Source organism: Flavobacterium flevense, assembly GCF_900142775.1.
In the GTDB taxonomy this organism is placed as follows: Bacteria; Bacteroidota; Bacteroidia; order Flavobacteriales; family Flavobacteriaceae; genus Flavobacterium; species Flavobacterium flevense.
Map to the genome: position 1 here is coordinate 1 of NZ_FRCC01000001.1, position 115,343 is coordinate 115,343.

The 115,343-nt window shown below is 34.1% G+C and carries 100 protein-coding genes and 1 tRNA gene (1 of these 101 running past the window's edge); 56 read left to right on the top strand and 45 right to left on the bottom strand.

Annotated elements, in window-relative coordinates; all coding sequences use genetic code 11:
- Positions 1 to 953: ligand-binding sensor domain-containing protein (locus tag BUB89_RS00005; RefSeq protein WP_317048469.1), on the bottom strand; the 953-nt coding region annotated here is incomplete at its 3' end.
- 634 nt (positions 954 to 1,587) lie between these two features.
- On the opposite strand from BUB89_RS00005, the gene BUB89_RS00010 reads away from it, so the two are divergent.
- From BUB89_RS00010 to BUB89_RS00025, 4 genes are read left to right on the top strand one after another with little or no spacing between them, the layout of a single operon-like run.
- A complete protein-coding gene (locus BUB89_RS00010) occupies positions 1,588 to 2,229 on the top strand; it encodes a hypothetical protein (RefSeq protein WP_073240604.1) in 642 nt (213 codons plus the stop codon).
- Between the two features lie 11 nt (positions 2,230 to 2,240).
- Positions 2,241 to 2,996, top strand: coding sequence for a ThuA domain-containing protein (locus tag BUB89_RS00015; RefSeq protein WP_083552385.1), 756 nt, complete (start codon positions 2,241 to 2,243; stop codon positions 2,994 to 2,996).
- 12 nt (positions 2,997 to 3,008) lie between these two features.
- A complete protein-coding gene (locus BUB89_RS00020; RefSeq protein ID WP_073240606.1) occupies positions 3,009 to 4,154 on the top strand; it encodes a Gfo/Idh/MocA family protein in 1,146 nt (381 codons plus the stop codon).
- Positions 4,155 to 4,192: 38 nt separating this feature from the next.
- Positions 4,193 to 5,245 carry a sugar phosphate isomerase/epimerase family protein gene (locus BUB89_RS00025; RefSeq protein ID WP_073240608.1) on the top strand — a complete coding sequence of 351 codons (1,053 nt, stop codon included), beginning with the start codon at positions 4,193 to 4,195 and terminating at the stop codon, positions 5,243 to 5,245.
- Positions 5,246 to 5,611: 366 nt separating this feature from the next.
- Here the strand turns inward: BUB89_RS00025 and BUB89_RS00030 are convergent, their stop codons facing one another.
- The 3 genes from BUB89_RS00030 to BUB89_RS00040 form a co-directional block, all read right to left on the bottom strand.
- Complete coding sequence (locus BUB89_RS00030) at positions 5,612 to 5,890, bottom strand: helix-turn-helix domain-containing protein (RefSeq protein WP_073240610.1); 279 nt, start codon at positions 5,888 to 5,890, stop codon at positions 5,612 to 5,614.
- A 260-nt stretch (positions 5,891 to 6,150) separates the two neighbouring features.
- Positions 6,151 to 7,398, bottom strand: coding sequence for a site-specific integrase (locus BUB89_RS00035; protein ID WP_073241792.1), 1,248 nt, complete (start codon positions 7,396 to 7,398; stop codon positions 6,151 to 6,153).
- A 306-nt stretch (positions 7,399 to 7,704) separates the two neighbouring features.
- A tRNA-Pro gene (locus tag BUB89_RS00040) sits at positions 7,705 to 7,779 on the bottom strand.
- Positions 7,780 to 7,979: 200 nt separating this feature from the next.
- Here BUB89_RS00040 and BUB89_RS00045 point away from each other — a divergent pair.
- The 6 genes from BUB89_RS00045 to BUB89_RS00070 all read left to right on the top strand — a co-directional run bounded on the left by BUB89_RS00045 (position 7,980) and on the right by BUB89_RS00070 (position 13,325).
- Positions 7,980 to 8,747, top strand: coding sequence for a ParA family protein (locus BUB89_RS00045; protein ID WP_073240612.1), 768 nt, complete (start codon positions 7,980 to 7,982; stop codon positions 8,745 to 8,747).
- Between the two features lie 4 nt (positions 8,748 to 8,751).
- Positions 8,752 to 9,651, top strand: coding sequence for a ParB/RepB/Spo0J family partition protein (locus BUB89_RS00050; RefSeq protein ID WP_073240614.1), 900 nt, complete (start codon positions 8,752 to 8,754; stop codon positions 9,649 to 9,651).
- A complete protein-coding gene (locus BUB89_RS00055) occupies positions 9,651 to 10,211 on the top strand; it encodes a DUF5683 domain-containing protein (RefSeq protein WP_073240616.1) in 561 nt (186 codons plus the stop codon). Before BUB89_RS00050 ends, BUB89_RS00055 begins: the two co-directional genes overlap by 1 nt.
- Before the next feature lie 55 nt (positions 10,212 to 10,266).
- Positions 10,267 to 10,971, top strand: coding sequence for a 4-hydroxy-tetrahydrodipicolinate reductase (gene dapB / locus BUB89_RS00060; RefSeq protein ID WP_073240618.1), 705 nt, complete (start codon positions 10,267 to 10,269; stop codon positions 10,969 to 10,971).
- Between the two features lie 63 nt (positions 10,972 to 11,034).
- Positions 11,035 to 12,615 carry a signal peptidase I gene (lepB, locus tag BUB89_RS00065; protein ID WP_073240620.1) on the top strand — a complete coding sequence of 527 codons (1,581 nt, stop codon included), beginning with the start codon at positions 11,035 to 11,037 and terminating at the stop codon, positions 12,613 to 12,615.
- Between the two features lie 83 nt (positions 12,616 to 12,698).
- The gene (locus tag BUB89_RS00070; RefSeq protein ID WP_073240623.1) at positions 12,699 to 13,325 is read left to right on the top strand and encodes a WbqC family protein; all 627 of its coding nucleotides are present in this window, start codon (positions 12,699 to 12,701) and stop codon (positions 13,323 to 13,325) included.
- Positions 13,326 to 13,386: 61 nt separating this feature from the next.
- Here the strand turns inward: BUB89_RS00070 and BUB89_RS00075 are convergent, their stop codons facing one another.
- The 6 genes from BUB89_RS00075 to BUB89_RS00100 form a co-directional block, all read right to left on the bottom strand.
- Positions 13,387 to 14,433: an endonuclease/exonuclease/phosphatase family protein gene (locus BUB89_RS00075; protein ID WP_073240625.1), complete on the bottom strand. Its 1,047-nt coding sequence runs from the start codon at positions 14,431 to 14,433 to the stop codon at positions 13,387 to 13,389.
- 52 nt (positions 14,434 to 14,485) lie between these two features.
- Complete coding sequence (locus BUB89_RS00080) at positions 14,486 to 15,361, bottom strand: rhomboid family intramembrane serine protease (RefSeq protein ID WP_073240627.1); 876 nt, start codon at positions 15,359 to 15,361, stop codon at positions 14,486 to 14,488.
- Positions 15,362 to 15,394: 33 nt separating this feature from the next.
- The gene (locus tag BUB89_RS00085; RefSeq protein WP_073240630.1) at positions 15,395 to 16,147 is read right to left on the bottom strand and encodes a rhomboid family intramembrane serine protease; all 753 of its coding nucleotides are present in this window, start codon (positions 16,145 to 16,147) and stop codon (positions 15,395 to 15,397) included.
- Entirely contained in the window at positions 16,144 to 18,012 is a 1,869-nt protein-coding gene (gene mutL / locus BUB89_RS00090; RefSeq protein ID WP_073240632.1) for a DNA mismatch repair endonuclease MutL, read from the bottom strand. Before mutL ends, BUB89_RS00085 begins: the two co-directional genes overlap by 4 nt.
- Before the next feature lie 165 nt (positions 18,013 to 18,177).
- Positions 18,178 to 18,753, bottom strand: a complete 576-nt coding sequence (gene ribH, locus BUB89_RS00095) for a 6,7-dimethyl-8-ribityllumazine synthase (protein ID WP_073240635.1) — start codon at positions 18,751 to 18,753, stop codon at positions 18,178 to 18,180.
- A 99-nt stretch (positions 18,754 to 18,852) separates the two neighbouring features.
- The gene (locus BUB89_RS00100) at positions 18,853 to 19,629 is read right to left on the bottom strand and encodes a tetratricopeptide repeat protein (protein ID WP_073240637.1); all 777 of its coding nucleotides are present in this window, start codon (positions 19,627 to 19,629) and stop codon (positions 18,853 to 18,855) included.
- A gap of 243 nt (positions 19,630 to 19,872) precedes the next feature.
- Between BUB89_RS00100 and recF the strand changes: the two genes are divergently transcribed.
- The 9 genes from recF to BUB89_RS00145 all read left to right on the top strand — a co-directional run bounded on the left by recF (position 19,873) and on the right by BUB89_RS00145 (position 28,096).
- Positions 19,873 to 20,952 carry a DNA replication/repair protein RecF gene (recF, locus tag BUB89_RS00105; RefSeq protein ID WP_073240639.1) on the top strand — a complete coding sequence of 360 codons (1,080 nt, stop codon included), beginning with the start codon at positions 19,873 to 19,875 and terminating at the stop codon, positions 20,950 to 20,952.
- A gap of 320 nt (positions 20,953 to 21,272) precedes the next feature.
- Entirely contained in the window at positions 21,273 to 21,662 is a 390-nt protein-coding gene (locus BUB89_RS00110; protein ID WP_073240641.1) for a rhodanese-like domain-containing protein, read from the top strand.
- A gap of 18 nt (positions 21,663 to 21,680) precedes the next feature.
- Complete coding sequence (locus BUB89_RS00115; RefSeq protein WP_073240643.1) at positions 21,681 to 22,358, top strand: DUF2461 domain-containing protein; 678 nt, start codon at positions 21,681 to 21,683, stop codon at positions 22,356 to 22,358.
- 77 nt (positions 22,359 to 22,435) lie between these two features.
- The gene (locus tag BUB89_RS00120; protein ID WP_073240645.1) at positions 22,436 to 23,518 is read left to right on the top strand and encodes a glycosyltransferase; all 1,083 of its coding nucleotides are present in this window, start codon (positions 22,436 to 22,438) and stop codon (positions 23,516 to 23,518) included.
- Complete coding sequence (locus BUB89_RS00125; protein WP_073240647.1) at positions 23,515 to 23,991, top strand: hypothetical protein; 477 nt, start codon at positions 23,515 to 23,517, stop codon at positions 23,989 to 23,991. Before BUB89_RS00120 ends, BUB89_RS00125 begins: the two co-directional genes overlap by 4 nt.
- A gap of 350 nt (positions 23,992 to 24,341) precedes the next feature.
- Positions 24,342 to 25,406 (top strand): UDP-N-acetylmuramate dehydrogenase, encoded by a 1,065-nt coding sequence (gene murB, locus BUB89_RS00130; protein WP_255312580.1) that lies wholly within the window; start codon positions 24,342 to 24,344, stop codon positions 25,404 to 25,406.
- A 106-nt stretch (positions 25,407 to 25,512) separates the two neighbouring features.
- A complete protein-coding gene (locus BUB89_RS00135) occupies positions 25,513 to 26,619 on the top strand; it encodes a glycosyltransferase (RefSeq protein ID WP_073240651.1) in 1,107 nt (368 codons plus the stop codon).
- On the top strand, positions 26,610 to 27,161 hold the full coding sequence (locus BUB89_RS00140) for an RNA polymerase sigma factor (protein WP_073240653.1): 552 nt from the start codon (positions 26,610 to 26,612) through the stop codon (positions 27,159 to 27,161). Before BUB89_RS00135 ends, BUB89_RS00140 begins: the two co-directional genes overlap by 10 nt.
- A gap of 179 nt (positions 27,162 to 27,340) precedes the next feature.
- Positions 27,341 to 28,096 carry a DUF4262 domain-containing protein gene (locus BUB89_RS00145; protein WP_073240655.1) on the top strand — a complete coding sequence of 252 codons (756 nt, stop codon included), beginning with the start codon at positions 27,341 to 27,343 and terminating at the stop codon, positions 28,094 to 28,096.
- A gap of 290 nt (positions 28,097 to 28,386) precedes the next feature.
- Here the strand turns inward: BUB89_RS00145 and BUB89_RS00150 are convergent, their stop codons facing one another.
- From BUB89_RS00150 to xyl3A, 3 genes are all read right to left on the bottom strand, one after another.
- A complete protein-coding gene (locus tag BUB89_RS00150; RefSeq protein WP_073240657.1) occupies positions 28,387 to 28,848 on the bottom strand; it encodes a hypothetical protein in 462 nt (153 codons plus the stop codon).
- Between the two features lie 267 nt (positions 28,849 to 29,115).
- Complete coding sequence (locus BUB89_RS00155; protein ID WP_073240660.1) at positions 29,116 to 31,203, bottom strand: hypothetical protein; 2,088 nt, start codon at positions 31,201 to 31,203, stop codon at positions 29,116 to 29,118.
- A gap of 314 nt (positions 31,204 to 31,517) precedes the next feature.
- A complete protein-coding gene (xyl3A, locus tag BUB89_RS00165; RefSeq protein ID WP_073240664.1) occupies positions 31,518 to 34,091 on the bottom strand; it encodes a xylan 1,4-beta-xylosidase in 2,574 nt (857 codons plus the stop codon).
- A 400-nt stretch (positions 34,092 to 34,491) separates the two neighbouring features.
- Here xyl3A and BUB89_RS00170 point away from each other — a divergent pair, with 400 nt between their 5' ends.
- The 4 genes from BUB89_RS00170 to BUB89_RS00185 all read left to right on the top strand — a co-directional run bounded on the left by BUB89_RS00170 (position 34,492) and on the right by BUB89_RS00185 (position 39,673).
- Positions 34,492 to 35,337 (top strand): energy transducer TonB, encoded by an 846-nt coding sequence (locus BUB89_RS00170; RefSeq protein ID WP_073240666.1) that lies wholly within the window; start codon positions 34,492 to 34,494, stop codon positions 35,335 to 35,337.
- Between the two features lie 190 nt (positions 35,338 to 35,527).
- Complete coding sequence (gene lipA, locus BUB89_RS00175) at positions 35,528 to 36,412, top strand: lipoyl synthase (protein WP_073240668.1); 885 nt, start codon at positions 35,528 to 35,530, stop codon at positions 36,410 to 36,412.
- Positions 36,413 to 36,485: 73 nt separating this feature from the next.
- On the top strand, positions 36,486 to 37,481 hold the full coding sequence (gap, locus tag BUB89_RS00180) for a type I glyceraldehyde-3-phosphate dehydrogenase (protein ID WP_073240670.1): 996 nt from the start codon (positions 36,486 to 36,488) through the stop codon (positions 37,479 to 37,481).
- A gap of 8 nt (positions 37,482 to 37,489) precedes the next feature.
- The gene (locus tag BUB89_RS00185; protein ID WP_073240672.1) at positions 37,490 to 39,673 is read left to right on the top strand and encodes an ATP-binding protein; all 2,184 of its coding nucleotides are present in this window, start codon (positions 37,490 to 37,492) and stop codon (positions 39,671 to 39,673) included.
- On the opposite strand, the gene BUB89_RS00190 is transcribed toward BUB89_RS00185, so the two are convergent.
- The 4 genes from BUB89_RS00190 to BUB89_RS00205 are packed head-to-tail and all read right to left on the bottom strand — an operon-like array spanning position 39,670 to position 41,999.
- Complete coding sequence (locus tag BUB89_RS00190) at positions 39,670 to 40,482, bottom strand: purine-nucleoside phosphorylase (RefSeq protein ID WP_073240674.1); 813 nt, start codon at positions 40,480 to 40,482, stop codon at positions 39,670 to 39,672. The two genes, BUB89_RS00185 and BUB89_RS00190, sit on opposite strands and share 4 nt — an antisense overlap.
- Entirely contained in the window at positions 40,454 to 41,491 is a 1,038-nt protein-coding gene (gene lpxK, locus BUB89_RS00195; RefSeq protein WP_073240676.1) for a tetraacyldisaccharide 4'-kinase, read from the bottom strand. Before lpxK ends, BUB89_RS00190 begins: the two co-directional genes overlap by 29 nt.
- A 2-nt stretch (positions 41,492 to 41,493) precedes the next feature.
- Positions 41,494 to 41,775: a Txe/YoeB family addiction module toxin gene (locus tag BUB89_RS00200; RefSeq protein WP_073240679.1), complete on the bottom strand. Its 282-nt coding sequence runs from the start codon at positions 41,773 to 41,775 to the stop codon at positions 41,494 to 41,496.
- A complete protein-coding gene (locus tag BUB89_RS00205; RefSeq protein WP_073240681.1) occupies positions 41,751 to 41,999 on the bottom strand; it encodes a DUF2683 family protein in 249 nt (82 codons plus the stop codon). Before BUB89_RS00205 ends, BUB89_RS00200 begins: the two co-directional genes overlap by 25 nt.
- A gap of 142 nt (positions 42,000 to 42,141) precedes the next feature.
- Here BUB89_RS00205 and BUB89_RS00210 point away from each other — a divergent pair, with 142 nt between their 5' ends.
- From BUB89_RS00210 to rluF, 4 genes are all read left to right on the top strand, one after another.
- Positions 42,142 to 43,236 carry a Nif3-like dinuclear metal center hexameric protein gene (locus BUB89_RS00210; protein ID WP_073241794.1) on the top strand — a complete coding sequence of 365 codons (1,095 nt, stop codon included), beginning with the start codon at positions 42,142 to 42,144 and terminating at the stop codon, positions 43,234 to 43,236.
- Between the two features lie 3 nt (positions 43,237 to 43,239).
- Positions 43,240 to 44,019 (top strand): zinc ribbon domain-containing protein, encoded by a 780-nt coding sequence (locus BUB89_RS00215; protein WP_073240684.1) that lies wholly within the window; start codon positions 43,240 to 43,242, stop codon positions 44,017 to 44,019.
- A gap of 40 nt (positions 44,020 to 44,059) precedes the next feature.
- A complete protein-coding gene (locus BUB89_RS00220) occupies positions 44,060 to 44,902 on the top strand; it encodes an alpha/beta fold hydrolase (protein WP_073240686.1) in 843 nt (280 codons plus the stop codon).
- Between the two features lie 145 nt (positions 44,903 to 45,047).
- The gene (gene rluF, locus BUB89_RS00225; protein WP_073240688.1) at positions 45,048 to 45,860 is read left to right on the top strand and encodes a 23S rRNA pseudouridine(2604) synthase RluF; all 813 of its coding nucleotides are present in this window, start codon (positions 45,048 to 45,050) and stop codon (positions 45,858 to 45,860) included.
- Here the strand turns inward: rluF and BUB89_RS00230 are convergent.
- The gene (locus tag BUB89_RS00230) at positions 45,857 to 47,179 is read right to left on the bottom strand and encodes a TlpA disulfide reductase family protein (protein ID WP_073240690.1); all 1,323 of its coding nucleotides are present in this window, start codon (positions 47,177 to 47,179) and stop codon (positions 45,857 to 45,859) included. The two genes, rluF and BUB89_RS00230, sit on opposite strands and share 4 nt — an antisense overlap.
- A gap of 201 nt (positions 47,180 to 47,380) precedes the next feature.
- Between BUB89_RS00230 and BUB89_RS00235 the strand changes: the two genes are divergently transcribed.
- Positions 47,381 to 49,618 (top strand): response regulator, encoded by a 2,238-nt coding sequence (locus BUB89_RS00235; RefSeq protein WP_141384423.1) that lies wholly within the window; start codon positions 47,381 to 47,383, stop codon positions 49,616 to 49,618.
- Positions 49,619 to 49,646: 28 nt separating this feature from the next.
- Here the strand turns inward: BUB89_RS00235 and BUB89_RS00240 are convergent, their stop codons facing one another.
- The 8 genes from BUB89_RS00240 to BUB89_RS00275 form a co-directional block, all read right to left on the bottom strand.
- Positions 49,647 to 51,026: a DUF4153 domain-containing protein gene (locus BUB89_RS00240; protein WP_073240694.1), complete on the bottom strand. Its 1,380-nt coding sequence runs from the start codon at positions 51,024 to 51,026 to the stop codon at positions 49,647 to 49,649.
- Between the two features lie 56 nt (positions 51,027 to 51,082).
- Positions 51,083 to 51,376, bottom strand: coding sequence for a winged helix-turn-helix domain-containing protein (locus BUB89_RS00245; RefSeq protein ID WP_073240697.1), 294 nt, complete (start codon positions 51,374 to 51,376; stop codon positions 51,083 to 51,085).
- 3 nt (positions 51,377 to 51,379) lie between these two features.
- Positions 51,380 to 51,994 carry a hypothetical protein gene (locus BUB89_RS00250; protein ID WP_073240699.1) on the bottom strand — a complete coding sequence of 205 codons (615 nt, stop codon included), beginning with the start codon at positions 51,992 to 51,994 and terminating at the stop codon, positions 51,380 to 51,382.
- A gap of 121 nt (positions 51,995 to 52,115) precedes the next feature.
- Positions 52,116 to 53,042 carry a magnesium transporter CorA family protein gene (locus BUB89_RS00255; RefSeq protein WP_073240701.1) on the bottom strand — a complete coding sequence of 309 codons (927 nt, stop codon included), beginning with the start codon at positions 53,040 to 53,042 and terminating at the stop codon, positions 52,116 to 52,118.
- 235 nt (positions 53,043 to 53,277) lie between these two features.
- Positions 53,278 to 54,159, bottom strand: coding sequence for a bifunctional 5,10-methylenetetrahydrofolate dehydrogenase/5,10-methenyltetrahydrofolate cyclohydrolase (locus tag BUB89_RS00260; protein ID WP_073240703.1), 882 nt, complete (start codon positions 54,157 to 54,159; stop codon positions 53,278 to 53,280).
- A gap of 75 nt (positions 54,160 to 54,234) precedes the next feature.
- Positions 54,235 to 55,593, bottom strand: a complete 1,359-nt coding sequence (ffh, locus tag BUB89_RS00265; protein ID WP_073240705.1) for a signal recognition particle protein — start codon at positions 55,591 to 55,593, stop codon at positions 54,235 to 54,237.
- Positions 55,594 to 55,832: 239 nt separating this feature from the next.
- Entirely contained in the window at positions 55,833 to 56,444 is a 612-nt protein-coding gene (locus tag BUB89_RS00270) for an HmuY family protein (protein ID WP_073240707.1), read from the bottom strand.
- 28 nt (positions 56,445 to 56,472) lie between these two features.
- The gene (locus tag BUB89_RS00275) at positions 56,473 to 58,533 is read right to left on the bottom strand and encodes a TonB-dependent receptor plug domain-containing protein (protein ID WP_073240709.1); all 2,061 of its coding nucleotides are present in this window, start codon (positions 58,531 to 58,533) and stop codon (positions 56,473 to 56,475) included.
- A 105-nt stretch (positions 58,534 to 58,638) separates the two neighbouring features.
- On the opposite strand from BUB89_RS00275, the gene BUB89_RS00280 reads away from it, so the two are divergent.
- Entirely contained in the window at positions 58,639 to 59,544 is a 906-nt protein-coding gene (locus BUB89_RS00280; protein WP_073240711.1) for a DUF6607 family protein, read from the top strand.
- Between the two features lie 216 nt (positions 59,545 to 59,760).
- On the opposite strand, the gene argS is transcribed toward BUB89_RS00280, so the two are convergent.
- Entirely contained in the window at positions 59,761 to 61,539 is a 1,779-nt protein-coding gene (gene argS / locus BUB89_RS00285) for an arginine--tRNA ligase (protein ID WP_073240714.1), read from the bottom strand.
- Positions 61,540 to 61,746: 207 nt separating this feature from the next.
- Here argS and BUB89_RS00290 point away from each other — a divergent pair, with 207 nt between their 5' ends.
- The gene (locus BUB89_RS00290) at positions 61,747 to 62,085 is read left to right on the top strand and encodes a hypothetical protein (protein ID WP_141384421.1); all 339 of its coding nucleotides are present in this window, start codon (positions 61,747 to 61,749) and stop codon (positions 62,083 to 62,085) included.
- Between the two features lie 140 nt (positions 62,086 to 62,225).
- On the top strand, positions 62,226 to 63,041 hold the full coding sequence (locus BUB89_RS00295) for an HAEPLYID family protein (protein ID WP_073241796.1): 816 nt from the start codon (positions 62,226 to 62,228) through the stop codon (positions 63,039 to 63,041).
- 204 nt (positions 63,042 to 63,245) lie between these two features.
- Here the strand turns inward: BUB89_RS00295 and BUB89_RS00300 are convergent, their stop codons facing one another.
- The 5 genes from BUB89_RS00300 to BUB89_RS00320 form a co-directional block, all read right to left on the bottom strand.
- Complete coding sequence (locus BUB89_RS00300) at positions 63,246 to 64,253, bottom strand: 3-oxoacyl-ACP synthase III family protein (protein WP_073240718.1); 1,008 nt, start codon at positions 64,251 to 64,253, stop codon at positions 63,246 to 63,248.
- 128 nt (positions 64,254 to 64,381) lie between these two features.
- Positions 64,382 to 64,714, bottom strand: a complete 333-nt coding sequence (locus BUB89_RS00305; RefSeq protein ID WP_073240720.1) for a YegP family protein — start codon at positions 64,712 to 64,714, stop codon at positions 64,382 to 64,384.
- A 109-nt stretch (positions 64,715 to 64,823) separates the two neighbouring features.
- Complete coding sequence (locus tag BUB89_RS00310) at positions 64,824 to 65,768, bottom strand: ABC transporter ATP-binding protein (RefSeq protein WP_073240722.1); 945 nt, start codon at positions 65,766 to 65,768, stop codon at positions 64,824 to 64,826.
- Positions 65,769 to 66,092: 324 nt separating this feature from the next.
- Positions 66,093 to 66,788 carry a YiaD family glycine zipper/OmpA-like lipoprotein gene (locus BUB89_RS00315; RefSeq protein ID WP_073240724.1) on the bottom strand — a complete coding sequence of 232 codons (696 nt, stop codon included), beginning with the start codon at positions 66,786 to 66,788 and terminating at the stop codon, positions 66,093 to 66,095.
- Between the two features lie 31 nt (positions 66,789 to 66,819).
- The gene (locus BUB89_RS00320) at positions 66,820 to 67,296 is read right to left on the bottom strand and encodes a lipocalin family protein (RefSeq protein ID WP_073240727.1); all 477 of its coding nucleotides are present in this window, start codon (positions 67,294 to 67,296) and stop codon (positions 66,820 to 66,822) included.
- 180 nt (positions 67,297 to 67,476) lie between these two features.
- Here BUB89_RS00320 and htpG point away from each other — a divergent pair, with 180 nt between their 5' ends.
- The 18 genes from htpG to BUB89_RS00410 all read left to right on the top strand — a co-directional run bounded on the left by htpG (position 67,477) and on the right by BUB89_RS00410 (position 87,936).
- Positions 67,477 to 69,360 (top strand): molecular chaperone HtpG, encoded by a 1,884-nt coding sequence (gene htpG, locus BUB89_RS00325; RefSeq protein WP_073240729.1) that lies wholly within the window; start codon positions 67,477 to 67,479, stop codon positions 69,358 to 69,360.
- 316 nt (positions 69,361 to 69,676) lie between these two features.
- Positions 69,677 to 70,381 carry an FRG domain-containing protein gene (locus tag BUB89_RS00330; protein WP_073240731.1) on the top strand — a complete coding sequence of 235 codons (705 nt, stop codon included), beginning with the start codon at positions 69,677 to 69,679 and terminating at the stop codon, positions 70,379 to 70,381.
- 316 nt (positions 70,382 to 70,697) lie between these two features.
- On the top strand, positions 70,698 to 71,003 hold the full coding sequence (locus tag BUB89_RS00335) for a GIY-YIG nuclease family protein (RefSeq protein WP_073240733.1): 306 nt from the start codon (positions 70,698 to 70,700) through the stop codon (positions 71,001 to 71,003).
- Between the two features lie 117 nt (positions 71,004 to 71,120).
- On the top strand, positions 71,121 to 71,687 hold the full coding sequence (locus BUB89_RS00340) for a YdeI/OmpD-associated family protein (protein ID WP_141384418.1): 567 nt from the start codon (positions 71,121 to 71,123) through the stop codon (positions 71,685 to 71,687).
- Between the two features lie 110 nt (positions 71,688 to 71,797).
- The gene (locus tag BUB89_RS00345) at positions 71,798 to 72,355 is read left to right on the top strand and encodes a DUF4256 domain-containing protein (protein WP_073240737.1); all 558 of its coding nucleotides are present in this window, start codon (positions 71,798 to 71,800) and stop codon (positions 72,353 to 72,355) included.
- Between the two features lie 34 nt (positions 72,356 to 72,389).
- The gene (locus BUB89_RS00350; protein ID WP_083552389.1) at positions 72,390 to 73,100 is read left to right on the top strand and encodes a DUF3784 domain-containing protein; all 711 of its coding nucleotides are present in this window, start codon (positions 72,390 to 72,392) and stop codon (positions 73,098 to 73,100) included.
- Between the two features lie 117 nt (positions 73,101 to 73,217).
- On the top strand, positions 73,218 to 74,636 hold the full coding sequence (locus BUB89_RS00355; RefSeq protein WP_073240741.1) for a DUF1800 domain-containing protein: 1,419 nt from the start codon (positions 73,218 to 73,220) through the stop codon (positions 74,634 to 74,636).
- A 24-nt stretch (positions 74,637 to 74,660) separates the two neighbouring features.
- Positions 74,661 to 75,827 (top strand): DUF1501 domain-containing protein, encoded by a 1,167-nt coding sequence (locus BUB89_RS00360; RefSeq protein ID WP_073240743.1) that lies wholly within the window; start codon positions 74,661 to 74,663, stop codon positions 75,825 to 75,827.
- A 123-nt stretch (positions 75,828 to 75,950) separates the two neighbouring features.
- Positions 75,951 to 76,847, top strand: coding sequence for an EamA family transporter (locus tag BUB89_RS00365; RefSeq protein ID WP_073240745.1), 897 nt, complete (start codon positions 75,951 to 75,953; stop codon positions 76,845 to 76,847).
- Between the two features lie 82 nt (positions 76,848 to 76,929).
- On the top strand, positions 76,930 to 77,286 hold the full coding sequence (locus BUB89_RS00370) for a DoxX family protein (protein WP_073240747.1): 357 nt from the start codon (positions 76,930 to 76,932) through the stop codon (positions 77,284 to 77,286).
- 25 nt (positions 77,287 to 77,311) lie between these two features.
- A complete protein-coding gene (aqpZ, locus tag BUB89_RS00375; RefSeq protein WP_073240749.1) occupies positions 77,312 to 78,019 on the top strand; it encodes an aquaporin Z in 708 nt (235 codons plus the stop codon).
- Between the two features lie 224 nt (positions 78,020 to 78,243).
- The gene (locus BUB89_RS00380) at positions 78,244 to 78,522 is read left to right on the top strand and encodes a DUF2805 domain-containing protein (RefSeq protein WP_073240751.1); all 279 of its coding nucleotides are present in this window, start codon (positions 78,244 to 78,246) and stop codon (positions 78,520 to 78,522) included.
- Between the two features lie 93 nt (positions 78,523 to 78,615).
- Positions 78,616 to 80,472 (top strand): M61 family metallopeptidase, encoded by a 1,857-nt coding sequence (locus BUB89_RS00385; protein ID WP_073240753.1) that lies wholly within the window; start codon positions 78,616 to 78,618, stop codon positions 80,470 to 80,472.
- Positions 80,473 to 80,573: 101 nt separating this feature from the next.
- A complete protein-coding gene (locus BUB89_RS00390; protein ID WP_073240755.1) occupies positions 80,574 to 81,284 on the top strand; it encodes a DUF4369 domain-containing protein in 711 nt (236 codons plus the stop codon).
- A 134-nt stretch (positions 81,285 to 81,418) separates the two neighbouring features.
- Entirely contained in the window at positions 81,419 to 85,486 is a 4,068-nt protein-coding gene (locus BUB89_RS00395) for a response regulator (protein ID WP_073240757.1), read from the top strand.
- Positions 85,483 to 86,295, top strand: a complete 813-nt coding sequence (locus tag BUB89_RS00400; RefSeq protein ID WP_073240759.1) for a CheR family methyltransferase — start codon at positions 85,483 to 85,485, stop codon at positions 86,293 to 86,295. The genes BUB89_RS00395 and BUB89_RS00400 overlap by 4 nt, the downstream gene beginning before the upstream one ends.
- On the top strand, positions 86,292 to 86,855 hold the full coding sequence (locus BUB89_RS00405) for a chemotaxis protein CheB (RefSeq protein WP_073240761.1): 564 nt from the start codon (positions 86,292 to 86,294) through the stop codon (positions 86,853 to 86,855). Before BUB89_RS00400 ends, BUB89_RS00405 begins: the two co-directional genes overlap by 4 nt.
- Positions 86,842 to 87,936 carry a sensor histidine kinase gene (locus BUB89_RS00410; RefSeq protein WP_073240763.1) on the top strand — a complete coding sequence of 365 codons (1,095 nt, stop codon included), beginning with the start codon at positions 86,842 to 86,844 and terminating at the stop codon, positions 87,934 to 87,936. The genes BUB89_RS00405 and BUB89_RS00410 overlap by 14 nt, the downstream gene beginning before the upstream one ends.
- Positions 87,937 to 87,974: 38 nt before the next feature.
- On the opposite strand, the gene BUB89_RS00415 is transcribed toward BUB89_RS00410, so the two are convergent.
- From BUB89_RS00415 to gyrB, 4 genes are all read right to left on the bottom strand, one after another.
- Positions 87,975 to 89,486, bottom strand: a complete 1,512-nt coding sequence (locus BUB89_RS00415; RefSeq protein WP_073240766.1) for a T9SS type B sorting domain-containing protein — start codon at positions 89,484 to 89,486, stop codon at positions 87,975 to 87,977.
- Positions 89,487 to 89,667: 181 nt separating this feature from the next.
- Positions 89,668 to 92,640, bottom strand: a complete 2,973-nt coding sequence (gene secDF, locus BUB89_RS00420; RefSeq protein WP_073240768.1) for a protein translocase subunit SecDF — start codon at positions 92,638 to 92,640, stop codon at positions 89,668 to 89,670.
- A 213-nt stretch (positions 92,641 to 92,853) separates the two neighbouring features.
- On the bottom strand, positions 92,854 to 93,789 hold the full coding sequence (gene mdh, locus BUB89_RS00425) for a malate dehydrogenase (RefSeq protein WP_073240770.1): 936 nt from the start codon (positions 93,787 to 93,789) through the stop codon (positions 92,854 to 92,856).
- 89 nt (positions 93,790 to 93,878) lie between these two features.
- Positions 93,879 to 95,822, bottom strand: coding sequence for a DNA topoisomerase (ATP-hydrolyzing) subunit B (gene gyrB / locus BUB89_RS00430; RefSeq protein ID WP_073240772.1), 1,944 nt, complete (start codon positions 95,820 to 95,822; stop codon positions 93,879 to 93,881).
- A 640-nt stretch (positions 95,823 to 96,462) separates the two neighbouring features.
- On the opposite strand from gyrB, the gene BUB89_RS00435 reads away from it, so the two are divergent.
- Entirely contained in the window at positions 96,463 to 96,921 is a 459-nt protein-coding gene (locus BUB89_RS00435) for an RNA methyltransferase (RefSeq protein WP_073240774.1), read from the top strand.
- A 177-nt stretch (positions 96,922 to 97,098) separates the two neighbouring features.
- Here BUB89_RS00435 and BUB89_RS00440 read toward each other — a convergent pair whose 3' ends face one another.
- The 6 genes from BUB89_RS00440 to BUB89_RS00465 form a co-directional block, all read right to left on the bottom strand.
- The gene (locus BUB89_RS00440) at positions 97,099 to 97,467 is read right to left on the bottom strand and encodes a helix-turn-helix domain-containing protein (RefSeq protein ID WP_073240776.1); all 369 of its coding nucleotides are present in this window, start codon (positions 97,465 to 97,467) and stop codon (positions 97,099 to 97,101) included.
- Positions 97,468 to 97,478: 11 nt separating this feature from the next.
- Positions 97,479 to 97,775 carry a type II toxin-antitoxin system HigB family toxin gene (locus BUB89_RS00445; RefSeq protein WP_073240778.1) on the bottom strand — a complete coding sequence of 99 codons (297 nt, stop codon included), beginning with the start codon at positions 97,773 to 97,775 and terminating at the stop codon, positions 97,479 to 97,481.
- A 191-nt stretch (positions 97,776 to 97,966) separates the two neighbouring features.
- On the bottom strand, positions 97,967 to 101,311 hold the full coding sequence (gene gatB/aspS, locus BUB89_RS00450) for a bifunctional amidotransferase subunit GatB/aspartate--tRNA ligase AspS (RefSeq protein WP_073240780.1): 3,345 nt from the start codon (positions 101,309 to 101,311) through the stop codon (positions 97,967 to 97,969).
- Positions 101,311 to 102,708: an amidase gene (locus BUB89_RS00455; protein ID WP_073240782.1), complete on the bottom strand. Its 1,398-nt coding sequence runs from the start codon at positions 102,706 to 102,708 to the stop codon at positions 101,311 to 101,313. The genes gatB/aspS and BUB89_RS00455 overlap by 1 nt, the downstream gene beginning before the upstream one ends.
- A 2-nt stretch (positions 102,709 to 102,710) precedes the next feature.
- A complete protein-coding gene (locus tag BUB89_RS00460; protein ID WP_073240785.1) occupies positions 102,711 to 102,980 on the bottom strand; it encodes an Asp-tRNA(Asn)/Glu-tRNA(Gln) amidotransferase subunit GatC in 270 nt (89 codons plus the stop codon).
- Between the two features lie 382 nt (positions 102,981 to 103,362).
- Positions 103,363 to 103,812, bottom strand: coding sequence for a hypothetical protein (locus BUB89_RS00465; RefSeq protein ID WP_073240787.1), 450 nt, complete (start codon positions 103,810 to 103,812; stop codon positions 103,363 to 103,365).
- 187 nt (positions 103,813 to 103,999) lie between these two features.
- On the opposite strand from BUB89_RS00465, the gene BUB89_RS00470 reads away from it, so the two are divergent.
- Positions 104,000 to 104,545 (top strand): DUF2911 domain-containing protein, encoded by a 546-nt coding sequence (locus BUB89_RS00470; RefSeq protein ID WP_073240789.1) that lies wholly within the window; start codon positions 104,000 to 104,002, stop codon positions 104,543 to 104,545.
- A 179-nt stretch (positions 104,546 to 104,724) separates the two neighbouring features.
- Here BUB89_RS00470 and BUB89_RS00475 read toward each other — a convergent pair whose 3' ends face one another.
- Both BUB89_RS00475 and BUB89_RS00480 read right to left on the bottom strand, forming a co-directional pair.
- On the bottom strand, positions 104,725 to 106,455 hold the full coding sequence (locus BUB89_RS00475; protein WP_073240791.1) for a TonB-dependent receptor: 1,731 nt from the start codon (positions 106,453 to 106,455) through the stop codon (positions 104,725 to 104,727).
- Between the two features lie 109 nt (positions 106,456 to 106,564).
- Entirely contained in the window at positions 106,565 to 109,579 is a 3,015-nt protein-coding gene (locus BUB89_RS00480; RefSeq protein WP_073241798.1) for a tetratricopeptide repeat protein, read from the bottom strand.
- 169 nt (positions 109,580 to 109,748) lie between these two features.
- Between BUB89_RS00480 and BUB89_RS00485 the strand changes: the two genes are divergently transcribed.
- Complete coding sequence (locus tag BUB89_RS00485; RefSeq protein ID WP_073240793.1) at positions 109,749 to 110,432, top strand: cell division ATP-binding protein FtsE; 684 nt, start codon at positions 109,749 to 109,751, stop codon at positions 110,430 to 110,432.
- Between the two features lie 9 nt (positions 110,433 to 110,441).
- Here BUB89_RS00485 and BUB89_RS00490 read toward each other — a convergent pair whose 3' ends face one another.
- A complete protein-coding gene (locus BUB89_RS00490) occupies positions 110,442 to 111,047 on the bottom strand; it encodes a trimeric intracellular cation channel family protein (protein WP_073240795.1) in 606 nt (201 codons plus the stop codon).
- Positions 111,048 to 111,217: 170 nt separating this feature from the next.
- Between BUB89_RS00490 and BUB89_RS00495 the strand changes: the two genes are divergently transcribed.
- From BUB89_RS00495 to BUB89_RS00510, 4 genes are all read left to right on the top strand, one after another.
- On the top strand, positions 111,218 to 112,003 hold the full coding sequence (locus BUB89_RS00495) for a TrmH family RNA methyltransferase (RefSeq protein ID WP_073240797.1): 786 nt from the start codon (positions 111,218 to 111,220) through the stop codon (positions 112,001 to 112,003).
- A gap of 204 nt (positions 112,004 to 112,207) precedes the next feature.
- On the top strand, positions 112,208 to 114,427 hold the full coding sequence (locus BUB89_RS00500) for a RelA/SpoT family protein (RefSeq protein WP_073240800.1): 2,220 nt from the start codon (positions 112,208 to 112,210) through the stop codon (positions 114,425 to 114,427).
- A 173-nt stretch (positions 114,428 to 114,600) separates the two neighbouring features.
- Positions 114,601 to 115,098 carry a Fur family transcriptional regulator gene (locus BUB89_RS00505; protein WP_073240802.1) on the top strand — a complete coding sequence of 166 codons (498 nt, stop codon included), beginning with the start codon at positions 114,601 to 114,603 and terminating at the stop codon, positions 115,096 to 115,098.
- 65 nt (positions 115,099 to 115,163) lie between these two features.
- On the top strand, positions 115,164 to 115,343 hold the 5' end (the start) of the coding sequence (locus BUB89_RS00510; RefSeq protein ID WP_073240804.1) for an adenylosuccinate synthase. The gene runs 1,092 nt beyond the window's last position; only the first 180 of its 1,272 coding nucleotides appear in the window; the start codon lies at positions 115,164 to 115,166; the stop codon falls past the right edge of the window.

Genomic DNA, 115,343 nt, shown 5'->3' on the forward strand with positions numbered 1-115,343 from the left:
TCATATTTATAGCCCGTACCAACAAGCGTTGCTTTAATTAATCCCAGAGTACTGCCAATCCAATAATTATTATCTAAACCTTTTTCGAACGTATTTACAAAAAAACCATTATCAAGTCCGTCTCTTGAACTTATTGCTGGGTAATTTATTTTATAAAAAGATGTAGAAACAGTTTGTTGCTTCTTAGTATCAAACACAGAAGTGTTTGCTTTAAGAAATCCATTTTCGGTACCTAAAAGTAAATAGTTAGTTTCATTAGTATATAGTCCTGTAAAATTAGAATAAATGATGTCCCCGTTTGAAACCGTAATTTTCCTTAATTTTGTTTTTCCACTATAGTTTTCAACAAAAAACAATCCTTTGTTTGTAATCATCCATTCTAAACCACTTTTATCAGATTTCATGTCTAAAAACATAGTGCTTTTGGGTACATTATTTAAAAAGTTTTCAGTGAGCACAATTTCAGCGGCTGAAGAAAAATCAACCGAAAAAACTTTTAGATAATTATTCGACAAAACATATGCTTTATCATCATTAGAAATATAAATAGAATTTATCTTCACTTTGCTTAGTGTAGCGTTATCGTTTAACTTCCATTTGAGTTTTAAAAATTTCTCTTTCTTAATATCAAAACATTCAATTCCCCCTTGTGTTACTAACCACAATAGATTATTTTGGGGAACTATTTTAACTATTCTATTTTTGTAAACACTTTCAAATGGAGAATTTTCATTGAAAAATGTTTTTATATCGTAGCCATCAAATCTATTTAATCCTCTTAAGGTTGCAAACCAAATAAAACCTCCATTATCTTGAATAATAGAAGTAACATCAGAATGTGCCAAACCTTCATCAACAGATATTCTATTGAATCGCAATTGCATTTCTTGAGAAAAACCTATTTGAAGAGCAAATAAGAACCACAAAAAAGACAGTATACTTTTTTTAATCATTATATAATAGTTTACAAAATTTACAAATTCGCTAAAAAAACATAGCACAGTTGCTCAAATACTGTTAAGCAAAGTTAAACCTTATGTTAAATTAAATTTAGCGTTTTTAATTTGAACTATTGTTTTTTTGTTCTATTTAGATGCTAAATCAATGATTATTTGACATATCTTAAGTATATCTGTACCTTATACAATAAGACTAAATTTAAAAATGCATACTTATTTATAAATTTATCTAGTTTTAACAAAGTATTCAAAAATCAGAGTGATTAGTTACACCAGGAAAATATTGTGTTCTAAACAAAAAATTGATACATAATCAAATGATTTTTCACTTTAAGCTAATCTAATTTCTGCTTAATATTTTATATCTTAAAAAAACGACAAATTAAAGAAAATACAAATTTGTTTTTTTTGACATATTCCTAAAATCAAAAGGATATTAAAATAAAACAATGCTTTACCTAATACTTATCACATCATAATTAACCCGAACCCTTCTATTTTACTTTTTTCTCAACTTTAATACGTAAAAAAACCTTAATAAGAGAAAAAGCAATTATCATGTTCAATTAAACAATCTAGCTCTACAATTTACTTCTAAATTTGGTTTGTAATTTCAAACAAGATTATAATGAAATCAATTGTTTCGCTCTTATTAGTTTGGATATTTTCTTTAAATGTCTTTGCTCAGGACAATAAAGTCACAGACCTAACAGTTCTAAAATGGCGTATTTGTTTAGATAAAGAAGCAACCTGGGCAAATGACAAATTATTTCTAACTCCAGAAATTTTAAAATTACCAAATAATCCGCCTTCTGAAGGATGGGAAATGCTTGAAAAAACTGGAAATGAAATTACCATTCCCGCAACCGTTGAAGAGCATTATTGGGGCGAAAACGGCTATGATTTCGGGATAACTGGTGATTACATAGGTGTTTTTTGGTTTTCGACTCAATTTAAGGCAAAGGAAAATTGGAAAGGAAAACGAGTGCTTCTCCATTTTAAAAGTACCAGATTAAGAACTGAAATCTATGTCAATAAAAAATTAGCAGGCTATGAAAACAATCGATTGGGAATGCGAATAGAAAACGGTGAATCCATTGTGGGTGTTTATGCCGATCGTAAAGAAGAACTCTATTCTACAGTCGTTAGAATACCTGTTGGAATAAGAGAAATTATCATTTCATCATTAGATTTAACGAAAGCTATAAATTCAAATACTTCAGCAAGTGTTGTGGCTAAAAAAATACTGCAAAATATGTTACTTAACTAATAAAATAAATTATGAAAATTAAAACCAGTCGTATCTTTGGCTCTTTACTATGTTTGTTCCTGGTAATTTCTGCTGCTTCACAAGAATCTAGTGATTCAAATAAATTAACTTCGCTTAAAGATAAAAAAGTCTTATTAGTATATGGAGGTTGGGAAGGTCATAAGCCAAAAGTATTTGCGGAAAGAGTGAATAAATGGCTTGAAAAAGAAGGTGCCAAAGTTACTATGAGCGATTCATTGGGAGTTTATACTCAAAAAGAAATTATGGACAATACCGACCTTGTAATCCAATATTGGACGATGGGACAAATTTCAAAAGAACAAAGTAAGGCTTTGTTGGATGCTGTTAAAAATGGAATTGGAATAGCGGGTTGTCACGGTGGATTGGGTGATTCCTTCAGAAACAATACAGACTATCAATATATGATTGGCGGCCAATTTGTAACACACCCTGGAGGTTTAATCGATTACGATGTAACTATCATTAAGGACAAAAACCCAATTACTAAAGGTATTTCTAATTTTAGTGTTAAAAATACGGAACAATATTATATGCACATTGATCCTAAAGTAAAAATACTGGCAACAACCACTTTTTCAGACACTCATAATTATTGGATTAAAGGAACGGTAATGCCTGTTTGCTGGACAACTCAATATGATAAAGGAAAGGTTTTTTATTTATCAATTGGACATGATCCAAAAGATTTTGATAATCCTGACGCATGGCAATTATTAACTAGAGGCTTCAAATGGGCTTGTAAATAAAAATTAAAAAAAATGACACGAAAATTAAGAATGGGAATGATTGGTGGAGGAATTGGTTCATTCATCGGTGATGTGCACCGAAAAGCTGCTGCATTGGATGGTATGATAGAGTTAGTCTGCGGTGCTTTTAGTAGTAGTCCTGAAAAATCGATAGCCTCTGGCAAAGACTTTTATCTTCCCGAAGATAGATGTTACAAAGATTATGAAGAAATGATCGCAAAAGAGAAAATGCTTCCCGAAGATCAACGAATGAATTTTGCGGCAATAGTGACACCCAATCACATGCACTTTACTCCCGCAAAATTAGCTTTAGAAAACGGTTTTCATGTGGTTTGCGATAAACCTATGACCCTAACCCTGGAAGAGGCTATTGAACTTGAAAAAATCGTAACCAAAAGTGGGCTATTATTTGCTTTAACCCATAATTATACCGGACATCCATTAGTTAAACAAGCTAAAGCTATGGTGACCAATGATGTCTTGGGAAACATCCGAAAAATTCAAGTACAATATTTACAAGGCTGGTTATCCACCTCAGTAGAAAAAACAGGACACAAACAAGCTTCTTGGAGAGTAGATCCTAGTAAATCAGGTATTGGTGGTGCTCTAGGCGATATTGGTACGCATGCCGAAAATTTGGTCGAATATATTACAGGTTTAAAAATAGAGGAATTAGCAGCCGATTTAGGACGATTTGGTAAGGGAAGAGTATTAGACGATGATGGAAATCTACTTATTCGGATGGAAAATGGTGCCAAAGGAACAATGTCATTTTCTCAAATTGCTTTGGGTGAAGAAAACAATCTATCTATTAAAGTATATGGAGAAAAAGGAAGTTTAGAGTGGCATCAAGAAAATCCCAATCAATTAATTACACATTGGCTTAAAGAACCCAAAAAAATCTTCACTCCAAATGGGAATGATTTATATCCAGAAGCATTAAATAGTTCAAGAATACCAGCTGGTCACCCAGAAGGCTATTTAGAAGCTTTTGCAACTATTTACAAAAATTTCGCTATTCATTTAATGGCAGTATTAAGCAATAAAACAATTGAAAAACCCGATTATCCAACAGTAAATGATGGAATAAGAGGGATGAAGTTTATTTATGCAGCAGTAGAAAGTGATAAAAACAATGCTACTTGGACTAAGATTTAATATACAAATAGAATGTCTTAAATTATTAACCAATTTATATGAAAACAATTAAAGGACCTGCTGTGTTTTTAGCTCAATTTGCGGGAAATCAACCTCCATTCAACAGTTTAGAAGGGATGTGTAAATGGGCAGCCGATTTAGGATATAAAGGAATACAGATACCAACATGGGAACATAGCTTAATCGATATTGATATAGCTGCTGAAAGTCAGGATTATTGTGATGATTTAAAAGGAAAAGTTAATTCCTATGGATTAGAAATAACCGAGTTATCCACACATCTTCAAGGACAATTAGTCGCTGTAAATCCAGCTTTTGATATTATGTTTGATAGCTTTGCCCCTGACGCAGTCAAAAACAACCCAAAAGCAAGAACAGAATGGGCAATCCAAACCGTGAAAAATGCTGGAACTGCCAGCGGACGATTAGGATTAAAATCTCATGCCACCTTTTCAGGATCTTTATTATGGCACACTGTTTATCCATGGCCACAACGACCTAATGGACTTGTGAAAATGGGATTTGAAGAATTAGCAAAGCGATGGCTACCCATTTTAAACCATTTTGATGAGCATGATGTAAATGTATGCTACGAAATTCATCCTGGAGAAGATTTACACGATGGAATCTCTTTCGAACGTTTTCTTGAAGCAACAGCGAATCATCAACGAGTAAACATTTTATATGATCCTAGTCATTTTGTATTACAACAATTAGACTATTTAAGTTTTATTGATTTTTATCACGACCGCATTAAAGCTTTTCACGTAAAAGATGCCGAATTTAATCCTACAGGAAAACAAGGCGTTTACGGTGGCTATTCCGATTGGAAAGATAGAGCGGGTCGTTTTAGATCTTTAGGGGATGGTCAAGTGGATTTTAAAAGTATTTTTTCAAAATTAACCAAATACGAATGTGATGTATGGGCAGTAATGGAATGGGAATGTTGCATAAAATCATCATCACAAGGAGCTCGTGAAGGCGCTCCTTTCATACTAAACCATATTATTGAAGCAACTGAAAGAAGTTTTGATGATTTTGCAGGAACTGAAATTGACAAAGAACAATTAAAAAAGATTTTGGGAATATAGAAACGATTTGAAATAGCACTATTAAATCTAATAAGCCGCCAAAGTTCATCTCTCAAAAATATTTTTATTCAAGATGGAAAATTCATTTTCTAAAAAAATGTTCTTAAACTAAATCACTTATTTTACTACAAAAATTATTTTCTATTTTGCGGTTTAAAAAGAGTAAATTATACTGCCTATTTAATGCTTTTTATCCAAACAAATCTCTAAAATCTAATATAAAATGATTTGAGATTTGTTCGGATAAGAACACTTAATAATAAGCATCTTTAAATTTTAAAAAATGTATCATAGAATAAGTTCCACGGCTTTAATTGTAGATTGTATGAAGCTTCTCAATATCGGCAGTGTCTATGTAGACAGGTTTCAGTTAATATTACTAGTTCCATCCATCAGTTTTTGAATATCCTCATAACGGTAGTACATAAGCCCTCCTATTTTATTATAAGGAAGAGTACCATTTAACCGAAGGTTCTGTAGAGTCCCTGCTGAAATATTTAAAAGTTTACGAACCTCATAGCTTTTGAGCCAAACACGAGCTTCTTGACCTTGCTTGCGAGGATACTGTTGATACTTGCGGATTTCTTCCAACAATTCTTTTTTAAATTTTTCAAGGTCGTCTTTAGTAATTAGATCCACGTTCATAATTTTCACTTTTTTATTAGCTTACACCATCTAAACTTATAAGTCAGGTAGTTAATTAATTTGGCAAACAAAATAACGCTATTATAGTCCTAAAAAATAAAATTGGATACACTTGGCTAACTTTGTCTATCTTTTACTAGCAAAATGCTTTTTGTTATGGTTAGCTAACTAGAATAAAATAATTGAGATTAAATCGAATAACAAGAAAAAGGCGATTGTAAATAACCACCTTTTATGTGTCAAAAATTCTACGTGTAACATTAATTGTCTTGCAAACTACTGGAAGATATACGCTGCTTAAGATTACGCATGTCCTCACTAAGTTTGTGTTCTATTACCTTTGCATAGATTTGAGTGGTGCGAATATTTGTATGACCGAGCATTTTCGATACACTTTCTATTGGAACTCCATTACTCAGTGTAACTGTAGTTGCAAAAGTATGCCTTGCTATATGAAAAGTCAATATCTTTGTTATCCCACATATATCAGCGATTTCTTTAAGGTAACCATTCATACGTTGATTTGAAATTACAGGAAAGACTGTACCATTATTTTGTGCCCGGGGATCATCCCTATATTTTTCAATTAATTTCATTGCTTGTGGCAATATCGGTACACGTACACTTATGTCAGTTTTTATCCTATTTGTGGATATCCAAAGCTCTCCATCAGCACCAGTAATAATATTATTCGGTCTTAGCTCAGCAAGGTCAATATAAGCAAGCCCCGTATAACAACTAAACAAGAACATATCCCTTACATGTCTCAGACGTTCGATGCCAAAATGTTTGTTTTCTAATCCTTCGAGTTCTCGTTTGGTCAAACATTGTCGCTCCACTTTGTCAAAATGCTTTTTGAAACTTGAAAACGGATCTTTAGGTAACCAATCTAACAGTACAGCCATATTTATCATTTTACGAAGTCTTTCAATATGTTTCATTATGCCATTGTTATTTAAAGGCTTTTGATGATCTTTCGGGACATGATTAAATAAATAGCTTTCAAAATCTAATATAAATCTATAGGTCAATTCAGAAAGAACAATATCACTTCTATAGTACTTCTCCATAAGGAACTTTTTAATATACCTTTGGGTCGTATAGTAATTTTTCATCGTGCCATGAGCCAACTTATGCATCTGTTGCTGATTATGATGTTCTATAAGTACTAGCATTGTTGGAGCCAATTTTCCAGTACCCAGCATTTTCTCTCGAATTGCAGGACCATCTATCACGACATCTGTGAGCAGCATCTGTTGGTAGGTACTTATAATTTTTGCTTTGAATTGATTAAGAAACATACTAAGTTCAGCGATTTCCTTTCTGCTTCCCCTTGGCATTCCTTTTTTGCTGTCCCATTCTGATGCCATTACCGAGCGCTTTACTGATATTTCTGTACGCTTGCCATTTACAGTTATTCTTGCGCAAATTGGCATTTTTCCCTGTGAAGAAACCTTCTGTACTTTAAGATAAAATAATACCCCAAATGTGTTGTTTATTGTTTTCATATCTCCAAAAAATTTAATATTTAACATCTCTTTTCTGATAAATTCAAATCATATTTGGAGATACTATTATGTAAATAAATAGATTCGATTACCCCAGGAATTTAAAAATACCAAACAAAAAAACATTGACTGAATTAGAAGATGTTATCCCTTTAAAAGGGACCTAAATTTAGGAAAACAAAAAGGGTAGCCGAATAGGTCCCATTTTATTTGATACGACTTGAACATTTTGGAGTTAAATAAATAGAAAAACCCCTTAAATCATACAATTTAAGGGGTTTTGACTGCTTTTAAAAAGCTTTTTTGTCGGGGTGGCAGGATTCGAACCTGCGGCCTCCTGCTCCCAAAGCAGGCGCGATAACCGGGCTACGCTACACCCCGTAACGCGGCTGCAAATATACAACTCTTTTTTGCTTATGCAAACTATAAATCAAAAATAAATTCAATTGTAAAAATATTTTTTTAGCGGTAGTCTAAAACCTGACAAAACACCTCAAATCAGGCTTTAACAAATGTTAACAAAATAGATTTTTAGAAACAATAATAAATTGTATTTTTACCGTTCAAAATTATAGAAATAAATGGGCAAAATCATTGCGATTGCTAATCAAAAAGGAGGCGTTGGAAAGACTACTACATCAGTTAATCTTGCTGCTTCCCTGGGCGTTTTAGAAAAGAAAGTTTTATTAATTGATGCTGATCCTCAGGCTAATGCCAGTTCAGGATTAGGAATTGATGTGGAAAGTGTAGAAATTGGTACTTACCAGATTCTGGAACACAGCAATACTCCTAAAGAAGCAGTAGTAAAATGTTCCGCTCCTAATGTAGATGTTATTCCTGCTCATATTGATCTTGTGGCTATCGAAATTGAATTAGTAGACAAGGAAAACAGAGAGTATATGCTTAAAAAAGCGTTGGAAAGTGTCAAAGATGATTATGATTACATCATCATTGACTGTGCTCCTTCGCTGGGCTTACTAACATTAAATGCTTTAACAGCTGCCGATTCTGTAATTATTCCTATTCAATGTGAATATTTTGCATTAGAAGGATTAGGAAAATTATTGAATACTATTAAAAGTATCCAGAAAATTCATAATCCGGACTTAGATATCGAAGGTTTATTATTAACCATGTACGATTCCAGGTTACGTTTATCCAATCAGGTGGTTGAAGAAGTTCAAAAACATTTTAATGATATGGTTTTTGAAACCGTTATCCAGCGAAATGTGAAATTGAGCGAAGCACCTAGTTTTGGCGAAAGCATTATTAACTATGATGCTACCAGCAAAGGAGCAACAAATTATTTACATCTTGCTCAAGAAGTTATAAAGAAAAATAGCAACTAATTTTATGGCAAAAGCAATAAAAAAACAAGCCTTAGGAAGAGGTTTATCTGCATTATTAAAAGATCCTGAAAATGACATAAAATCAGTTGAGGACAAAAATGCAGACAAGGTTGTTGGAAATATTATTGAGCTCGAAATAGAAGCTATAGAAATAAATCCGTTTCAGCCCCGAAGCAATTTTAACGAAGAATCATTAAAAGAATTAGCCACTTCTATTAAAGAACTGGGGGTAATTCAGCCTATAACTGTTCGAAAATTAGATTTTAACAAATACCAGTTAATTTCCGGAGAGCGCCGTTTGCGTGCTTCGAAATTAGTAGGTCTTACCACTGTTCCGGCTTATATTCGAATAGCCAATGATAATGAATCACTGGTGATGGCATTGGTAGAAAATATCCAGCGTCATGACTTAGATCCTATTGAGATTGCACTTTCGTACCAGCGATTAATGGATGAAATCCAATTGACGCAGGAGCAAATGAGTGAACGTGTAGGTAAAAAACGTTCTACAATTGCTAATTACTTACGCCTTTTAAAACTGGATCCGATTATCCAGACAGGAATTCGTGACGGTTTTATCAGCATGGGACACGGAAGAGCCATTATCAACATTGAAGATTTAGACGCTCAAACGGATATTTATCAAAAAATTGTAAGTCAGAATCTTTCCGTTCGTGATACTGAAGCTTTGGTAAAAAGCTATCAGGAAAGTTTAAAACCAAAAGCGGCTGTAAAAGCTAAAACGGCTTCTTTTGATATTGACGACAGTCAAAAAAGAGCTTTTAATTCTTATTTTGGCAACAAAGTAGATATCAAAGTCGCCAGTAACGGAAAAGGAAAAATCACCATTCCTTTCCAGTCTGAAGAAGATTTTAACCGAATTATAGAATTAATCAAGGGATAGTGAATAAAATTATTTCCATAGCACTATTTCTTATTTTCTTATGCAACACTGCTGCATGGGCACAAAAAAAAGTCCCTACAGAAGTAGTTGCTGCTGATACTTTGAAAGCAATAGATATTGACCCGTTAACACCTGCAAAAGCTGCCTTTTATTCGGCTGTTTTACCGGGTTTAGGTCAGGCTTATAATAAAAAATACTGGAAAATCCCTCTGGTTTATGGTGCCATAGGAACCAGTCTTTATTTTTATTTAGACAGTAATAAAAAATACCATCAGTTTAGAGATGCCTATAAACGAAGACTGGAAGGATATTCAGACGATGAATTCTCTTATCTGGATGATAACCGGTTAATTGCGGGTCAAAAATTTTATCAGCGTAACCGTGACTTATCCTCATTATTTATTGTAGGCTTTTATGTTTTAAACATTATTGATGCTAATGTGGATGCCGCTTTAATGCAGTTTAATGTAGATGATCGTTTATCAGTAAAACCAACTCTTTATCAAAATAGTTTTAACTATAAGACTAATGTAGGACTTACTCTTAATTATAATTTTTAACAGAATACAATAGAATTGGTTTACTCCAAATCATTTTAATTTAAAATACACACAAATGAAAATTGCGCTTTTAGGATACGGAAAAATGGGTCAGGTTATTGAAAGAATTGCTCTGGAAAGAGGTCATGAAATTGTTTTGAAAAAAGACGAATTCAATACTTATGACGGACTTTCAAATGCAGATGTAGCTATTGATTTCAGTGTTCCTATGGCTGCAGTAGATAATATTTCGGCTTGTTTCAATACGAATGTTCCTGTAGTTTCGGGAACAACGGGATGGCTGGATCATTACGAAGAAATGATTGCATTATGTAAAGAAAAAAACGGTGGTTTTATATCCAGTTCCAACTTTAGTTTAGGCGTGAATTTATTTTTTGGACTTAATGAATACCTGGCCAGAATGATGGCTAATATTGACGGTTACAAAGTTAGCATGGAAGAAATTCATCATATCCATAAACTGGATGCTCCAAGCGGAACCGCTATTTCATTAGCACAAGGCGTGATTGAAAACAACAGTCAATACAGCAAATGGACTCTTGAAAATGCAACCGAAAAAGACATTCATATTGAAGCTGTCCGTACGGGTGAAGTTCCGGGTACTCATACTGTAACGTATGATTCAGGTATTGACAGTATCGAAATTAAACACACAGCTCATAATCGTGAAGGATTTGCACTTGGTGCGGTTATTGCTGCCGAATGGTTAGCCGGGAAACAAGGTATCTTCAGTATGAGAGATGTACTTAACATTCAATAAACTTGTTTAAAATTTAAGGTAGAAATACTGCTTTAAACTTTTCAAACTTAAAAACACATAATTATGACACTATATCAATGGTTTGTATTTTTTCTTATTATTCAGGTGATTCACTTTTTAGGAACCTGGAAATTATATGAAGCGGCAGGAAGAAAAAAATGGGAGGCTGCAATACCGGTATATAATGCTATCGTATTAATGAAAATCATTGGTCGCCCTACATGGTGGACTTTATTGCTTTTTATTCCCATCATCAACTTAATTATGTTTCCGGTTATCTGGGTAGAAACTCTGAGAAGTTTTGGAAAACGCAGTCAGTTAGATACCTTTTTAGGCATTATAACTTTTGGATTGTATATCTATTATGTGAATTACACACAAAAATTAGAATATAACAGTGACAGAAGCTTACATCCCAAAAACAAAACTGCCGATACGGTAAGCTCTCTTTTATTTGCTATTATTGTTGCTACTTTAGTACACACCTATTTTGTACAACCTTATACGATTCCAACTTCTTCATTAGAAAAATCATTATTAGTGGGTGATTTTCTGTTTGTAAGCAAAATAAATTACGGCGCCCGAGTTCCTATGACTACTGTGGCTTTGCCAATGGTTCATGACACTATTCCGATGACCAAAAGAAAATCATACTTAAATTGGCCTTTACTACCCTATTTAAGATTACCGGGAATAGAAGACCATATTAAACGTACAGATATTGTTGTTTTTAACTGGCCCGTAGATACCGTTCATTATTTCCGTGAACCGGTAGGAACTCCGGGAGTTATAAAACCTATCGATAAAAAATCAAACTATGTAAAACGTTGTTTGGGTATTCCTGGTGACAGTTTAGCTATAAAAGACGGAATTGTTTATATCAACGGAAAAGTATTAGAATTACCTGAACGTGCTAAACCTCAGTTCTCGTATGCTGTGGGTATTGATACTAAAAATCCTCCCGTAAATTTAGAACAACTATTAAGAGAAATGGATGTCACTGATGGTGTAGGTCTGAATGATTCCAGAGACACTCTTTATTTTAGAGCATTAACTGCTGCAGGAGCCGAAAGATTAAAAAATACTGCCGGAATAACTGTTGTAAAACGACAAATAGGTAGAGGTGTTGAAAATGGAATATTTCCTCAGCTAAACAAATGGAATGCAGATAATTTTGGTCCAATTTATATTCCTCAAAAAGGAAAAACAGTAGCCATTACTCCGGAAAGTCTTCCTTTTTATAAAAGAATCATCACTACTTATGAAACAGATGACAATGGCAATCAAAATGATTTAAAAGTTACCGGAAACGAAATCAGACTGAATGGAAAAGTTATCAACTCGTATACTTTCAAACAAAACTACTATTGGATGATGGGTGACAACCGCCACAATTCTGAAGATAGCCGTTACTGGGGTTATGTTCCGGAAGATCATATTGTAGGGAAACCTGTTTTTATCTGGATGAGCTGGGATACAAACGGAAAAGGATTGAACAAAGTGCGTTGGGACAGAGTTTTCACTACAGTTAGCGGTGAAGGTCAGCCCCAATCTTATTTCAAAATTTTCCTGATTTTATTAGCCGCATTCTTCGTGGGTGAATATTTTTGGAAAAAAAGAAAAGAAAAAAAAGAAAACATATAGCCAATGTTTAAAAGTCAAAAGTCATAAAATAGCTATTTTATGACTTTTGACTTTATGACTTTAAAACGTTAGCCAATCAACAAATGAAAACCTTATTACACCCCTCCTATTTTCCTTCTATCAGTCATTTTGCAGCAATGATACAAGCAGAAAGTATCGTGTTTGAAATGGAAGATAATTTTCAAAAACAAACCAATAGAAACCGTACGTATATTTATAGTCCTAACGGAATTCAGCTTTTGAATATCCCCATAAAACATTCTAAAACAAGCCACCAAAAGACAAAAGACATTCAGATAGAAAATGATTTTGACTGGCAAAAACAACATTTTAAATCCTTAGAAGCTGCTTACAGAAGCTCGCCTTTTTTCGAATTTTTTGAAGATGATTTCATTCCTTTTTTCGAAAAAAAACATACTTTTTTAATGGATTTGAATTTGGAAGCATTGGAAATTATCTCCAAATGCATGCGTACCAAATTCGATTTTGAAACCACTACAGAATATTTTCATGAAGTGGATACCAATGAAATTAAAGATTATCGTTTTTTGGTAAACGGGAAAAAAGACCCTTCCGTTTTTGAACCTTACACTCAGGTTTTTGATGATAAATTTGGCTTTATCAACAACTTAAGTATCTTGGATTTACTGTTTAACGAAGGGAAATTTACCGTTGATTATCTAAAAACACAAAATTTAGTAGTTAAATAATTAGGACTAATTTTTTACTGTAAAAATTCAATACTAATTCGTGCATTCGTGGCAATAAAACCTACTCCAGCGAAAGCTTTGCCATTATCGGGAAATGGTCTGAATTATCAAATTCAGGAAAGGTTTCAAATTTTTTAACCTCCATTTGTTTATCGGCAAAAATATAATCAATTCGGGCAGGATAATATTTAAAACGATAGGTTTGTCCAAAGCCCACACCGGCTTCTTCAAAAGCATCTTTTGAATCCCCTTTTATAATGCGATACACGTATGAAAACGCACTGTTATTCATGTCTCCGCAAATGATTACAGGATAAGGACACTCTTTTAAGCTCTCTTTTAAAATCTCCGCTTGTTCTTGTTGTTGCTTAAAAGCTTTACTGATTCTAAAAAATATCATCTGCGATTTCTCTTTATTCATCACATCAATATTTTCTGAAATCTCATTGACATCCGGCGAAATTTTAATGGATTGTAAGTGCATATTATACACCCGGATAATGTCTTTCCCCTTCTTAACATCAGCATAAACAACACTATTATTAGAATTAGGAAACAGAATCTTTCCTTGCTCAATAATAGGAAATTTAGAGAAAATAGCTTGCGCGGTTTTAATTTGGTCTCCCTCCATAAAAATAGTCCGGTGCGGATATACCTTTAAATCAATATGTGCCGAATTAGAATATTCCTGGATACATAAAATATCAGGATTTTTATCGTTTACAAATGCTAAAATAGTTTCCGGAATATCTGCTTTATCATCCCATTTAAACAAATTAAACAAACGGACATTATAGCTCATCACCACAAAATCCTTATCGCTCTCCGGATATTTTTTAGCCGAAAATTTATAAAACTTATTAATAAAAGTAATACCTATTAAAAGAACCAACCCTGAAACAATCATCCTTTTTTTGAACTGAATGGCCCAATACAAAAAGAAAAGGCTGTTTAAAATAAAAAACAAAGGCATGAAAAGTGTCAAAACGGATAACCATGGAAAAATTTTAGGTGCCAAAAATGGAAGCACATAAGCTATAAAAGTGACGATAATAAGCGTAATGTTCAAATAAAACATTCCTGTATTGAACCATGAAAGTTTTTTCATTTTATTTTATTTAATGTCTAAAACCCCTTTTACAACAAAGCATTTTAAACAATTACTTCCCTGACTTGAATAAAAAATCTTTCTCTTCTTTAGTTAAACTATCGTAACCTGACTGGCTGATTTTATCTAAAATCTCATCAATTTGTTGTTGCGCTTTATCTTTTGTGACAATTCTGGAAGCAGTTCTTTTTTCTGCTGGCTTCACATTATAATTTCTATGTACTTTTTTAAAAGGCGTTGATGGAGACATTCTGAAACCATTAGCAAAAAAATCAATAATACGAGTAACAATCAGACTCATATCAGTACCATTTTGCAATGCTTTTATGTACATAAAACCGAAAAAAGCACCTGCTAAATGCGAAATATGTCCGCCCATATTATCTAAACGGATTTGCATTAAATCTAGTATGAGCAACACCGCTGTTAGATGCCATAATTTGACGTTTCCTATTAACAACAAACGCACTTGCATTAAAGGCTGATAAGCCGTAACGGCCACTAATATTGCCATTATTGCTGCCGAAGCTCCCACAATGGCTCCGCTAATATTCATGATATAATAACTGGCTGCAAAAACTACTCCTGCAAAAACAGCACTCAAAAGATAGAGTCCTAAAAATTGCTTTTGGGTAAAAAAGGTTAAAAACAACTGACTGGCAAAATTAAGGACCAATAAATTGAATAAAATATGGAAAAAATCAAAATGAAAAAAAGAATAACTCAGCAGCGACCAAGGTTTCCATAATAAATCTGCCGGATTAGAGGACAAACTTACATATTGAAGAAAATCGGCTTCAACATTCCCCAGTAGTAATAATCGGGGCAACACATACGAAATTAAGAAACAAGCTATGTTCCAATAAATTAATTTATTAGCTACTCCTCCCAGTTTATATTGTAATTTTAAATCGTCTAAAATATTCATTTTTCAATTCTTTTTTCAGGTTGAATAGCCATCTTAATTCCAACGGCGGTCATTAAACTGGTTTTTCTTCCAATACCACATAATCAGAAAACCAGTTATTGCTCCGCCAATGTGTGCAAAATGAGCAATCCCCGAGTCTATTCCCATTAAGGAATTCCCAAAGATACCGAAGAAACCATCAAACAAAAGCATATAAACAGGAACAAAGTATTTAGCTTTTACAGGCACAGGAATAAACATAATTCCCAGCTCAGCATTAGGAAACATAAAAGCAAAGGCAATTAATAATCCATAAACAGCCCCCGATGCTCCTACCATAGTCGTTGCAAAAGAACTAATAAAATTTTGATATTCAGTCGCTGTCAAAAGAGACTGCCATTGCGTATTAATTTTTCCCTGATTCAGTAACTGCAAAATTTCCGTTCTTTGAAAACCATTCGATTCTAATATACTAACGGCATCATTAAAGTAATAATAACTCACTCCGGTTTGTACCAGAACAGCTCCTAATCCGCAGGAAATATAAAAAAACAAGAATTTCTTTTCGCCCCAAAAATGTTCCAACGTTGAACCAAAAGAATACAAAGCAAACATATTAAAGAAAATGTGCATAAAATTACCATGCATGAACATGTGGCTTAATGGCTGCCAAAAATGAAAACCTTGATTTTCAGGAAAAAACATCGCTAAAATTTGATATGCCGGTTCACCTACGACAAGTGTTCCCACAAAAAACAAAATATTAATGATTAATAATTGTTTTACTATTGGTGTTATATTCATCATACTGCAAATTTTTTATCTAAGTCTTCCACACGCATCGTGATGAAAGTGGGTTTTTGAAAAGGCGATACATTAGGGTCTTTACAGGCAAAAAGACCATTTACTAGATTTTCCTGCTCTTTTACCGTTAAACTGATTCCTGTTTTAACAGCCAGACTTCTCGCCATCGATTTGGCAATACTGTCATTCTGACTAAAACTATTCTCTGGGATTCCGTCTTGTAAATCGCTTAATAATTGTTCTAACAGGATGGAAACTTCACTTTCGGTCACATTTACCGGAATTCCGGAAATCACCACATGATCGTCATTCGTTTCTTCAAAAACAAATCCTGTATTGACCAATGAAAGCTTTAATTCGCTGATTAATTCCATTTCGCCTGACGAAAAATACAAATTCAACGGAAACAGTAATTGCTGACTCGATGCCTGATGTACCGTCATATTAGTCAAAAATTGCTCATATAAAACCCGCTGATGTGCACGCTGCTGATCCACAATAACCATTCCTGATTTGATAGGCGAAACAATATATTTTTTATGAATCTGATAGACATTCTGAACCGCATGTTCTACTTCTTCATCATTAAATAACGAAGCGGTAACTTCTTCACTTTCAAAAGAAATTTCGGCGCTTGCCGGAAACTCAGGTTCTTGTTCTAAACCTACATACAAGCTTTCCCAACTGGCCGTTGCGGCTGGTTTTTTATACAATGATCCAGATGATCCCGAACCAGCATAATGTTTATTGACTTTATCATCCGAAAATGGATTGAAAGTACTATCGACCTGAATGGTGGGCACTGCTCCCGCCAAATCTTTGTAATGATAAGGGGTATCCAAATTAGAATCTCTGTCGAAATCTAAAACCGGAGCCACGTTAAACTGCCCCAGACTGTGCTTGATAGAAGCTCTTAAAATAGCATACAAAGCGCTTTCATCATCAAACTTGATTTCAGTCTTTGTAGGATGTATATTGATATCGATAGAATTAGGCGGAACTGTTAAATACAAGAAATAACTGGGCTGTGCTCCGTCTTTTAAAATACCGTCATAAGCCGCCATTACTGCGTGATGCAAATAGCCGCTTTTTATAAATCGGTCATTGACAAAGAAAAACTGTTCCCCTCTGTTTTTTTTAGCAAATTCAGGCTTGCTGACAAATCCTTCAATAGTTACAATTTCGGTTTCTTCATGAACGGGAACTAATTTCTCATTGGTTTTACCTGAAAAAACATTCACCACACGCTGTCTCAATGTTGAAACAGGCAAGTTGAACATTTCACTACCATTATGGTAAAATGTAAAATGTATGTTCGAATGTGCCAAAGCTACTCGCTGAAATTCATCAATAATATGGCGGTATTCCACCGTATCCGATTTTAAGAAATTGCGTCGGGCGGGAATATTAAAAAACAAGTTTTTAACAGCAAAAGAAGTCCCCTGAGGCAAAACCGCTGTTTCCTGCGATACAAATTTGCTTCCTTCAATAACTATTTGTGTTCCTAACTCTTCCTGTGGCTGCCTGGTTTTCATTTCCACATGAGCAATCGCTGCAATAGAAGCCAATGCTTCTCCACGAAAGCCCTTAGTATGTAAGGTGAATAAATCTTCGGCATGACGAATTTTAGAAGTTGCGTGACGCTCAAAGCACAATCGCGCATCGGTTACGTTCATTCCTTTTCCATTGTCAATCACCTGAACTAATGATTTTCCGGCATCTTTTATAATCAACTTGATATCAGTTGCATTTGCATCTACTGCATTTTCAAGTAATTCTTTCACTACCGAGGCAGGTCTTTGAACGACTTCTCCAGCGGCAATCTGGTTCGCAACATGATCAGGAAGTAATTGGATGATACTCGACATTTTTTTAGTATTCAGTTTTCAGTAATTAGTATTGAGAAGATAACCAAGCCCAGCAAATTTAATAAATTTCTATCGGCTTTTAGGGTATCCTATGTCATAAATAAAACAAAAAAACCCATACTATTTAGCAAAATAGTATAGGTTTCATTCTGAATTATTTAGTTTTTATTCTTTTAATTCCAAAGGTGTTCCTTCATCCAACTGAACAGCACCCGAAGTCAATAAATTTTGACTGGAATAACCATGAGTCAACGAAGCCTGCTGGCGGATATAAGCCATTTTTATGGCTGCAATAGCGGCTTCTGTCCCTTTATTTCCGTGAATTCCCCCACTTCTGTCAATAGATTGCTGCATCGTATTATCGGTCAGTACACAAAAAATAACCGGAATATCTGTTTGTACATTCAGGTCTTTAATTCCCTGAGTTACGCCTTCGCAAACAAAATCAAAATGCTTCGTTTGTCCCTGAATCACACATCCAATAGCAATAACCGCATCTACTTTTTGAGTTTGCAACATTTTTTTTGCACCATAAATCAACTCAAAACTTCCCGGAACATTCCATCGGATAATATTTTGAGCAGGAACTTCATTATCTAAAAAAGCATCTTCTGCTCCTTTATACAAACCTTCTGTTATATTTTCGTTCCACTCGGAAACTACCACTCCAAAACGAAAGTCTTTAGCACTTGGAAGTGCACTTTTATCGTAAACTGATAAGTTTTTATTAATCGTTGCCATATAAAATTTAATTTTTAGACCTTGAATTTATAAATAAAAATTGGTGATTACAAGCTTTTTTATAACTCGTAACCACCAATTTTTTATAATTTATTGCTATTATTGAGACAAACCAATCAACCCTTCTACTGAAGCGGCTTCCGGTGAATTCTCATAATTTTCTTTAATATCTGTAAAATATTTCAATGCATCTTCCTTGTTACCAATAGCTAAAGCTGTTTTTCCGGCTTTCAAAAGGAAACGTGGTGTGGTGAAATCATTTTTATTAGATTCTGCTGCTTTTACATAATTTTCCAAAGCTTCTTTTGGCTGATTATTTTCAGAATAGGCATCACCAATTGCTCCTTTTGCCATAGCACTCAAAACAACATCTTCTGATTTAAATTTGCTCAAATAATCAATAGCTTCTGTATATTTTCCAGTATTCAAATAAGCGATACCGGCATAATAATTAGCTAAATTTCCTGCTGAAGTCCCTGAATATTCATCGGCAATTTTAATAAATCCAAATTTCCCTTCAGAACCATTCAATGCTAATTTGTATAAGGAATCACTTGCTACTCCGTTGCTGGCCTGATCAAAATTTTGTTGTGCTACAAACATTTCACTAGCAGCTTCCTCTTCTTTTGGTTCTGCAACAAATTTCTCATAAGCTACATAACCTACTGTAAACAAAGCAATAGCTGCTACTACACCAATAATTATTTTTTGGTTTTTAGCAACCCAGTCTTCCGTTTTTGATGCAGTCTCGTCTAATTTAGAAAAAACTTCAGCAGTTGTACTGTTTTTTTCATCAATTACTACTTGTTCTTCTACTGCTTCTTTAACTTCTTTCTCTTTTGGTGCTTTATATCCTCTTTTATTGTACGTAGCCATTTAAAATTAATTTAGTGAACCGCAAAAATAAAATTTTTATTCAAACCCACACATAAAAACTCATTTTTTATATTTAAATCGAAAATATTTTTATTTTAAGTTTTTTTTGAACAAAAAATGTGATTAAATTTTTACTATAGAAAAGCACCAAAAGTCGTTTATATCGATATTTTTCAATAATTTGCAGCCTCTTTTGAAAGCCTAATAAAAAGACCAATCTCTCAATAGCAGCATCCCTCAAAAATGTATTTAAAAAAAATAGCTTTATTCAATTATAAAAACTTTTCGGAAGCCAGCTTCGAGTTTGATGGTAAAATAATCTGCTTTGTTGGGAAAAACGGCATTGGTAAAACCAATATTTTAGACGCTATTTACCATTTGTCCTACGGAAAAAGCTATTTTAATCCGCTGGCAGTTCAAAACATCAAACACGGCGAAGAGTTTTTTGTCATTGACGCCGAATTTATCAAAAATGAAAGAAGTGAGCAATTGCTGTGCAGTCTGAAAAAAGGGCAGAAAAAAATCCTAAAACGCAACGGCAAAGTCTATGATAAATTCTCCGATCATATTGGGTTTATTCCGCTCGTTATTATTTCGCCCGCTGACAGGGATTTAATTATCGAAGGCAGCGAAACCCGCCGAAAATTCATTGACAGCATTATATCTCAACTGGATTCTCATTATTTACAACAACTCATTCAGTATCAAAAAGTAATGAGCCAGCGGAATGCGTTGTTAAAATATTTTGCACTAAATCATGTTTTTGACAATGATACCCTTTCTATATATAATGAGCAATTAAACGATTTTGGCAATTATATTTTCGAAAAAAGAAAAGAATTCATTGCCGAATTTATTCCAATATTCAACAAGCACCATCATGCTATCACCGATTCGCAGGAATCCGTACAATTAGTATATGAAAGTCATTTATTTGAAAATGATTTATTGACGCTTTTACAGCAAAATATCAATAAAGACCGAGCCTTACAATACACCAGCGTGGGAATCCACAAAGACGATCTGGCTTTTGAAATTGACAATCATCCTATCAAAAAATTTGGTTCTCAGGGACAACAAAAGTCGTTTTTGATTGCGCTAAAACTGGCTCAGTTCGAATTTCTGAAAAAACAAAGTGGTGTAAAACCCATCTTATTATTTGATGATATTTTTGACAAACTAGACGAAACCCGGGTAGCTAAAATTGTAGAAATGGTGAATTCAGATACTTTTGGTCAGCTTTTTATTTCAGATACACATCCGGAACGCACAGAAGCTATCGTGAAATCGACATTGCAATCGTATAAAATATTCAATTTGTAATTTTTTAAACATATAAGTCATATAAGTTTTTTTATCTAATACTTTACTCAATGAGCTGTGTGGTTTTATAAATGCAGATCATATAAGAAAAAATAGCTTTTTATGCACCTATTACTTCTCTTATATGACCTTATGATTAAAATTTAAGTTATATGTAAAAACAAAAACTTATATGACTTATATGTTAAAAATGGCTTTATTTCATTCCTCTTTACTGGATTAATCCGTTTAAGTCTGCGTAATCTGTGGTTAAATTTTAATATAAATCTATCAAAGTCTGTCGTTTTGACTATTTTTGATACAATTAAAATTCAAATTCGATGAAATTCAAATCCTTATTCGCAATAATCCTTTTATTCAGCTTGTTTTCCTGCCATGCACAGACTTCGCAAAACATTAAAACGGTTGAAGTTACTGCTTTCGCAAAAGAAATAAAGACAGCCAAAAAACCGCAAATCATTGATGTTCGTACTCCGGAAGAATTTGCCGAAGGACATATTAAGAATGCTGCAAACATAGACTGGCAAGGAGATCAATTCATCCTGAATGCTGAAAAACTGAATAAAAACAAACCCGTCTATGTGTATTGCCGAAGCGGAAAAAGAAGCCAGAAAGCATCTGAAAAACTATCCGAATTAGGATTCAAAGAAATTTACAACCTGGATGGCGGCTACCTTCAATGGAAAGCTGAAACAAAAACAGCGCAATAAAAATAAAAAGTTACATTCATGCTTACAAAAGAATCACTACAATTTCTGGACGATTTAAGAGCCAATAATAACCGCGAATGGTTTCAGGATAACAAAAAAAGATACGAGATTTTCAAAAAAGACTATCATCAGTTGGTCTCTGATTTTCTGGATGCCATGAAACCCATGGATCCGTCACTAGAAATGCTGGAAATAAAAAACTGTACTTTCAGAATCAATCGCGACATTCGGTTTTCTAAAGACAAATCGCCTTATAAATCGCATTTGGGTGTCTGGCTTTCATCGGGTGCAAAAGATCAGAATCGTTCCGGATATTATGTTCATATTGAAAAAGGAGGCAGTTTTATTGCTGGGGGATTTTATTCACCTGATCCGGACCAACTAAAAAAAATACGCAAAGAAATTGCTTTTTTCTACGACGATCTGGAAGCTATTTTGAACGAACCTAATTTCAAAAAAGAGTTTGGTGATTTTAACCGAAGCGAAAAAAGCCTGTTAAAAAATCCGCCAAGAGGTTACGAAAAAGAGCATCCTGCGATTGATTTTCTCAAGTTAAAAAGCTTCGAAACGCTTCAGAAATTCGATATCTCCGAAGTGACTAAAAAAGATTTTGTTTCGAAAATGAGTCAGAAGTTAATCCTTTTAAAACCATTGAACGAATTCCTGAACCGTGCACTCGAAACAGAGGAGTTTTAAAATAATACTAAAATTTCTGCCACGAATTCACAAATTAATCTAAATAATTCGTGAATTCGTGGCAAAAAACTTCTTTAATGAAAAAAAGAAAAATACTTTTTCTTGGAGAATCCTATCGCGCCGATGCCATCACGTGGACAAACGGCTTAAAGGAATTTGGTGATTTTGAAATTATCAGTTGGGAATTAAAAACGCCTAATAATTCGTTCCTGAACAGAATCCTGCGAACACTGGAATTAGTCTTCGCTCCTATTACAATACGCAAAATAATTCGTCAGCAAAAACCAGATATGATTATTGCCGAAAGAACCACAAGTTACGGTTTTCTGGCAGCACTTTCAGGTATGCAACCTTCTGCCATTGCCCAACAAGGCAAAACCGATTTATGGCCGGAAGATTCCATCACCATTCCGCTTAAAAAAATCATTCAGAATTACGCCTTTAAAAAAGCCACGCTCATTCATGCCTGGGGAAATATCATGGCTGAACACATGAGAAATTGCAATGTGGACATGCAAAAAGTAATGGTTTTGCCTAAAGGAATTGATGTAGATTTATTCGAAAACAAAAATACTTCTGATTCTGATAAAATTGCTGCCATTATCACTCGTTCGCTTTTACCGGAATACCGCCATGCTATTATTTTGAAAGCTTTTGGCATTTTATACCAAAAAGGAATTGATTTTAGCCTGACAATTATTGGCGATGGCAAACAACTTTCATATTTAAAAGCATTATCTAAATCATTGCAAATCGAAAACAAAGTGGTTTTCACAGGGAGAATCCCGAATACCGAACTCCCTAAATTATTACAACAATCCAATTTTTACATCAGCATGCCTGTAACCGAAGGCGTTTCGGCTTCTTTATTTGAAGCTATGGCTTGCGGTTGCTATCCTATAGTTTCTGATATTGCGGGAAATCAAAGTTGGATTCGCCATCGTGAAAACGGACAATTAATTACGGTAGATGATATTGAAATGCTTGCTAATGAAATCCTTTGGGCTTTTGAGAAGAAAGCGATTCGAAACCAAACCATTACAAACAACCGCAAATTCATTGAAAATCATGTGAATTACAAAACTAATATGAAAATCATTGCGGATAAATACCACATATTAATTGACAAAACACTTAAAAAAACAATAAATCATAAATGAAACAATTATTCACATTAATTTTTTTTTCAGTTATCAGTATTATTTCTTATTCTCAAAATATTAATTTTGAAAATAAGTACACATCTGAAATAGTTTTTATAAAAGACTCAAATTTAAAAAAATTACTTCTCAAAATCATCAAAAAAGATGTCCTTTGTCAAACAAAAGGACTTGAGTGGTATCTTGATATTATAGATAATGATAAAATTTTAATTAGCAAATATGCTATTGAAAACTTTATAGATACAAAAGGAATCAATAATATATATGCAACAACAATAGATGATAACATTCTATTTATTGTGAACAGCGAGTATATGAATAATATTATCTCAAAATCAAAATATTCAATAGATCTAAGTCACTTCAAAGGAAAAGAAAATTATTCTACAGTAGATTATTCATTTTGGGCTATTCAAAAAAAAGGTAATAAATATCAAATTATTAAAGAAAAAAAATATAACTGTGATTAATAAATTGTAGATTCAACCTATAAATACAACGATTTACAAAAGAAATCCGTTTGATCTGGGTTAATACATGGCTAACTATTTTAACCATATAAGACATATAAGTTTTTGTATCTTCTAATGTGGAAAAGAAGTTCAGATAAGTTCATTTTCATTTATGAAAATGAAAATCTGCGGCAATTCTTAAACTCATAGATTAAAAAAATAATTAGTATCCGATAACAACTATCGGGATCGTGGTGAATTTATTAACCGCAAAGTTCGCCAGGATTTACGCAAAGAACACAAAGCTTAGCGAACTTTGCGCAAACTTTATGTCTTTGCGGTAAAATCAAAAATTATAATCCTTACTTTTGAACCTTCAATTCACGACTAAAAAAGCGCTTTCTTTTATGGAAATTCAACATCATTTTTCTTTAAAAAACTACAATACTTTTGGCATTGAAGCCAAAGCCAGACAATTTGTTGCTGTTCACAGCGTAGCCGAATTGAAAACGGTTTTAGAGCAAAATTCTTCTGAAAAAAAGTTCATTTTGGGCGGCGGCAGCAATATGTTACTGACAAAGGATATTGATGCATTGGTGATTCATATTGATTTAAAAGGAAAAAAAATCATTAAGGAAGACGATGATTTTGTGTGGATTGAAAGTCAGGCAGGCGAAAACTGGCACGAATTTGTACTTTGGAACATTGAGCAAAATTTTGGCGGACTGGAAAATATGTCGCTAATTCCCGGAAATGTGGGTACAACTCCTGTTCAGAACATTGGTGCTTATGGCGCCGAAATCAAAGATACTTTTGTTTCCTGTGATGCCATACATATCGAAACGCAGAAAATGAGAACCTTTACGAATGCCGAATGTCGTTTTGGATACCGCGAAAGTATCTTTAAACACGAAGCAAAAGACCAATATATTATCACTTCGGTGGTTTTTAAACTAACTAAACGTAATCATAAAATCAATACTTCTTACGGAGATATTTTAGCCGAATTAGAGAAGAAAAATCCCGAAGGCTCGGGACTAAATCCTGGGTTGAAAGACGTAAGCAATGCCGTAATTGCTATCCGACAAAGTAAATTACCGGATCCTAAAGAACTGGGAAACAGCGGTAGTTTTTTTAAAAATCCTATAGTTTTAAAAAGTGATTTTGAAGCCATTCATAAAAAATTTCCGGAGATGAAATTCTATGAAGTTTCGGCTACTGAAGTGAAAGTTCCTGCGGGTTGGCTTATTGAACAAGCCGGGTTTAAAGGGAAGCGTTTTGGTGATGCCGGAATTCATAAAAATCAGGCTTTGGTTTTAGTCAACTACGGCAATGCAACAGGACAGGAAATTCTGGCTGTTTCTAAGGATATTCAAAATACTGTTTTTGAGACTTTTGGCATTAAAATTGAAGCCGAAGTAAACGTGATTTAAGTCGAAAAATCCACTTGAAAATTTTCTTTTAAAATTCATATTTTATCATTTACAATTCCTAATTGTATTCTTACCTTTGCAGTCGATTAAAAACTCTTAAACTCCAATGCTTATACTGATTCTTTACTTTTTTATTGCTATTGTTGCTATTCAAATTGCGTATTATTTAGGTGTTTTTGGGAAATTTGCTTTCGCCAAAGCGCAAAAAATAACACCCAAGAAAATAGCTGTTTCGGTTATCGTTTGTGCTAAAAATGAAGAAGAAAATGTAGCTAAATATGTTCCGCTTCTGGCAGAGCAAAACTACCCTGATTTTGAGATTGTTTTAATCGATGATGCATCGAGCGATAATACATTAGAACTTTTTGAAGCATTCGAACAACAATATTCTAACATTCGTCTCGTTAAGGTAAAAAACAACGAAGCGTTTTGGGGAAATAAAAAATATGCACTGACCTTAGGTATCAAAGCTGCCAAAAAGGAATATTTACTTTTCACTGACGCAGATTGTTTTCCAACATCTAAAGATTGGATTACTGCTATGAGTTCACAATTTACATTACATAAAACAATTGTTTTGGGCTATGGAGGCTATGAAAAAATTGCCAACTCCTTCCTGAATAAGATTGTTCGTTTTGAAACCGTACTTACTGCTGTACAGTATTTTTCATGGGCAAAAATAGGGCATCCATATATGGGTGTGGGTCGAAATTTAGCCTATAAAAAAGAAGAATTCTTTAATGTAAATGGTTTTATCAATCATATTCAGGTGCGTTCAGGCGATGATGACTTGTTTATTAATGAGGCGGCCAACAGAAAAAACACAACAATAGCCTACACTCCGGAGAGTTTTACCTATTCGGCACCAAAAACCACTTATAAAGACTGGTTTACCCAAAAAAGAAGGCATGTAGCCACGGCAAAGCATTATAAAATGATCGATCAGTTGCAACTGGGTCTATTTTTCAGTTCGCAGTTGTTGTTTCTTATTCTGGCAATCGTACTATTGGCATTCCAGTTTCAATGGATTTTAGTATTGAGTCTGGTAGGTTTAAGGTATTTATGTGCGTGGACTACCATTGGTTTTTCGGCTGGAAAATTAAAAGAAAAAGATCTTAAATTTTGGTTTCCAATAGTCGAAATTGCACTTGTTTTCACACAACTTAATGTGTTCTTTACTAATATTTTTTCAAAACCGGTCAATTGGAAATAAGTAACCAAATAGAAAAAGCAAAACAAGGAGACCAGACGGCCTTTACTTTTCTGTTGAATCATTACTGGAGTGAAGTTTACGGATTCATGCTCAAACGCACCGAAAACGAAACTAACGCCGAAGATATTACCATTGAAACTTTCTCAAAAGCTTTTGACAAAATAGCGACTTATAACCCTGAATTTCAGTTCAACACCTGGCTTATTGCTATTGCAAAGAATGTCTATATTGATATGCTTCGCAAAAAAAGATCGAGTCTTTTTGTGGAAACTACCGAACAGGAAGACCAGAAAGCATACAATATTGCCGATACTACTCCGTCTAAAGAAGACGAATTGATTACCGAGCAAAATCTGTCGCAATTGCTGCAATACATCAAAGAATTGAAACCTCATTATCAGGAAGTAATCCAACTGCGCTACTTTCAGGAAATGAGTTATCAGGAAATAGCAAACAAAATTGACGAACCCCTCAACAACGTCAAAGTAAAACTCCTAAGAGCTAAGAAATTATTAGCGGAGATTATCGATAATAAGCGGTAAATTTTTATTTTTTTTAAACCATTAAGGGCATTAAGTTATATTAAGGTTTTCTTTTAGAGGTAAGAAAAGTTTTTATATTTGTAGAAATAGAAAACTTTCGTATAACATCCTATTTAGAACAAAACAGCGCACATTTATGCGTTTCTAAACGAGTTAGAAGTAATTATAAAAAACAAAGTATGGCAGAAGATTTTATTGATAGTGATATAGAAGATAGAAGAACTATCGAAGAAGATATTGAGAAATTTGGCTGTCATTTAATATTGATTGAGCCAGATAATTATTTACCTGGATTTGTTTATACGATTGGATTGTTTAAAAAATTCAATCATCCAGAAATTATTTGCTTTGGTTTAAGCAATAAAGTTTCTGCAGCAATCCTCAATCATGCTTGTGATCTAATTAAACAAGGCAAAACTTTGAACCCAAATGAACTGTATAAAGGATTTCTACAAAACTTCCCTATTCAATTTATTGAAGTTAAAAAAGAATTTTATGCCGACTACGTTGGATATTCAGGTTGGTATTATAATAATTTTGATTTTCCGATTTTACAATTGGTCTGGACAGATAAATCAAATCATTTTCCTTGGGAAGATAAATTTAATGCCGACTGGAAATTTAAACAACCGCTATTAGATCGAAGCACAGATTTCAAGTTTTATGAAGAACGCAATTTGGGAGTCTTTACAACTAAACAAGTCTTAGATGGTGAACCTATTCTATACGTATACCATAATGAAGATGGTGATTGGCAATTTTTTTCAACTTTAGACCCAAATTTAGAAGATGCTAAATTAGTTAGCTTACAAGAACTCAACAAATTAGACCCAACAATCAACGAAATTTATCATTTACAATTTGGCTTTAGAGCTTGGCGAGAAACAAAGGAAAATGATTGGGAATATGAAGATTACACAGAACCGGAAGAATAACACGACCGCTCAAATATATCAACACAACAATAGCGATTAAATACTTTCCGTGCCGACAGCAATCAGCAACTTTGTCGAGTTACTAAATGAGATTGCTTCCTTCGTCGCAATGACAGGATTGCGGATAATTATATTAAAAAATGAATTGGAACGGGCTTCAGCCCGTTTTAAAATTAGAATCTAAATTGGCTTTAGCCTAAACAATCTTGATTTTGCTAAAGCCAAATACATTTAACAAATAAATCCGTCCCATTCTAAAAAACGAGACGGATTTTTTAGTCTTTCACACATTAAAGACCTAATCGCAGGCTTGGGGTGCCTACGCTAATTCTTGTATTTACAGTACTCGGACTGTAGCTTCTTTGATAAGAAGGTCGTTCGTAACCGTAGTAATAATAGCCCGCATAAGTATAAAAAGCAGCATCATGGTGGCAATGCCCATCACAATGATAATAATGTTGACTATAAGCCTCTTTCTTGCTTGCTAAATAAGCACGATACGCTTTTTTATCTTTTTGTTTCAAAGCCTTTTCGTATGCTTTTTGTTCTTTCCAAAAAGATTTTTCCTCTTCTTTGGTTTTAGCAGTAAATGCTATTTCGAATTGAGCATCTTCTGCACCACGTTTTTGATAATAGGACATTTTATCAGTAGCAACATTTACATCTGTTTTACTTTTCACGCTGCCATTCTGTGCGTTGATTGCTAGGCTTCCTAAAAAAAGAAATACTATTATGGAGTGTATCGTTTTCATAATTTAATAATTAATAGTTTGTAGCACATTTTAGTAGTAAGACAACTATACTATTGTTTTCCCTACCTGCTCGACTATTTTTTATCAAAAAAATCTATTCAATCATTGGCTACAGCCAAAACAGAGAAACAAAACTCCAAGAAACGATACTTAGTATTTGATCTAATTATAAAATTTTCTCCCATTAATGTTGTTCTGTATATAATTTCAGGATGGGACAATGGTAAAAAAAAGAGGCTGACCTTATTAGCCAGCCCCTTATGATTTTTATTCTGAAGCAAAATCGACATTATATGTTTTCACTACACCATTATAATCAAACTTCACTATTGCTTTTCCAGTTAAGGAGACTGCTTGTTCAATACTAACCTTTACTTTAGGATTATTGGTAGAAGCAGAAACAACCGGTATTGTAGTTTTACCAGAAGGAATTTTATAATTTGCCTGATAGATATTGTAAGCTGTTATACCATTTTGATCTGTTGATCGTACTGGATTAGGAGCTAATTCTAATGCTTTTCCGTCTACAGAGATTTTTACTTCTGGTGCAATTGGACGAGAAACTTTTTTGTTTTTTGCGCTAAAACTCAAACCTATAAAATCAAAAAGTTGTTCTGACTCATTCCCTTCTGCCACTAAAAAAATAGCGTGTTTTTTGTCTAAACCATCGACAAATTTTGAAACATCTGCAGAAAAATCAGTAACTTCCTGTTTTGAGTTTTCCGGAACAATAATCTCTGCTATTTTTTTTCCTTTCCATGTTGCATTATCCCAAGGACCGTCTAACCAAACACTCACTTTGAATGATTTTTTTGTTTTTGGCGTTAGAAACAGATTAAATTTGGTATTATTTCCTTTTTTAGTTCCCGAGAATGCTTTTAAACCATCTTTATCATTTTTAAGTCCTCCAAAACCAAAATATTTATATCCTATAATGTGACCATTTTTTACTTTAGTAATAGGCATGTTATTATCCCAAATATCCCATGAATCTTGCTGAATACTATTATCAGAAAGATAACTGGCATAACCCGCAGAATAATATTGATAAGGATTAAGTCCGTAAATATGAAAACCTTCTGAAGTTACTTCAGCACCTTTATATTCTTTACCCTGACTATCTTTAGCTGACCAAATTTTATCCGGACTGTAAGGATCAAATCCTGTTATTGTAACAGTTCCACCTTCTGAAACAGCTTTATCATCCCAAGTTACCTTAACAGGGGCTACCATTGCTTGGCGTGCAAAACCAAATCCTCGGGGAGGTCTGTGATAAAACACATACCATTGTCCATTAATTTCCTGGATACTTCCATGAGTATTATGCCCAGCATTAGTCGTTACAATTGCTGTACCGTCTTGATTTAATACAGGAGCACGAGAATCAACTAAAACACCGCCACTTTTCCATGGTCCTAAAGGAGAATCTCCTATTACATAACGTAATGTAGAATTTGAACTACCCACACCATATTCTGGTCCTGAATAACCGCTGTAAATTGAAACATATTTATTCCCAACTTTTCGAATAGAAGAAGCTTCAAAAAAATTGAAAGTACCCAAATCTTCGCCGGAGTATATTGCAGGGAACTCAGTGCCTTTTGGATCTCTGGTTACTCCATATCTTAAACTAGCAGGTAAAAAACGCTCAATAATTTTAGTTCCTGGTCTAAGTGAGTACATGGTATTTTGATCTAATTCTGCAGCTGAAGATTTCTGAAATCCCCAATATCCATAAGCTCTAAATCCAATTTCATAATCTGGATCTTTAGGATCAGTAATATATTGAACATAAATAGCGGGATCAAAACCTAAGATACTACCTGGCAGAGTACGTTTTCCATCAGGAGTTAAGTTCACCGGAACAAATGGACCATCAGGACGGCTTCCTTTGGCTACCATTGCTTCTCTGTTTTGTCCGCGGCTATGCGGATACAGATAGTATTCTTTTTTTCCATCTTTTCTTTTTACCTCAACAAGATCAGGTGCATACATTACATCCCACTTTCCATCTACTTCATAAGTAAAAGCAGGTCCTTCATCACGCCAACTGCCCAGATTTTCTACTGGTGCCGACCAGATTCTGATGTCTGGTCCGCAATAACTTGTCATTCGTAAATCATGCGACCCAATAATGTAGGCACGGTATTTTCCTGGATTATCAGGATCTTCAAAAACTCTTGGTTCTCCATCAGGTAAATGTTCCCACAATGGAAGGTACGGATTTCCTATTGAGTTATGCACAAATCCTTTTTCTGATTTGTTGTTGGGATTGTTATTATTTTGTCCCGTGACCTTAGTTCCACAAAACAATAATCCCCATACACATACTAAAATTACACTTGTTTTTTTCATTAGCTTTTTTATGTATTTATTTAAAGTTTATTTTCTCTCTTAAAATAATTGTTATTTATATTCTCCTATTTCTTGTTATACAATACTTCTGTAGCAAAACATTTTATTTATACAATTAACCTCTTACCCAAGGCATTTTTCTCTTCAAATCATTAGCAATGATATCATCTAGTTTTCCAACTGGTTGTTTACAATCCGCAGGAATTGGTTTCTTACTAAACTTTTGAAAATAAAGACGACGTAAAAGTTCATACGTTCCATATAAAATGCCAAATTCAGTATTCGCTTGTATACCATTAGAAAGCAATTTAAAACTATTGAATGGTAACTTTCAGCTTTTTTAAAGCTTTTGCATCCGAACTATTACCGTATAATATTTCGTAATCACCTGAGGTAACAACGACTTTATTTTGTGCCGCATCAAAGAATTCAAAAGTAGAAGGCTTTAACGAAAGCGTCACTTGTTTTGACTTTCCAGATTCGACTTCCACACGTTTAAATTCTCTCATCGTTTTAAGTGGTCCATCAACATCATTTACTTTTCTAATATAAATCTGAACTACTTCTGCACCATTACGTTTACCCGTATTGGTTACCGGAATTGTAATAGCTACTGTTTCATTATTCTTAATTGTTGTTTTGCTTAGCTTGGCTTTACCAATAGTAAATTGAGTATAACTCAATCCAAAACCAAATGGATAAAGCGGATCAGACATAAATCGATACGTACGACCTTTCATAGAATAATCTTCAAAATCAGGTAATTGATTTATGTTTTTATAAAAAGTCACAGGAAGACGACCTGATGGATTGTAATCTCCAAAAAGGACATTGGCTACAGCCGTACCACCCGATTGACCTGGATACCATGCTTGTACAATAGCTTCACAAGACTCTGTTTCTGGAACCAATCCCATAGCTGAACCTGAAAAATTCACAAATACAACCTTTTTTCCAGCTGCTTTCAAGGCCTGAAGCATACGGCGTTGAATGGATGGAAGCTCAATATCCGTTCGATCACCCCCTTTGAAACCTGGAATTGTTACACGCATTTCCTCACCTTCAAGAGAGGGAGCAATACCGCCAGCAAAAATTACAATATCAGCATCTTTTACTTTAGCAATACTAGCCGATAAATCTACTGGTACTAAATATCCAAAGTCAAAATTCAATGCAGCATCGCCATTCCTCTGAGAAAATAAAATTTCAATAGTATATGATTTTCCAGCCTCGGCTTTTAAGGTATAAACATTAGTAGTATTGTTTGCAAAAATATTTTTTACGACTAATTCGTCATTAATAGTTAAACTAGTTCTTCCATTAGTTTGAAACTGGAATGCTACATCACCTGATTTAGTAGGCTTAAATACTGTTTTATAACGTGCAGAAAAATTTTTAATATTAACACCCGCAGCGAAAGCAGTAGCTCCCAGGGTTGTTAAATGAAACGGTGAAGAAATTACTTCTGTTGCAACTGGTTCTCCTTCTGGTGTAATAGTATTCCAATACTGAGCAACAAATCCTTTTTTTCCATTCATACTAGATTCAGAAAAAAGACTATTTACAGCAACATCATTCGTGCGATCGCATCCCCATTCATAAATCAGTTGAGACTCCGGTAAAGTTTTACGCACCGCTTCTAACAAAGTAACCGTATGAGCAGGGAATCCATTGTAATTTCCCCATTGCATTATGGAGTCTTTTGCATTTGGCCCCATAACAGCAATTTTCAACTTTTTATTCAAAGGCAGGATATTATTTTTGTTTTGCAACAATACGATACTTTCTTCCGCCATACGAAGTGCTAAAGCTTGGTGTTCTTTACTATTCACTACCGAATAAGGAATATCCCAAACTGGTTTATCATTCATTTCACCCAACTCAAAACGTGCTTTAAGTAATCTTAATAAAGAAACATCAATACGCTTTTCATCCACCAATCCTGTTTTAACTGCCTCCGGTAAATTTCGGAAATCACTGCCACATTCTAAATCAGTACCGTTTAAAACAGCATTTGCAGCTGCATGGGTTGCGTCTGGTTGCGTAGCATGTGCATTGGTTTGATAAAAATCAGAAATAGCCCAACAATCTGATACTACTAATCCATCGTAACCCCAATCATTACGAAGTATTTGTGTCAACAAACGATTACTTCCGCAACAAGGTTCTCCTTCAAAACTATTGTAAGCACACATAACTTCTTTTACATTCGCTTTTTGTACTAAATCTTTAAAAGCGGGTAAATAAGTTTCCCATAAATCACGTGGTTTAATGTTTTCTGCATTAAAAGAATGTCTGTTCCATTCTGGACCTGAATGAACAGCAAAATGTTTTGCACAAGCATGCAACTTATCATATTCACCATCTTCAGGGCCTTGCAAAGCTTTTACTACAGCAACTCCCATTCGACTAGTCAAAAAAGGATCTTCTCCATAGGTCTCTTGTCCGCGTCCCCAACGAGGATCTCGAAAAATATTTACGTTTGGTGTCCAGTAAGTCAAGCCTTGGTAACGCTTTAAACCTCCTTGTTCACTGAATTTATTCGATTTAGCTCTTGCTTCATCTGCCACAGCGGTAAAAGCATCAAATAGTAAAACGTCATTAAATGATGCAGCCATACCAATAGCTTGCGGAAAAACAGTTGCTAATCCTGCACGTCCCACACCGTGTAAAGCTTCATTCCACCATTCATATGCTTTGATTCCTAACCTTGGAATAGCAGGAGAATTATTTTGCATTAATGCTGCTTTTTCTTCTAGTGTAACACGAGATAGTAAATCTTTTGCCCTAGCATCAGCACTTAATTTTGTGTTTTGATACGGATACGGTTGCCCCAATAAACTCGCAGTAAATAAAAAACTTACAAAGCAAAGGAATAGTTTTTTCATATATATTTATTTCAATTATTGCTGTTTTAAAGAAATAAACAAAAATATACAAAAAACACAACCGATTGTGTTGTTTTTTATATTATCTAAAAAATAAATAAAATTTTAATTCCGATAATGAAATTAAAAATGGAATTTTTAAAATTCCGCTTAAAAAAGCAATTTGACTCAACTCATTATATAACAGCATCTTATTAAAAATTAGTAATACCTCTTTAGATAAATTTAATTATTCTACGACTAAATCATTCTTGAAAGGAGAGGACAAATATTTTACTAAAAAAAACAAAAAAATAGTACAGAAATTACATCTAAATTTTGTACCTTAATCGTTCTAAATAAAAATACCACATACGCATACGATTTAACTGAAATCTTTAACCCATTAAATCAATATCTTATGTCACAACACAGCCTTTATGAAAGTAACTGGATTAATCTGGTTTTCGAAAACAGAAACAAAGAGTACGGTGCCTTTCAACTGCGTCAGGAAACCACCAGAACTTCTTTTAACGCTCTTTTTATTGGTATTTTAGTATGTTCCTCACTAATTATTTTACCCAATTTACTGCTTCACCCAAAAGAAATTACCGTTCCCACAAAAGAGGACTGGACAGAAACCATTGTTCAGCTTCAAGACATTTATCAGGCTGAACCGCAAGCTCCTGCTGCTCCTGCACTTCCTGAAATCGAGAGACAAACTCCTACTGAAGCAATCGAAACCAAACAACTAATTGATCCGATAGTGGTAAGTGCTTCACAAGCGACGCCCGATATTGAATTTACCAAGGAAAAAACCAATCCTGTGGACACCACCAAAGACGGAATGGGTGCTCCGGGACTCAGCACCGGAACAGGCGAAGGTGTACTGAATGGAAGCAGTGATGGAACAGGCATAGGAACCGGAACTTCCAATACTAATGGTAACGAACTGGTTATTAACGAAGTCTTAGATAAAAAACCATTATTTCCGGGAGGAATAGAAAAATTCTACCGCTATGTGGGAAACAATTTCAGAAGCCCAATGCTGGACGAAAGTAAAAACGTACGCATTTTTGTTTCTTTTGTGGTAGAAAAAGACGGTAGCATGAGCAACATAAAAGTAATTAACAAACCGGGTCAGGCACTAGAAAAAGAAGCGATCCGTGTATTGCAATCTATAAAAACCAAATGGTCTCCGGGGATATTGAATTCAAAACCAGTGAGAACGGCTTATAATTTACCTATTGTTGTACAAATTAATTAAAAGCAACTTATATAAAAACTCAAAGCAGCTCCAAAGGCTGCTTTTTTTTTTGGAGCTAACTTTTCAATTTGCCACAGATTAAAAACCTTTGAACTGTCATTTTTATAACAAATCCTGTTGAAAGCTTCGACAATTAAAACACTGCATTTTAAATCAAGTTTCCGTATCTTTGTAGCCTTAAAATTGATTTATGGAAACTGTTTTAGATACTACTACACCGGTTGCTACTCCAGCCACAGCTAAACCAAAATGGTTAAAAGTAAAACTACCAATCGGGAAAAAATATACAGAACTTCGCGGCTTAGTTGATAAATATAGCCTAAACACCATTTGTACCTCAGGAAGCTGTCCTAATATGGGCGAATGCTGGGGCGAAGGTACGGCCACTTTTATGATTCTGGGAAACACCTGTACCCGTTCTTGCGGTTTTTGTGGTGTAAAAACGGGGCGTCCGGAAACGGTAGACTGGGATGAACCTGAAAAAGTAGCACGTTCCATCAAAATCATGAATATCAAGCATGCTGTAATTACCAGTGTGGACAGAGATGATTTGAAAGATGGTGGTTCCATTATTTGGATAGAAACTGTAAAAGCCATCCGCAGAATGAACCCAACTACGACTCTTGAAACTTTAATTCCCGATTTTCAGGGAATTGAAAGAAACATAGACCGTATTGTTGCTGCTAATCCGGAAGTGGTTTCGCATAATATGGAAACCGTTCGCCGATTGACCCGTGAAGTACGTATTCAGGCCAAATATGACCGTAGTCTGGAAGTTTTGCGTTACTTAAAAGAAAAAGGAATCAACAGAACCAAATCCGGGATTATGTTAGGTCTTGGTGAACAGGAAGAAGAAGTTTTCCAGACCATGAGGGATCTTCGCGCTGCTAATGTTGATGTAGTTACTATTGGCCAATATTTACAACCCAGTAAAAAACATTTGCCCGTTAAGGAATTTATCACACCTGAACAATTTGCTAAATACGAGCAATTTGGATTGGAATTAGGTTTCCGTCATGTTGAAAGTGGTCCCTTAGTTCGTTCCTCTTATAAAGCACAAAAACACATATTATAATAAAATCTATTTGGTTATTCGGTTATTTGGATAGCGATTAACCAATAAACGAATAACCAAATAAACAACATAATTGAAAACAAGAATTGCCATCAATGGCTTTGGTCGAATTGGCCGAAACCTTTTCCGTCTGCTTTTAAACCATCCTGAAATAGAAGTTGTCGCAATAAATGATATTGCCGATACTAAGACTATGGCACATTTAATCAAATACGACAGCATACACGGTGTTTTGCCCCAAACGGTAATTGCCGATGAAAAAGGATTTAGCATTGATGGAATACATTATTTATTTTTCCACGAAAAAAGTATTTCTAATCTTAATTGGAAAGATTTAGATATTGATTTTGTGATTGAATCCACAGGAAAATACAAAACCCACGAAGATTTAAATCAGCATATTATTGCAGGAGCCAAAAAAGTAATTCTTTCCGCTCCTTCGGAAGTAGACACTATTAAAACAGTGGTTTTAGGCGTTAACGAACATATCCTGGACGGAACCGAAAAAATCATCTCTAATGCGAGTTGTACCACTAACAATGCCGCGCCGATGATTAAAATAATTGATCAGCTTTGCGGAATTGAGCAAGCGTACATCACTACTATTCACTCTTTTACCACTGATCAGAGCTTACACGACCAGCCACACAAGGATTTAAGAAGAGCCAGAGGTGCCAGCCAGTCTATTGTTCCAACAACTACAGGGGCAGCTAAGGCATTAACAAAAATTTTTCCTATCTTAGAGGGCAAAATTGGAGGATGTGGTATTCGTGTTCCTGTTCCTGATGGCTCGCTAACTGACATTACTTTTAATGTAAAGACAGCGGTTTCCATTGCAGAAATCAATGAAGCTTTTAAATTAGCTTCGGAAAATGAACTTAAAGGAATACTGGATTACACCGAAGACCCAATCGTATCAGTAGATATTATAGGAAATAGAAACTCCTGCTTATTTGACGCTCAGCTAACTTCTGTTATTGACAAAATGGTAAAAGTAGTAGGCTGGTATGATAACGAAATAGGATATTCGTCCCGTTTGATTGATTTAATACTTTTGACCAAACCCTAATTGACTAAATGAAATTGAAAATCAAATTCTACCTGATTTTATTTATTTTATTTAATTTGTCTCTGTATTCTCAAAAAGAAGTAACAGACAGCATTAGCTATTACAACACTCAGGCAAATGCGAATATCAAAGCTAACAATTACAAAGAGGTTTTCCTGTACACTCAGAAAGCGATCAATTATGCTGAGGAACATTCGAAAATAAAAGAGCAGGCAGCCCAGACAGCTAAATTGGGCCGATTGTATTACAGTCTGAAAAAATATGATGATGCTGTCGAAAAACTAACCGAAAGCATCAACTTATTTAAATCTTTAAGTCCGTCAGCCGAATATGCTAAAGCCTACTATTTTCTGGGATTAGCTTACATTCAAAAAAATAATTTTAGTGCTGCAGAAATTTGCATTAGCAAGACAAGTGCCATTTCTAAAGCAATTGAGCTCAATGACAACAACGAATCAATCCTGCTGCAAAAAGCTATTATTTACAAGGCTAATCAAAAATATGATAAAGCGGCAAGTATTTTAAACAGTATCATTTCCAAACCTGACAAACCAGGAATTTTAGATACAAAAGCGGAGGCTTTATACCAAATGGGTTTGATTGAAGAACACAACAATCGAAATAATTTAGCCTTAAACTATTTCAACAAAGCCTTGAATTTAAATGCTAAAAACGAAAACTTAGATCAAAAATCGAATATTTTACTCGCTATTAGTACCGCTTACGAAAAAATGCTGGATAAAAGCAATGCGTATGCTTATCTAAAACTACATCTGAATTTAAAGGAAAGTATTGCTATAGCGAATAATGAAAAACTTGGCATAAATGACTATGAAGCCTTCAAAGAAAAACAAAGAGAGCAAAATCTGATTCGTTTAAACAAACAGAAACAGGAAGAAGAAAAAACTAAAAATTTCTCAAGACTCATTAATTATCTATCCATTGCGTTGATAGTGATTTTATCATTATTAAGTTTCTCCCTTTACAGAAACAATATCATTCGAAAAAAGTCAAACCTGCTGTTAACCGAAAAGAATAATGAGCTTGTAAAAGCGAAAGAAAAAGCAGAAAAAGCTTCTAATGCCCGGGCTGATTTTCTATCTATTGTAAGTCATGAATTAAGAACACCCTTAAACGCCATCAACGGAATTACGCATTTATTACTGGAAGAAAATCCTAAAAAAACGCAATTGCATTACCTTAGTTCCTTACAATATTCCGGAAACTATCTAACTGCTTTTATCAATGATATTTTAGAAATTAATAAAATTGATTCTAACAAAATAGAATTAGAACATATTGATTTTGACATCAAACAATTACTGGAGGATCTTCAAAATTCCTTACTGGAATTAGCCACAAAAAATAAAAATGCTTTTGTATTTGACATTGACCCCAATATTCCAAATAATTTAATTGGCGATCCTATTAAATTATCTCAGATATTCATGAATTTAATCAATAATGCATTAAAATTTACCAAAAACGGAAAAGTAACCCTTACAGCAAAACTACAGTCCATTCAGGATGAAAAAGCAGTATTATACTTTGAAATAACGGATACCGGAATAGGAATTCCGGAAGAAAAACTTAAAACTGTTTTTGAGAGTTTTTCTCAGGGTTCCACAGAAATCAACAGAAAATATGGCGGAACCGGTTTAGGACTCACTATTGTAAAAAAACTTTTAAAAGTGCTGGGTAGCGATATTCATTTAAAAAGCACACTGGGCGAAGGTTCCGTGTTTTCGTTCGAATTAGCCTTAGCTGTCAACAATAATCAAACTCCTGTAGAACCAAAACAACAAATTCCATTTGATATTTCGATAATAAAAGGCAAAAAGATTTTAGTGGTTGAAGACAACAAAATCAACCAAATGATTACTAAAAGAATGCTTGAAAACAAAGAAATCATTTGTGAACTCATTGACAATGGTGAAGATGCAATAGAAGCGGTCAAAAACCATAACTATGATTTAGTCCTTATGGACGTGCATTTACCGGGAATTAATGGAACGATTGCTACACAGGAAATCAGAAAGTTCAACAGCATAACGCCTATCATTGCCATGACTGCTATTTCATTGAATGAAAACAGAGCCATGCTTCTTTCCTACGGAATGAATGATGTCATCACCAAGCCTTTTATTCCGGATGATTTTTACATACTGCTTTGCAGATACCTCGCAGATTAATAATTCAGGATAAGCTCTTTAATGAGTTTTCGAACTTTAGGTTCGGCTTTTCGTGCGGCTTCTAAAACCTCATCATGAGAAATCGTATCAATACTTTCCTCATTTCCCATATCTGTAATTACAGAAACGCCAAAGGTTTCAACCTCCATGTGACGCGCTACAATAACCTCGGGAACAGTGGACATTCCCACACAGTCAGCACCCAGAATTTTGACCATTTTATATTCGGCCAGAGTCTCAAATGTGGGTCCTTGTAATCCCAGATAGATGCCGTCTTTGACTTCAATATTGTTTTTTTGTGCCAAATCTTTAGCCACAGCAATCATTTTTTTCGAATAAGGCTCACTCATATTGACGAACCTTGGTCCAAAACGTTCATCATTCTTTCCTCGCAAAGGATGTTCCGGAACCATATTAATATGATCGGTGATAAAAACAATATCACCTACTTTATAGTTAGGATTAACTCCGCCAGAAGCATTCGAAACAACCAGTTTTTGAACTCCTAAATATTTCATTACCCGCACCGGAAAAGTAACTTCCTGCATAGAATAACCTTCATAATAATGAAAACGTCCCTGCATAGCCACCACTTTTTTGGTTCCGATGGTTCCAAAAACTAGAGCTCCTTTATGCCCTTCGACAGTAGAAACAGGAAAATTAGGAATTTCGGTATAGGGCAAAGTGAATTCTATTTGAATATCTGCTGTAAAACTCCCTAATCCTGAACCCAGAATCACTCCATATTCCGGAGTAAAATGGGTTTTCTCTTTTATAAAACTAACTGTTTCCTGTACTAGCTCCCACATAATTTTTTATTGTTTTATCAAATTGATCTCCCGAAGTTTCGGGACTGGAAAGAAATGAACTTTGTATGGGTAAGTAAAAAAGTTGCCCGTTAGGCACACTTCCTTTTAATCTTACATAATCTTTTTCGGTCGTAATAATAATCGAATCCTGAGCTTTAATAATAATTTCCCGGATATCATTTTCAGAAAAATGATGATGATCCGGATAAGTCAGACAAACATCATCAGGATTTTTTAAATAGGAGAAGAAAGATTCCGGCTTTGCTATTCCGGCCAAAAGTAACTTCTTTTCCTCCTTAATTTCACTTATTTCAATCTTGCTGTTTTCCGAATAAATACAGTTATCATAAGCAATAAAGCTAAAATATAATTCCTGATTTTTAGCCAGTTTAAGCTTGTTTTTTATCGAAAGTTGCTCCGCTTCAGAAAGATTGGGCGGACATTTAGTAACTACAACTACATCTGCTCTTTTTGCTCCGCTTCTGCTCTCTCTCAAATTTCCTGTGGGCAATATAAAATCCTGTGCATAAATATCACCATAAGCGGTCAATAAAATATAAAATCCTGCCTTTACTTTCCGGTGCTGAAAAGCATCATCAAGCAAAATAACTTCCGGTTTTTCAGACTGAGACAGCAATTGTTCGATACCGTTTTTTCTGTTGGCATCAACGGCAACCTGAATATTTGGGAATTTTTGATAAAACTGAAAAGGTTCATCGCCTAAAATTGCTGCATTGGCATTGGCATCAGCCAGAACAAAACCTTCGGACTGTCTTTTATATCCGCGACTTAAGGTTGCTATTTTATATTTTGGCGAAAGCAAACGAATTAAATATTCAATCTGCGGTGTTTTTCCGGTTCCGCCCACACTAAGATTTCCCACAGCAATTACAGGAATATCAAATGAATAAGATTTTAAAATGCCTTTATCAAAAAGAAAATTCCGAATACTGGTAATGAAACCATAGAGAATGGAAAAAGGGAAAAGTATTTTTCGAAGTACATTCATAATTATTTATCAGAATAGTGTCCCATTGCTGAAACTACAAAAACGGTTACAATATCGTCATCTACCCGATAAATCATTCGGTCTTTTTGATTGATTCGTCTTGACCAAAACCCCGAATATTCATGTTTCAATGGCTCAGGATTTCCAAAACCCTCATATGGATTTTCGGTGAGATCAATTAAAATTTTAGCAATATTTTTAATTGTAATCTTATTTCCTGATTTCTTATGCTTTTCAAGATCTTGATTAGCTACTTTAGTTACTTCAACCCTAAACTTCCCCATATATCATTTGGATCTAGTGTTGTTGTTTTGCCATTTTTAATATCTTCTTCTGCTTTTTTTATTTTAGCAACAAATGATGGACTATATAAATTTTCTTCTTTTGTAATTTTTTCAGAATCAGTTTCAATAATTTCTATACCATCAACACCTTTAAAGAAAGCTTCAAACATAGCCATGAATGCTTTTCCTGTTTTAGTACGTTCATTAACTTTAATAGTAGTCATAACTTTAGGTTTAGAATTACAAAGATACAAAATTCGTATAGGATTCATTTTAAAGTTCATTGCTTTATTCGTTAATTTGTTTATTCGAAAAAACGAAAAATGAAATCGAAGATTCACGAACACCATAAAAATAAAAACAGTGATTAAAATAAAAGAAATTCTTTCCTTACTCGAAGAAATGGCACCTTTAGCCTACGCTGAAGATTTTGATAATGTGGGTTTATTAGTTGGAGATCCTAAAACAGAAGCTACCGGTGTTTTAGTTTGTCACGATGCTCTGGAAAGTGTTATTGACGAAGCCATTGACAAAAAATGCAATTTGGTGGTTTGTTTTCATCCCATTTTATTTTCAGGATTAAAGAAAATCACGGGTAAAAATTATGTAGAACGTTCGATAATCAAAGCCATAAAAAATGACATTGCTATTTATGCCGTTCATACGGCTCTGGACAATCATCAATATGGAGTGAACAAAATATTTTGTGATGCATTAGGATTAAGCAACACAAAAATATTGATTCCGAAACAGAATTTTATTCGAAAACTAATCACTTATACCATTCCGGAAAATGCCGCAAAACTACGCAATGCCTTATTTGAAGCAGGTGCTGGAAACATTGGAAATTATGAAGATTGCAGTTTTAATTCTCCTGGAATTGGGACTTACATGGGCAATGAAAACAGCAACCCTGAAATAGGCGAGCGTTTCGAGTTTGTTGAAAATGAAGAAATCAAAATCGAAGTTACTTTTGAAAAATATTTAGAATCCAAAATTTTAAAAGCACTCTTTAAAAATCATGTTTATGAAGAAGTGGCTTATGAAATTTATGATTTACAAAATTCGCATCAGAATATTGGCCTGGGAATGACAGGAGAATTTGAAAATCCGATGCCTGAAAAAGAGTTTTTACTTTTTGTAAAAGACAAAATGCAGGCTGAAGGCATCCGTCATTCTGCCTTTTTAGGAAAATCAATAAAAAAAGTAGCCGTTCTGGGAGGTTCAGGAAGTTATGCGATAAAAAACGCTATTCAGTCCGGAGCCGACGCTTTCCTGACTGCTGATTTAAAATACCACCAGTTCTATGAAGCTGAAAATCAATTACTTTTAGCCGATATTGGACATTTTGAAAGCGAACGCTATACAAAAAATTATATTGTTGATTTTCTTAGGAAAAAAATCCTTAATTTTGCAATCATTTTATCTGAAGAAAATACAAATCCAGTTAAGTACTTATAGAATATGACTAATACGAAAGAATTAAGTGTTGAGGACAAGTTAAGAGCCATCTACGATTTACAATTGATTGACTCTAGAATTGACGAAATTAGAAATGTAAGAGGAGAACTGCCTCTTGAAGTGGAAGATTTAGAAGATGAAGTTGCCGGTTTAAGCACACGTTCTGAAAAATTGAAAAGTGAGCTTGAAGTAATCGAAGAGCAGATTAAAGCTAAAAAGAATAGTATTGAAGACCACAAAGAGGCGATCAAAAAATATACTAAACAACAAGAAAGTGTTCGTAACAACCGCGAATTCAACTCTTTAACTAAAGAGGTGGAATTTCAGGAGCTTGAAATTCAATTGGCTGAAAAGCAAATGAAAGAGATGAAAGCTTCTATCGAACATAAAAAAGAGATTATTGCTCAATCTAAAGAAAAATTAGAATTGAAATCAAATCACTTGAAACACAAAAAATTAGAGTTAGATGATATCATGGCAGAAACTGCTAAGGAAGAAGAATTCTTAACTCAAAAATCAGCTGAATTTAAAGAGCAAATCGAAGAAAGATTGTTAGCAGCTTACACCAGAATTCGTTCAAGTGTACGTAACGGCTTAGCAGTTGTTTCTATCGAAAGAGGAGCTTCTGCAGGTTCCTTCTTTACCATTCCTCCACAAACTCAGGTTGAAATTGCTTCCAGAAAGAAAATCATCATCGATGAGCATTCAGGAAGAATTTTAGTTGACAGTAGCTTAGCAGAGGAAGAAAAAGAAAAAATGGAAAACTTATTCGCAAGTATTTAATTATATTTAAGTCCCGATGGTTAATCGGGACTTTTTTATTATGAAAAAAATCCTTTATTATCTTTTTACCAAATCCATTGGTTTTTATATCAATGTACTTAGTTTTATTTTTCCTGAAAAAGCGAATCAGATTGCTTATGACTTATTTAGTCAGCCTCGCGATGGAAGATTAACCAAAGATAATTTACCCCAAATTCTTCTGGAAGCTAATAGAGAAACGTATCAGCACCAGGGTGAATATTTTCAAACCTATACCTGGAAAGGGAACGAAAATGTTGTTCTTTTAGTTCATGGCTGGGAAAGCAATGCTTCCCGATGGGAAAAATTACTTCCTTACTTAAAAAAATCCGGCAGTACCATTATTGCTCTTGATGCTCCGGGACATGGATTATCCAGCGGAAAGGAATTCAATATTCCGCAATATGCCGTTTTTATTGATATTATTGTTCAAAAATTTCAGCCTAAATATCTCATTGGACATTCATTAGGCGGAAAAACCTGTTTGTATTATCAGTCTACGTATCAAAATAATAACTTTGAAAAAATGGTGATTTTAGGATCGCCAAGTGATTTCAAAATTATTCTGAACAATTACATTAACTTACTTAGCCTAAATTCTAAAATCTCAAAAGGACTTGAAAACCACTATCTGCATCATTTTAATCTTCAATTAGAAAATTTTTCCGGCAAATCATTTGCATCTAAAATAAAAACAAAAGGATTTATTGCACATGATACTGAGGATACCATAGTCTTATTCGAAGAAGGAAAAAAAATAGCCAGCAGCTGGCAGGATGCCGTTTTTATTGAAACAAAAGGACTTGGACACAGCCTTCACGGAAAAGAATTGTACCAAAAAGTATATCAATTTCTGTTTGAATAACTTTTCAATTTCAAAATTCAATTTCAATGACAATGGCAAATCTGTTGTAACTCTATTTTAAAATTGATATTGCTATTGTTTTTTTTGCAATTGTCATTGTTATTGCCATTGCCATTATTATTGTATTATTGCTTACTTTTGCACTATGGAAGAAAATCTAAAAAGGCTCAATAAATTCATTGGAGAAACGGGGTTTTGCTCCCGCCGTGAAGCAGATAAATATATTGAAGAAGGTCGTGTTACCATCAACGGAATTGTACCCGAATTAGGCACTAAAGTTTCCCCTAATGATGAAGTACGTATTGATGGCAAACTCATTCATGAGAAAAATGAAAAACACGTTTACCTGGCATTCAACAAACCTGTGGGAATTGAATGCACGACCAATTTAGAAGTCCGCAACAATATTGTAGATTATATTAATTATCCAAAACGTATTTTTCCTATTGGCCGTTTAGACAAAGCCTCTGAAGGATTGATTTTCATGACTAATGACGGTGATATTGTCAACAAAATATTGCGTGCCAGAAACAATCACGAAAAAGAATATACCGTAACGGTTAACAAACCCATTACGGATAGATTTATACAACGAATGGGAAATGGAGTACCAATTCTTGACACGGTAACCCGAAAATGCAAGGTGGAACAAATTAGCAAAAACATTTTCAAAATCGTTCTGACTCAGGGTTTGAATCGCCAGATTCGCAGAATGTGTGAATATCTGGGCTACGAAGTTACTGCTCTGAAACGTATTCGTATCATCAACATTTCACTGGATGTTCCTGTAGGCCGTTACCGCGACTTAACAGATGCTGAAATCAAAGAATTAAACGAATTGATCGAACCTTCGAGCAAAACAGAAGAAGCCAGTTTACCCAAAACTGAAGTTCCTAAACGCCGAACCGAATTCATCAAAAAAGACGATCCAAGGTTTAAGAAAAGAGGGGATTATTAATTCAATAATCCCTTTAATATTTTATCCAATTCTTCGGCATCCGGATGAATGGCTAAAATTATACCTCTAGCATCAATAAGAAAAGTCGAGCCTCCGGAATTAGAAATATTGTATTTATCCCAAATTCTATTTTTATTTTCCAGTTCGATAAGATTCAGCCACGGATATTGGTCTTTTTCAATTGCTTTTACAAAAGCATTGGTGTTTTTAAATTCATTAGCTACCCCAAGAATCACAAATCCCTTTTCTTTGTATTTTTCATATATAGGAATATAACTTTTACTGGTTACTCTGCAAGGTCCGCACCAGGAAGCCCACAAGTCAATTAAAGCTACTTTACCAGCAATTACATCTGAAGCAATTATATTTTTTCCATCAATTGTAGGTGCGGAAAAGTCAATATACATTCCTCCCACTTTTACTGTTTTAATGCCTTCTAAAATCTCATTGATTTGTTTTGTATAAGGATGCAAAGGATATTTTTTAGAATAAATTTCGAATATATTGGACAACACATTTAAATCGGTAGTTTTTTTATTTTGTTTGTACCACCTTACATTATTCAATAAAAGGGAATACGAAAAAATATCCTGATTTGTTTTTACATATTTCACTTCCCAATCAAATTTTATTCTTTGAATAGAATCCATCTTGCTTTTTAAAAACCATGCTCTGGAACTATACCCATTTTCTGTCTCCAATAATTCATCTCGCAAACGGTAAAGTTCATTCAATTCCAAATCTTTTTCATGACCTTTAATCTTATCCATAATAGTATTTACCGCTTCACTAAAATATTTTTTTGATTCCCAAAGAGAATCAAGTTCTTCATTAAAAGGTTTTGCTATAGGTTCAAAAACTTTTTTTTGCTCATTTTTATAAGCAAGCATTTTGTTTGTCAAATTCCCTCCGGAGATGGTATTTTTATCAAAATCTTCTCCTGTAAATAAATTAAATTCAACCGCTCCATCTTCTGCAAAAAAAGAAATGGGTCTGAACATAGCATTCTCTAATTCTTCACCTAAAATCAGAGTATACTTTTCAGAGAAAGCTGTTTTTAAATCATACTCAAAGTATCCATCTGTAATGGGGATTTTCACTCCGCTTTTAAAAGGATTATCTTTTTCAGTAACCAGCATTAAATAAGTTGATTTCCCACTATTGATTTTTCCTTTTAATTTAGAATTAACGTTTGTGATTGTTGTTACAGCTTCTTTTTTGAGGTTTCCTGAACTCTCAATTGGTTTGTCTTTTTTTTGCTGCGAAAAAACAACTGCGTTGCCAATAAGAAAAACGAGAATTATAAAGTTTTTTTTCATTAGGTTTATTTCTAATAGTAGCTTTCAAAAGGCTAAATATACTATTTTTCTAACAAAAAAAAATCCAAAAAAGAAATCGATTCGATTGTACGTTATTGGATTTTAAATTTTAAAACAATTAATTAACCTTTTCTTCGAATTTTAGTAATCTTCATTCTATACTAAGCATATAATTTTGCTGTTGAAATTAACCTACTGCAATTGAAATTCTCAATACCCCACATTCGCGATTTCAGAATCCAGATATTCCTGTCCTTCTCTGTAATGATAGTTTTAATTTTAATTTGGTTTCTACTCTATCTCACTATAGATCGTAAAATTGACAACCTCAATGATTTTAGCTATAAATCCTATCGGGTTTCCCAGGATTTTAGTGCGAATATCAAACGCTTCCAAACGTTTTTATTGTATGGTTACAAACAGGAAGATTTCTATGTAAACCATAGCCAGAAAGACCTTAAGGAATATATTTCGAATTTAAAAGAGCAAAAATCGGAGATAAATTTACTTTTCAAACAATCTAAAGAACTTAACATTGGGATCAATGAAAAACGCATGTTTAGTCTTTTTGACAAAATTGATTCCCTTATTTCTGATGTGAATTTATACAAAAAGATAGCACTGGTACGGGGTTTTAAGGATTATGGAATTGAAGGCAAAATGCGTGAAAAAGCACATTCATTAGAAAAAGAAAAAAAATTAAAACCTGCTGTCATATTACAATTAAGACGTCATGAAAAAGACTACTTAATGCGTAATGAAACTGACTACATAGAAAGTTTTAAGAAACTATACAACCACACCATAGCATCTCCGGAAATAGATAGCAATACAAAGGGAACTTTAAAGGCTTACAAAGACTATTTTGATCAATTAGTTTCACTAAGCAGCAAACTGGGACATTCGCAAAATCAGGGTTTAAATGGTGAAATAAATCAGCTGAACGAGGAAATAGAAACTGTATTCATCGAAATTATAAGTTTTAACGAAAAACAAATCAGTCATTTAAAAACCAATTTGTTTTACTTTCAACTAGGGCAAAGCTTGCTGATGATTGCGATTGCCATTTTTTTATGTCTCTATATTTCCAGGTATTTCACTAAGGACATTCAGTTGCTTTCATTAGACATATCTAATTTTATATTATCGAATTTTAAAAATACAAGTACTCATTTAAACCATAAATCATCAATTAAAGAAATTGATTATTTGCTGAATAGCTATAAAATTCTAAAAGAAAAGCTAGCCGAAAATGTAGTTTCACTCGAAAAAAACACGGAAGCTGCTAATAATACAGCCAAATTTAAGACGCTGTTTTTAGCTAATATGAGTCACGAAATCCGTTCACCGCTAAATGGCGTTATCGGAATGCTGAATATTCTTAAAACAAGTCCGTTGAATGCAGATCAGTCTGAATATATTGAAATTGCCGAACATAGCGCTAACCATCTTTTAGGCATCGTAAATATGATTCTGGATCATTCTAAAATGGAAGCAGGAAAACTCAAACTGGAAGAAAACCCTGTTCATCTCAAAAAAGAATTATCTAAATTAATCCGTCTGTTTGAGTACCGTATCAAAGACAAAAACATAGCCTTACATTTTAAATTTGATGATGCAATCGAAAATAATATTTTATGCGATAATTTACGATTGCAGCAAGTATTAATCAACCTTTTGGATAATGCCATTAAATTTACGGCTGTTGGTGATGTAAAACTGGAAGTCCGATTTATTAAACGAAAAGAAAATATTCAATATTTAAATTTCCGCATTATGGATTCGGGAATAGGGATTGATGTCAATAAAACCGAACAACTTCTTTTAGCCTTTGAACAAGCCGATTTAACAACTACCCGAAAATACGGCGGAACAGGACTTGGTTTAACCATTTCCAACCAATTAATCCGCTTGATGGGAGGTTCCAAATTAAATATTATAGCTTTAGAAGAAGGCGGTTCAAGTTTTAGTTTTGATATTCCTTTCCAGTTAAATTCAGCTTTAACTGTTGTAGAAAATCAAAATGATACATTTGTGCGTACTGATGAAAAAACAGTCAACAAAGCCTTGATTGTAGAGGATAATTTAATCAATCAAAAGGTTTTATGGAAACTTTTAGAAAAAATAAACATATCAGCTGACATAGCAAACAACGGAGTTGAAGCGGTTTCTTTATTCGAAAAAAATGAGTACGATATCATTTTCATGGATTTACATATGCCAGAAATGGACGGATTTGAAGCTACTAAAAAAATTCATTCATTGGCAAAATATAAATTGAAAAACATTCCGATTATTGCCGTAACCGCCAGCGCTTTTGATGAAGATAAAATAAAAGCAATCTCTAAAGGCATGGATGATTTTATCACAAAACCGGTTGTTTTAAAAAACCTGAAGGAAACAATTGTAAAACAAATGCAATTGCATGCTAATTTGTAAAAAAGCCCGGAATTACCGGGCTTATAGCTTATTCTTCTTTTAAATCAATCAGTTCATAATACAACACTTTAGATAAATAAGAAGCTTTTTTATTTTTTTGTAAATCATAATCAACCCATACATTTTCAATATTCTTTTCTTCAAAATACGCATCTCGTAATTCATTATTGTAATTCAGGCGAATTAAAAAATCAGGTTCTACACCTTTATCGACAGCAATGTTATAACGCGTAATCAGATTTCCCCAATTGACAAAACTACAAAGCAGAATCGTTCCATAGAAATACCATAACATTCGATTAAAAAGAAATGCATTTGTTTTTTGCCTGCTGATTTTTATAAAAGAAATCAAAAGACCAATTATTGCCAGAATCAAAAATGCATATACTCCCAATCTTTTATAGGTCAAACCAAAATACAACACATATTCAGAGTTTTTAATAATCGTACTCACTATTAAAACAGCGTTTAAGACAATCCACATCTTAGCCATTTTTTTAAGATTCTGGGCTTTTTCGTCAAAATTGAAGCCTCCTTTAAAGTAGAATAAAATTACGCCAATCGCCATAATTATTGAAAATATAACGGCTCTTACCCTTTCATGCGTATCCGAACTCAATTTTGATTTTTCGACAATTTCAAAAAACTGCTCATAATTATAAGTTACGATGAAAACGATGAGCAACGCATTGAGAAGAAATAAAGTAATTTCTCCACTTTTTCTTTCGAAATCAATATCCAGAAACGAAAACGAATTTTTATTTTCTGTTTTTACTTCCTCATTAAAATCATTCGCTAATAATTCATTTTTTTGATAACACACTTCCGGAATCCAATAATTCCAAAAAGTAAACGAAATATAAAATCCTAAAGCGGTAAGAAAAAAGGCTTGCCAGGCATCAATATCCAAGTAATAATCTGTAAATATCGCTGAAAAATGATCACTCCCAAAAGAATATACCATTAAAAACAACCCCAGAAACACAGCCGGAATTATAAAATAAGCAATTAATTGTTTGGCAAAACCGCTATTTACCTTTCGTTTGGGAATGTATTGACTAAACATTAATATCCGCCCGAGAGAAGCAAGTCCGTTGACAATTACCAAAGGAAATACCTGCAACAGTTTAAGATTGGGTTCCTGTGTTTTAAATTGCAGAAAAACAACAGACAAAGCCATCGCTAAAAACGATGGAAAATCGGCATACCATGCAAAAGCAAAACAGGATAGTATGGATGTAATCACTAAAACCAAATGCAAACGGCTAACCAGCTTTTCCTTAAACAAATAACAAATTAACCCGATTTGCACTAATCCGAAAATGGCCCAGTTGAGTCCCAAATCTTCGTTGTAAAAAAGCAATGTAAATAACAAGCTGCTGCCTAAAATAATAGATAATTTTTTCATAGTTTTAATTTTTAAAAGTACTTTGTAATTCAAAGTTATTAGTCAAAAAAAAGAGATTATTTAGCGTTAATTAATTTTTCAAGATAATTCAAGTGTTCCTTAAAAGCTACTCTTCCCAGATTAGTTATTCGGTAGGATGTCTTCGGTTTTTTACCGACAAATTCTTTCTTAATTTCGATATATTCTGATTTTTCTAAAGCAGCAGAATGGCTGGCTAAATTTCCATCAGTGATGCTTAACAAAGCTTTCATTTCGGTAAAGTCCACCCAATCGTTAACAATAAGGACAGACATAATTCCTAATCGTACACGGCTTTCAAAATTTTTATTTAATTTATCGATAATTCCCATGAACTATTTGTATTTTTTAAAAAGGATAATTCCATAAAAAACATGCAGGATTCCGAAGCCAAACATCCAAAAATACAATCCTTTCCCCAGAAAAAACAACGATAAACATCCCAAAAAAGCTTCAGAAATTCCTAGATATTTTATATCTGAAAAAGTATATTTCTCAGCATTTATCAATGCTAATCCGTAAAATATCAATGTTGACGGTGCTATAAATGCAATAAGATTATGATATAAAAGAGCGGTACAAAAAATACCTCCTATAAATAATGGCAAAGCAAGATTAAACAACAGATTCTTAGAAGAACTGGTCCAGACGGGCAAATTGTTTTTTTTGCTTTTTCTAACCGTAAAAAAAACACCAAAAGAAACAGCAAATATTAAAATTAGTAATGCAGTAACAACAAGTTCTTTTATTAGATCAATATTGTAAACTCTCCTTTCGGCTGTTAAATAATCAATCCCGTAATTTTCAAATAAAACACACACATAAGCTCCGCCAATTAATGCTGTTATACCGGCAAAAATCCCTGATAAACCACTTAATGATATAAATCGGGAAGAACGCTCCATCATGGAACGAATATGCAATAAATCTTCTTGATGTTTCTGACTCATGATTAAAGTACTTTGAAATACAAAGTTATTTTTTATTTTGAAATAACAAGCAGGAATTTCATTTTTTTATTAATAAAAACAAAATTCCTGCTATCAGTCTGTCCGGAAGCCCTTTAAAGACTTAAAACCATCTCTTTCTTTTGAACAAAAACACCCCAAAAAGAGATAACAAAAACGAGATAAAAATAATAATCCATAAGCCGTACGGATTGTTTTCTAAATTATTAGGTACATTCATTCCGTACAAACTTGCAATTAAAGTAGGAATCATCAATATGATAGAAATAGAAGTCATTTGCTTCATAATGGTATTCATATTATTAGAAATCACCGAAGCATAAGCATCCATGGTACCCGTTAAGATGTCACTGTAAATATTAGTCGTTTCCTGAGCCTGACGCAATTCAATTTCTACGTCTTCTAACAATTCCGGATCAAAATTTTCTCTTTGTGATTTTATATTTCGAATACGGTGCAACAAAATATCATTTCCTTTTAATGAAGTCATGAAAAAAACCAGACATTTTTCTATTTGTAATAACGCCTGCAATTCTTCATTTTTGATAGATTTTTCAAGGTTGTCTTCAGCTAATTTAATTTTCTGGTTGACTTGTTTCAGGTACTTTAAATACCAGACACTGGAAGACAATAACAGTTTTAAAACCAAATCAAAATTATCTTTGATATCAATTCGCTTGCGTTTTGTAAAAGCAACAAAATCAGTGAGCATCTCCGTTTGCTGAAAACTAATAGTTACACAAATTTCTCCCTTAAAAACAATTCCCACAGGAATAGTCTGAAATGGTAATTTTACATCCTTGCTTTTAACCGGAATTCGGAGGATAATTAAAGTCCAGCCATTTTCGATCTCAATACGCGGTCTTTCGTCTAAATCCTCTATATCATTATAAAAAGCTTCCGGAATCTCGAGCTCATCAAGAAGGTACTTTTTTTCTGCTTTTGTGGGACATTCTACGTTAATCCAGCAGTTAGGAATCCACGCTTTAATCTCTGTTAATCCGTTATTATTTTTGTAATATGCTTTCATTATAAAATGCTATAAAAGGGTTAATAGCATTTTGAATAATGTTTCAAATGCTATACTAAGATGTTGTCTCCAAATAATAATAATCGTCCATTGGAAAGATTGTTTTTTAAAAGTGCTGCAAAAGTAGGCTTTAAATTTAGTTACGACAGCATATCTAATCAACTTTAAGCAATTTTTAAGACATAAAAAAAGCCCTAAACTTTCGTTTAAGGCTTCTTATATTTATAGTAATCTCTTATTTTCTGCTTCTGATTTTTCGAGCTAAAAGTGTGTTTTGCAATAACATCGCAATAGTCATTGGGCCTACTCCACCCGGAACTGGTGTAATGAAAGACGATTTTTTACTTACTCCGTCAAAATCAACATCTCCTTTGATAACATAACCTTTAGGGTTTGATGCATCATCCACACGAGTGATTCCCACATCAATAATAACCACACCATCCTTTACCATATCGGCTTTTAAAAATTCAGGAACACCTAAAGCAGTAATAATAATATCCGCATTTTTAGTGTATTCTTCTAAGTTTTTAGTACGACTGTGTGTCAGTGTAACTGTTGAATCTCCGGGATATCCTTTACGGCTCATTAAAATGCTCATTGGTCGACCCACAATGTGGCTACGTCCAATAACTACAGTATGTTTTCCGGAAGTTTCTACTTTGTATCTTTCTAACAATTGCATGATTCCGAATGGTGTTGCAGGCAAAAATGTTTCCATTTCCAAAGCCATTTTACCAAAGTTAGCCGGATGAAAACCATCCACATCTTTGTCAGGATCGATTGCCATTAAGATTTTTTCCTCATCAATATGTTTAGGTAAAGGCAACTGAACGATGTAACCGTCTAAATTGTCATCTTCATTCAAATCTTTGATCTTATTCAATAAAGCTGCTTCAGTAATATCTTCAGGCAAACTTACTAATGTAGAATCGAAACCAATTTGCTCACAAGAACGCACTTTACTTCCTACATACGTTAAACTAGCTCCATTAGTACCAACAATAACTGCGGCTAAATGAGGTACTTTTTCGCCATTGGCTTTCATTTGTTGTACTTCAGCTGCAATTTCTTTTTTAATGTCTTCCGAAGTCTTTTTTCCGTCTAATATTTGCATTCTTTTTTAAGTTTAAAGTTTAAAGTTCCAAGTTTCAGGTCTCACCAACATGAAACCTGAAACTTTAAACAAAAATTATTTCATTCCCGGCATTCCGCCCGGCATTCCTTTCATTCCACCCATCATTTTCATCAGGTTTTTTCCGCCTGGTCCCTGCATCATCTTCATCATTTTGCTCATTTGGTCAAACTGTTTCATCAACTGATTAACCTGCTCTATTTTAGTACCGGAACCTTTAGCAATTCTTGCTTTTCTTTTTACATCAATCAAAGCCGGTTTTTTTCTTTCAATAGGAGTCATAGAATGGATAATTGCTTCAATGTGCTTGAAAGCATCATCTTCAATTTCTACATCTTTCATGGCTTTAGAAGCACCCGGTATCATTCCTACCAAATCTTTCATGTTACCCATTTTCTTTACTTGCTGAATCTGAGTAAGGAAATCATCAAAACCAAATTCATTCTTAGCGATTTTCTTTTGTAATTTTCGGGCTTCTTCTTCGTCAAATTGCTCCTGAGCTCTTTCAACTAACGAAACAACGTCTCCCATCCCAAGGATACGCTCTGCCATACGATCCGGATAGAAAACATCAATGGCTTCCATTTTTTCGCCGGTACCAACAAATTTTATCGGTTTATTGACAACTGATTTAATAGATAAAGCAGCTCCACCACGGGTATCACCATCTAATTTTGTTAAAATAACACCATCAAAATTCAGGATATCGTTGAAAGCTTTTGCTGTATTCACCGCATCTTGTCCCGTCATCGAATCCACAACAAATAAAGTTTCCTGAGGCTGAATTGCTTTGTGAACACGTGCAATTTCGTCCATCATTTCTTTATCTACTGCTAAACGACCCGCTGTATCGACAATTACAATGTTAAAACCGTTAGCTTTAGCATGCTTAATCGCATTTTGTGCAATTTCAACCGGATTTTTATTCTCCGGTTCTGAATACACTTCAACACCTATTTGATCTCCTACTACATGCAACTGATTAATTGCCGCAGGACGGTAAATATCACAAGCCACAAGAAGTGGTTTTTTATTCTTTTTTGTCTGAAGATAATTAGCTAATTTTCCTGAAAAAGTAGTCTTTCCTGAACCCTGTAATCCTGACATTAAAATTACTGAAGGTGTTCCCTGCAAATTAATTCCGGCAACATCGCCTCCCATTAATTCAGTCAGTTCGTCTTTAACTAATTTCACCAATAATTGTCCTGGTTGTAATGTAGTTAATACGTCCTGTCCTATTGCTTTTTCTTTTACACGAGCTGTAAAATCTTTAGCAATTTTAAAATTCACATCGGCATCCAGTAAGGCACGACGTACTTCTTTTAAGGTATCTGCAACGTTTACTTCGGTAATTTTACCGTGACCTTTTAGTATATGAAAAGCTTTATCTAATTTATCGCTTAAATTATCAAACATAATATTGTTTTTTTTGGAACTGCAAATATACTAAGAAGTTGCAAAGGTTCAAAGTGGCAAAGTAACAAAGTTTCAAAGAAGTTTTTCTTTTATTTCTATTCGAATAAAAACAAAAAAGAGGCTGGAAAAATCCAACCTCTTTTGACAAAAAAAATAAAAAAAACCAAGTAATTAACTTAATGACGTAAGGACATTAATTTAATATCGTGTATCGAAAATAGTAACTTAAGTCTATTTTCTTAGAATGTTGTGGTACTATTAGCCTGATAAGCATAATTGAAAGTATAGTATTTAGTCGCTTCTGAATTTAATGGATCCGGAGTTGCTGGTGCATCTTTGTAATAGCTTACTATTTCAAATTTTGCATATTTACCGTCATGCGTTTTCACTACAAATACTTTTCCGGCAATAGGTGTAATAAGATGAGAGTTCATATTATAACTGTACCATCCGTTCCCGCTTCCTGTAGGAATGGCATAAGCAGTAGCGGCGTCTTGTTTAAAAGTTGTTGCTTCCGGAAATGTAGTTACAGCTGTAAACGCATTCGAAACAATACTAATTGCCCCTTGCCCCGTTCTTTCAGGTTCCTCAGCATTTTCAGGATTAAATTTACCTCCTCCATTTACTATAATTGTGGTTCCACTAAAAGCAATATCCCATTTATCAGTAGTGACTACTTTATTTTCAGAGAAGCTGAACTTTGTAAATCCGTCTCTTGCTGAAATATTAGTAGCTTTAACTGTTTGAACTGCCGGAATGGTTTCATTATCAGCATTATCATCATCATTACTACAGGATGCTGTAAATACTACTAAAGCTAAAAGTGTCAGTTTTAAAAAATTTGTTTTCATTGTTAAAGGTGTTTAAATAATTGTTGAGTTAAAAATTATATTGAATTCGGGCAAAAATCTGCCTTCCGGCAAGGTTGTTAATCTGATCAGGATTAGTAAAATCAAATACATTATTAGCTCCGGCCTGAAGCATGAATTTGTCTTTTATTTGTTTAGAAATCGATAAGTTAGTCAGGAAATAGCCTTTTACAAATTGATCGTATTTATCCATCACCTGATTGCCATTGGTGTCAAACATTCCGTATTTGCTTCTGTAAAAAACACGTAAATTGATATCTGTTTTCATTCTTGGAATCCGATATAAAAACTTAACATTCGCAGTATGTTTCGAACGATTGAATAATCCAAAATAATCGGATTTACTTATTGCAATGGTTCCTGAACCCGGAGGTCGTACAAACTTGTAACTGTCAAAATCATCAACTACCGATTTATCTTTGGCAATTAAATATTGATATCCCAGCGATACCGTAAAGTCTTTACTAAAATTATAAGTCGAATTATACTCTAATCCATAAGTGAAAATTTCGCTGATATTGGTATAACTAAAAACATTTTGACCATTACTTTTTAAAGCCACCACCTGAGTATCTATTAAATTAGAAATGGAATTATAAAACGCATTTACATCTAATCTGAATTTATTTTTTTTATAAAAAGTTCCAAAGTTGAAATTAATGGCACTTTCAGCTTTCAAAGGTTCGCTAAAATTAATTCCCGAAGTTCTCTCTGCAATTTGCCCCTGCTCTTCTAGTTCTTTCAGGCGGCTTTCGGCAACATTGTATCCTAAAACGGTATAGCCCACAGACGGATTCATAAAATCGAAATACAGCTGACGAAAATCGGGTGCTTTATAACCATATCCTACCGACGCTTTCAAGGAAAAATCGGCTGTTATTTTATAATTAGCTGCTAATTTCGGGCTTAATTGCGAAGCATAAACACTGTGATTGTCATATCTGAAACCCGCAAGTATATTTAATTTTTCTGTTGGATTATAATCATATTGCACAAAAACATATTGCGAATTAAAAACTACGTTGCTGTCAAAATACGTTCGGTCTAAGGTTTCATGATTGAATCCTATTCCTGTTGTTAATTTATTTTCATTTATCGAAAAAGTGGTTCGCACTTCCGGTCTCAAAAGCCATTGATTATAATAAGATTCCTCAAAAAGAACGCTGTTTTCATCGTTTAAAAAAGCATTATTTTTATAGTTTGTAGCATACAATTCATACTCCGAATACCAATAGGAATTCCATTTATGTTCTAACTTAATCTGTGAATTCCATTCCTTTTCTGTTGCATCACCCTGATATTGTTTGGTTTCAATTACTGCTTTGTTATCTATTTTTTGATTATAAAAACGATTACTGACAATCAGTTTTAAATTTTCCGAAAAATCATAATACAATTTGGGCTGGATGGTTGTGTTATGGTATTTTTCAATATTCTTCAACCAGGTACTTTTATCAAAATCATATCCGTCAGATGAATTGTAATTGACAAACACATTCGCCGCAAATTTTTTCTTTTTCCAAAGCAAATTAGCATTGGCATCATTACTGTTAAAAGTGGCATATCGATACGATAAACTCCCCGAAAACAAATCTTTTTGAGGTCTTTTTGTAATTACATTAATCACTCCGCCCATCGCTTCAGAACCATATAATGCCGATGACGCTCCTTTTACAATTTCAATTCTTTCTATATTCCCAACAGAAACTCTTGATAAATCCAAAACTCCCGCAGTTCTCCCTACCAGCGGAACACCATCAATCATAATCATCGTGTAAGCCGCATCCAGACCCTGCATTTGGATACCTTCAAATCCGCTTTCATCCGGAATCAAAATTATCCCGGTTTGCTCGTTTAAAATTTCACTCAATCGGGTTAGTCCTGATTTAACAATTGCCTCTGATGTAATAATTGTCATGGGCAAAGGCAATGATGAAAGCACTCTTTCAGTTCTCGTACCCGTTACCACCACCTCTGCTAATATTTCATCAACAGCGATACTGTCTTTCATTTGTCCGAAAGCGGCACTACAAAAAAACAGACTCATTAATGGTGTAATTCTAAGTTTCATTATTTTTATTTAATCTTAATAATGATGCAAATATATAATTATTTTTATTTGTTCTAAATAAATATTAATATATTTGTCGAAATTTTTAAATCAATAAAAACCGTTATGAAAGCAAGAAAAAGTTATCTAACTGCTGTACTGGCACTTACAGCAAGCCTTGGATTTAGTCAGGAAAATAAGAAACAACAAGACATTCAATCGATAAAATCCATGTGTGGCTGTTATCAAGTCCAATTTAATTTTACTGAAACTTTTCAATACGCTAAGGATAGTGCTAACTACAAACCATCTGCAACCAAACATGAAACGGCTTTAGAATGGGTCGCTTTACTGGAAAATACTCCTAATAAGATCATGTTACAGCATTTATTAATAGCAGGACCGGACATGATTATCAAACACTGGAGACAGGACTGGGTTTATGAAAACACTGATTTATATTCCTTTTATAAAGACAATAGCTGGAAATACAGCAAACTCAATAAAAATGACGTTAAAGGACAATGGACTCAAAAAGTATATCAGGTAGACGACAGTCCGCGATATGAAGGAACCGCTAGCTGGGTTCATGTGGATGGAAAAAACTATTGGGTAAACACTGCCGATGCACCATTACCAAGAAGAGAACATACCAAACGTAATGATTATAATGTGCTCAAAAGAAGAAACATTCATGAGATTACTAAAACAGGATGGAATCATGAGCAGGATAATGCCAAAATTATCCGAGACAATAAAGGAAAAGATGTAGTATTAGCTGAAGAAAAAGGACTGGATATTTACACTAAAGTAGCTGATTCTAAATGTGAGGCAGCCCAAAAATGGTGGGAAGAAAATAAAGCACTCTGGAAAAATGTAAGAACCAAATGGGATGTGGTTTTTGCACAAAACAAAGATCTTAACTTAGAAGAGAAAGTAGATAAAAAAACATTGTACTCGCATTTGTTTAAATTAAAACCAGATGCGCCAAAAACGGAAACCGATGCGATAATTGATCGTTTTCTAAAATAAAATAGTTGAATTTGTGTGTTAGTTTGTTTTGAAAAGAGTCGGTAATCAAGTATTATCGGCTCTTTTCTATATCTGAAAACGCTAATATATATACTACAGAATAAATAAAGACCACAGATAAAACTGATTTAAACAGATAATCACAGATTATAAAATCCGTTTATATCCGTTGTATCGGTCTAATCTGTGGCCTATAATTCGTGCTCCTGAGGTGACTTACATTCGCTCAGGAACATTAATTCCTAACAATCTAAAAGAAGCAGCAATGGTATCGGCTACTTTTTTAGATAACTGAACTCTGAATATTTTAATTTCTAAATCGGCTTCCCCAAGAATTGGTACTGCCTGATAGAAGGAATTGTATTCTTTTACCAAATCATACGTATAATTTGCTAACAATGCCGGACTGTGATTTTGAGCGGCATTCTGGATTACTTCCGGGAATAACTCCAATTGTTTAAGTAATTCTTTTTCTTTTTCGTGCAATGTTTCCACTTTAGCCACATTCGAAAAATCAAAATCAGCTTTTCTTATAATCGATTGAATTCTGGCATACGTATACTGAATAAAGGGTCCTGTATTTCCGGCAAAATCAACTGATTCTTCCGGATTAAACAAAATACGTTTTTTAGGATCTACTTTCAAAATGTAATATTTTAAAGCTCCAAGACCAATTGTTTTGTACAATCTGGCTTTCTCTTCTTCTGAATAACCGTCTAATTTCCCTAATTCTTCCGAGATTTTCTGAGCCGTATCGGTCATTTCCTGCATCAAATCATCCGCATCCACCACAGTTCCTTCACGGGATTTCATTTTGCCCGAAGGCAAATCAACCATTCCATATGAAAGGTGAAATAAATTATCAGCCCAATCAAAACCTAATTTTTTCAGAATTAAGAACAATACTTTAAAATGATAATCCTGCTCATTTCCTACCGTATAAACCATTCCGCCTACATCCGGCATGTCTTTCACACGCTGAATAGCCGTTCCAATATCCTGTGTCATATACACCGCCGTTCCGTCAGAACGCAACACAATTTTTCGATCTAAACCTTCATCAGTCAAATCAATCCAAACCGAACCATCAGGATCTTTTTCGAAGATTCCTTTTTCTAATCCCATTTGGACAACATCTTTCCCTAACAAATAGGTATTGCTTTCGTAATAATAACTGTCGAAATCAACACCCATGCTTTTATAAGTAGCAGCAAATCCATCGTAAACCCATTGGTTCATGGTTTTCCAGAGTTGGATTACTTCTTCATCTCCTGCCTCCCATTTCAATAACATTTCCTGAGCTTCCAGAATAATTGGCGCTTGCTTTTTAGCTTCTTCTTCCGTTTTTCCCTGCGCTATTAACTGGTTAATTTCTTCTTTGTATGCTTTATCAAAAGCCACATAAAAATTCCCCACTAACTTATCGCCTTTTAATCCTGTAGATTCCGGAGTTTGGTCTTTACCAAATTTCTGCCAGGCCAGCATCGACTTACAAATATGAATTCCTCTGTCATTGATGATTTGGGTTTTATATACTTTTTTACCCGAAGCTTTGATAATTTCAGCCACCGAATAACCCAATAAATTATTACGAACGTGCCCTAAATGCAACGGTTTGTTAGTATTAGGCGAAGAATATTCGACCATTACCGCTTTATCATCAGCTTGTGGAGTTACAAAACCATAGTTCTCTTTATCTTTAATTCCGTTAAAGAAATTAAGGTAATGCGTATCTGAAATCACGATGTTCAAAAATCCGGAAACCACATTAAACTTGGCTACCTCAGCAACATTATCTACTAAATAATTTCCTATTTTATTTCCTAATTCCACCGGATTACTTTTAATTACTTTTAATAAAGGAAAAATAACCATGGTAATATCACCCTCAAACTCTTTTCGGGTAGCTTGGAATTCAATTTTTTCAACGGTTACTTCAAAAAGATTTTGAATTGCTTTTGTTATAGATGGTGTAAGAATCTGTTGTAATGACATGTAAACTTTGTTTTTATAGGTTGGCAAAGATAATCCTAATTCATTAATTAGAATAGTAAACACAAAATATATCGCATTCCATTAGCTATTTTAATCATTATCATAATAAAATGCTAAGAAAACCTCCATCAGCTGAAAAGTTTTTACTTTTGCCTTATGTTAGCTACAATTAGAAAAAACAAATATCTTCACTTATTTTGTGCTTTTATGGCATTCTATCTGCTCAATTGCAGCGTTGACGCCAGCGACATAACTCCTAATTATATTCCCGAAAATTTAAATTTTAACGAACAGGAATCCGTCATCGAAATTATTGTCGAAAAGGTTTTAGGTTTTGAAAATGCCATCCCCGAAAATGAAGATCCCGACAGTGAAAATTATGGATTTTTCAAAAAAACAATTTCAGTTACCTATTATATCCTGCCTGATTTTGACTGTAAGCTTAAAGAAATTACATTCGATAAAAATTCTGTAAATTTTGAATTTCAGAAAACCAATATTCTAAAACCTTATTTCGAAATTCACTCTCCTCCTCCTGAAGTTTAGTTTGTTTTTTTTAGTTTTTATTCGATTTTGTTTCTTTTTCAAGAAACAGAACACATTTTACATATCACAAAATCAAACAATTAAACATGGAGAAAAATAGTTTAAAAACAGCTTTTTTCACAACAATTACGCTGTTGTGGATGGCTCAAAACACCCAAGCTCAAACAGAAAAAAAGCAAAAAAACAGTATTATTGACAGTCTTTATATCCAGGAAACAGAAAACAAATACCAGCGTGCTAAGGTCTTACATGCCGAACCGCTTTACATTGATTTAATACGGGATCTTGGTGCCCGAAAAGGAGAAAGAGAATGGAATGTAGGTCTTGGACTTACCGATAAAAACAAATACGACGAATATATAGCCTTAGTTGAATACGAATGGGCTCCTATTGACCGATTAGGATTTGAAGTCGAATTGCCTTTTTCTTTTTATCCTTCAGCCCATAATGCTACTACTCCGGATAGTAAATTAAATGGATTAAAATTAGCCACTCAGTATTCCTTTTTTGTATCCGAAAAGTTAAAAACATCAATGGCTGTCGGGTATATTCACGAATTTGGTCTCAATTCTTTTAACAACTATAGCAATGAAAAATTATTTACCGGAAACACTTACAATCCGTTTTTTATAGTTGCTAAACGCTGGGGAAACAATTTTCACACGCTTCTATATACCGGTCCGGCCATAGAACATCATTCTGAAACTAATGCTACCCATACTTCATGGCAAATCAACAGCAATTTTCATTATATGATTCCCGGAACTAAAAATTTTATTGGTATCGAATGCAACAAGGAAATACAAACCAAAGATTTTGACATGACCATAAGGCCTCAAATGAGAGTAGCAGTTGCCGAAAACCTTTTAATAGGTATCGTTACAGGAATTCCTGTTAATAGAGAAAACGAGCGATTTAGTTCTTTCTTGCGATTAATTTACGAACCCAAACACTAAAGAAAAAACCCCAATTTTTGAAAAACTCAAAATTGGGGTCTTTTTTACATAAAAAAATCTCTCCCATCTCCCATCTTCTATCTTCTAACTTCCCACTTCCATCTTCCCTCTTCTATCTTCTGCCTCCCATCTTCCTACTTCCATCTTCCCACTTCTAACTTCTAACCTCTAACTTCTAACCTCTAACTTCTAACATCCCTCAACCTACCATTTAATAATAGCACTAGCCCAGGTAAATCCGCTTCCAAAAGCCGCTAAAACTACCGTATCTCCTGATTTTATTTTGCCTTTTTCCCAGGCTTCCGTTAAGGCAATAGGTACTGAAGCTGCTGTAGTATTTCCGTATTTTTGAATATTATTATAAACCTGATTGTCATTCAATCCAAATTTTTGCTGGATAAATTGAGAAATTCTCAAATTAGCCTGATGCGGAATCAGCATATCAATATCGGAAACTGTCAGATTATTGGCTTCTAAACCTTCATGAATGACTTCAGCAAAACGAACTACCGCATTTTTAAAGACAAATTGTCCGTTCATGTGGGGAAAATAACTTTCGTCATTCGGATCGTTATCGGCAACAATATCCGAAACCCAGCGTCCGCCCATTCCCGGTGCTGTTAAGGCTAATTCTTCGGCATGAATTCCTTCGGAGTGTAAGTGTGTCGAAAGAATTCCTTTAGTCAGATCTTCTTCACGACTCAACACCGCTGCTCCTGCTCCATCACCAAAAATCACTGAAACATTGCGTCCGCGTGTGGTCATGTCTAATCCTGAGGAATGCACTTCGGATCCTATAACCAAAATATTCTTGTACATCCCTGTTTTTATATATTGATCCGCAACAGATAAAGCATACACAAAACCGGAACATTGATTGCGAACATCTAAGGCTCCCACAGTGCGTAATCCCAGTTCTTTTTGTACCAAAACACCTGGTCCAGGAAAATAATAATCCGGACTTAGCGTAGCAAAAACAATAAAATCAATATCCATTTTATCAATACCGGCGCGTTCAATTGCAACTCTGGCCGCTTTAACTCCCATTGTAGTGGTAGTATCTTCGCCTTTTATAATATGCCTGCGTTCCTGAATTCCGGTTCTTTCCTGAATCCATTGATCATTAGTATCGATAATTTTTGACAAATCGTCATTAGTAACTACATTAGAAGGCACATAGAAACCTAAACCTGAAATTTTTGAATGATACATATTTTAGTTTTTAATAACATCTATTATAAATATAATAAAAAAAAACCAGTCGAAACAACTGGTTTACTTACAGGATATTTACTTTTAAAAAACTTAACACAACCTGAGCGACTAATATTGTCTCTTGATTATGCTGTTTGATCTTCTATAATGGCATCCGGTGCATTTTTCTTAACGGATTCAATTCCATTTTCACGAGCTGCAACCGACTCATACATTTCGCTATTCCCAATAATCTGATTATTACCGGCTTTTAAATTAAAATAATGTTTTCCATTTGAGGATTCTTTTCGCTCAAACCGACCATCATCCTGAGCATTTTTTCTAACCGATTCAATTCCGTTCTCACAACCAGCCTTAGTCGAATAACCTTCGCTTGCTAAAATTGTCTGACCATTACCAGCTTTCAAATTAAACTGAAACTCCCCATTAACTCTTTTTGTAACCAGATATTTCCCCATTGTATTTAAAATTTTAAATTTATAATCTGCATTTCAACAACTTAACTAAAATAATAAAAAAACGAATACAAATTTGTAGAATTTAATTAATAAAACTGTAGAATTATAATTAACAAATCTTCAAATTAACTTCCTGATTAAATTCCAAGGGAGATTCATGTTCGAAAAAAATTACTTTTCGATCAAAAACAGCTTTGATAAGATAATGACTTCCTTTAAAATAAGATTGTTTCACAATAACATTCATCAAACCGTTTTCGGCAACTTTTAACTGATGGGGATAGAGTAACACCATCTCGTCATCGCCATCAACAGCAACAAGTTGGGATAATTTGAGTTCGTTTACTTCCCCAAAAAGTGAAGCAACATATTTATTGATAGGATTATTATATAAATTATAGGAATCGGCTTTATCGACCATTTTTCCGTTTTGTAACACAATAGTTTCATCGGCAAAAGAAAGCGCATCGGTACTATCGTGAGTGGCAACAATAACCGTAATTCCCTGTGCTTTTAAGTATGCAAACAAATTACGTCTCAGCGCATTTTTCCTGAAATTATCAATGTGACTAAAAGGTTCGTCCAGCAATAAAACTTCCGGTTCTAAGGCTAAAACTCTTGCCAAAGCCACACGTTGCTGCTGACCACCGCTAAGGTATTTGGCTTTAACATCAGCAAACTCGGTCATTTCGACAATTTCCAATAATTCCTGAATACGGGCTTTTTTCTTATCCGGAAAAATATTCGATAAATATTTACCCACATTCTCCGCTACCGTAATATAAGGCATCAGATCAAAATCCTGTGACAAATATTTCATAAAAGGCATTCCGGGAACCAAATTAAAACTGGTTCCTAAAACCTCCGTGTCATTCCAAAAAATATGTCCTTCGTCCAAATCATACAATCCGTAAATCAGTTTGAGCAACGTACTTTTTCCGCAACCGCTTTCGCCAATTACAGCTATATTTTGTGCTTTTTCTACAGTGAAATGAATGTTTTGAACCACTGGTTTTTCGGTATAACCAAAGGAGATATTTTGAACTTGGAGCATTTTAAAAGAATGTTTTTTTTGGAAACGCAAAGATAGATTCTTTGGTATAAAAAAACATGAAATTTAGAAAATATCTTAAAAAATACAGCTCAAATAGTAACCGCAAATTCCGCAAATTTTCACCAATTTATTTGCGGGAATTTGCGGAATTTGTGGTTAAAATAAAAATAGCAAAATAGATACTGTGTTCTAAAAATTCACAGAAAATGAAGAATCTGCTAAAATCTGTTTAATCTGCGTGCTTTTTATTATTTATAGAAGCAAAAAAAAAGTCGTTCCGAAAAACCGGAACGACCTTATAATTATTTTAAAAAAAGCGAAGAATTAGTTTCCTGCTTCTTTTTCTGCATCAGCTTTCATTTTTTCATTAGCCACAATCGCAAACTCTACACGACGGTTTTGAGCTCTTCCATCTACAGTACCATTATCAGCAATTGGGTCAGCAATTCCCATTCCCTGAATAGTAAATCTACTAGAAGAAATTCCTTTGCTTACCAAATAGTTTTTAACCGAAGCAGCACGATCACCTGAAAGTTTCAGGTTGTAATCAGCAGGACCAGTACTGTCAGTATAACCAAAAATAGTAATATCAGTATCCGGATATTCGTTAAAAACAGCCACTAATTTGTCAAGATTTGTTTTTGCAGCAGCAGTTAAACTGGATTTATTAGTATCAAAACGCACCGCATTTTCATTTAAAACTAATTGGATTCCTTCACCTACTCTTTTAACCTCAGCACCTGGAATTGCCTGATCAATTTGTCTGGCCTGTTTGTCCATTTTGTTACCAATAACACCACCGGCAACACCACCTACAACTCCACCAATAACAGCTCCCATAGCACCTTTTCCACCTTTTCCAAGGTTATTTCCTAAAATCCCTCCAAGAATAGCTCCTCCGGCAGTCCCAATAGCAGCTCCTCTTTGTGTTTTATTAGTGTTTTTTATTGCTTCACAGCTTGTCAATACAGAACCGGCAATCATTATTATAGCTAATGCTAATACAGATATATTTTTCATATTTATGTCTTTTAAATTTAGTTACTCTTAATTAGTTTACACGTTGAAATTGGTACACAACATTGGTTAATTTTCCTCCCACATCAATTTTGTCAATCAATTGAAAAGAGCTGTCTGTTAAATTAGACACACCAAGAACGTAACCATCTCTTACTTTTTTAGCTTTTTCTCCGGCATCTAAAATTTTCAATACAAACTCTCCGTTAGAATTTACAAACCATGTAATAGGTGAGCTAAAAACAGGACAGTCATACTTAGTCAAAGCCATTTCTCCTTTATTGTTGTTAGAAACAAATTTCCAGGTACTTCCTTCAAAGCATTTTGAATCTGCCAGTTGAAAAGAATTTACTTTAATGTATTCTGATCCCGGATAAGAAACAGAACTAATTACCCAATTTCCTTTAATCCCCGTCTGAATCCCTCTATCTAATTTAGTAGCGGTTACTGAAGATGTTTTGCAAGAAAATAATGCCAGCGAAAGCGCTGCAACTAAAAATATTTTTTTCATCGTTTCTCATTTTAATATTAAACGTAGTACAAATATACAATGCATTTGAGTTACAACATTTCAAAATTCAACATTTTTCTATCAAAATTCACTGTTAAGACAATTTGTCATCTTATATTGAATTGGTACTTTATTTGAATAGCCTGAAGCTGATTGTAAAACACTCTAAAAATTTTAAATATGACAACTGGAAAAATTAACGTTTCGGTGGAAAATATCTTTCCGCTAATCAAAAAGTTCTTATACAACGATCACGAGATCTTTTTACGTGAATTAATTTCGAATGGAACAGATGCAACATTAAAATTAAAACACCTGACTAATATTGGCGAAGCCAAAGTAGAATATGGCAGCCCAATACTGGAGGTTAAAGTTGACAAAGAAGGTAAAAAACTGCACATTATCGATCAGGGAATCGGGATGACAGCTGAAGAAGTTGAAAAATACATCAACCAACTGGCTTTTTCAGGTGCTGAAGAATTCTTAGAAAAATACAAAGACACCGCTAAAGATTCCGGAATTATAGGACATTTTGGTCTTGGTTTCTACTCCGCTTTTATGGTAGCTTCTAAGGTGGAAATTATCACTAAATCCTACAAAGACGAACCGGCAGCCCACTGGGTTTGCGACGGAAGTCCTGAGTTCTCCTTAGAACCGGCTGACAAAACGACTCGTGGAACTGAAATCATTCTGCACATTGCCGAAGATTCTTTAGAGTTCCTGGAAGAATTTAAAATCAAAGAATTGCTGAACAAATACAACAAGTTCATGCCTATTCCGATTAAATTTGGAACTAAAACAGAAACTTTACCTAAACCGGAAGATGCTCCTGAGGATTATGTAAACGAAACAGTTGAAGTTGACAACATCATCAACAACCCAAACCCGGCATGGACCAAACAACCGGCTGACTTAAACGAAGAAGATTACAAAACCTTCTACCACGAATTGTATCCAATGCAATTTGAAGAGCCTTTATTCAACATTCACCTGAATGTAGATTATCCGTTTAACCTGACCGGAATCTTGTATTTCCCTAAATTAGGTACGGATATGCAAATCCAGAAAGACAAAATCCAATTGTACCAAAATCAGGTTTTTGTTACTGATAATGTAGAAGGAATTGTTCCTGAATTCCTGATGATGCTTCGCGGAGTTGTGGATTCTCCGGATATTCCTTTGAATGTTTCCCGTTCCGGATTGCAGGCTGATGGCGCAGTGAAGAAAATTTCGAACTACATCACCCGTAAAGTTGCTGATAAACTAAAATCGTTGTTCAACGAAAACAGAGCCGATTTTGAAGCCAAATGGAACGACATCAAAATCGTTCTGGAATACGGAATGCTATCTGAAGATAAATTCTATGAAAAAGCAGGTGCTTTTGTATTATACCCAACCGTTGACGACAAATACTTTACACTTGACGAATTAAAAGAAAACCTAAAAGAAAAGCAAACTGACAAAGACGGTAAACTGGTTATTTTATACGCAGGAAACAAAGAAGCACAACACGCTTACATCGAAATTGCAAAAGAAAAAGGATACGAAGTATTGCTTTTAGACTCGCCAATTATCTCGCATCTAATGCAAAAATTAGAGTCGGACAACAAAGATTTGACTTTCGTACGTGTCGATTCAGATCACATTGACAACCTGATCAAGAAAGAAGAAACCACTATTTCTAAACTTTCTGATGAAGAAAAAGAAAGCTTAAAAACATCTTTAGAAACCTATATTCCAAAAACCTATACCGTACAATTGGAATCAATGGACAGTCAGGCAGCGCCATTTATCATCACGCAACCGGAATTTATGCGAAGAATGAAAGAAATGAGCCAGACCGGCGGTGGTGGAATGTTCGGGATGGGCAACATGCCGGAAATGTACAATTTAGTAGTAAATACTAATGCGCCTTTAGTATCCTCAATCCTGGCTACCGAAGACAAAACAGCTCAGGAAAGCCTTGTAAAACAAGCCTTAGACTTAGCTAAACTATCACAAAACTTACTTAAAGGAGAAGCTTTAACAGCTTTTGTAAAACGTAGTTTTGAGTTGATTAAATAGTATCCTCCCCTAACCCCTCCGAAGGAAGGGAACTGAAACCTGCTGGTGCAAACTGGCAGGTTTTTTTGTTTTAGGAGCAGAAGGATTGGGTTTCCATAAGAACTTCTGTCCTGCTATTCGCTGCAATCTTTGCTATTGGTTAGCACCATAGCAAAGGATTTCCACTACTATCAGGGCTAGCAAGTTTGTTTTATTTCCAAAAGATATTTTGTAAGAATATTTTAATATATTTGAAAAAAAACATTGCATATAAGATGTCGATTTAGATAAAAACAGACTTAGTAGTAACTTTCACTTAGCATATATATATCAAAAAATGAAAACATACAAAATTAAATCATTTACAGATTTTTTAGATCACATCGAAATAATTGAATTAATGGATTACGATATTAATCTATTTCGAGGGCAGTCAAAAAATAACGCTTTACTTCCATCAATATGCAGAGAAAAGCCAACCTTTGATTCAACAGAGGTTGAAAGGAAAATGCTTGAGGATTTTAAAAGGCGTTCTCCTCTACTTATATCGAAAAAATTTGAGAGTGATTGGGAATGGCTAGTTTACGCACAGCATTATGGATTAAAAACTAGATTATTGGATTGGACAAGCAATCCATTAGTGGCATTATGGTTTGCTTGCCAAAACCAGTATGAATTAAAAAATAATTCCTATTTATATATCCTATCTTGTGATGAAAATTTACAAGTCAATTTAGTAGAGAATCAATCCCCTTTTGAAAGTTCACATACAAAAATTTTGAGGCCAACACTAAATAATGAGCGAATAATTGCTCAATCCGGATGGTTTACAGCACACAAATATTCAAATAAGGCTAATAAATTTGTGACATTAGAAACTAATAAATCAATAAAAACCAATTTGAAAGAAATCGAAATTCCTGCAGATATAAAAAAAGATATTCTTAATAAACTATCAATATTTGGTATTAATAGTAGAACTATTTTCCCTGATGTGAATGGCTTGAGTATGCATTTGAACTGGAAGTATCTAATTAAATAGTAATAAACCAGATAGCTGATTTGTAATCCAACAAAGAGGAACAACTTTGTCGAGTTACTGGATGAGATCCTTCCTTCGTCAGGATGACAAAATTGCAAGTATAAATGTTCTTAATACGTTCTTTTACAGAAACCAGATAGGGCTGATTTGTAATCCCACAAAGAGGAGCAACTTTGTCGAGTTACTGGATGAGATTGCTTCGTTCCTCGCAATGACACACTTGGCGGCTAAGTCATTGCGAGCGATAGCGAAGCAATCTCACTAAAAAGAGTAAATCTAGTCGCTAAAATGCAATTATATCAATAAACTAAAAAAGATGAAACCAGGATTTGTGTATATCATTACTAATAAATACCAAACGGTAGTTTATGTGGGTGTCACATCAAATCTTCCACAAAGAATTATAGAACATAAAAACAAGAAACATCCAACATCATTTTCAGCCAGATACGATGTCAGCATATTAGTTTACTATGAGCAATTTCAATGGATTGAAGATGCAATAGCTCGCGAAAAACAAATAAAAGCAGGTTCAAGAGCTGCCAAAAACAAATTGATTCAATCTATCAATCCCCCATGGAAAGATTTATTTGATGAGATTAGAAACATAATGACTGAATAATAATTAGTTGTAAATTTAAAATCTATGACTATAACGATGAGCAACTTTGTAGATTCATTAAGTGAGATTGCTTCGTTCCTCGCAATGACTACATTGTGGATATAAATACTAAAAACCATGCACGAAACACCAACACTTTATTTTAAAAACGCTTCCGAATGGAGAGCCTGGCTGCATGAAAACCATAGCCGTTACAAGGCGGTGCATTTGATTTTTTATAAAGTAGCACACGAAGCCGAAAGTATGCGTTGGGAAGAAGCCGTGAAAGTGGCTATTTGTTATGGCTGGATTGATTCTACGGTTAGAAAACTGGATAAAGACCGAAGACAACAACTCTTTACACCCAGAAAAGACAAAAGCATTTGGAGTAAAATAAACAAAGGCTACATCGAAGATTTAATTGCTGCCAACCTAATGCATGAAAGTGGATTGAAAAAAATCGAAACCGCTAAAAAAAATGGTTCCTGGGAAAGTCTGGATGCCGTAGAAAACTTAGAAATCCCGGAAGATTTACAACATGCTTTTGCTCAAAATCCGGTTGCTTTTTCTAATTATGAAAACTTCAGTAAATCCTATAAAAAAAGTTATTTATACTGGTTAAACCAAGCCAAACGTCCAGAAACAAGACAGGCTAGAATTAATCAAATCATCGATTTATGCGAACGGAATTGTAAAATGAGATAAAATTATATATAGCTGTCACACTGAGCTTGTCGAAGTGCTTTTTAAAATATAAAGATGTCTTGGACTCCCGAAGCTTCGGGACAGACTGACATTACAAAACAACTACAACCATGAAAAAGAACTTATCACCATCAGAATCTGAAGAACTTTTAAAAATACTAAAAGACCGTTTTGAAAAAAACACTAATCGTCACCAAGGATTAGAATGGAATAAAGTGTTAGCTAAACTGGAAGCGAATCCTGAGAAACTATGGTCGCTGAACGAAATGGAACAAACAGGCGGCGAACCTGATGTTGTACATTTTGATAAAAATACCAACGAATATACTTTTTACGATTGTTCTGCCGAAAGTCCTAAAGGTCGCAGAAGTCTTTGTTATGACCGTCAGGCACTGGATGCAAGAAAAGAAAACAAACCCAAAAACAGCGTTATGGATTTAGCCACCACTATGGGAATTACTCTTTTATCAGAAGAACAATATAGGGAGTTGCAAAAACTAGGCAATTTCGATACAAAAACATCCAGCTGGATTGAAACTCCTGCTGACATCCGGAAATTAGGCGGTGCTATCTTTGCTGATTTCCGTTACGGAAACGTGTTTGTCTATCACAACGGCGCGGAATCCTATTATGCAGCCCGAGGATTTCGTGGCGCTTTAAAACTTTAATTATCCAACATTTTTACAATTAATACCAACAATTATGATGTATACATTAATCGGAATGAGTTTGCTTTTTATTGCTATCGGATTCATTGTCAACGTAAACAATGCCAAATACCTGCTTGCGGGTTACAACACGATGAGCAAAGCAGAACAAGATCAGGTAGATCTAAAAACCTATATTACTTATTTTCGAAAATTCCATCTCTTTTTAGGTTTTTCATTTTTCTTAATTGGGATTCTGTTAAAGTATTTGCTTAGCGAAAATGCTGTTGTAATCTTCATTGGAGTTTATCCTATTGCAGCCTACATCTATTTTATTGCTACGAGTGCCAAATATTTTAAAGCTAAAAAAAATAAAGTTGGGGTTTTTCTTCTGGCAATAGGTTTGATTTTCATTGTTGTGATGTTTATCCGTGATTTTAAAGAAACTAAACTCATTTTAAATTCAAATTCAATTGAATTCAAAGGAGATTATGGAGAAACTGTGCCATTTGAAAAAATAAAAAACATTCAATTAGTTGATGAGAAACCAAGAATTGTCCAAAGAATCAATGGATTTTCTGCCGGAACAATTAAAAAGGGCATTTACAAAACCGATACAAGTGAAAAAGTAAAACTGATTATAAATGCTGAGAACAAACCTTATATTCTGATAACCAAACTTGATGGAAAGAAAATTTATTATTCCGCCAAAGAAGCATCAAACGAACAATTGTTTCAAAAAATTAAGAATATTTCCAATAAATAAAATCAATTATCGTTGTACCAGAATAAAACTTCAATTGCATTAAACCTTTTTATTTATTTAACATCTTAAACAGCAACAATCTGAAATAAACCACAAAACAACTAAATCCTGCCAGCCATGAATCGCAACTCACTTTGGTCACTTCGATTAGGATTTTCAAATCAGCAGGCAGCTGCTATTGAAAAAATGGGCATTTCTAAATTTCTGGATGCTTCATTCCAAATAAATTTTGATGCTACTGTACCTGATTTTTTAAAAGACAGTCCTAAAACAACAGCCGATTTTAAAGAACGCAGAGAAAAAAGCAAAGATTTAAGCACAGAACAAAAGAGAGCACTTAAGAAAGAGTTTCAAAAACAGGAAGGAAATACTTCTATAGAAATGAAATCCTGGTGGATTGATAAAATGAGACACAGTGATTATCCGCTACAGGAAAAAATGACTGTGTTTTTACACAATCATTTTGTGGCCACTTATCAAAAAGTCAATATAAATCACTGGATTTTCGAACACAATCAACTGCTTCGCAAACATGCATTTGGGAATCTCAGAGAATTGACTAAAGCTGTTTTAAAAAGCAATGCCATGTTGCGTTATTTAGATAATAACGATAATAGAAAAGGCAAAATCAACGAAAATCTAAGCAGAGAATTACTGGAACTTTTCACCCTTGGTATAGGCAATTACAGCGAAGAAGACATAAAAAACGGAGCAAAAGCATTAGCAGGATTAAGCACGGGAGACAATGGTGGTTTTTACAGGGAGAAAATCGCTGATGATTCTGAAATCACTTATTTTGGTAAAAAAGGACATTTTAAATCGGATGCTATTGTGGATATCATTTTCGAACAAAAAAACAGCCCTTACCTTTTTACAAGAAAAATTCTGCAATGGTTTATTTACGATACACCAAGCGAGGAATTAGTGCGTTATTATGGTGATTATTTCAGGAAAAAAGACTTTGAGATAAAACCTTTATTAGAAAAAATTTTTACCGAAGAATTTGACAGAGATACAGCGGGTTCAAAAATCAAAAACCCATTAGAATATAACCTGCAATTACTTTCAGAGTTGCACATCCAGCCTAAAACCAACCGGCCTATAGTTGCTTTTATAAAAAGTCAGGGAATGGATTTATTCAATCAGCCCAATGTAAAAGGCTGGGAAGGCGGAAAATCATGGCTGACCTCCCAGATTTATTTGCAACGTAATAATCTGGCTGATTTATATTGCAGCGGAAGAGAGAACTTCAACCAGAAAGTGGTCGCCAATATGATGATGATGGACGAAAATCAAAATGCAAATCGTCCTGCCGGCAGAAAAACAACCCTCAATTTAGACTGGAATAAAGGCACAAACAAAACGATTATAGGTGAATTATCCCAGAGATTATTGTTTCAGACCGATAGTGAAAGTCAAAAAGATTTTGAAAAAATATTAAAATATGATTTTGATTCGAATGCCCCAAATGCAGAACAAGCCGTTGTAAGACTCTTTAATGCCATGGTAAAAGAACCTGAATTTCAATTAATTTAAAGCCACCTTCTAATAATACCGATTATGAACAGAAGAAATTTTCTATCGCTTACAGGAACATTAACAGGGGGAACCTTGTTGCTTCCTAATTTTTTGTTTTCTTATGGTTCCCAAAAAAACCTGATTATTGGAGAACAATGTTTGGTTTTTGTGCAATTGAATGGCGGAAATGACGGTCTGAATACTTTTATACCTTTTGACGACCCTTTGTATTATGATTTACGTCCAAAAATTGCGCTTTCAAAAGAAGAGGTTATATCAAAAACCAAAGGCATGGGGTTCCATCCTGCGTTAAAAGGATTTGCTCAAATGCAGCAAAATGGTGATTTATCGGTAATTCAAAATGTGGGGTATCCGGAACCCAATCGTTCGCATTTCAGAAGTCAGGAAATTTGGCAAACTGCCTCCGATTCTAACAAATACATCAATGAAGGATGGCTGGGTCGTTACCTTGATTTACAATGTACCACCCATACCCCAACGGCGGGTATTAACATTGATACGATTGATAATTTATCACTAAAAGGAGACAGTCCAAATTCGATTACAGTAAAGGATCCCAACCGCTTTAAGATAAAAAACGTCAAAGAAGAAACAGGAGTACTCTCTGAGAATTCTTCGTTGGATTTTGTTCGAAAAGTAGCCAATTCTGTTCTGGAAGGCTCCGAAGAAATTCAGAAAGCCTTAACCAAATCAACCACCGAAAGCAGCTATCCTAAAACGGCACTGGGCAAAAATCTGGAATGGATTGCCCGATTAGTAAAAGGAAACCTGAATTCGAAAGTCTATTATACTTCTCAGGGCGGATACGACACTCATGACAATCAGTTAGTGATTCAAAAAAATAAATTCACGGAACTGGATGGTGCTATTTATAGTTTTTATCAGGATTTAAAACAAGCCAATTTACTTCAAAATGTAACTATCGTTGTTTTCTCCGAATTTGGACGAAGAGTAAAAGATAACGGTAATGGAACTGATCACGGAACTGCCGCTCCTATGTTTATCATTGGCGGACAAAATCAGGGAAAAGTAATAGGTAACAACCCCAATCTTGCTGATTTAACACAAGGTGATTTAAAATACCAAATTGATTTTAGATCCGTTTATGCCAGCTTACTGAAAGAAAAAATGCAGTTTGACTACACTAAAATCGGAATAAAAAATCCTGCTTTATCGGGATTATTTTAGCAGCCTGATGCAAACTCTTTCCATTAAAAACAACTATAACTATAAGCACATCGATTTTATCTATCTCTATTTTTGAATATAATCCAAGCTTAGCCCTACTTTTGCAAGTTCAAAAAAGGCAAGATGATTAAAAACAAAACGTTAAAAGGGGTTGTATTAGTAGCATTAGGAGCCAGTAGTTATGGCATGCTGGCAACATTTGTAAAAATAGCTTATCAGCAAGGGTACACCACCGCTGAAGTGAGTGGTTCCCAATTTTCGTTAGGACTTTTGGGGGTGTTTTTTTTAACTCTTCTTCGAAAAATAAAAAAAGACACAAACGAAATTAAAATTTCAAGAAAACAGATTAGCCAACTTATTCTGGCCGGAACCTCGATGGGCTTTACCAGTGTGTTTTACTATCTATCTGTGAGATATGTTCCTGTTTCTATTGGTATCGTATTGCTAATGCAAACGGTATGGATGGGTGTTTTGACAGAAATGCTTTTAGACAGAAAAAAACCTTCGTTACAAAAAATAATTTCGGTAGTAATTACACTTATAGGAACTGTTCTGGCAACTAACTTACTGAGCAGCAAGCTCACATTAGACTGGCGCGGATTTTTTTGGGGAATATTAGCTGCGGCTGCATTTACTACTACTATGTTTAGTGCTAACAGAATAGCCACCGAAATTTCTTCTCTAAAACGTAGTTTGTTTATGCTTATTGGCGGAACAGTAATAGTAGTTATTTTTGCACTTATTACCCAAAATACTCCTTTTAACTTTTCTATTTTTGCCAAATGGGGGATCATTTTAGCTTTGTTTGGAACCATAATTCCGCCCTTACTACTCACTAGTGGTTTTCCTCTTACCGGAATTGGATTAGGCAGTATTGTTTCGGCATTGGAATTGCCTGTTTCCGTTGCTATGGCTTATTTTTTATTATCCGAAAAAGTAAATGCCCTCCAATGGTTTGGGATATTTTTAATAATTATGGCAATAGTCTTAATGAATATTCGCTTAAAAAAGAGCCAATAGCATATTTTTTCTAAAAAAAAACGATATTCAATAGTGCCTGATCCGTCAATTTCAATAAATTCGTATTAAACATTTCTTAAATATGAATTTATCCTGGCATCTCTGTATCATGATTTTACTCTATCTGGCAACAGGATGCAATCATTTTGTAAGTCCCCGAATGTATCTCAAAATCATTCCCCCTTATTTTCCAAATCCCAAATTACTTAACCAACTTGTAGGAGCTGCCGAAATATTTTTAGGTTTATTATTGTTGTTTCCCAGCACTAAAAATTATGCTGCCTGGGGAATTATCGCATTGTTAATAGCTGTTTTCCCTGCAAATCTTTTTATGCTGCAAAACCCGAAAGCCAGTTTTGGTATTCCTAAATGGATTTTATTATTGCGTTTGCCTTTCCAGATAGTTCTTATTTGGTGGGCATATCAATACACATTTTAACAAGTAACCATTAAAATTATTTATTATGAAAAAATTTTTCGCAGAATTATTCGGAACGTATTGGTTGGTTTTTGGCGGTTGCGGTAGTGCTGTTTTTGCTGCCGGAATACCTGATTTAGGAATTGGTTTTGCAGGCGTAGCCTTAGCATTTGGTTTAACCGTTTTAACAATGGCTTATGCTGTGGGGCATATTTCCGGTGGGCATTTTAATCCGGCTGTCTCTTTTGGACTCTGGGCTGGAGGGCGTTTTTCGGCTAAAGAATTAATTCCATATCTGGTTGCTCAATGTATTGGTGCTATTGCTGCTGCAGCCACTTTGTACAATATTGCATCAGGAAAAGCAGAATTTGTAATCGATAATACTCAGGCTGGAGCATTTGCGTCTAATGGTTATGGGGCATTTTCTCCCGGCGGTTATTCGTTAGGGGCTTGTTTCATTGCCGAATTTGTGTTGACACTATTCTTTTTATTAATAATTTTAGGAGCGACAGACAGGTTTGCTAATGGAAAATTTGCCGGAATAGCCATTGGTTTAGGACTCACTTTGATTCATTTAATCAGTATCCCCATCACCAATACTTCGGTAAATCCTGCACGTTCCTTGTCACAAGCCTTATTTGTTGGAGGAGAACCGCTGAGCCAGATTTGGCTATTTTGGCTTGCGCCAATAGCAGGAGCAATAGCTGCCGGTTTTATTTACAAACTACTTTTGCAAACCCATGACGAAGCTTAACAATAAGTTTATCCTAATTTATTTAAAAAGAGCCTAATAATCACTAAAATAAAAGCGAATTACTCAAAAAAGGAGGTCTTTTTTAAGGCTCAAATTCAGAGTTCAAAAAAAGTAACAAAAAAAACTACGGAAGCTGTGAAGTGATTATTTTTTTTATTAATATTGATAAGTATTACAAAATCATTTTTTAATTAAAAAAACTATTTAGAATTAATTTTCACGTGATGAAAAAGAGTAACCGTAAAGAACTGAACTGGGAACAAACTGAAAAACTTGTTACTTTAGCCTTAGAGGAAAAAAATCCTTTTGAAATTATAAAAAAAGAGTTTGGGTTGGCTGAAAAAGAAGTTCTGGAAATCATGAAAAAAAAGATGCCTCTGGAAAAATATGAGATGTGGAAAAAGAAGGCTACAGCAACGAAACCTAAACCTAAACCTCTTAAAATCGATGATTTTGATGATGAATTAGACGGAAAGTATTATATTAAAAATAAATTAGACTAATTTTTTAAAAAACACTCTTAATCATGAGTGTTTTTTTATATCATATTTGTCTGTAATAATCAGGGCAAAAAACGCTTGTAAAATATCCTTAAAATGAAAAGAATAATACTGGCATTTGTATTGACTTCAATGCTTTGGAGTTGCAAATCAATCAATCAAACAGCAAAAGAACAAGTAATTCAGGCAACAATTAATCTGACAGAAGTTAAAAACGATCAGGTTTTAGTTACTGTAAATGCACCGCGTGTTACAACTGAAGCAATTATTTACCGTATTCCAAAAACGGTTCCCGGGACTTATTCCGAAGATAATTACGGAAAATATGTGGAGGATTTAAAAGCTTATGATAAAAAAGGAAGGTTATTAGCCGTAAAAAAATTAGATGAAAATTCCTGGAGTATCAGTAAAGCAACTGCTTTGAGTAAAATCACTTACTTAGTCAATGATACATTTGATATCGAAAAAGGAACCGGTTTTGGGAAAGACGATGTGTTCTCCCCTGCGGGTTCTAATATTGATGCAGCCCAAAATTTCATGATCAATACGCATTGTTTTATTGGTTATTTTGATAATTTCATGGCCACACCCTACCAGCTGATTGTTAACCATCCGGCTACTTTATGGGGCAGTACTTCAATGACCGATCTGGACGAAAGCACAACAAATGATATTTTTAAGACATCCCGTTATGCCGAACTGGTAGAAAACCCGATCATGTATTCTAAACCGGATTACACCACTTTTAATGTTGACGGAATGGATATTCAAATCAGCGTTTATTCACCATCAGGAAAATATACTGCCGAAAGTATTACTCCTGAAATGAAAACCATGATGACAGCGCAAAAAAAATTCTTAGGAAAAATTAATGCAACTAAAAAATATACTGTTCTTTTATATTTATCCAATATGAAAGAAGATGATGCACACGGTTTTGGTGCATTAGAGCATCCTACTGCCACTACTGTTGTACTGCCTGAGATAATGGAAAAAGAAGAATTAACGAAGTCGATGATGGATGTTGTTTCTCATGAATTTTTTCATATTCTAACTCCGTTGACTATTCATTCTAAAGAGATTCAGTATTTCGATTATAATAATCCAAAAATGTCCGAGCATTTATGGATGTATGAAGGAATCACTGAATATTTTGCTAATCTTTTCCAAATCAACCAGAATTTAATTCCGGAAGAAGATTTTTACAATAGAATTGCCGAAAAAATCGAGGAAGCCAAAACCTTGAACGACACCATGTCCTTTACAAAAATGAGTGCTAATGTACTGGAGCAGACTTATAAAGATCAATATCTGAATGTATATCAAAAAGGTACTTTGATAGGAATGTGTATCGACATCATCATCAGAGAAAAAAGCAACGGACAAAGAGGAATTCTGGATTTAATGCAAAAATTATCCAATGAATATGGTGTTTCAAAACCTTTCAATGACAACGAATTATTTGATAAAATCACCGCATTCACGTATCCTGAAGTGGGTGAATTTTTAAAAACACATGTGGCAGGAACCACTCCTGTTCCGTATGATTTTTATTTAGCCAAAGTAGGATTAAAACAGTCCACTAAACAGGTTCCTGCATCGGTTTTTATTAAAGATAAAACGACTCCTTATGTTACCGTAAATCCGGATAATAATGAAATAAGTATAATTCCGAACAGCGAATTAAATCCGTTTTTCAACAATCTGGGATTAAAAGGCGGCGATGTCATTTTAGAAATCAACCAGATTGCTTATTCCTATCCAAATATTTATGACATGATAAATGCCAGTGATAAATGGAAAGAAAACGACGCTATTGAGGTAAAAATCAAACGATTTGGAAAAGAACAACTGATAAAAGGCACTGTAAAATTACCATATCAGGAAAAGCTGCATATTGAAGCCACTGATTCCTCAAAAAAACAGCTAAAAGAAGCCTGGCTAAAAGGATAACTAACAACTGAAAAAATCAAAATTACAATTTGAAAATAGCACAAAATGATTCCTTCACTTTTTAAACTATTTTCTTTACTTTGCACCAAATAACTAACCCAATGAAAAAAACAATTCTTGCATTAGCCGCTATCGTATTTATTGCCTCATGCAACAAAAAAGAACAAAAAGGAGATTTACACATTACAGGAAATGTAAAAGGATTAAAAGAAGGTACCTTATACATTCAAAAAATAGTTGATACCGCATTGATTGCCATTGACACTATTAAAATTGACGGAAATTCCCATTTTGAAAGCGATCTTGATTTAAAATCCCCTGAAATGCTGTATTTGTTTTTAGATCGTGGTGTGAGCAATTCATTAGATAATAATCTTATGTTTTTTGCCGAACCAGGTACTATAAATATCGAAACTAATTTAGATGCCTTTCTTTCAGCAGCGAAAATTACCGGATCAAAAAATCACGATCTATATGAAGAGTATAAAAAAACAACTTCAAGATACAAAGATGAAAATCTAACACTGATCGAGCAAAAATTTAAAGCTATCAAAAGAAAAGATCCTAATGCTATTGACAGTTTAACTAAGTTGCAAGAATTAAATTTAAAACGTAAATATCTATTTGCTATCAACTTTGCTATCAATAATAAAGACCATGAAATTGCTCCTTACCTTGCATTAGCCGAAGTTTATGATATTAATATTAAATATTTAGATACTATTCAAAACGCTATGACTCCAAAAGTAGCTCAGTCATTGTACGGTAAAAAACTTACTAATTATATTAATACATTAAAAAAAGCAAATTAATTTTTTTTAACACCACTCAAACTAAAGCATTTCAGGAATATTTGAAATGCTTTTTTTATTTTTACTTAAAATATCCCCATATTTTTAACAACCCAAAAAACAACTCAATTAGCTTTTAACCTACTACCCCAATTATGTGGAAAAACTTATCTTTTAAGAAGCAATTAATTTTAATTCTTTTAATCCCTGTTTCCGGACTTATTTATTTTACTATTTCAAACATCAATAACAGCTATCAAAAATTTTCCCGAATTGATAATAGTATTGAAAACATTGATAAAATTGCTGCATTTTCTGAAGCTATAACCCTTATCAATAACGAAAGAACGCTCAATGAATATTCTAAGTTTGACGCGGCTAAAAAAGTAAATTTTAAACTAACAATGGCTAAGTCAACCGAATGGTTTTCTCAACTGAATTCAAAAGACAGTATTGTCGTTACAAGTATCAGCGAAGCCAGGACTATTTTAAATATTATTCATCAGAATGATGAAAATGACACCGCTATTTCATCCTTAAAAACGTTTAACGATTATACAGATATCAATAATATCCTGAACAATTTAATAGAAAGAGAAATTGTAAATTGTGAAAACGTAAATCTTGCTAAACTGGCAAATAATTTCAAATCTTATATTGAGACAAAAACAGTAGCTAATTTAATCAGAGCTATCGTATTTCATAAATTAATCAATGACAGCGTTCATTCTGATTTATATGGTTATTATGAAAATATGAGGCAACTTAACAAAAACACTGATTTTAAATTAGACAATTACAACAGCCTTCACATTAAAGATGAACTTATTCAATATAAAAATTCAGCAGCATTTCAGTCTTTTTTAAAAACATCTGATGCTATTCTTAACAATACTGCTGTCATTACACCACAAGTCTGGTGGCATACATCAACTGATGTAAATGAAAAAATTAATGCTATTAAGACTAAAAAGCTAAATTACATTATTAAAATAGCACAACAGGAAAAAGATAATACGGTCAATGCTGCCATTATTGCCATAGTATTTCTTTCTCTATTATTACTTACCACTACCATTTTAGTTTATAAATTAATTACAAATACTTCGAATTCTTTAAAAACGATTGCTACAAAAATTGAAAAAATTGCATTAGGATATACTGAATTCCAACATATTCTTCATGGAAATATTGAATTAGATTCCATTAGAGAATCTTTTAAAAAACTAACCAACGCTATAAAAGAACAAATAAATCTGGCTACAGAAATCAGTTCCGGACACTTTGGAGAAGCAATAAAAGTAAGAAGTGAAGCTGATGTTTTAAATCAGTCCTTGAACACAATGTCAATGGATTTAAAACGATTTAATGATGAAGCAGTAGCCAACAGTCATTTAGAACAAAATATTATAGCGGTCAACAAAACCATCATTGAGTCTAAAAACATCCAGAACTTTGGCGATAATTTAAGCAAAGTACTGTGTTCTCAAACCAATGGTTGTCAGGCTGTATTTTACATTATAGATTACCTCAAAAACAACAATAATTTAATAAAAATTGGAAGTTATGCTGATAACAACAGCCCGGAAGCGATAGGTATTGGCGAAGGATTAGCAGGCGAAGCAGCCAAATTTGATGAGCAAAAATGCTTGAATAATTTGACTAAAGAATATTCGTTTCTAGCTTCATCTTTAGGAAAATCTCCTGTTTACAACGTTTTAATCACCCCTGTATCCTATAAAAATGAAGTTATAGGTGTTATCGAAATTGGCTCTTTGGAAAACTTTACTGAAACAGACCAAAAATTATTAATCACCTTAAAAGAGTCTTTGGGAAATGCGATTGCGGTATTTATCAGAAACGAAGAATTGAGAATTTCCAGTGAAGAAATCATCCATAAAAACAATATTTTACAGGTTCAGGAAGAAGAGTTGCGACAAAACAACGAAGAACTCAATAAGCATACATTGTTGCTGCAACAATCAGAAGAAGAGCTAAAAAATCAGGCTGCCGAACTGGAGCAGACAAATGCGTATCTGGAAGAGAAAAGCAGAGAACTGGAAACTAAGAACTACGAAATAGAGAAAAAGAATGATGATCTCATTATTGCTCAGGAAGAATTAAACATAAAATCAGAAGAAATTGCTCAGGCCAGCAAATACAAATCTGAATTTCTGGCCAATATGTCTCATGAATTAAGAACTCCTTTAAACAGTATTTTAATTCTTTCGGATTTATTAAAAGACAATGTTTCCGGTAATCTGACAAATGCTCAGTTAGAAAATTTATCGGTAATTAATACTTCCGGAAAGGATTTATTGAACTTAATTACTGATATTTTAGACATTTCAAAAATTGAAGCCGGCAAGGTCGAAATTTATCCTGAAAACACCGTTTCTGAACGAATATTTTCGGATATGGACGGGCTTTTCAGAGCTCAAATGGACAAAAAGAATATTAATTTTGAAACAAAAATTACTGACGATTGCCCAAGAGAAATTTATAGTGACGTAGGTAAAATTGAGCAAATCCTTAAAAATTTCCTTTCCAATGCTTTAAAATTCACTCCAAACGGAGGAACAGTTGCGATGACTTTTGACAAGCCATCTGACAATAAGGAATTTAATAATCCTAAACTCGCTGCACTCACTAACAATCAAATTTTAGCTATTGAAATAAAAGATAATGGTATTGGAATTTCTGAAGAAAATAAGAAAAAATTATTTCAAAGCTTCCAGCAGGCTGATAGTTCCACCAGCAGAAAATATGGCGGAACAGGTTTAGGTTTGTACATTTCCAAACAATTAGCTGATTTACTTGACGGAGAAGTGTTTTTTGACAGTCAGCTTAACAACGGAAGTACTTTTGGCGTCTACATTCCTGTAAAATATGCCGGAAATAGCGACAACAACACTACTAATGCTCCTGTGGCAACCGTTACGGAAGCTATTTCGACCGAACAAATTGAATCAGAATATCCTAAACCCAATGAAGAATTTATAGATCTTTCGGCAAACATTCAGGATGACCGTCATAAGGCTGATATTGATGACAAAACCATTTTGATTATCGAAGACGATCCTTCATTTGCCGAAGTATTATTGCAGGTAGCCCATAATAATGGCTTTAAAGCTATTATTGCACATCAGGGTGAAACAGGGTTTCAATATGCTAAAAAATACAATCCTAAAGCCATCATTTTAGACATGAAATTACCAGGAATTGATGGTTGGACGGTTTTAAAATGGCTTAAAGAAGATGCCGAATTAAAGCACATTCCGGTTCACGTTATGTCAGGAATGAAAAGAGAAAAATTAGCCAAGGAAATGGGTGCTTTTGATTTCTTAGTAAAACCAATTACGCCCGAAAAACTTAAAAAAGCCTTCCTCGCTATTGATGATGAAATAAATAAAGCTTTTAAAAGAGTCCTTATTCTGGAAGATGATGAAAAATTAAATTACGCTATCAAACAGCTATTGCATGCTAATGACAAAAACACGATTTGCCTGCAGGCCTATTCAAGATCAGAAGCCGAAAATATCCTGAGCAATGTTGAAATTGACTGTGCCATCATCGATTTAGGTCTGCCTGATTCAGACAATGTCAAAGCTATTTCGGAATTGAAAAACTGTTCTAAAAACAAAAAAATAAAAATCATTATTAATACCGGTAAAACATTAACCGATAATGAACAATTAGAACTTGAAAAAAGTGCTGACAGCATTGTTATCAAAACCAACAACGTTACTGAAAGATTAAAAGATGAGATTTTATTGTTTTTAAACAAAATAGATACTGTTGAAAATACCGAGTATAAAACAGCACCTAATTTATCAGGAGGTGAAATTTTGAAAGATAAAAACATTCTGATTGTTGATGATGATATTCGTAATATTTATGCTTTATCTGCGGCTTTAACCAGCAAAGGAGCGATAATTACAACTGCTTTTAACGGAATCGAAGCTTTAAATGCACTGGAAGAGCATCCTAATTTTGATATTGTATTAATGGACATTATGATGCCTGAAATGGATGGATTTGAAGCTACCAAAAAGATTAGAGAAAATATAAAATGGAAAAATCTGCCTATCATTGCTTTAACAGCAAAAGCAATGAAAGGCGATAGAGACGAAATAATAAAAGCAGGAGCTTCTGACTATCAATCTAAACCTATTGATATTCAAAAACTCATTTCATTAATCAGTATCTGGATTTACAAATGATAACATTAAAAGAACTTGATGAATTGCTTTTTACGATAAAAAAACAATTCGATTATGACTTTTCAGATTATTCTAAGGCTTCGATGCTTAGGAGAATCCATCGTTTTATGGATATCCATGCGATGAAAAATGCTGTTGATTTAAAGTTTGAACTTATTAACAATCCCGCTGTATTTCAGAATTTTATCAATGAAATTGTGGTCAATGTAAGTGAGTTTTTCAGGGATCCAAGTTTTTTTAAATCCTTACAACAAAAGGTTTTTCCGTACCTTGAGAGTTATCCTAAAATTAATATCTGGAGTGCTGGATGTTCTTTTGGCGAAGAAACCTATTCTTTAAATATTCTTTTAAAAGAAAACAACCTTTATGCAAAAACAAGAATTTATGCCACAGATATCAGCAGTAATGCGATAGAACGTTCCCGAAAAGGAATTTATGACAACACCAATTTTAAAGAATACACAAAAAACTATTATGAATGTGGCGGAAAAGAATCATTAAACGATTATTTTGTTTCAGACCCAAGGCATTCGATGATTCATTCGGAGTTCAAACAAAACATCTTATTTTCCAATCATAATTTAGTTGCCGATGGCGTTTTTAAAGAATGCCAACTCATACTATGTCGCAATGTTTTAATTTATTTTAATAGTAATTTACAAAACAAAGCCTTAGAATTATTTTACCAGAGTCTGCCTATCCATGGTTTTTTAGCCATTGGAAAAAAAGAATCCTTACGATTTAGTTCGGTTTATGAAAATTTTAAAGAAATAGATCGTGAAGAAAAAATTTATCAAAAAATAAAATGAAATCTCAAGCCATTATAATTGGAGGTTCGGCAGGAGCTTTTAATACTATTTTGTCTATTTTAGGTCAATTAGACAAAAGGATAAATATTCCTATTGTTATCGTTTTGCACCGGTTAAAAAACACCACATCCTCTTTTGAGACTATTTTACAAAGAAATACCCATTATACAGTCAAAGAAATTGAAGACAAAGAACAAATGAGAAATGGCATGCTCTATACTGCTCCGGCAGATTATCATGTACTGTTAGAAGAAGATTATACTTTTTCTCTTGATGTATCAGAACTCGTCAATTTTAGCCGTCCTTCGATTGATGTTACATTTGAATCTTTTTCAGCTGTACTAAAAGAAAAATGTTGCGGTATATTATTATCCGGTTCCAATCACGATGGAGCGAAAGGATTAAAAATTATGGCCGAAAATAAGGGAAATACCATCATTCAGGATTGTAATGAAGCTGAGTTTGCAAACATGCCAAATGCAGCAAAGACACTTTATGACCAACACAAAGAATTAAATACCACAAACATTATAAACATACTCAATAATGAATGCTACTAACAAACATACACTATTACTAATTGATGACAAACCGGCTAATTTAATTGCGTTAAAAAGCATGTTAGAAAAGCCCAACAGAGAAATAATTACATGCAATTCAGGTAATGAAGGATTGCAAATATTATTAAAAGAAAAAGTTTCTCTTATTTTAGTGGATGTTCAAATGCCAGAAATGGACGGTTATGAATTTGTTGAAATTACAAAACAACATCCCAATACAGCCAATATTCCAACTATTTTTGTGACGGCTATCAGTGATGAGGCCAAATACATTAACAAAGCTTATGATTTAGGAGCTATTGACTTTTTGTTCAAACCATTAGTAACTGAAATCACCCGAAAAAAAGTAGATTCTTTTCTTAAAATTTGGGATTACGATCAGGAATTGAAAATGCTAAATGACAAACTCGTAGCTAAAAATGGAGAATTAGAACAATTTGCCAATATTATTGCCCATGATTTAAAAACACCTTTAAATAATATTAAATCATTGGTTGAATTTATTGAAGAAGAACATTTACTGGATTTGAAAGAAGAAGCCACAGACTTATTTGATATGGTAAAGTCTTCGGCAATGTCTATGTCTAAATTAATTGATGATTTACTTCATTATTCTAAAAATGTGGAAAACAATGACAGAAAAGAAACAATTAACATCCTGAGCGAAGTGAATGCAGTTATAAAGCTAATTAATCCTAACGGGGACATTAAAATAACTAAAGATAATTTAAATCATACTATTGATTTTCAATCAGTAGCTTTCAAACAAATTATTCAAAATTTAATTTCAAATGCCATCAAATACAATGATAAAGAAACAACTGAGATAAATATTTCTTTTGATGAAGATCAAAAACAAATAGCTATTACAGACAATGGTCCCGGAATTCCTGAAAATCAATCCGAAAAAATATTCCAGATGTTTTATACCCTCGGACAATCATCAAGAGGAGATTCAGGTACGGGAATGGGACTGAATTTAGTTCGAAAATTAGCCGAAAGAAACGACGTTAAAGTGTATCACAATTCTCAATACAAAAACGGGTCTCAATTTATAATCTCTGATTTAAAAACCTCGTAATAAAAAAAGGAATTACCAGCTGGTAATTCCTTTTTTTATTATCTTTTTAATGAAAAATGAGATTTGAATTCTTTATCAATATTGTTTTCTTTATAATGTATAACAAACCAGTAATCATCAGCGGGCAGTAAATAGCCATTATAACTACCATTCCAGCCGTTAGCATTAGGACTTATTTGTTTTAAAAATTTCCCATAACGATCAAATATATGAATATAAGCTTGTGGCTGCGAACTTAATTCACTTACATTCCAGGTATCATTAAAACCATCATTATTGGGTGTAAAATATTTAGGGAAATTTACAACTAATATACCATCCTTAGTTATTGGAGCACTACAGCCTGCTTCATCTGTAACAGTTATCGAATGAGAACCTGATGCAACTTGTTCAAAAACAGGATTAGACTGAAATGGACCATCATCTAACTGATACAAATAATTGCCTCCTGCAGCCGTTGCCGAAACAGTGATTTTTTGATTCTCAGCAAAAGCTTCTGTAACAGTCCAGGTGAAATCGGTCAAGGTATTCGATGGAATTACAGTAACATTTATAGTTTGAGGTGAAGCACATTGTCCAGAATCGGGAGTAAATGTATAATCAGCTGAGTTTAAATTATCAACTACATCTTCATCCCAACTTCCTGTAACTCCATTAGGTGATGTTGAATCTAAATTTGGCACTGAACTACCTGAACATATTGTAAAATCACTAAAGCCGGGACTGTCAGGATTAACAACGACTATCAAAGAGCCCTTACTGCAATTAGATCCAAAAGGTGTAAAAACATAATTTTTTGTTATTGTATTATCTACGGTTGGTGGATTCCAAGTTCCACTAACGCCTTCTTTAGAATATTTGGGCAAAACAGGAGCTGGTTCACCTTCACATATCGGATTAACAGGATCAAAAGTAGGAGTAAAAGAATTTGGACAAGGCACCCAACAAGTTTGCACTGAAAGATCACAAGGATAATCAGTATGCCATAATGTTAATGTAATCTCATTTCCAGGTTGTAATTGTGGTTGAGGTATGTATAAATGACTTTGTACCCTACTTCCATCAATTGGAGTTCCTTCATTAATTGTATAAAAATAAGAATATTGATTACTAACACTAGGTGTATTATTCCAAGAAAATCCACTTTCAGAACCTATTTCTGGTGATCCTGTTCGAGGAGTTCCACTTAATTTAAAACACTTAAGATCTAAAATACTTGAACCATTATCAGCTAGGACTCTTACTTCAATTCTAGTACGAGGAGTACTTTCTAATCCACCTATGGTTTGTGTAACATAATAAGATGTATTCGCAACACTAGTTGTTGATGGAATTGGGGCGGATGAAAATTCGGTACCTCCAGTTAGAGCACTATACCATCTTAAAGTAGCTGATGGATCTGTAGGAGTTGCAGTCAAAGCAATTGCTGTACTGCCCTGACAATAATAAATTGGAGTAGAAACGGATGGCGCAGGGGTTTGGGCATAAATACCTGAAACAAACAACAAGTTAATACAAACAAAGACAAATAAAAGGTAATTCTTTTTCATTGTACAAATTTTAAAAGGATTGAAATTTTGGGGGTAAAATCAATTATGGAGTAAATATATAAAAAACAAGGTTTTAATAAAAAATTAAATGTTGTTATAATGAGATTGAATAATCTTTGAATTATTTTCAAAAAAAAAGACCCAACATAAGTTGAGTCTTTTTTACATTAACATTTATATTTTATTTTTCGGTATGATGTTCTTCAATTTCTTTTTTATCATCAACTGAAATACAATCTACTAGTACCGGAGTTGCAATAAATAAAGAAGAATAAGTTCCTACCACAATACCCACTAACATTGCAAAGATAAACCCTCTGATAGATTCTCCGCCAAAAAGGAACATAATCAATAATACTGCAATCATAGTCAATGAAGTATTAATTGTTCTTGACATCGTTGAATTAATAGATTTGTTTACAATTTCAGCAAAATTTCCTTTTGTTTTACCATCTAAGAATTCACGAACCCTGTCAAATACAATTACAGTATCATTCATAGAGTAACCAATAACCGTAAGAATCGCAGCAATAAAGTGCTGATCAATCTCCATACCAAAAGGCATGAATTTATAACATAATGAATAAATACCTAATACAAAGATAACGTCATGCGCCACCGCTGCAATAGCACCTAATCCATACTGCCATTTTCTAAAACTAATCACTAAGTATAAGAAAACAATTAGCAAGGCTCCTAAAACAGCCCAGTAGGCATTTGTTTTAATATCCTCAGCAACTGTTGGTCCTACTTTAGATGCCTGAAGGATACCTAATTTCTTTCCGTCGTAAGCATTTACAAATTTATCATACGTAATACCTGAAGCATAATGATGTTTTAAAGTTTCAAATAAAACTTTATTTACTTCCTCATCAGCTTTAGTACCGTGCTCTTCTACTTTATATTTAGTAGTAATTTTTAACTGATTGTCATTACCAAAGATTTTCACCTCGGCACTACCATCAAAAACCTGAGCTAATTCTTCTTTTACAACTTCACTTTCTACAGGTTTTTCAAAACGAACCTGGAATGTTCTTCCTCCAACAAAATCTACTCCCTGATCTAAACCATTTGTTGCAAGAGAAAATACACTAACTACAATTACAACTGCAGAGAAGATATAAGTGATTTTCTTAACTTTTAAGAAATCAAAATTGAAATTAGTAAAGAAATTTTTAGAAAAATTAGTTACAAAAGATAAATCTGCTTTTTTAGCAATGTTTTTGTCGATAAAAATTCTTGCAATAAAAATAGATGTAAACAAAGATGTTATGATACCAATTAATAATGTTGTAGCAAATCCTTTAATTGGTCCTGAACCAAAAATGAATAACACAGCACCAATTAAAATGTGCGTTACGTTAGCATCTACAATAGAACGCATGGCTCCAGTCCAGCTATAAGAAATTTTTACTGCTTCATCCAGCGATTTACCATCGCGTAGTTCTTCTTTTGCTCTTTCGTATATAATAATGTTAGCATCTACCGCAGTACCCATTGTTAAAACGATACCGGCAATACCAGGCAAAGTAAGTACAGCACCTAAACTTGCAAGAATTCCGAATAAGAATAATAAGTTAACTGCCAAAGCAATATTAGCATACCAACCTGCTTTTCCATAATAAACCAGCATCCATAACGATACTAATAACAATCCTACAATAGCGGATGTGGTACCATTATCAATAGCTTCCTGTCCTAATGATGGACCTACTACTTCTGACTGAACAATATCTGCAGCAGCAGGTAATTTACCGGCTCTTAAAACATTTGCTAAATCGGTTGATTCGTCAATAGTAAAAGATCCTGAAATTTCAGATCTTCCTCCTGCAATTGGTCCGCTGGAAACACCCGGAGCTGAATAAACAATATTATCTAAAACAATAGCAATATTTGTTTTTTGAGTATACGCTCTTCCTGTTAATTCTTCCCATGTTTTAGCTCCCTGACCACTCATTTCAATAGAAACAGATGGTTTTCCTAATTGGTCAAAAGTAGCATTAGCACCAGTTACAACACTTCCGCTCATTGAAGCAGCATTATCTCTGTTTCCTCTTAGAGCATACAAAGCAACTGTTTCAATTTCTTTATCTTTAGCATCCTTAGATTTTTCAATTATACCCCAAACAAACTTAACATAACGTAATTCTGCCGGTAATAAGTTTTTGATCTCAGGTCTTTTAAAATAACCGTTGATAACAGCTGTATCTTTTGGAGAGAAAAGACCTAAAACTGGTCCTCCGCCCTGACCTACCATTTTGTCTAATAAAGGATTATTTCCTTTTTTAGTTGCAGCAGAATCTTTAACATCTGTTAATAAAGCACTCAATGAATCCTTAACAACAGGTTTTGCTTCAGTAGCACTTACTTCTGTTTTCTTCAAAGCTTCATTAGCAGCCATTAAAAAGTTACCAACTTCTTCAATTTTATACGTTTCCCAAAACTCTAACTGAGCCGTACTTTGTAATAATTTTTTAATTCTGTCCACATCTTTAGCACCCGGAAGTTCCACAAGGATTCTTCCTGATTCTCCTAATTTCTGGATATTAGGTTGTGTTACACCAAATTTATCGATACGTTTTCTTAGTACTCCAAAAGCACTTTCAACGGATTCATCAACTTTTCTTTTGATAACTTTCTTAACTTCGGCATCAGACATTTGAAAATCAACACCACCTTCACCCTGCAAACTTCTGTTAGCAAAAATATCAGGAGAAGCTAATTTTACAGTTCCTTTCGAATTGGCTTCAAAAGCATCAAAGAACTTATCTAAATAAGGCTTGTTTCCTTCTAAATCAGCCGTAGCATCAGCTAATGATTTATTAAAAACCGGATTTTTTGAGTTATTAGATAAACCTTTCAGGATATCTTTAACTGAAATTTGAAGAATCACATTGATTCCTCCTTCTAAGTCAAGTCCTTTATTAATTTGCTTGTCACTTACTTCGTTATAAGTAAAGTCAGTAAACCCAAGGTTAAATACTTTTTCTTTACCAATAGAGTCCAGGTATCTAAGTTCTTTCTCAGAGTTACCATTAGCAAAAGTTTTCGCATCATTTTTTATATTATTTGCGACAAAAGTGAATGAAAGTTGGTAAATACTTACCAATGCAAATAGAATTGCGAAAAATTTAATAAGTCCTTTATTCTGCATTATTACTAAAAATTAATTATTTTAAATTTATTATTCCTTGTTAAACCTTTATAAACAGATAATTAGCTCCTATTTATTAAAACAGAGCTAACTCAATCTTTTTTTAAACCGAGCAAATATATAATTCTGGTTAAGATTAACCAATTTATTTATGAAATTAATCTCAAAAAAAAGACTGCAAAATTGCAGCCTTTACTTTAAACATCAAAAAAGCTAAGCTAAAATAGTCTTTAGAGCCTCATTCATGACTCTGACAGCATCAGCACTTTTGGCAAATAATGCTTTTTCTTTTTCATTTAAATCTATTTCCAGAATTTCTTCAACTCCGTTTTTACCAATAATGCAGGGTACTCCCACACATATATCATTCTGACCGTATTCTCCTTCTAAGTAAACAGAACAGGCAATCATTTTTTTCTGATCGTTTAAAATACTGTCCACAATATAAGCTACGGAAGCTCCCGGAGCATACCATGCTGATGTACCTAAAAGTCCGGTAAGGGTAGCACCTCCTACCATGGTATCGGCAGCTACTTTTTCTAAAACTTCCTCAGACAAAAATTGTGTAACAGGAATTCCATTGTATGATGCCAAACGTGTTAACGGAATCATAGTGGTATCACCATGTCCACCGATAACCATTGCCGAAATATCATTTACCGGTCTGTCTAATGCCAAAGACAAATAAGTTCTAAAACGGGAACTATCTAAGGCTCCTCCCATCCCTATTAATCTGTTTTTAGGAATCCCTAAGGATTTTAAAGCTAAATAAGACATGGTATCCATCGGGTTTGAAACCATCAAAATAATTGCCTCCGGAGAATATTTCAAAACATTTTCAACAACCGATTTTACTATCCCGGCATTAATACCTATGAGTTCCTCGCGAGTCATTCCCGGTTTTCTGGGAATTCCTGAGGTTACCACCACCACATGACTGTTGGCTGTTTTTGAATAATCATTAGTAACTCCAGACACCTTAGTATTAAAACCGGTATTAGTGGCACATTGCATAATATCCAAAGCTTTACCTTCGGCAAAACCTTCTTTAATATCTAACAAAACTACTTCACTGGCTATTCCTCGATAAGAAATAACGTCTGCACAGGTTGCTCCTACATTTCCTGCTCCTACAATAGTAACTTTCATATTTTAATGTTTATTCGGGTTATATAAATTGGTTAACTCCTGCTAATCTACAATTTTATTGCTAAAAATAAACCCCAATAAACTATTTTTTATGCGTCAATATTAGCATAAACTGCATTTTTCTCAATAAATTCCCTTCTTGGCGGAACTTCATCCCCCATTAACATAGAAAAAACTCTGTCAGCTTCGGCTAAACTATCAATTGTTACCTGACGTAAAGTTCTGAAATTAGGATCCATTGTCGTTTCCCACAATTGCTCTGCATTCATCTCTCCAAGACCTTTGTAACGCTGAATTGCGGCACTTCCACCCATTCTTTCATTGGCCTGATCGCGTTGCACGTCATTCCATGCATATTCTTTCTTGTTTCCTTTTTTAACCAAGTATAATGGAGGAGCCGCTATATAAACGTGTCCTTCCTCGATTAATTCTTTCATAAAACGGAAGAAGAATGTCAAAATCAAAGTAGAAATGTGGCTACCATCAACGTCGGCATCACACATAATAATTACTTTATGGTAACGCAATTTAGATATATTCAATGCTTTACTATCTTCTTCAGTACCAACAGTTACACCAAGTGCTGTAAATATATTTCGAATCTCTTCGTTTTCAAAAACCTTGTGATGCATCGCTTTTTCAACGTTCAAAATCTTACCACGCAATGGCAAAATAGCCTGAAAGTTTCTATCACGACCTTGTTTTGCCGTTCCTCCTGCTGAATCTCCCTCGACAAGATACACTTCGCATTTTGCAGGATCCTGCTCCGAACAATCTGATAATTTTCCTGGCAATCCACCACCACCCATAACGGTTTTACGCTGCACCATCTCACGCGCTTTCTTAGCCGCATGACGTGCCTGAGCCGCAAGGATTACTTTTTGAACAATAATTTTAGCATCATTTGGATTTTCTTCCAAATAATTCTCCACCATCTCACTTACCGCCTGACTCACTGGAGAAACTACTTCTCTGTTTCCAAGTTTGGTTTTAGTTTGTCCCTCAAATTGTGGTTCTGCAACTTTTACCGAAATAATTGCTGTTAAACCTTCACGGAAATCATCTCCGGAAATATCGAATTTCAGCTTATCCAACATTCCGGAAGCATCTGCATATTTCTTAAGCGAACGGGTTAAACCAGTTCTAAAACCTTGTAAATGCGTACCTCCTTCGTGGGTATTAATATTATTTACATAAGAAAATATATTCTCAGAATAACTGGTATTGTAAATCAAAGCCACCTCAACTGGAATATCTCCTTTATCGTGATCCATAGAAATTACATGCGCAATAATTGGCTCACGATTTCCATCTAAATAACGAATGTACTCTTTCAATCCTTCCGTAGAATGAAAAACTTCCGAAAGGAAATTTCCGTCTTTATCAATCTCTCTTTTATCTGTAAAAGTAATTGTAATCCCTTTGTTCAGGAAAGACAACTCACGCATACGAGCCGATAGCGTATCATATGAATACTCTGTAGTTTGTGTAAAAATAGTTGGATCCGGATAAAAAGTCACAATAGTACCTCTCTTAGAAGTATCTCCTATTTGTTTTACTGGATATAAGGCTTTTCCTTTCTCATACTCTTGTTGGTACACTTTTCCATCACTACTGTGTACTGTCGCAGTTAAATGATTAGACAAAGCATTCACACATGAAACCCCTACACCGTGCAAACCTCCGGAAACTTTATAAGAATCTTTATCAAACTTACCTCCGGCACCAATTTTAGTCATTACAACCTCTAATGCCGAAACACCTTCTTTTTTATGAATTCCTACCGGAATACCACGACCATTATCTTCAACCGTAATGGATCCGTCTTCATTAATTGCAACACCAATAGTATCACAATGTCCTCCCATCGCCTCATCAATGGAGTTATCCACAACCTCATAAACCAGATGGTGAAGTCCACGAACTCCTACATCACCTATATACATGGAAGGACGCATTCTTACGTGCTCCATTCCCTCTAATGCCTGAATACTATCTGCTGAATAATTTCCTTTATTGATTTCTTCGCTCATATATTTTATTCTAAAAATGTAATTTTTTGTCTAACGAACAAATATATAAAAACCGAAACTATATACCGTTAAAAATAACCTTATAAGTGCTTAAGTTATCAACAAAAAATGTGAATTTCTACAGCGAAAAAGCAATATCAATTTCAATGGCAATAAAAAAATAGGAATCCAAAAATAACAATGCTAAACCTTGAAAACCCGAAATCCAAGTACTTTAATTATTGTTATTTCTATTATCATTGAAATTGAGATTAATCAGCTATTCGGGCGTGCCACCACTAAGCAAAGGAGCTTACTATTCTTTACGTCGATAAAGCTCCTTTGCTCAGTGGTGGCAGGCTATCCGCGCTACTTCGGTAGCCAGCTCCTATCCTTCACGCAAAACAGTGCGAACAACATCACAACTAACAATCATTTTCAACCTATCATCTGCGTAAATCTGCTAAATTTGCATGCTCATTTTCCACGCTGTTTTTTTTGCAGATTAGGCAGATTTAAAAAAATATAAAAACTTAACATAGAGCTAGATTAACATTCAACAGATAATTAAATCCGAGTAAAATCCGTTTGATCCGCTAAACCTGTGAGCCAATTCAAATCTAAAATTTGAAAATACTAACAACAGTTGTACTTTTGCCTCATGAATGATAATTTTATAAACGAATTTTTCGGTATCGGAATTCAAAACGGAAAAACACCGGAAAATCTGGGCGTTTTATGGCGCTCTGCCCAAAATCTGGGTGCCAGCTTTATTTTCACCATCGGCAATCGATATGCCAAACAAGCCTGCGATACACACAATGCTGTAAAATCGATGCCTTATTTCCATTACGAGAATTTTGATGATTTCTTCAAAAACCTGCCTAAAGGTGCCCGTCTGGTTGGAGTAGAATTAGACGAAAGAGCCGAAGATTTAGAAACATTCGAACACCCAAGACGCTGTGTTTATTTATTAGGAGCCGAAGACAACGGACTTTCTAAACAAGCCATTGAAAAATGCCATTCTTTAGTGAAATTCAAATCCGAAAAAAGTTTGAATGTCTCTGTGGCAGGCACTATCGTGCTTTATGACAGAGGACTTAACAAGCCGAGGTCATAAAATTCAACAACAATGACAATGACAACGACAAAAATCAATTAAAAAAAATAAAAAATCCAAAACAAACATTTAAAATGCTGCTTTGGATTTTTTATGTTTCAATTTGCAATTGTCATTGAAATTGAATTTTGCCATTGCCATTGCCCTTGAATTTTGCAATTGAATTTCAATGCATCACTACTCTCTCAACTGATAGTTATTCACAAGAACAGAAGCTGAAATATTCAAAACTCTTTCCAATTCTCTTATCATATCCACCGTTAATCTTTTCTTTTTGTTTAGAATTTCAGAAACACTACTTTTTCCTCCAATAATTCCAACCAAATCTTTCTGCTTGATATTCATTTCTTCCATTCTAATTTTTATGGCCTCAATTGGATCCGGAGCTTCAATAGGAAAATATTGATTTTCATAATTATCAATTAACATGGACAAAATCTCTGCCTCATCACCCTCAATAGTATTAGGAGCGGCATCAAATATTACTTCAAGTCGCTCAAGTGCTTTCTCATAATCATTTTCATTTTTAATAGGTGCGATTTTCATATTTGTAAATTTTAAATTGTGTCAGCATTTATTTTATCATATTCAGCGTGGGTTCCAATAAATCGAATGAATGCCCATTGCCGTTCAAAATTGAATTTCACAATCAATCGATACGAATTCCCTTTGATATTAAAAACAATCCGACTGTCTTTCAATACACTTGCATTAATAAAAGTTTGTTTAATATCATTTGGAGAACGCCAATTAGAATTCTTTGCCGTTTCATACCATGTTTTCAAATACTGTTCCGCATCAGCGTGATTTTCCCAAAAATCTTTCAAAGTCTTTTTAGCAATAATTCTTTTCATATTCTCCAACTATAGTACAAAGATAAGCAAAAAGTTCTTTTTTTACGAACTTTTTACTTAAATCCTAAACCTAACAAGAGAAATCAAAACCAAATAAAAAAAATCCAAAACAAACATTCGAAATGCTGCTTTGGATTTTTTTAATTTTCAATTTGCAATTGTCATTGAAATTGAATTTTGCTATTAAAATTTTATTTCCTCATAATCTTCACATTCATCTCTTCGACCTTTTTATCAGACAAAGGAGATGGAGCTCCAAATAATAAATCTTCACTGGTTCCTGTTTTAGGGAAAGCCATTACCTCTCTGATAGAAGCTTTTTTCTCTAAAATCATCATCAAACGATCGATTCCCCAAGCGATTCCTCCGTGTGGTGGCGCTCCATATTGGAAAGCTTTGTACATCGTTCCCACACTTTTAATCATTTCTTCTTTGTTGTAACCCATATTTCTATAAGTCGCTTCCAGAATTTCCGATTTGTGTGCACGAACAGATCCTCCACCTATTTCGTAACCATTCAGAATAATATCATATTGTTGTGCGATGATAGAACCTATTTCATCTTCGTTACCATCCATATGTTTTTTCAAATCATAGATAGCCGGCATTGAGAACGGATTATGTGTAAACGTCCATCTTCCTTCGTCTGTTTTTTCAAACATTGGAAAATCAACTACCCACGCCGGACGCAATTCTTTTGGATTAATAAGGTTCAGCATTTTACCCATTTCCTGACGAACAGCATCCAAAGCTTTATTAGCCGTAGCATAATCAGCCGCTGAGAAAAACACAATATCACCCACTTGCGCATTAGTCGCTTTAATAATTCCGGCAGCAATTTCTTCGCCTAAAAATTTAATAATTGGCGATTGCAAATCTTCTTCATTAACAATAATATAAGCCAAACCACCCAAACCGTGTTGTTGTGCAACAGCTGTTAAGGTTTCGATTTGCCCTTTAGACATACGCTTGTTTCCTTGCTCCTGAGCCGAAACTCTGATACATTTTACAATTCCGCCTTCTTCAATTGGTTTAGAAAAAACCTGGAAAGTAGTATCTTTTACAATTTCGGTAATGTCCTGCATTTTTAAGCCGTAACGCAAATCAGGTCGGTCACAACCGTAGAAATCCATCGCATCTTTATAGGTAATCACTTCAAACGGATGTAAAATCCATTTTTTACCATAAATTTTAGTTACTATTTCATTAAACATTTTCGTGTTCAAATCAATAATTTGCTGCATACTGGCATACGCCATTTCCATATCCAATTGCGTAAATTCCGGCTGACGATCCCCACGAGAATCCTCATCTCTAAAACAACGCGCCACCTGGAAATATTTTTCATAACCACTTACCATCAACATTTGCTTGAATTGTTGTGGCGCTTGCGGTAACGTATAAAAGAAACCAGCTTGTTTACGTGTAGGAACAATAAATTCACGTGCTCCTTCATCAGTTCCTGCACTTAAAATAGGTGTTTCAATTTCTAAAAACTCTTCTTCATCTAAAATGTCACGCAATAATTTAATTACTTTATGACGATTTACGATAGCTCTTCTTACTTCCTCATTTCTGTGATCTAAGAACTTATATTGAAAACGAGTTGCTTCGTTTGTTTTAGCCGCTCTTTTTATTTCGAAAGGCAATGTTTTAGACAAGTTTAATATCTCTAAAACGGAAGTTTCTAATTCAATTTTACCGGTACGCAAACCTGCATTGTAATCATCTTCATTACGACCCACCACAATACCTTTTACTGAAATTACCGATTCCGGTTTTAATTTCACCAACTCATCGATATTAGGGAATGATTCTCTACTGATACGGATTTGGAAAATCTCATAACTGGAATCACGCAAATCGATAAACATCAATTCACCGTGGTCACGAACACTGGCAATCCAGCCGGATAACATCACTTCTTGTTGGATGTTTTCTTCTGATAATTGCGAAATTTTGTGTGTTCTGTACGTATCTTTTATAATAATAGGAATTTCAGGAAGGGATTCTTCTTGAATTATCTTTTCATCCCCATTTTGTACGGACATAGGTACGGACAAGTCGCGACTTGTCACTACGTTTGTGCTTGCACCTGTCCCTACGGTCAATTGATCTAAAATAATCTGACGAATTACTTTTCCGTTCGCCCCTTTTCCAATAACGCCTAAAACTTTACCAACTAAAATACCGGCTTTCCCTTGGTCACCCGCCTTAATATCATTGGCAACAGCCTCATTTTCTGAAATTACTTTCGAAATTACTTCTTGGATTTTATCTTCAGAAATAGTGTTATCTGCAAAATATTTATTGTAATCAAAATTTTGATCTTTCAAATAACCAGCAATGGCATTCTGAACTAAAACCGCTGTAATTTTTTCGGCTTTGAACAACACAAAAATAGTTACCAGATGCTCAATATTATGAATCTTATCATAATCTTCAGCCTTGATGTTATTCGCCAAAGTTTTAGCTACAAACGATGGATCATTGATTTCGTTATTCAAAGTCACAAACGTTCTGGAACGCAAAGCATCTGCTGTAAAAAACTTAGCATCCTGCGGCAAAACGCCTCCGTTAATTAAAATAGATTCCACCGCATAAGGTAACGCACTTGTGTCTACTTTAATGGCTTCAATTTCTGCTTTAATATTCACGAAAGGCAAATCAGGCTCCGAGATAAAACGGTAATCTGCCTCGAATTCTTTTTTACGCATCGTCTTGGTTTGCTTCAAATCAGCATCCCACAATACAGTCGTTTGATCAGGTCTAAATTCTTTATTTTCGATAAAATAATTGAATTGTTTTTCTACCTCTTCTTTCAAAGCTTCGACCATAAACTTAAACGAGTTCAGGTTTTTGATCTCCGTTCTTGGGTTTAAAACATTCGAATTGATTTTACGTAAAGAAACCGAAACATCCGATTTGAATTCTCCTTTTTCCAGATTCGCTTCCGAGATTCCTAAATTCTGAACAATACGCTGAATGTATTGTGCATAAGTGGAAGCGTCTTCAATATTGCGAACACAAGGTTCTGTAACAATTTCGATTAATGGAACTCCTGCTTTATTAAAATCAACTAACGAAATTTTCTTTTCGTGCATCAATTTAGCAGCATCTTCCTCAATATGAACCTGAGTTAAATTTACCGTAAACTGAGAACCGTCATTTCGGTAACAGGAAACCTGTCCGTCAGGAATAATTGGGTTATGAAATTGCGTGATCTGGATATTTTTTGGATTATCCGGATATTCATAGTGCTTTCTATCCCAGGAAATCACTTCATTACTAAAAGAAGAATTGACTGCTTTTCCAAAATAAATCGCCTTCGTAATTGCTTCTCTATTTAAAGCTGGCAAAACGCCCATTTGTCCGGTACAAACCGAACATATATTTTGATTAGGTGTTTCAATTTCCTGATTGGGACAAGAACAAAACAACTTGGTTTTGGTATTCAGTCGAACGTGAGTTTCCAGTCCGATTACCAATTCTAAATCGTGGGCTTTTAATGCCGCCGTTAATTGTTCCAATTCCATTATAGTGTATCTTTTAAGAAGTTAGCAAACTGCATAACTAATTCATCATTATTTTTTGCTGCTGTAATTTGCAATCCCGTACTTGTTCCTTGTGGCACGGTCAAAGTAGGCAATTGCCCTAAACTGAAACCAACAGTATAAGCATCGGATAAATACATTGCCAAAGGATCTTTTAAACTATCCCCTATTTTAGGTGGTGTTGCTGGTGTAACCGGAGATAAGACAATATCCACTTCTTCAAAATCCTTACTGAAATTCTCCGAAATCTGATCTCTTACAGCCAATCCTTTCAAATAGATTTCATCAGAGAAACCTTGGGACAATACCTGATTTCCACCTACAATTCTGCGTTTTGTTTCTTCCGAAAAATTCTCCGAACGTGTCACAGCATACGTATCAATTAAATTCTCCCCTTCAATTCGGTTTCCATAATTGGTTCCGTCTAAACGGGATAAATTCGAAGCCGTTTCCGCCATGGCTAGTGTATAATAAGTAGAAACTAAAAGATCTGATTTAAAGAAATCCAGTTCTTTTACTGCAATCCCTTTGGCTTTTATTTTTTCGATGCTCGCTAAAAAATCTGCTTTTATTTGGGCATCAATAGCTTCGCTTTCAATAAAGTTTTTAAAATAACCAATTGTTTTTACAGGCGAAACAGCCAATGATTCCTCAGTAATTTCATGTGAAGCAATTGAAGTTTGATCTTTTGGATCTTTACCACTCATGACATTCAGCACAATTCGGATGTCTTCAATTGATTTTGCCAATGGACCCACACAGTCTGTAGAAGACGCATAAGCCATCAAACCAAATCTTGAAATTCTTCCGTATGTTGGTTTAAAACCATAAATATCGTTATAACCGGCAGGCTGACGAATCGAACCTCCTGTATCACCACCTATAGAAAACGCCGTATAATCTTTAGCAACGTTAACCGCTGATCCACCACTTGAACCACCTGCAACTAATTCCGGATTTATTGCATTTTTTACTGCTCCAAAAATGGTATTTTCACTAGAAGATCCATGACCAAAACTGTCGCAGTTTTCTTTTACTAACGGAATAGCACCAGAATCCAATAATTTTTGAATAGCGGTAGCGGTATAAGGTGATTTATAATTTTTCAACAAATCAGAACTTGCAGTTGTGTAAGTTCCCTGCACCATATATACATCTTTAATTCCAAAAGGAATTCCTTCCAGCAAACCGATAGTTTCTCCGTTTGCAATTTTAGCATCTACTTTAGCCGCTAATTCCAGCGCCAAAGTATCCAATAAAGAATTAACCGAATTGTATTTATTTTCTTTAAGTAAATCTAATTTCTCCTGCACTAAAGCCGTACAAGTGATTTGTTTGGACACCAATTGTTGGTGTATTTTTTTTATCTGAGAATCCATGTTTATCCTTCTATAACTTTAGCAACTACTAAAAATCCATTTTTCTTGTTCGGGAAGTTTTCAATGATAAGTTCTTTCTCCATTGCCGAACTCTCTACCACAACATCCTCTCTTAAATCACTAACAGACACACAATTATGATTGACATTATTTAAGGAATTATTATTTGATGGATGTGCATTTTTAATTACATCAAATAATTTGTTCACGCTCTCTGAAGGCTGTGCTCCTTTAATGCTCGACAAGATGTCGACTGTCATTATTTTACTCATAATTTTAATTCGTTTTAAAGTCAAACTTTTAAGGTCGCGAATTTACGAAAGTTTTTTTTAGGGAATTCGATTTTTTTAAATGATTTCAAATGCATAAAAACCAATATTTACGACACCAACTTACAGTTCGCTCCTCTGGAGCTTTTTTTAGATACTCATTTTATTTCTACAAACAGTAAGTCCCGAAGGGACTAAAAAAAGCACCGTCAGAGTCTTCGGTTTATAAAAACAGTATTCATTTTACAACAAATAGCAAGTCGTTAAAGAACTAAAAATAACTCCGTCAGGAGTGTACTGTTTGTAGAAACAGTATTTATTTTGACACAGCTCCAGAGGAGCGACCCGTCAGATATCGAGAATTTTAATTTAGACAACACTATAACTACTCCACACTCTCAATCAAATATTTCGTCCCATTAATTTCGAAAGTAAAACCAACTGCATTTCCCATTAACTTACTTCCCAATGGCGATTGCGGAGACAAAGCAATTACATTTATTCCATCGATATTAATTTTTGGCAAAGCCAAAGACAGATACAAATAAATTCCATTAGCTTTTACCAAACTTCCTAAAACGATTGTTTTTGCAATTACCGAAGCATCAATTTTATCCAAAACGGCTTTTTGTTCTAAGACCTCTCTTAGTTTGGTATTGAATTTTTCCTGTTCCAGATGCATCATCGACAAGGCGGTTTCGTGTTTATCTCCAGCCGAGCCTTTCGCATCGTTTTTAGAATCCTCTGTCAATGCCGAAATCATATCCCTGAAAGCATCGATTCTGTCCTCTACTAATCGGGAATAATACTGATGTATTTTTTGTTTAAATGTCATTTTATTGAAATAATCGTTTCTTAGATTACAAAGATGTTGCTTTTTTAAAGTGTAAAAAAGTAAATTGACTTTATTATCAAAAACTCATTATTTTATTACTATTTGGATTTCTTAACTTACTAACACTATTTTTTTATTTAACTTCGTAAAACAATCATTACTAATCCTTATTCATTTTAAAATCATTATGAAAAAATTAAAACTTATTTCCGCAATCGCTTTTGGTTTCTTATTATTGTTAGCTACTGATGCGCAAGCTCAAAAATTCCCTGGCTTAGATAAAAGTCCGCTGGATCAGGCTTTATACCCTGCTGACAATAAAATTCCAACTAAAATGGCTAAGGTGGTTTACAGCCGTCCGCAACTTAAAGGACGTTCTTTAAACGAACTGGCTCCTGAAGGAAAAGTGTGGAGAACCGGTGCTAACGAGGCTACCGAAATCACTTTTTACAGAGATGTAAAACTGGGATCAACAAAAATTGAATCAGGAACCTACTCCTTATATACTATTCCGGGAAAAGACAATTACACCGTTATCATTAACAGAGCTATCAATGTTTGGGGTGCTTACAACTATAAATCCGAAAACGATCTTGCCCGTTTAAGCGTTCCTGTTACACAGGCAGAAGAATCTCTGGAAGCACTTTCAATGGTTTTCACTCCGGCTGACAAAGGAATGGTTTTAAACATCGGTTGGGACAAAATGCGTATTGCGATTCCTTTTACAGAATAACTTGTATTTAACCACAAAGGAAACGCAAGGTTCACAAAGTTTTTTTAACCGCAGAGAACGCTAAGTTAGCAGAGTAATACAAAAAGTCAAAGGTTATTTTCAAGAAAAAGGCACGAAATTCACAAATTAAATCTTTGTGAACTTCGTGCCTTCTTTGTGAACTTTGTATTTAAACTAACTTAAAAATCAAATTTAAAATTAGCTCCTACCATTACCTGAAAACCCTGAACCGGATAATTCATCCATTTTTGATAAGACTTACCAGTCATATTGTTCAATTTCAAAAATGCTGTTAGTTGCGAATTGTATTTATAACCTACATGCGAATTTAAATCAAAATAACTGCCTAATTTTGTTGGAGAAGTAACTAACGCATCCGTTAAATTTATTTGCAAATCCTTACGCTCGCCTACATAAAATACTTTGGCACCGGCAAACCATTTAGGTGTAATATTAAAATCAATCGAAGAATTTACTTCAACAGCCGGCAAATTCCAGGCTTCCTGCTCATTGCTGTTTTTATAACTATTAAAAGCACCACCAACAGAAAAACTTACATTCTCAGAAAAATCAGCTTTTAAATCACCTGAAAAACGGAAAGTTCGAACATCATCATAAACTACCTGAAAGGAGTTCCCAAATGCATAATCTTCATTAGTCGCATCTTCAGTATAATCATTCGCTCTAAACAAGGCTTTATTTCTTTCATTAGTATAAGAACCACGAAGATTATAACTCACGCTGGAAGCTAACTTCCCTTTCAAACCTGCAAAAACATCATATTGTCTGTCTGTTGGCACAATAGCTAATGTTGGTGATAAAAACGGATTCTCTTTTACAAAATCCATATAAGAGTTTTGCTCTAAACCTCCTTCGGCTCCTGCATAAAAAATCATTAAATCTTCCACAACCGGATAAGCAACATTGATATTTGGATAAATTAAAAACTGACTGTCATTTCCTTTATTATCCATACTATAAAACAACGAAGCTCCTAATTTTATATCCCATCCATTTTCCTGAATAACAAAACTAGGCGAAATTCCTAAATTTGTAAAACCGTATCTGATAGCTTCTGTATTGGTATTTAAATAATTTTTATCGAATGATCCGCCCACATAATCCACTGTGATATCTGTTCTTACAAATTGGTTTCCAACATCAAATCGCAACGAAGGTTTTACAAAAAATCTGTTTTCAGATGAATCAAAACTATCCGAAAAATGGCTAAATTTCATAGCTGCTTCTTTAAAAAAACCTTCATTAAATTCCAGTTTACCACCTAAAGAAATACCGTTATAAGCATGTTTTGAATCAATATTACCCAGCAATGAATCATCAAAATCCATTGGCAAACCATACCAGTTGTACACTTGGTTCTGATAACCTAAATCAAGATTCCAGGACATATTATCAAGATTAGCACCATAAGTCAAATCTAAAGCGGTGTTATAGAACCAATCGTCTAATTTGATATTGTTTATCCCGCCCTGCGAAGAGAAATGACGAAACATTCCGCCCACATAATTGTTATTGTTTAATTCCTGATTGACAAATAATTCGGCATTCAGGTTTCCATAATTTCCGGCAGCAATAGTTGCATAGTTATTATAGAATTTCTCTTTTGCTTCTTTGTCAACTCCTTCCGCCTTCCCTTTGGCAGGTGCAAAAGTGGAGGCAACAGGAAAAGAAAAAATCGAATAGTTGATGGTTTCTTTCTTGGTATTTCCCTCATCCTCCAGCACAGCAGATTCCTGAATCTTGGAGGCATCGGATATTGTTGGCGTATATGGTTTTACAATATTTACTTCTTCTGAACCAATGCTTTTTTCTTTCTCTTGAGCAAAAGAAAACTGTAAAACCATTAGAAACAAAGCAGTTATTATTTTATTTTGGAAATTGAATTTCATATTTTATTTTTTATTTCTCTCCAAAACCCTCTCCAAAAGAGAGCGAGTCGAAAGCGGATAATTGTTTTCTATCTCTAATCTATATTCTATTGTCTTTTTTCTGTACTTTCTAATTGGCTATCGAAGAATTTGTTTTAGATTCTTCTGATTTGATTCGGCTTAACTCGGTTTGAGCTTCCGTAACCACATCCGGGAAATCGGCAAAATTCTTAATGACACTATCCAGAATATAAGTAGCCTGAAAACTGTCTTTTAATCCGTAAAAGTTTTTAGCCATTAAAATCAATCCTTTGGCACCATACAAACGATATGCTGAATAACTTTTTGCTAATTTTTGGATCGAAGTATTTGAAGCTTCAAATTTGCCTTCTTTGTTTTTAAAATAAGCATCATAATACAAGGCTTCGGCAGCTAATTCTCCTTTGGCAATTGGCATTACTTTTGCATAACCGGCTTTTGCCTTAGCCTCATCGCCTGTTTGCATGGCGGAACGTGCAATGATTATTTGCGCATCGCTTTGAACATTATTATCTGTTTTTGGATTACTCAAAACTTTATCAGCATAAACCACTGCGTTTGAATAGTCTTTATTTTCATAATACAATTTCATCAAATTGGATTGTGCAAAAACTTTATTTTGGGACAAATCAGCTTCATTTTCTAAACGACTTAACACCGGAATTGCTTTTTGCTTATCTGCTGAATCTAATAAAATTTGAGCAGTTCGTGTTAAGGATTGCTCTGTAAACTCATTTCGGGGCTGATTGATTACATACTCATAATTAGGTAAAGCTTTGTCCTTTTGACCTTCAGCATAATAGGCCTGCGCCAAATTAAAATTAGCTTTCAAAGCATGAATCCCATTTGGAAAACTTGAAATATAAGCTCTGAATCCGGAAATAGCCTGAGCCGTATTATTTTGCTCAAATTGTTTCATTGCCGATTCATACGTATCATTATCGAGATCAGCATCAGTAACTTCGACAAAATCCAAAGTTCTTACCCAATTGGCATATTCGTCCACTTTTCCACCATCAACATAAATTAATCTTGCGGTAGCAACTGCTTCTAAAGCTTCGGGAGTTTTAGGATATTCGGCAGCTACTTTTTTAAATTTCACTAAAGCATCCGAACTTCTGTCTGAGTTATAATAAACTAATCCCTGACGCAAAATCGCTCTGGCTGTAAAAGCACTATTTTTATATTCACTGATTAATCGATCGTAAGTTTTTAAAGCTGAATCTTGTTTGTTAGTCGCAACATAGGTATTTGCTAATTCGAATAGAGCATCATCACGGTAACTGGATTTTGGATATGCCGCTACAAACGAATTCAATTCCTCAGTTTTCTTGTCATTTTTAGAAACAAAACCATAGCAAAGCGCTTTTTGATAATACGCATAATCAGCATCTACGCTTTTTAATTCTATTACCTTATTATAAGCATCCATTGCCGGCCAATATTTAGAAGTCACAAAACGACAATCGGCTAAACGTAAATAAGCGTCTGTTATTCTTGTTTTATCGTCTTTTACTTTGTCAATAAATTTTTGGAAAGCATCGCCTGCCGAATCGTATTCTTTTAATTTAAAATAAGCATAAGCCACATTATAATTGCTGTTTTTATATTCAGGAGTTGCAGCCGCTGCTGACATTCCAATAAATTGCTTAAAACTCAACAATGCTTTATTGTAATCATTCAAAACATATTCTGTTTCTCCTTTCCAGAAAGTAGCTCTGGCTGTAAACTCAGCATTCATTGCATTTCCTAAGGATTTTTGGAACATTTGCAAAGCTGGCGTATAACTTCTATCGGTGTATAACTCTAAACCTCTGTAGAAAGTTACTTTTTGATATGCTTCTTTATTTTCAGGAGTTTTGTTTTTTTCTAATAAAACTAAGGCTTCTTTATAATTTTTAGAAGAGATATATGAATCGATCAATAATTTTTCTACAACTGAACGGCTGGAATTGTTGGGATATTTATTGATAAATCCTAACAAAATAGAAGGCACACTTTGATAAGAATTCCCTAATTCATAGCTTAATTTTGCATAATTTAAATAAGCATCTTCCTGAATTGCTGTGTCAAATGGCATTTCGGATGCATTTTTAAAAGCATTCAGCGCTTCTTGTTTTTTATTTAGTTTAAGATAACTTTCACCTAAATGGTAATAGGCATTTTGCGCTACTCCGTCTTTTCCTCCAATAATTTTATTGAATTGCGCTATCGCATTTTCAAAATCATTTTGTTTATAATAAGCATACCCTAATTGGTAATAATCGGTATTATTCCATCTTCCTTTTTTACCTTTGTAAGCGACTAAATAAGGGATAGCTTCGTTGTATTTTTTTAAATTAAAATAACTCTCTCCAATAATTTTATTCAGTTCTGATTTTTCTGCAGCATTTGATTTTGCCATTGCTTTTTGTCCAAGCTCAATTGCTTTTTCAAAATTGCCCGATTTAAAATTCATATCAGCCTGATAATAGGATAACTTTTCGGCATATTTTTCATCTCCTGAAACGGCATCAAAGTATTTATTGGCTTCTTGATAATTATCGCCTTCATACGCCATAAAACCCAGATAATATTTGGCCTGAGGCCCATAAACATCTGAATTTAATACTTTATTAAAATAAGCGGTAGCTTCTTTTTTATTCTTGGAACTAAAAAAACTATAGCCTTTTTGAAAATTAAAACGATCCTTATCTTTAGCACTCAACTGATTTTCATCTACTTTTTCGAACCATCTTAAAGCCTCAGTATAATTTTCCTGATTGAAATAAAAATGAGCTACTTCAGTGTAAGCCTGATTACTTTTTGAACTCGTAGGGTAAGTTTCTAAAAAGGATTCCATGAGTACATCTGCATTAGGATGCCCTAATCGTACAGCACAACTGGCATCATAATAGGCACAATCTGACTTCATTTCTTCATTTTGAGTTTCATCTCCTACTTTTTCAAAAAGGTACTGAGCCGAAGCATATTGATTATCTTTAAACAAAGCCACTGCCCTGCTATAATCCTTTAAATTACTGGTATATATTGTTGATTCCTGTGCTAAGAGCATATTGGTTTTAACAAAAACCAATAAAAAAAAGAGCCACGAAAGTTTACGCATTTTCATTTATTTTTTTTAATATCCCAAATATATTATATTCTGAGATTTATAACGGGGGATTAATTAGTTTTATTATGAACAAATATTTTAACAGAAGATAAAAAACTAATAATTGATATTGCTATTTCATAATTGATAATTACTTTTACACCATAAACAAAAGCAAATTATGTCCCAAGCCATACTGTCATTAAAAAATGCAACCATTTATCAGGAAGATAAAGTAGTCTTATCGAATGTTAACCTGGAAGTCAACCGGGGAGAATTTCTATATATTATTGGAAAAACAGGTTCCGGAAAAAGTAGTTTCATGAAAACGCTTTATGCCGATTTACCCTTAACAGAAGGAACCGGACACATCGTAGACTTTGATTTAGAAACCTTAAAAGAAAATGATATTCCGTTTTTAAGACGTAAAATTGGTATTGTTTTTCAGGATTTCAAACTGCTTCCGGATCGTTCTATTCAGGACAACATGCTTTTTGTTCTTAGAGCTACAGGCTGGTCTGACCAAAATGAAATGGAACGAAAAATAGAAGAAGTACTGGATAAAGTAGGCATGAAAAACTATGCGCAAAAAATGCCACACCAAATTTCAGGTGGTGAGCAACAACGTGTAGCTATTGCGAGAGCATTGCTTAATGACCCTGAACTTATTCTTGCTGACGAGCCTACAGGAAACTTAGATCCTCAAACCAGTGTGGAAGTTTTAGATGTTTTGAAAAAAATAAACGGAAACGGAAAAACCATTATCATGGCCACTCACGATTATGCTTTGCTAATGAAATTCCCTTCAAAAACACTAAAATGTGAGGATTCTAAAATTTTTGAAGTCGTTCAGAGAACCGTTTAATTAACAAACCTATTTATTACTTTCTAAAGCCGGTAAATGCCATTTGTATTTTACTGCCATTAACCGTACACTAATAATTACGGAGACTACCGTGAAATAAATTATCTCGTCATTAAGCTGGAAGGTTTTGAGTATAAAAAACAGAATTCCGCCAAGAATACAAATAGTAGCATAAATCTCTTTACGGAAGATTACCGGAATTTCATTGCATAAAATATCACGGATAACACCGCCAAAACATGCGGTGATTGTCCCCAGAGCAATGCAAATCATGGGATGCAAACCTATTTCAATACCCTTTCTCAATCCCGTTAAGGTGTAAACACCAAGACCGATGGTGTCAAAAAGAAACAAAGAAGTTCTTAATTTATCGAATTTCCTGCGAAAAACTACTGCCAGAAGAAACCCGATAATAATCATATACACATATTCTAAATCCATCATCCAGCCCACCGGAGTCCGCCCTATCAAAACATCCCGCAAGGTTCCACCACCCACTGCAGTTACAAAGGCAATGATAAAAACACCAAAAGGGTCTAACTTTTTTTCCATGGCAGTCAACACACCGGACATAGCAAAAGCCATTGTTCCCACAATTTCTAAAAAACTAAACATAGCTGATTATTTAATTAGTGATTTATAGCAAATTAAAGAAAAACAACTCACTTAAATAACCTAAGCCCTTTTATTCTGCCTTAAATTGAATAAAATTTTAATATCTATTTTTCAAAACAATCATTGTCTGTGTATCTTTGCTCTGAATTTAATTCTAAATCCTGCACCTCTTGAAACAAATTACTTCCATTCAAAATTCCTTTATTAAATCTTTGGTATTATTACAGGAGAAAGCTAAAAACAGGAGACAAACAGGTACTTTTTTGATTGAAGGCATTCGTGAAATTTCATTGGCTGTAAAAGGAAATTATCAAATTGAAACCATTTTATTTTATCCTGAAATTTACAGCGAAGCAGAAGCTAAAAAACTAGCTCCCCATGCCGATTTAATAGAAATAAATAAAGAAGTATTTCAAAAACTAAGCTATCGCGATACTACCGAAGGCGTTTTGGCTGTAGCCAAATCCAAATCATTAGAACTTTCGGATTTAAAACTCTCTGAAACACCATTAATTCTGATTGCCGAAGCTCCGGAAAAGCCGGGAAATATTGGTGCACTTTTAAGAACTGCAGATGCAGCAAACTTAGATGCTGTGATTATTGCCAATCCCAAAAGTGATTTATACAACCCCAATATTGTTCGCTCGAGTGTAGGCTGTTTGTTTACAAACCAAATTGCAACGGCAAGTACTGCTGAAATCATTGCTTTTTTAAAAGAAAAAAACATCAATTTTTATTGCGCAACTTTGCAAAATTCAACCAGTTATCACACCCAGGATTTCACAAAACCTACCGCATTAGTTGTAGGAACTGAAGCGACCGGACTTACACAGGAATGGCGTGACGCTGCCACACAAAATATTATCATCCCAATGCAAGGCGAAATCGACAGCATGAATGTTTCTGTTGCTGCAGCCATTTTAATATTCGAAGCCAAAAGACAAAGAGGGTTTTAAAATTGAGATTTCAGATATTAGATTTTAGATGTTAGAATGCAGATGTAACACTAGAAATTAAATAGTTATAACTTCGATTTTCTACTTTAAAAACCAGACGTTTTTTAAAATTTAATATCTAAAATCAGAAATCTACAATCTACATTCCCAACTCTTGCATATATGCTAACTTATCATTATTTTTAGAAATTGAACCCTGCAAGTATGACCGAAATAGATATCGAAAAAGAAAATAAAGCAATTGCTCAGGAATACAAAGAATTGCTTCGTATCAGTTACCAAACGCTAACCACTGAAGATAAAAAACTCATACGAAAAGCATTTGACGTTGCAGTTGAAGCGCATAAAGACCAACGAAGAAAATCGGGTGAAGCCTATATTTTTCATCCTATTGCTGTGGCTAAAATTGTTGCTTCGGAAATTGGTCTTGGAGCAACCTCAATTGCCGCCGCTTTATTGCATGACGTGGTGGAAGACACGCCTACCACGGTAAAAGATATTGAACGAATGTTCAACCCCAAAGTAGCACAACTTGTTGAGGGTTTAACCAAAATATCTATTGTACAAAAAGACATGAATGTGTCGATGCAGGCTGAGAATTTCAGAAAAATGCTATTGACTCTGTATGATGATGTTCGGGTAATCCTGATAAAAATTGCCGACAGATTGCACAATATGCAAACTATGGATTCGATGATTGACCACAAACAGGTTAAAATCGCTTCGGAAACACTATACATTTATGCACCGTTAGCACATAGATTAGGATTGTACAATATCAAAACAAAACTGGAAGATTTAGGATTAAAATATACTGAACCTGCAGTTTATAATGATATTGTAAGTAAAATCAAAGAAACCAAAGAGCAACAAGATGCTTACATCAAAGATATTTCTGATGTATTAAAAGCTTCTTTAGACGCTGAAGATATTGATTATATCATCAAAGGACGCCCAAAATCCATCTATTCTATTCGCAGAAAGATGAAGGCTCAAAACGTAACTTTTGACGAAGTTTATGATAAATTTGCGCTTCGAATTGTCTATAAATCAGATCCTCATGATGAAAAATTCGTCGCCTGGAAAATCTACTCTATCGTTACAGACCATTACAGACCCAGTCCCAGCCGTTTAAGAGACTGGATTTCTTCTCCAAAATCAACAGGTTATGAAGCCCTGCACATTACTGTCATGGGTCCAAAAGGACGCTGGGTAGAAATTCAGGTTCGCAGTGAACGTATGGATGAGATTGCCGAAAAAGGTTATGCTGCACATTATAAATACAAAAACGGAGATGCCGAAGAAGGTGGATTAGATGTATGGCTTAATCTACTAAGAGAAGCGCTGGAAAACTCCGAAACAAATGCCATTGATTTTGTAGAAGATTTTAAAATGAATTTATATTCAAAAGAAATCTATGTCTTTACACCAAAAGGAGATATCAAATCGTTACCCAAAGGCGCTACTTCTCTTGATTTTGCCTTTAGTATCCACTCCGAAATTGGAATTAAAACTCGCGGTACAAGAGTTAACGGAAAGTTAGTTCCTTTAAATTACGAACTAAAAAGTGGTGATCAGGTAGAAATAATCACCTCACCAAACCAGAAACCAACAGCAAACTGGTATGATTATGTAACCACTTCCAGAGCCAAAAACAAAATCAGAAATGTTCTTAACGAAAACACCAAAAAAATTGCTGAAGACGGAAAAGAAGTACTTACCCGCAAATTAAAACACCTGAAAGTTACCTTAAACGAAACCGTTATCAATGAATTAGTAAACTTTTTCCACCTTAAAACCAGTCTGGATTTGTTTTACAGAGTGGGAATAGGAACTATTGACAACCAGCAATTAAAAGATTTTGCATCACAAAAAAGCAATACATTAATCAATTTCTTTAAAAACAAAATTAAACGCACAGGCAATACTGCCGATACTGATATTCACAAACCGGTATTGAACAGTAATTATGACATGCTGGTTTTTGGAAAAGAACAGGACAAATTAGACTACAAATTGTCAGCCTGTTGTAATCCGATTCCGGGTGATCAGGTGTTTGGGTTTGTTACTATAAATGAAGGAATAAAAGTGCATAAAAAAGATTGTCCTAATGCGATTTCGTTACAATCTAATTATGCTTATCGCATCATGCCTGCTAAGTGGATTGATTCTTCCCAACAGGAATTTAAAGCTATTTTGAATATTACAGGAATGGATACCATCGGTCTTACTAACGAACTGACAAAGGTAATTTCGAATAACATGAACGTAAATATTCAAAGTATTTCACTCAGCGGAGATGCCGGACTTTTTAAAGGACAACTGACTGTTATTGTCCAAAACATTACTATTCTGAAAAAATTAATTGACAACATTAAAAAAATTGACGGAATTGACCGCGTAACCCGGGTTTACAAAAATTAATCTTTTATAAATGATTTAACGTTATTTCCCATCCTTTTTCCGACTTTTGAAAAGCTTTTCAACTCTAATGCTGAATAAGAAATTATTGTTTAACTTTATAAAAAAACAAAATTATTCTCTTATAAGTACTTAAACTTGAAAACTATTAAAATAAAAATTTATCTTTGCCGAATATGACACTCATTTCCACAAATAACAACAAAAATCAGGAGATTGTAAAAAATGTTTTTACATTGTATCTTGAAAAAAACGGGCATAGAAAAACGCCTGAACGTTACTCTATACTTCAGGAAATCTATGAAAGTGAAGAACATTTTGATATAGAAAACTTATATATCAAAATGAAAAATAAAAACTATCGTGTGAGTAGAGCTACGCTGTACAACACCATAGAATTACTTTTAGACTGCGGGCTGGTACGCAAACACCAGTTTGGACAAAATCAGGCTCACTACGAAAAATCTTATTTCGATAAACAACATGATCATATCATCATGACTGATACGGGTGAGGTTATTGAATTTTGCGATCCAAGAATACAAACGATTAAGAAAACAATTGAGGAGATTTTTGATGTAGAAATCATCAATCATTCGCTGTATTTTTATGGTATAAAAAAAGCAGCTAAAACGGAGGAACAAGAAGAAAATACCAATAACGAAAACATTTAGTTTTAAAAAAGGCCGTAAATTCCGTTTACAGCCAAAACGAATTAACGAAAATAAATAAATTAAAAATGACCGTAGATTTATTACTAGGATTACAATGGGGAGATGAAGGAAAAGGAAAAATTGTTGACGTTCTTACCTCAAATTATGACATTATTGCTCGTTTTCAGGGAGGTCCAAATGCCGGACACACTTTAGAATTTGACGGAATAAAACATGTATTGAGAACCATTCCTTCCGGAATTTTC

Excerpts from the sequence above, each read along its gene's own strand:
- BUB89_RS00010 (WP_073240604.1), top strand. The coding sequence starts at position 1,588 with ATGAAATCAATTGTTTCGCTCTTATTAGTTTGGATATTTTCTTTAAAT.
- BUB89_RS00015 (WP_083552385.1), top strand. The coding sequence starts at position 2,241 with ATGAAAATTAAAACCAGTCGTATCTTTGGCTCTTTACTATGTTTGTTC.
- BUB89_RS00020 (WP_073240606.1), top strand. The coding sequence starts at position 3,009 with ATGACACGAAAATTAAGAATGGGAATGATTGGTGGAGGAATTGGTTCA.
- BUB89_RS00025 (WP_073240608.1), top strand. The coding sequence starts at position 4,193 with ATGAAAACAATTAAAGGACCTGCTGTGTTTTTAGCTCAATTTGCGGGA.
- BUB89_RS00030 (WP_073240610.1), bottom strand. The coding sequence starts at position 5,890 with ATGAACGTGGATCTAATTACTAAAGACGACCTTGAAAAATTTAAAAAA.
- BUB89_RS00035 (WP_073241792.1), bottom strand. The coding sequence starts at position 7,398 with ATGAAAACAATAAACAACACATTTGGGGTATTATTTTATCTTAAAGTA.
- BUB89_RS00045 (WP_073240612.1), top strand. The coding sequence starts at position 7,980 with ATGGGCAAAATCATTGCGATTGCTAATCAAAAAGGAGGCGTTGGAAAG.
- BUB89_RS00050 (WP_073240614.1), top strand. The coding sequence starts at position 8,752 with ATGGCAAAAGCAATAAAAAAACAAGCCTTAGGAAGAGGTTTATCTGCA.
- dapB (WP_073240618.1), top strand. The coding sequence starts at position 10,267 with ATGAAAATTGCGCTTTTAGGATACGGAAAAATGGGTCAGGTTATTGAA.
- lepB (WP_073240620.1), top strand. The coding sequence starts at position 11,035 with ATGACACTATATCAATGGTTTGTATTTTTTCTTATTATTCAGGTGATT.
- BUB89_RS00070 (WP_073240623.1), top strand. The coding sequence starts at position 12,699 with ATGAAAACCTTATTACACCCCTCCTATTTTCCTTCTATCAGTCATTTT.
- BUB89_RS00075 (WP_073240625.1), bottom strand. The coding sequence starts at position 14,433 with ATGAAAAAACTTTCATGGTTCAATACAGGAATGTTTTATTTGAACATT.
- BUB89_RS00080 (WP_073240627.1), bottom strand. The coding sequence starts at position 15,361 with ATGAATATTTTAGACGATTTAAAATTACAATATAAACTGGGAGGAGTA.
- BUB89_RS00085 (WP_073240630.1), bottom strand. The coding sequence starts at position 16,147 with ATGATGAATATAACACCAATAGTAAAACAATTATTAATCATTAATATT.
- mutL (WP_073240632.1), bottom strand. The coding sequence starts at position 18,012 with ATGTCGAGTATCATCCAATTACTTCCTGATCATGTTGCGAACCAGATT.
- ribH (WP_073240635.1), bottom strand. The coding sequence starts at position 18,753 with ATGGCAACGATTAATAAAAACTTATCAGTTTACGATAAAAGTGCACTT.
- BUB89_RS00100 (WP_073240637.1), bottom strand. The coding sequence starts at position 19,629 with ATGGCTACGTACAATAAAAGAGGATATAAAGCACCAAAAGAGAAAGAA.
- recF (WP_073240639.1), top strand. The coding sequence starts at position 19,873 with ATGTATTTAAAAAAAATAGCTTTATTCAATTATAAAAACTTTTCGGAA.
- BUB89_RS00110 (WP_073240641.1), top strand. The coding sequence starts at position 21,273 with ATGAAATTCAAATCCTTATTCGCAATAATCCTTTTATTCAGCTTGTTT.
- BUB89_RS00115 (WP_073240643.1), top strand. The coding sequence starts at position 21,681 with ATGCTTACAAAAGAATCACTACAATTTCTGGACGATTTAAGAGCCAAT.
- BUB89_RS00120 (WP_073240645.1), top strand. The coding sequence starts at position 22,436 with ATGAAAAAAAGAAAAATACTTTTTCTTGGAGAATCCTATCGCGCCGAT.
- BUB89_RS00125 (WP_073240647.1), top strand. The coding sequence starts at position 23,515 with ATGAAACAATTATTCACATTAATTTTTTTTTCAGTTATCAGTATTATT.
- BUB89_RS00135 (WP_073240651.1), top strand. The coding sequence starts at position 25,513 with ATGCTTATACTGATTCTTTACTTTTTTATTGCTATTGTTGCTATTCAA.
- BUB89_RS00145 (WP_073240655.1), top strand. The coding sequence starts at position 27,341 with ATGGCAGAAGATTTTATTGATAGTGATATAGAAGATAGAAGAACTATC.
- BUB89_RS00150 (WP_073240657.1), bottom strand. The coding sequence starts at position 28,848 with ATGAAAACGATACACTCCATAATAGTATTTCTTTTTTTAGGAAGCCTA.
- BUB89_RS00155 (WP_073240660.1), bottom strand. The coding sequence starts at position 31,203 with ATGAAAAAAACAAGTGTAATTTTAGTATGTGTATGGGGATTATTGTTT.
- xyl3A (WP_073240664.1), bottom strand. The coding sequence starts at position 34,091 with ATGAAAAAACTATTCCTTTGCTTTGTAAGTTTTTTATTTACTGCGAGT.
- BUB89_RS00170 (WP_073240666.1), top strand. The coding sequence starts at position 34,492 with ATGTCACAACACAGCCTTTATGAAAGTAACTGGATTAATCTGGTTTTC.
- lipA (WP_073240668.1), top strand. The coding sequence starts at position 35,528 with ATGGAAACTGTTTTAGATACTACTACACCGGTTGCTACTCCAGCCACA.
- BUB89_RS00185 (WP_073240672.1), top strand. The coding sequence starts at position 37,490 with ATGAAATTGAAAATCAAATTCTACCTGATTTTATTTATTTTATTTAAT.
- BUB89_RS00190 (WP_073240674.1), bottom strand. The coding sequence starts at position 40,482 with ATGTGGGAGCTAGTACAGGAAACAGTTAGTTTTATAAAAGAGAAAACC.
- lpxK (WP_073240676.1), bottom strand. The coding sequence starts at position 41,491 with ATGAATGTACTTCGAAAAATACTTTTCCCTTTTTCCATTCTCTATGGT.
- BUB89_RS00200 (WP_073240679.1), bottom strand. The coding sequence starts at position 41,775 with ATGGGGAAGTTTAGGGTTGAAGTAACTAAAGTAGCTAATCAAGATCTT.
- BUB89_RS00205 (WP_073240681.1), bottom strand. The coding sequence starts at position 41,999 with ATGACTACTATTAAAGTTAATGAACGTACTAAAACAGGAAAAGCATTC.
- BUB89_RS00215 (WP_073240684.1), top strand. The coding sequence starts at position 43,240 with ATGACTAATACGAAAGAATTAAGTGTTGAGGACAAGTTAAGAGCCATC.
- BUB89_RS00220 (WP_073240686.1), top strand. The coding sequence starts at position 44,060 with ATGAAAAAAATCCTTTATTATCTTTTTACCAAATCCATTGGTTTTTAT.
- rluF (WP_073240688.1), top strand. The coding sequence starts at position 45,048 with ATGGAAGAAAATCTAAAAAGGCTCAATAAATTCATTGGAGAAACGGGG.
- BUB89_RS00230 (WP_073240690.1), bottom strand. The coding sequence starts at position 47,179 with ATGAAAAAAAACTTTATAATTCTCGTTTTTCTTATTGGCAACGCAGTT.
- BUB89_RS00240 (WP_073240694.1), bottom strand. The coding sequence starts at position 51,026 with ATGAAAAAATTATCTATTATTTTAGGCAGCAGCTTGTTATTTACATTG.
- BUB89_RS00245 (WP_073240697.1), bottom strand. The coding sequence starts at position 51,376 with ATGGGAATTATCGATAAATTAAATAAAAATTTTGAAAGCCGTGTACGA.
- BUB89_RS00250 (WP_073240699.1), bottom strand. The coding sequence starts at position 51,994 with ATGAGTCAGAAACATCAAGAAGATTTATTGCATATTCGTTCCATGATG.
- BUB89_RS00255 (WP_073240701.1), bottom strand. The coding sequence starts at position 53,042 with ATGAAAGCATATTACAAAAATAATAACGGATTAACAGAGATTAAAGCG.
- BUB89_RS00260 (WP_073240703.1), bottom strand. The coding sequence starts at position 54,159 with ATGCAAATATTAGACGGAAAAAAGACTTCGGAAGACATTAAAAAAGAA.
- ffh (WP_073240705.1), bottom strand. The coding sequence starts at position 55,593 with ATGTTTGATAATTTAAGCGATAAATTAGATAAAGCTTTTCATATACTA.
- BUB89_RS00270 (WP_073240707.1), bottom strand. The coding sequence starts at position 56,444 with ATGAAAACAAATTTTTTAAAACTGACACTTTTAGCTTTAGTAGTATTT.
- BUB89_RS00275 (WP_073240709.1), bottom strand. The coding sequence starts at position 58,533 with ATGAAACTTAGAATTACACCATTAATGAGTCTGTTTTTTTGTAGTGCC.
- BUB89_RS00280 (WP_073240711.1), top strand. The coding sequence starts at position 58,639 with ATGAAAGCAAGAAAAAGTTATCTAACTGCTGTACTGGCACTTACAGCA.
- argS (WP_073240714.1), bottom strand. The coding sequence starts at position 61,539 with ATGTCATTACAACAGATTCTTACACCATCTATAACAAAAGCAATTCAA.
- BUB89_RS00290 (WP_141384421.1), top strand. The coding sequence starts at position 61,747 with ATGGCATTCTATCTGCTCAATTGCAGCGTTGACGCCAGCGACATAACT.
- BUB89_RS00295 (WP_073241796.1), top strand. The coding sequence starts at position 62,226 with ATGGCTCAAAACACCCAAGCTCAAACAGAAAAAAAGCAAAAAAACAGT.
- BUB89_RS00300 (WP_073240718.1), bottom strand. The coding sequence starts at position 64,253 with ATGTATCATTCAAAAATTTCAGGTTTAGGTTTCTATGTGCCTTCTAAT.
- BUB89_RS00305 (WP_073240720.1), bottom strand. The coding sequence starts at position 64,714 with ATGGGGAAATATCTGGTTACAAAAAGAGTTAATGGGGAGTTTCAGTTT.
- BUB89_RS00310 (WP_073240722.1), bottom strand. The coding sequence starts at position 65,768 with ATGCTCCAAGTTCAAAATATCTCCTTTGGTTATACCGAAAAACCAGTG.
- BUB89_RS00315 (WP_073240724.1), bottom strand. The coding sequence starts at position 66,788 with ATGAAAAATATATCTGTATTAGCATTAGCTATAATAATGATTGCCGGT.
- BUB89_RS00320 (WP_073240727.1), bottom strand. The coding sequence starts at position 67,296 with ATGAAAAAAATATTTTTAGTTGCAGCGCTTTCGCTGGCATTATTTTCT.
- htpG (WP_073240729.1), top strand. The coding sequence starts at position 67,477 with ATGACAACTGGAAAAATTAACGTTTCGGTGGAAAATATCTTTCCGCTA.
- BUB89_RS00330 (WP_073240731.1), top strand. The coding sequence starts at position 69,677 with ATGAAAACATACAAAATTAAATCATTTACAGATTTTTTAGATCACATC.
- BUB89_RS00335 (WP_073240733.1), top strand. The coding sequence starts at position 70,698 with ATGAAACCAGGATTTGTGTATATCATTACTAATAAATACCAAACGGTA.
- BUB89_RS00340 (WP_141384418.1), top strand. The coding sequence starts at position 71,121 with ATGCACGAAACACCAACACTTTATTTTAAAAACGCTTCCGAATGGAGA.
- BUB89_RS00345 (WP_073240737.1), top strand. The coding sequence starts at position 71,798 with ATGAAAAAGAACTTATCACCATCAGAATCTGAAGAACTTTTAAAAATA.
- BUB89_RS00350 (WP_083552389.1), top strand. The coding sequence starts at position 72,390 with ATGATGTATACATTAATCGGAATGAGTTTGCTTTTTATTGCTATCGGA.
- BUB89_RS00355 (WP_073240741.1), top strand. The coding sequence starts at position 73,218 with ATGAATCGCAACTCACTTTGGTCACTTCGATTAGGATTTTCAAATCAG.
- BUB89_RS00360 (WP_073240743.1), top strand. The coding sequence starts at position 74,661 with ATGAACAGAAGAAATTTTCTATCGCTTACAGGAACATTAACAGGGGGA.
- BUB89_RS00365 (WP_073240745.1), top strand. The coding sequence starts at position 75,951 with ATGATTAAAAACAAAACGTTAAAAGGGGTTGTATTAGTAGCATTAGGA.
- BUB89_RS00370 (WP_073240747.1), top strand. The coding sequence starts at position 76,930 with ATGAATTTATCCTGGCATCTCTGTATCATGATTTTACTCTATCTGGCA.
- aqpZ (WP_073240749.1), top strand. The coding sequence starts at position 77,312 with ATGAAAAAATTTTTCGCAGAATTATTCGGAACGTATTGGTTGGTTTTT.
- BUB89_RS00380 (WP_073240751.1), top strand. The coding sequence starts at position 78,244 with ATGAAAAAGAGTAACCGTAAAGAACTGAACTGGGAACAAACTGAAAAA.
- BUB89_RS00385 (WP_073240753.1), top strand. The coding sequence starts at position 78,616 with ATGAAAAGAATAATACTGGCATTTGTATTGACTTCAATGCTTTGGAGT.
- BUB89_RS00390 (WP_073240755.1), top strand. The coding sequence starts at position 80,574 with ATGAAAAAAACAATTCTTGCATTAGCCGCTATCGTATTTATTGCCTCA.
- BUB89_RS00395 (WP_073240757.1), top strand. The coding sequence starts at position 81,419 with ATGTGGAAAAACTTATCTTTTAAGAAGCAATTAATTTTAATTCTTTTA.
- BUB89_RS00400 (WP_073240759.1), top strand. The coding sequence starts at position 85,483 with ATGATAACATTAAAAGAACTTGATGAATTGCTTTTTACGATAAAAAAA.
- BUB89_RS00405 (WP_073240761.1), top strand. The coding sequence starts at position 86,292 with ATGAAATCTCAAGCCATTATAATTGGAGGTTCGGCAGGAGCTTTTAAT.
- BUB89_RS00410 (WP_073240763.1), top strand. The coding sequence starts at position 86,842 with ATGAATGCTACTAACAAACATACACTATTACTAATTGATGACAAACCG.
- BUB89_RS00415 (WP_073240766.1), bottom strand. The coding sequence starts at position 89,486 with ATGAAAAAGAATTACCTTTTATTTGTCTTTGTTTGTATTAACTTGTTG.
- secDF (WP_073240768.1), bottom strand. The coding sequence starts at position 92,640 with ATGCAGAATAAAGGACTTATTAAATTTTTCGCAATTCTATTTGCATTG.
- mdh (WP_073240770.1), bottom strand. The coding sequence starts at position 93,789 with ATGAAAGTTACTATTGTAGGAGCAGGAAATGTAGGAGCAACCTGTGCA.
- gyrB (WP_073240772.1), bottom strand. The coding sequence starts at position 95,822 with ATGAGCGAAGAAATCAATAAAGGAAATTATTCAGCAGATAGTATTCAG.
- BUB89_RS00435 (WP_073240774.1), top strand. The coding sequence starts at position 96,463 with ATGAATGATAATTTTATAAACGAATTTTTCGGTATCGGAATTCAAAAC.
- BUB89_RS00440 (WP_073240776.1), bottom strand. The coding sequence starts at position 97,467 with ATGAAAATCGCACCTATTAAAAATGAAAATGATTATGAGAAAGCACTT.
- BUB89_RS00445 (WP_073240778.1), bottom strand. The coding sequence starts at position 97,775 with ATGAAAAGAATTATTGCTAAAAAGACTTTGAAAGATTTTTGGGAAAAT.
- gatB/aspS (WP_073240780.1), bottom strand. The coding sequence starts at position 101,311 with ATGGAATTGGAACAATTAACGGCGGCATTAAAAGCCCACGATTTAGAA.
- BUB89_RS00455 (WP_073240782.1), bottom strand. The coding sequence starts at position 102,708 with ATGGATTCTCAGATAAAAAAAATACACCAACAATTGGTGTCCAAACAA.
- BUB89_RS00460 (WP_073240785.1), bottom strand. The coding sequence starts at position 102,980 with ATGAGTAAAATAATGACAGTCGACATCTTGTCGAGCATTAAAGGAGCA.
- BUB89_RS00465 (WP_073240787.1), bottom strand. The coding sequence starts at position 103,812 with ATGACATTTAAACAAAAAATACATCAGTATTATTCCCGATTAGTAGAG.
- BUB89_RS00470 (WP_073240789.1), top strand. The coding sequence starts at position 104,000 with ATGAAAAAATTAAAACTTATTTCCGCAATCGCTTTTGGTTTCTTATTA.
- BUB89_RS00475 (WP_073240791.1), bottom strand. The coding sequence starts at position 106,455 with ATGAAATTCAATTTCCAAAATAAAATAATAACTGCTTTGTTTCTAATG.
- BUB89_RS00480 (WP_073241798.1), bottom strand. The coding sequence starts at position 109,579 with ATGCGTAAACTTTCGTGGCTCTTTTTTTTATTGGTTTTTGTTAAAACC.
- BUB89_RS00485 (WP_073240793.1), top strand. The coding sequence starts at position 109,749 with ATGTCCCAAGCCATACTGTCATTAAAAAATGCAACCATTTATCAGGAA.
- BUB89_RS00490 (WP_073240795.1), bottom strand. The coding sequence starts at position 111,047 with ATGTTTAGTTTTTTAGAAATTGTGGGAACAATGGCTTTTGCTATGTCC.
- BUB89_RS00500 (WP_073240800.1), top strand. The coding sequence starts at position 112,208 with ATGACCGAAATAGATATCGAAAAAGAAAATAAAGCAATTGCTCAGGAA.
- BUB89_RS00505 (WP_073240802.1), top strand. The coding sequence starts at position 114,601 with ATGACACTCATTTCCACAAATAACAACAAAAATCAGGAGATTGTAAAA.